The organism is Paraburkholderia sp. GAS333 (assembly GCF_050435665.1).
GTDB lineage: Bacteria > Pseudomonadota > Gammaproteobacteria > Burkholderiales > Burkholderiaceae > Paraburkholderia > Paraburkholderia fungorum_A.
In genome coordinates this window covers 1,834,890-1,950,232 of sequence record NZ_JBNDKS010000001.1, presented here as the reverse complement: position 1 = coordinate 1,950,232, position 115,343 = coordinate 1,834,890, and the positions used below count along the sequence as shown (strand labels likewise).

At 63.4% G+C, this 115,343-nt stretch carries 96 protein-coding genes and 1 riboswitch (1 of these 97 only partly in view); of the genes, 50 read left to right on the top strand and 46 right to left on the bottom strand.

Features of this window, described 5'->3' with window-relative positions; all coding sequences use genetic code 11:
• The first annotated feature begins 40 nt into the window (after positions 1-40).
• Positions 41-1,156 carry a porin gene (locus ABH945_RS08660; protein ID WP_429250282.1) on the top strand — a complete coding sequence of 372 codons (1,116 nt, stop codon included), beginning with the start codon at positions 41-43 and terminating at the stop codon, positions 1,154-1,156.
• A gap of 72 nt (positions 1,157-1,228) precedes the next feature.
• Positions 1,229-1,393: a hypothetical protein gene (locus ABH945_RS08655; protein ID WP_171910203.1), complete on the top strand. Its 165-nt coding sequence runs from the start codon at positions 1,229-1,231 to the stop codon at positions 1,391-1,393.
• A gap of 20 nt (positions 1,394-1,413) precedes the next feature.
• On the opposite strand, the gene ABH945_RS08650 is transcribed toward ABH945_RS08655, so the two are convergent.
• Positions 1,414-1,692, bottom strand: a complete 279-nt coding sequence (locus tag ABH945_RS08650; protein ID WP_429250281.1) for a DUF4148 domain-containing protein — start codon at positions 1,690-1,692, stop codon at positions 1,414-1,416.
• 330 nt (positions 1,693-2,022) lie between these two features.
• Between ABH945_RS08650 and ABH945_RS08645 the strand changes: the two genes are divergently transcribed.
• Positions 2,023-3,204 (top strand): porin, encoded by a 1,182-nt coding sequence (locus tag ABH945_RS08645; RefSeq protein WP_074763644.1) that lies wholly within the window; start codon positions 2,023-2,025, stop codon positions 3,202-3,204.
• A 129-nt stretch (positions 3,205-3,333) separates the two neighbouring features.
• Here the strand turns inward: ABH945_RS08645 and ABH945_RS08640 are convergent, their stop codons facing one another.
• From ABH945_RS08640 to ABH945_RS08615, 6 genes are all read right to left on the bottom strand, one after another.
• Entirely contained in the window at positions 3,334-4,845 is a 1,512-nt protein-coding gene (locus tag ABH945_RS08640) for an efflux transporter outer membrane subunit (RefSeq protein ID WP_429250280.1), read from the bottom strand.
• The gene (locus ABH945_RS08635; RefSeq protein ID WP_429250279.1) at positions 4,838-6,061 is read right to left on the bottom strand and encodes an efflux RND transporter periplasmic adaptor subunit; all 1,224 of its coding nucleotides are present in this window, start codon (positions 6,059-6,061) and stop codon (positions 4,838-4,840) included. Before ABH945_RS08635 ends, ABH945_RS08640 begins: the two co-directional genes overlap by 8 nt.
• Positions 6,051-9,329, bottom strand: coding sequence for an efflux RND transporter permease subunit (locus ABH945_RS08630; protein WP_074763647.1), 3,279 nt, complete (start codon positions 9,327-9,329; stop codon positions 6,051-6,053). The genes ABH945_RS08635 and ABH945_RS08630 overlap by 11 nt, the downstream gene beginning before the upstream one ends.
• A 264-nt stretch (positions 9,330-9,593) precedes the next feature.
• Positions 9,594-10,268 (bottom strand): response regulator transcription factor, encoded by a 675-nt coding sequence (locus ABH945_RS08625; protein WP_074763648.1) that lies wholly within the window; start codon positions 10,266-10,268, stop codon positions 9,594-9,596.
• Positions 10,269-10,284: 16 nt separating this feature from the next.
• Positions 10,285-11,208 (bottom strand): LysR family transcriptional regulator, encoded by a 924-nt coding sequence (locus tag ABH945_RS08620; protein ID WP_429250278.1) that lies wholly within the window; start codon positions 11,206-11,208, stop codon positions 10,285-10,287.
• Between the two features lie 390 nt (positions 11,209-11,598).
• A complete protein-coding gene (locus ABH945_RS08615) occupies positions 11,599-11,973 on the bottom strand; it encodes a hypothetical protein (RefSeq protein ID WP_074763650.1) in 375 nt (124 codons plus the stop codon).
• Positions 11,974-12,735: 762 nt separating this feature from the next.
• Between ABH945_RS08615 and ABH945_RS08610 the strand changes: the two genes are divergently transcribed.
• Positions 12,736-13,731 carry a GlxA family transcriptional regulator gene (locus ABH945_RS08610; protein ID WP_074763651.1) on the top strand — a complete coding sequence of 332 codons (996 nt, stop codon included), beginning with the start codon at positions 12,736-12,738 and terminating at the stop codon, positions 13,729-13,731.
• Between the two features lie 104 nt (positions 13,732-13,835).
• Positions 13,836-14,387: a dTDP-4-dehydrorhamnose 3,5-epimerase gene (gene rfbC, locus ABH945_RS08605; protein ID WP_074763652.1), complete on the top strand. Its 552-nt coding sequence runs from the start codon at positions 13,836-13,838 to the stop codon at positions 14,385-14,387.
• Positions 14,388-14,523: 136 nt separating this feature from the next.
• On the opposite strand, the gene ABH945_RS08600 is transcribed toward rfbC, so the two are convergent.
• The gene (locus tag ABH945_RS08600; protein WP_074763653.1) at positions 14,524-14,685 is read right to left on the bottom strand and encodes a DUF1328 domain-containing protein; all 162 of its coding nucleotides are present in this window, start codon (positions 14,683-14,685) and stop codon (positions 14,524-14,526) included.
• Between the two features lie 272 nt (positions 14,686-14,957).
• Between ABH945_RS08600 and ABH945_RS08595 the strand changes: the two genes are divergently transcribed.
• Positions 14,958-15,458 carry a DUF523 domain-containing protein gene (locus tag ABH945_RS08595; RefSeq protein WP_074763654.1) on the top strand — a complete coding sequence of 167 codons (501 nt, stop codon included), beginning with the start codon at positions 14,958-14,960 and terminating at the stop codon, positions 15,456-15,458.
• Between the two features lie 126 nt (positions 15,459-15,584).
• Here the strand turns inward: ABH945_RS08595 and ABH945_RS08590 are convergent, their stop codons facing one another.
• Positions 15,585-16,016: a diacylglycerol kinase gene (locus tag ABH945_RS08590; RefSeq protein ID WP_074763655.1), complete on the bottom strand. Its 432-nt coding sequence runs from the start codon at positions 16,014-16,016 to the stop codon at positions 15,585-15,587.
• Positions 16,017-16,429: 413 nt separating this feature from the next.
• On the opposite strand from ABH945_RS08590, the gene ABH945_RS08585 reads away from it, so the two are divergent.
• Positions 16,430-17,422, top strand: a complete 993-nt coding sequence (locus tag ABH945_RS08585; RefSeq protein WP_429250277.1) for a DUF4434 domain-containing protein — start codon at positions 16,430-16,432, stop codon at positions 17,420-17,422.
• 15 nt (positions 17,423-17,437) lie between these two features.
• Here ABH945_RS08585 and ABH945_RS08580 read toward each other — a convergent pair whose 3' ends face one another.
• From ABH945_RS08580 to ABH945_RS08520, 13 genes are all read right to left on the bottom strand, one after another.
• A complete protein-coding gene (locus ABH945_RS08580) occupies positions 17,438-17,845 on the bottom strand; it encodes a VOC family protein (protein WP_074763657.1) in 408 nt (135 codons plus the stop codon).
• 19 nt (positions 17,846-17,864) lie between these two features.
• Entirely contained in the window at positions 17,865-19,454 is a 1,590-nt protein-coding gene (locus ABH945_RS08575) for an MBOAT family O-acyltransferase (RefSeq protein ID WP_429250276.1), read from the bottom strand.
• 99 nt (positions 19,455-19,553) lie between these two features.
• The gene (locus ABH945_RS08570) at positions 19,554-19,805 is read right to left on the bottom strand and encodes an acyl carrier protein (protein WP_074763659.1); all 252 of its coding nucleotides are present in this window, start codon (positions 19,803-19,805) and stop codon (positions 19,554-19,556) included.
• Positions 19,802-21,718 (bottom strand): HAD-IIIC family phosphatase, encoded by a 1,917-nt coding sequence (locus tag ABH945_RS08565; RefSeq protein WP_429250275.1) that lies wholly within the window; start codon positions 21,716-21,718, stop codon positions 19,802-19,804. Before ABH945_RS08565 ends, ABH945_RS08570 begins: the two co-directional genes overlap by 4 nt.
• 37 nt (positions 21,719-21,755) lie before the next feature.
• Positions 21,756-22,916, bottom strand: coding sequence for an alginate O-acetyltransferase AlgX-related protein (locus ABH945_RS08560; RefSeq protein WP_429250274.1), 1,161 nt, complete (start codon positions 22,914-22,916; stop codon positions 21,756-21,758).
• A 5-nt stretch (positions 22,917-22,921) separates the two neighbouring features.
• The gene (locus ABH945_RS08555; protein ID WP_429250273.1) at positions 22,922-23,881 is read right to left on the bottom strand and encodes an alginate O-acetyltransferase AlgX-related protein; all 960 of its coding nucleotides are present in this window, start codon (positions 23,879-23,881) and stop codon (positions 22,922-22,924) included.
• Between the two features lie 133 nt (positions 23,882-24,014).
• On the bottom strand, positions 24,015-24,701 hold the full coding sequence (locus ABH945_RS08550; RefSeq protein ID WP_429250272.1) for an alginate O-acetyltransferase AlgF: 687 nt from the start codon (positions 24,699-24,701) through the stop codon (positions 24,015-24,017).
• Between the two features lie 140 nt (positions 24,702-24,841).
• The gene (locus ABH945_RS08545) at positions 24,842-27,109 is read right to left on the bottom strand and encodes an NfrA family protein (RefSeq protein WP_429250271.1); all 2,268 of its coding nucleotides are present in this window, start codon (positions 27,107-27,109) and stop codon (positions 24,842-24,844) included.
• Positions 27,085-27,381 carry a hypothetical protein gene (locus tag ABH945_RS08540; protein WP_429250270.1) on the bottom strand — a complete coding sequence of 99 codons (297 nt, stop codon included), beginning with the start codon at positions 27,379-27,381 and terminating at the stop codon, positions 27,085-27,087. Before ABH945_RS08540 ends, ABH945_RS08545 begins: the two co-directional genes overlap by 25 nt.
• Positions 27,382-27,579: 198 nt before the next feature.
• Positions 27,580-29,280, bottom strand: coding sequence for a glycosyl transferase family protein (locus tag ABH945_RS08535; RefSeq protein ID WP_429250269.1), 1,701 nt, complete (start codon positions 29,278-29,280; stop codon positions 27,580-27,582).
• Positions 29,281-29,299: 19 nt separating this feature from the next.
• Positions 29,300-31,513 (bottom strand): hypothetical protein, encoded by a 2,214-nt coding sequence (locus tag ABH945_RS08530; RefSeq protein WP_429250268.1) that lies wholly within the window; start codon positions 31,511-31,513, stop codon positions 29,300-29,302.
• A 100-nt stretch (positions 31,514-31,613) separates the two neighbouring features.
• Positions 31,614-32,828, bottom strand: coding sequence for a non-hydrolyzing UDP-N-acetylglucosamine 2-epimerase (gene wecB / locus ABH945_RS08525; RefSeq protein ID WP_429250267.1), 1,215 nt, complete (start codon positions 32,826-32,828; stop codon positions 31,614-31,616).
• Positions 32,829-33,737: 909 nt separating this feature from the next.
• Positions 33,738-34,388 carry a LysE/ArgO family amino acid transporter gene (locus ABH945_RS08520; RefSeq protein ID WP_429250266.1) on the bottom strand — a complete coding sequence of 217 codons (651 nt, stop codon included), beginning with the start codon at positions 34,386-34,388 and terminating at the stop codon, positions 33,738-33,740.
• A 97-nt stretch (positions 34,389-34,485) separates the two neighbouring features.
• On the opposite strand from ABH945_RS08520, the gene ABH945_RS08515 reads away from it, so the two are divergent.
• Positions 34,486-35,379, top strand: coding sequence for a LysR family transcriptional regulator ArgP (locus ABH945_RS08515; RefSeq protein WP_074763668.1), 894 nt, complete (start codon positions 34,486-34,488; stop codon positions 35,377-35,379).
• A gap of 18 nt (positions 35,380-35,397) precedes the next feature.
• Here the strand turns inward: ABH945_RS08515 and ABH945_RS08510 are convergent, their stop codons facing one another.
• Positions 35,398-36,348, bottom strand: coding sequence for a LysR family transcriptional regulator (locus ABH945_RS08510; RefSeq protein ID WP_074766345.1), 951 nt, complete (start codon positions 36,346-36,348; stop codon positions 35,398-35,400).
• Between the two features lie 119 nt (positions 36,349-36,467).
• Between ABH945_RS08510 and ABH945_RS08505 the strand changes: the two genes are divergently transcribed.
• A complete protein-coding gene (locus tag ABH945_RS08505) occupies positions 36,468-37,640 on the top strand; it encodes a M20 aminoacylase family protein (protein WP_074763669.1) in 1,173 nt (390 codons plus the stop codon).
• Positions 37,641-37,710: 70 nt separating this feature from the next.
• Positions 37,711-39,078, top strand: coding sequence for an MFS transporter (locus ABH945_RS08500; RefSeq protein ID WP_429250265.1), 1,368 nt, complete (start codon positions 37,711-37,713; stop codon positions 39,076-39,078).
• Positions 39,079-39,178: 100 nt separating this feature from the next.
• On the opposite strand, the gene ABH945_RS08495 is transcribed toward ABH945_RS08500, so the two are convergent.
• Entirely contained in the window at positions 39,179-40,435 is a 1,257-nt protein-coding gene (locus ABH945_RS08495; RefSeq protein ID WP_074763671.1) for an MFS transporter, read from the bottom strand.
• A complete protein-coding gene (locus ABH945_RS08490; protein WP_074763672.1) occupies positions 40,432-41,397 on the bottom strand; it encodes a PRC-barrel domain-containing protein in 966 nt (321 codons plus the stop codon). Before ABH945_RS08490 ends, ABH945_RS08495 begins: the two co-directional genes overlap by 4 nt.
• Before the next feature lie 548 nt (positions 41,398-41,945).
• Between ABH945_RS08490 and ABH945_RS08485 the strand changes: the two genes are divergently transcribed.
• From ABH945_RS08485 to ABH945_RS08470, 4 genes are all read left to right on the top strand, one after another.
• The gene (locus tag ABH945_RS08485) at positions 41,946-43,328 is read left to right on the top strand and encodes an NCS2 family permease (protein ID WP_429250264.1); all 1,383 of its coding nucleotides are present in this window, start codon (positions 41,946-41,948) and stop codon (positions 43,326-43,328) included.
• 232 nt (positions 43,329-43,560) lie between these two features.
• Positions 43,561-44,013 carry an ArsR/SmtB family transcription factor gene (locus tag ABH945_RS08480; RefSeq protein WP_429250263.1) on the top strand — a complete coding sequence of 151 codons (453 nt, stop codon included), beginning with the start codon at positions 43,561-43,563 and terminating at the stop codon, positions 44,011-44,013.
• Complete coding sequence (locus tag ABH945_RS08475; RefSeq protein ID WP_429250262.1) at positions 44,010-44,348, top strand: SRPBCC family protein; 339 nt, start codon at positions 44,010-44,012, stop codon at positions 44,346-44,348. Before ABH945_RS08480 ends, ABH945_RS08475 begins: the two co-directional genes overlap by 4 nt.
• Before the next feature lie 82 nt (positions 44,349-44,430).
• Positions 44,431-45,189 carry a DUF899 domain-containing protein gene (locus ABH945_RS08470; protein WP_429250261.1) on the top strand — a complete coding sequence of 253 codons (759 nt, stop codon included), beginning with the start codon at positions 44,431-44,433 and terminating at the stop codon, positions 45,187-45,189.
• A 49-nt stretch (positions 45,190-45,238) separates the two neighbouring features.
• On the opposite strand, the gene ABH945_RS08465 is transcribed toward ABH945_RS08470, so the two are convergent.
• Both ABH945_RS08465 and ABH945_RS08460 read right to left on the bottom strand, forming a co-directional pair.
• Complete coding sequence (locus tag ABH945_RS08465) at positions 45,239-45,421, bottom strand: hypothetical protein (protein ID WP_074763677.1); 183 nt, start codon at positions 45,419-45,421, stop codon at positions 45,239-45,241.
• 139 nt (positions 45,422-45,560) lie between these two features.
• Positions 45,561-46,454 (bottom strand): NAD-dependent epimerase/dehydratase family protein, encoded by an 894-nt coding sequence (locus tag ABH945_RS08460; protein ID WP_429250260.1) that lies wholly within the window; start codon positions 46,452-46,454, stop codon positions 45,561-45,563.
• A gap of 116 nt (positions 46,455-46,570) precedes the next feature.
• Here ABH945_RS08460 and ABH945_RS08455 point away from each other — a divergent pair, with 116 nt between their 5' ends.
• The 8 genes from ABH945_RS08455 to hutG all read left to right on the top strand — a co-directional run bounded on the left by ABH945_RS08455 (position 46,571) and on the right by hutG (position 56,142).
• Entirely contained in the window at positions 46,571-47,467 is an 897-nt protein-coding gene (locus ABH945_RS08455) for a LysR substrate-binding domain-containing protein (protein ID WP_429250259.1), read from the top strand.
• A 432-nt stretch (positions 47,468-47,899) separates the two neighbouring features.
• Positions 47,900-49,420, top strand: coding sequence for a histidine ammonia-lyase (gene hutH / locus ABH945_RS08450; protein WP_074763680.1), 1,521 nt, complete (start codon positions 47,900-47,902; stop codon positions 49,418-49,420).
• 25 nt (positions 49,421-49,445) lie between these two features.
• Complete coding sequence (hutC, locus tag ABH945_RS08445; RefSeq protein WP_074763681.1) at positions 49,446-50,141, top strand: histidine utilization repressor; 696 nt, start codon at positions 49,446-49,448, stop codon at positions 50,139-50,141.
• Positions 50,142-50,208: 67 nt separating this feature from the next.
• Positions 50,209-51,897 carry a urocanate hydratase gene (hutU, locus tag ABH945_RS08440; RefSeq protein WP_429250258.1) on the top strand — a complete coding sequence of 563 codons (1,689 nt, stop codon included), beginning with the start codon at positions 50,209-50,211 and terminating at the stop codon, positions 51,895-51,897.
• 20 nt (positions 51,898-51,917) lie between these two features.
• The gene (locus ABH945_RS08435) at positions 51,918-52,517 is read left to right on the top strand and encodes a HutD/Ves family protein (protein ID WP_429250257.1); all 600 of its coding nucleotides are present in this window, start codon (positions 51,918-51,920) and stop codon (positions 52,515-52,517) included.
• A gap of 127 nt (positions 52,518-52,644) precedes the next feature.
• Positions 52,645-53,859 (top strand): imidazolonepropionase, encoded by a 1,215-nt coding sequence (gene hutI, locus ABH945_RS08430; protein ID WP_429250256.1) that lies wholly within the window; start codon positions 52,645-52,647, stop codon positions 53,857-53,859.
• A 3-nt stretch (positions 53,860-53,862) separates the two neighbouring features.
• Positions 53,863-55,248: a formimidoylglutamate deiminase gene (locus ABH945_RS08425; protein WP_429250255.1), complete on the top strand. Its 1,386-nt coding sequence runs from the start codon at positions 53,863-53,865 to the stop codon at positions 55,246-55,248.
• A gap of 81 nt (positions 55,249-55,329) precedes the next feature.
• Positions 55,330-56,142, top strand: coding sequence for an N-formylglutamate deformylase (gene hutG / locus ABH945_RS08420; protein WP_074763685.1), 813 nt, complete (start codon positions 55,330-55,332; stop codon positions 56,140-56,142).
• Between the two features lie 279 nt (positions 56,143-56,421).
• On the opposite strand, the gene ABH945_RS08415 is transcribed toward hutG, so the two are convergent.
• The gene (locus ABH945_RS08415) at positions 56,422-56,562 is read right to left on the bottom strand and encodes a hypothetical protein (RefSeq protein ID WP_171910205.1); all 141 of its coding nucleotides are present in this window, start codon (positions 56,560-56,562) and stop codon (positions 56,422-56,424) included.
• A 365-nt stretch (positions 56,563-56,927) separates the two neighbouring features.
• Between ABH945_RS08415 and ABH945_RS08410 the strand changes: the two genes are divergently transcribed.
• Positions 56,928-57,605: a hypothetical protein gene (locus ABH945_RS08410; protein ID WP_074763686.1), complete on the top strand. Its 678-nt coding sequence runs from the start codon at positions 56,928-56,930 to the stop codon at positions 57,603-57,605.
• A gap of 136 nt (positions 57,606-57,741) precedes the next feature.
• On the top strand, positions 57,742-59,661 hold the full coding sequence (locus ABH945_RS08405; RefSeq protein ID WP_429250254.1) for a DUF3857 domain-containing transglutaminase family protein: 1,920 nt from the start codon (positions 57,742-57,744) through the stop codon (positions 59,659-59,661).
• Positions 59,662-59,737: 76 nt separating this feature from the next.
• On the opposite strand, the gene ABH945_RS08400 is transcribed toward ABH945_RS08405, so the two are convergent.
• Together ABH945_RS08400 and ABH945_RS08395 are read right to left on the bottom strand one after the other, a co-directional pair.
• Positions 59,738-60,889 (bottom strand): branched-chain amino acid ABC transporter substrate-binding protein, encoded by a 1,152-nt coding sequence (locus ABH945_RS08400; protein WP_074763688.1) that lies wholly within the window; start codon positions 60,887-60,889, stop codon positions 59,738-59,740.
• 685 nt (positions 60,890-61,574) lie between these two features.
• The gene (locus tag ABH945_RS08395) at positions 61,575-62,036 is read right to left on the bottom strand and encodes a hypothetical protein (protein WP_429250253.1); all 462 of its coding nucleotides are present in this window, start codon (positions 62,034-62,036) and stop codon (positions 61,575-61,577) included.
• Positions 62,037-62,310: 274 nt separating this feature from the next.
• On the opposite strand from ABH945_RS08395, the gene ABH945_RS08390 reads away from it, so the two are divergent.
• Positions 62,311-62,601: a DUF4148 domain-containing protein gene (locus ABH945_RS08390; protein ID WP_429250252.1), complete on the top strand. Its 291-nt coding sequence runs from the start codon at positions 62,311-62,313 to the stop codon at positions 62,599-62,601.
• 39 nt (positions 62,602-62,640) lie between these two features.
• Here ABH945_RS08390 and pdxY read toward each other — a convergent pair whose 3' ends face one another.
• The 3 genes from pdxY to glgC form a co-directional block, all read right to left on the bottom strand.
• Positions 62,641-63,507, bottom strand: coding sequence for a pyridoxal kinase PdxY (gene pdxY, locus ABH945_RS08385; RefSeq protein ID WP_074763691.1), 867 nt, complete (start codon positions 63,505-63,507; stop codon positions 62,641-62,643).
• 388 nt (positions 63,508-63,895) lie between these two features.
• Positions 63,896-65,356, bottom strand: a complete 1,461-nt coding sequence (gene glgA / locus ABH945_RS08380; protein ID WP_429250251.1) for a glycogen synthase GlgA — start codon at positions 65,354-65,356, stop codon at positions 63,896-63,898.
• 203 nt (positions 65,357-65,559) lie between these two features.
• Positions 65,560-66,825, bottom strand: coding sequence for a glucose-1-phosphate adenylyltransferase (glgC, locus tag ABH945_RS08375; protein ID WP_429250250.1), 1,266 nt, complete (start codon positions 66,823-66,825; stop codon positions 65,560-65,562).
• 528 nt (positions 66,826-67,353) lie between these two features.
• On the opposite strand from glgC, the gene ABH945_RS08370 reads away from it, so the two are divergent.
• Positions 67,354-68,487, top strand: a complete 1,134-nt coding sequence (locus tag ABH945_RS08370; protein ID WP_429250385.1) for an alpha/beta fold hydrolase — start codon at positions 67,354-67,356, stop codon at positions 68,485-68,487.
• 224 nt (positions 68,488-68,711) lie between these two features.
• Here ABH945_RS08370 and ABH945_RS08365 read toward each other — a convergent pair whose 3' ends face one another.
• Complete coding sequence (locus ABH945_RS08365) at positions 68,712-69,539, bottom strand: SDR family NAD(P)-dependent oxidoreductase (protein WP_429250249.1); 828 nt, start codon at positions 69,537-69,539, stop codon at positions 68,712-68,714.
• A gap of 100 nt (positions 69,540-69,639) precedes the next feature.
• Here ABH945_RS08365 and ABH945_RS08360 point away from each other — a divergent pair, with 100 nt between their 5' ends.
• On the top strand, positions 69,640-70,017 hold the full coding sequence (locus ABH945_RS08360; RefSeq protein WP_429250248.1) for a heavy metal-responsive transcriptional regulator: 378 nt from the start codon (positions 69,640-69,642) through the stop codon (positions 70,015-70,017).
• A gap of 207 nt (positions 70,018-70,224) precedes the next feature.
• Here ABH945_RS08360 and ABH945_RS08355 read toward each other — a convergent pair whose 3' ends face one another.
• Positions 70,225-71,220, bottom strand: coding sequence for an LLM class flavin-dependent oxidoreductase (locus ABH945_RS08355; protein ID WP_074766349.1), 996 nt, complete (start codon positions 71,218-71,220; stop codon positions 70,225-70,227).
• Positions 71,221-71,678: 458 nt separating this feature from the next.
• Here ABH945_RS08355 and ABH945_RS08350 point away from each other — a divergent pair, with 458 nt between their 5' ends.
• The 14 genes from ABH945_RS08350 (at position 71,679) to ABH945_RS08285 (ending at position 87,700) form a co-directional block, all read left to right on the top strand.
• On the top strand, positions 71,679-73,283 hold the full coding sequence (locus ABH945_RS08350; protein ID WP_429250247.1) for a rhodanese-related sulfurtransferase: 1,605 nt from the start codon (positions 71,679-71,681) through the stop codon (positions 73,281-73,283).
• Between the two features lie 691 nt (positions 73,284-73,974).
• Positions 73,975-74,526 (top strand): hypothetical protein, encoded by a 552-nt coding sequence (locus ABH945_RS08345; RefSeq protein WP_074763699.1) that lies wholly within the window; start codon positions 73,975-73,977, stop codon positions 74,524-74,526.
• Positions 74,527-74,573: 47 nt separating this feature from the next.
• A complete protein-coding gene (locus ABH945_RS08340; RefSeq protein WP_074763700.1) occupies positions 74,574-75,527 on the top strand; it encodes a patatin-like phospholipase family protein in 954 nt (317 codons plus the stop codon).
• A gap of 339 nt (positions 75,528-75,866) precedes the next feature.
• The gene (locus ABH945_RS08335; protein ID WP_429250246.1) at positions 75,867-76,556 is read left to right on the top strand and encodes an ABC transporter permease; all 690 of its coding nucleotides are present in this window, start codon (positions 75,867-75,869) and stop codon (positions 76,554-76,556) included.
• A 7-nt stretch (positions 76,557-76,563) separates the two neighbouring features.
• Positions 76,564-77,277, top strand: a complete 714-nt coding sequence (locus tag ABH945_RS08330; protein ID WP_074763702.1) for an ABC transporter permease — start codon at positions 76,564-76,566, stop codon at positions 77,275-77,277.
• A gap of 81 nt (positions 77,278-77,358) precedes the next feature.
• On the top strand, positions 77,359-78,150 hold the full coding sequence (locus tag ABH945_RS08325; protein WP_429250245.1) for an ABC transporter ATP-binding protein: 792 nt from the start codon (positions 77,359-77,361) through the stop codon (positions 78,148-78,150).
• Between the two features lie 36 nt (positions 78,151-78,186).
• Positions 78,187-79,239, top strand: coding sequence for a GlxA family transcriptional regulator (locus ABH945_RS08320; protein ID WP_074763704.1), 1,053 nt, complete (start codon positions 78,187-78,189; stop codon positions 79,237-79,239).
• 148 nt (positions 79,240-79,387) lie between these two features.
• Entirely contained in the window at positions 79,388-80,623 is a 1,236-nt protein-coding gene (locus tag ABH945_RS08315) for an aspartate aminotransferase family protein (protein WP_074763705.1), read from the top strand.
• A 55-nt stretch (positions 80,624-80,678) separates the two neighbouring features.
• Positions 80,679-81,737: an arginine/ornithine succinyltransferase subunit alpha gene (gene aruF / locus ABH945_RS08310; protein ID WP_429250384.1), complete on the top strand. Its 1,059-nt coding sequence runs from the start codon at positions 80,679-80,681 to the stop codon at positions 81,735-81,737.
• Positions 81,734-82,771: an arginine N-succinyltransferase gene (gene astA / locus ABH945_RS08305; protein WP_429250244.1), complete on the top strand. Its 1,038-nt coding sequence runs from the start codon at positions 81,734-81,736 to the stop codon at positions 82,769-82,771. The genes aruF and astA overlap by 4 nt, the downstream gene beginning before the upstream one ends.
• 2 nt (positions 82,772-82,773) lie before the next feature.
• Positions 82,774-84,237: a succinylglutamate-semialdehyde dehydrogenase gene (gene astD / locus ABH945_RS08300; RefSeq protein ID WP_429250243.1), complete on the top strand. Its 1,464-nt coding sequence runs from the start codon at positions 82,774-82,776 to the stop codon at positions 84,235-84,237.
• Between the two features lie 9 nt (positions 84,238-84,246).
• Positions 84,247-85,587: an N-succinylarginine dihydrolase gene (gene astB / locus ABH945_RS08295; protein ID WP_074763707.1), complete on the top strand. Its 1,341-nt coding sequence runs from the start codon at positions 84,247-84,249 to the stop codon at positions 85,585-85,587.
• A complete protein-coding gene (gene astE / locus ABH945_RS08290) occupies positions 85,571-86,638 on the top strand; it encodes a succinylglutamate desuccinylase (RefSeq protein ID WP_429250242.1) in 1,068 nt (355 codons plus the stop codon). Before astB ends, astE begins: the two co-directional genes overlap by 17 nt.
• Before the next feature lie 267 nt (positions 86,639-86,905).
• Positions 86,906-87,700, top strand: coding sequence for an ABC transporter substrate-binding protein (locus ABH945_RS08285; protein WP_074763709.1), 795 nt, complete (start codon positions 86,906-86,908; stop codon positions 87,698-87,700).
• A gap of 133 nt (positions 87,701-87,833) precedes the next feature.
• Here ABH945_RS08285 and ABH945_RS08280 read toward each other — a convergent pair whose 3' ends face one another.
• Positions 87,834-88,595, bottom strand: coding sequence for an acetoacetate decarboxylase (locus ABH945_RS08280; RefSeq protein WP_074763710.1), 762 nt, complete (start codon positions 88,593-88,595; stop codon positions 87,834-87,836).
• Between the two features lie 302 nt (positions 88,596-88,897).
• On the opposite strand from ABH945_RS08280, the gene ABH945_RS08275 reads away from it, so the two are divergent.
• Entirely contained in the window at positions 88,898-90,256 is a 1,359-nt protein-coding gene (locus ABH945_RS08275; RefSeq protein WP_429250241.1) for an EAL and HDOD domain-containing protein, read from the top strand.
• 176 nt (positions 90,257-90,432) lie between these two features.
• Here the strand turns inward: ABH945_RS08275 and ABH945_RS08270 are convergent, their stop codons facing one another.
• Together ABH945_RS08270 and ABH945_RS08265 are read right to left on the bottom strand one after the other, a co-directional pair.
• Positions 90,433-91,890 carry an HDOD domain-containing protein gene (locus ABH945_RS08270; protein WP_074763712.1) on the bottom strand — a complete coding sequence of 486 codons (1,458 nt, stop codon included), beginning with the start codon at positions 91,888-91,890 and terminating at the stop codon, positions 90,433-90,435.
• Between the two features lie 90 nt (positions 91,891-91,980).
• Complete coding sequence (locus tag ABH945_RS08265) at positions 91,981-93,795, bottom strand: putative bifunctional diguanylate cyclase/phosphodiesterase (protein ID WP_074763713.1); 1,815 nt, start codon at positions 93,793-93,795, stop codon at positions 91,981-91,983.
• Between the two features lie 310 nt (positions 93,796-94,105).
• Here ABH945_RS08265 and ABH945_RS08260 point away from each other — a divergent pair, with 310 nt between their 5' ends.
• From ABH945_RS08260 to ABH945_RS08250, 3 genes are all read left to right on the top strand, one after another.
• Complete coding sequence (locus ABH945_RS08260; RefSeq protein WP_074763714.1) at positions 94,106-95,440, top strand: EAL and HDOD domain-containing protein; 1,335 nt, start codon at positions 94,106-94,108, stop codon at positions 95,438-95,440.
• A gap of 269 nt (positions 95,441-95,709) precedes the next feature.
• A complete protein-coding gene (locus ABH945_RS08255) occupies positions 95,710-96,270 on the top strand; it encodes a peroxiredoxin (protein ID WP_074763715.1) in 561 nt (186 codons plus the stop codon).
• A 188-nt stretch (positions 96,271-96,458) separates the two neighbouring features.
• A complete protein-coding gene (locus ABH945_RS08250; RefSeq protein ID WP_429250240.1) occupies positions 96,459-96,923 on the top strand; it encodes a hypothetical protein in 465 nt (154 codons plus the stop codon).
• Between the two features lie 72 nt (positions 96,924-96,995).
• Here ABH945_RS08250 and ABH945_RS08245 read toward each other — a convergent pair whose 3' ends face one another.
• From ABH945_RS08245 to ABH945_RS08220, 6 genes are all read right to left on the bottom strand, one after another.
• Positions 96,996-100,313, bottom strand: coding sequence for an efflux RND transporter permease subunit (locus tag ABH945_RS08245; protein WP_074763717.1), 3,318 nt, complete (start codon positions 100,311-100,313; stop codon positions 96,996-96,998).
• 3 nt (positions 100,314-100,316) lie between these two features.
• Positions 100,317-103,466 (bottom strand): MdtB/MuxB family multidrug efflux RND transporter permease subunit, encoded by a 3,150-nt coding sequence (locus ABH945_RS08240; protein WP_429250239.1) that lies wholly within the window; start codon positions 103,464-103,466, stop codon positions 100,317-100,319.
• Positions 103,467-103,483: 17 nt separating this feature from the next.
• Complete coding sequence (locus ABH945_RS08235) at positions 103,484-104,926, bottom strand: MdtA/MuxA family multidrug efflux RND transporter periplasmic adaptor subunit (protein ID WP_429250238.1); 1,443 nt, start codon at positions 104,924-104,926, stop codon at positions 103,484-103,486.
• Between the two features lie 405 nt (positions 104,927-105,331).
• Entirely contained in the window at positions 105,332-106,132 is an 801-nt protein-coding gene (locus tag ABH945_RS08230; RefSeq protein WP_429250237.1) for an IclR family transcriptional regulator, read from the bottom strand.
• Positions 106,133-106,682: 550 nt separating this feature from the next.
• Positions 106,683-107,063 carry a fluoride efflux transporter CrcB gene (gene crcB, locus ABH945_RS08225; RefSeq protein ID WP_429250236.1) on the bottom strand — a complete coding sequence of 127 codons (381 nt, stop codon included), beginning with the start codon at positions 107,061-107,063 and terminating at the stop codon, positions 106,683-106,685.
• Positions 107,064-107,139: 76 nt separating this feature from the next.
• A riboswitch (Fluoride riboswitch) is annotated at positions 107,140-107,200 on the bottom strand.
• A 233-nt stretch (positions 107,201-107,433) separates the two neighbouring features.
• Positions 107,434-108,621: an ammonium transporter gene (locus ABH945_RS08220; RefSeq protein ID WP_429250235.1), complete on the bottom strand. Its 1,188-nt coding sequence runs from the start codon at positions 108,619-108,621 to the stop codon at positions 107,434-107,436.
• 431 nt (positions 108,622-109,052) lie between these two features.
• On the opposite strand from ABH945_RS08220, the gene ABH945_RS08215 reads away from it, so the two are divergent.
• A complete protein-coding gene (locus tag ABH945_RS08215) occupies positions 109,053-110,834 on the top strand; it encodes a sensor histidine kinase (RefSeq protein WP_429250234.1) in 1,782 nt (593 codons plus the stop codon).
• 73 nt (positions 110,835-110,907) lie between these two features.
• On the opposite strand, the gene ABH945_RS08210 is transcribed toward ABH945_RS08215, so the two are convergent.
• Both ABH945_RS08210 and ABH945_RS08205 read right to left on the bottom strand, forming a co-directional pair.
• Positions 110,908-111,234: a hypothetical protein gene (locus tag ABH945_RS08210; protein ID WP_429250233.1), complete on the bottom strand. Its 327-nt coding sequence runs from the start codon at positions 111,232-111,234 to the stop codon at positions 110,908-110,910.
• Between the two features lie 190 nt (positions 111,235-111,424).
• Positions 111,425-112,006, bottom strand: coding sequence for a DJ-1/PfpI family protein (locus ABH945_RS08205; protein ID WP_074763723.1), 582 nt, complete (start codon positions 112,004-112,006; stop codon positions 111,425-111,427).
• 317 nt (positions 112,007-112,323) lie between these two features.
• Here ABH945_RS08205 and ABH945_RS08200 point away from each other — a divergent pair, with 317 nt between their 5' ends.
• From ABH945_RS08200 to ABH945_RS08185, 4 genes are all read left to right on the top strand, one after another.
• Positions 112,324-112,803: a hypothetical protein gene (locus ABH945_RS08200; RefSeq protein ID WP_074763724.1), complete on the top strand. Its 480-nt coding sequence runs from the start codon at positions 112,324-112,326 to the stop codon at positions 112,801-112,803.
• Positions 112,804-112,935: 132 nt separating this feature from the next.
• Positions 112,936-113,385: an Rrf2 family transcriptional regulator gene (locus tag ABH945_RS08195; protein WP_429250232.1), complete on the top strand. Its 450-nt coding sequence runs from the start codon at positions 112,936-112,938 to the stop codon at positions 113,383-113,385.
• A 178-nt stretch (positions 113,386-113,563) separates the two neighbouring features.
• Positions 113,564-114,211 carry an NAD(P)-dependent oxidoreductase gene (locus ABH945_RS08190; RefSeq protein WP_429250231.1) on the top strand — a complete coding sequence of 216 codons (648 nt, stop codon included), beginning with the start codon at positions 113,564-113,566 and terminating at the stop codon, positions 114,209-114,211.
• A gap of 124 nt (positions 114,212-114,335) precedes the next feature.
• Positions 114,336-115,343, top strand: the start of a protein-coding gene (locus tag ABH945_RS08185; RefSeq protein ID WP_074763727.1) for a mechanosensitive ion channel family protein. The gene runs 1,653 nt beyond the window's last position; only the first 1,008 of its 2,661 coding nucleotides appear in the window; the start codon lies at positions 114,336-114,338; its stop codon lies beyond the right edge, outside the window.

The following is a 115,343-nucleotide window of genomic DNA, read 5'->3' as shown; positions in this document are numbered from 1 at the left end:
CTACTGTTGTCAGCCATCCTTAATAAACGAAAGGTATTGCATGAATCGGAAGATGAAATGGACGCACATGGTCGGGGCACTGCTGTGTGTCGGCGTTGCAGGCACGGCGCACGCGCAAAGCAGCGTCACGCTGTACGGGCTTCTCGATACGGGGATCGATTTCGCCAATAACGTGGACGGCGGCCATCTTTATCAAATGGCGAGCGGAGTGAGCGCAGGGAGCCGCTGGGGCGTGAGGGGCAAGGAAGATCTGGGCGGTGGTCTGTCGGCGATATTCGATCTCGAAAGCGGCTTCAATTCGACCACTGGCAGCCTCGGCAGCGGTCTCGCATTCTCGCGTAACGCGTATGTGGGGTTGGCCAGTCAGACGGCCGGTACGCTGACGCTCGGGCGGCAATGGGACCCTCTTGTCGATCTGATCGAGCCGTTCTCGCTGAACGACAGCTACGGCGGCTGGTACTTCTCGCATCCGAATGACATGGATAACCTCGACAACGGCTTTGCGATCAGCAATGCGGTGAAGTACACGAGTCCGACGATTGGCGGCTTTACAGGCGAGGCGCTCTATTCATTCGGCGGACAGGCTGGGCAATTCTCGAATAACTCGGCTTATAGCGCGGCGGCGTCGTACACCAATGGTCCATTCTCGATGGGTGCGGGCTATTTGCGCGTCAACGATCCTGAGGAATCGATCCAGAGTTATCAGAACGGCACGGGCTTTACTAATGCGGTATATGGCGACTATCTCGCCAATGCGCGAAGTCAGGGCATCTTCGCGGCGGGGGCGTCGTATTCGATCGGCAAGTTCAAGGTGATGGGCAATTTCACCAACGTGAACTTCCAGCAGGGCGATGACGGTCAGGACGTCAAGTTCCAGAACTACGAAATAGCCGGTACATTCCAGGCAACCAGCCAGTTGAACCTGGCAGCGGGCTATACCTACACCGATGGCCGTAACCACGCGACAAATCAGGAGCCGAAGTATCAGCAGCTCAATCTGAGCGCGGAGTACGAGTTGTCCAAGCGGACCGCCGTCTATGCGCTAGCGGCATTGCAACGGGCCAGCGGTGGTGCGGTCGCGCAGATTGCGGGTTTCGATCCGTCGACCACGGGTGAGCAGGTGGTTGGGCGGGTGGGTATTCGCCACTCGTTCTAACGCTTTCGTACCAACTAAAAGAGCGCGTTGCCCGATGGGTAACGCGCTCTTTTCTATTACGAGCCAAAGTAGGTGTTGCAGAAACTCACCGGGCCGACGCAACTGTTGGCGGCGGTGCTGGAAGGTGTTGTCGCACAGCCGGATAACAGGAATCCGGCTGCGACAGCGACAACGGCGAAACGGGCAGATCGTTTGATCGCGGTGCGGAAAGTCATTGATATCGTGGTGAAAAAATAGCGGGCGGGCGCCCAAACACGTTAGTGCGCGTAGACAGTCGAATTCAGATAGGCAAGCTGACCGTCCTTCTCCGCATGCACCAGTTCCCGATAAACCTGGGCGCGCGTCTTTTCAACAACCGGTTGACCGTATGGAGCCACCCACGTTCCGGCGGCGCCGACCGAAGGCGTCGTATTCGCGGCAACCTGCATCGACGGTGCTGCATTCTGCTGCGTGGCGGGTGCCGTGGTCGACTGGGCAAATGCGGAAGCAGTTGCAGTAACGCCGATAAAAGCGATGGCAAGGGTCAAGGATTTCATATACGGATTCCTCACAAATTGGATTGGCTGGAGGCCGAGGCGCGAAGCGAAGAATGGCATTCGTGGATCGGTTGATGAGAAGGATAGTCAAACCGCTTTAGCGGATTCGCCGTGTGTGCATGAAAAGAAATTTATCTGTTACAGCGTCGAAGAACCGGTAAGCAGGGCACTTCGCAAGACCATGTCATCAACATAAAAAACGTTTCATGAAACGGGTGGTTTTGATCACGGGTGTGTCATCGCGTCTATCTAAATTGCGGCTACCCGCACGGTTTGCGGGATCGGTCCGTGGATGCGCGGATCGGCGCCTTCTTTTACCCGGAATCAAACATGAAAAAAGCATTGGCAACCACACTCGTCGCGTTGGCTGGCACTGTCGCTGCGACGGCGCATGCACAAAGCAGCGTGACGCTCTACGGCACGCTCGATACCGGTCTCGACTACGTCAGCAATCAGAAGACGGCCTCGGGTGCGGGCAAGAGCAACTGGATGATGGAAAGCGGCAATCTGAGCACCAACCGCTGGGGGCTGCGCGGTAACGAAGATCTGGGCGGCGGTCTGAGCGCGGTGTTCGATCTGGAGAACGGCTTCAATATCGACAACGGCAAGATCTCCAATGGCGGCGATCTGTTCGGCCGTCAGGCGTGGGTCGGCCTCGCCAGCAAGCAATGGGGCACGGTGACGATGGGTCGCCAGTATGATTTCCTCGTCGATTTCGTCGCGCCGCTGTCGGCAACCGGCTCGGGTTTCGGCGGCAACATCGCGGATCATCCGTTCGATAACGACAATCTGAACAACGATCTGCGGATGAACAATTCGCTGAAATTCCGCAGCGCGACCTACGACGGTCTCACGGTCGGCGCCGCGTATGCGTTCAGCAATGCAGCGGGCGGCTTCAGCAACAACAACGCGTATAGCCTCGGCGCGCAATGGGCCGGCGGTCCGTTCAACCTGGCGGTCGCGTACCTGCAGATCAATCAGCCGGGCGGGGTCAACACGCCGACCAACACGAGCGGTGCCGTGAGTAGCAGCGATGGCGATGCCACCTTCACCGGCGCACGCCAGCGCATTCTCGGCGCGGCAGGGCGTTATACGTTCGGCAAGGCGACGGTGGGCCTCGTCTTCACGCGTACGATTCTCAACGACCCGAGCCAGATCACGCAGGGCGGTTCGTATTCGACACTCAATGGCGATCTGCTGACCTTCAACAACTACGAACTCAATGCACGTTATGCGTTGACGCCAGCGTTGTCGCTGGGTGGTTCGTACACGTTCACCGATGGCCATTTCAGCGACGACGGCAAGAGCGTTGCGCCGAAGTGGAATCAGTTCATGCTGCAGGCGGACTATGCGTTGTCGCGCCGTACCGATGTGTATCTGGAAGGCGTGTATCAGCATGTGTCGGGCGCGGACGGCGTCTCGGTGTTGGGTAACGCGTCGATCTATTCGCTGGCGGCTTCGTCGAACAATCGTCAGGCGGTGGTGGCGCTGGGCATGCGGCACCGCTTCTGATTTATCTGTATGCGGAAGGGCGCTGGAACACGCGCCCAAAAAAAAGTCGCCGGGGATACCCCGGCGACTTTTTTTATGTCTGACTTTCGAATATCGGCGGGCGACTACGTCGCAAAAGCGCCGTGGCGATCAACCCGCGTTCGCAAGGCTCTGCGGCCGTACAACCTGTGCCTGTGCCGCCTGAACATCAGGCGCGGCTTTGGAGCCGTCCGCAGACCAGCCACCACCCAGTGCCTCAATCAACCCCACCGAAGCCAGCAGACGCCTCGTATTGAGGTTTAACGCGGCAATCTGCGTGTCGAGTTCGGTGGTTTGCGCCGTGACCACGTCGAGATAGCTGACCACGCCGTCGCGGTAACGCGACATTGACAGCGTCAGCGTGCGTTGCGCGGCAACGAGCGCTTCATTCTGCCGCTGAGCTTCGTCGCCGAGATGGTGCAGTTGCGCGAGGTTGTCCTCGACCTGCTGGAAGGCGAGCAGTACGGCGGCCTTGTACTTTGCGCCGTTCTCCGCGAGTTTCGCGCGCGCCTGCTGCGTGATTGCGGCACGCCGGCCGCCGTCGAACAGCGTCATCACGAGACTGGGGCCGACCGACCACATTTCGTTAGGCGCCATCAGCCACGGCGACAGTGTCGTGCTTTGATAACCGCCGTCGAGGCCGAGCGAGATGTTCGGGAAAAATGCCGCTTTAGCGACGCCGATCTGCGCATTCGCCTGGGCAACCCGCCGCTCGGCCGCGGCAATATCGGGGCGTCGTTGCAGCAACGCAGCGGGCACGCCGGTAGGCAGCGACGGCAGATAGGCTTCGCTGGTGACTGCGTCCACCGAGAAATTCGACGCGGGCGTGCCGGTGAGACTCGCGATCGCGTGCTCGTAGAGCGCGCGACGTGCGGCGATATCGTCGGCGGAGGCGCGCGCGGTGTCGAGCTGCGTCTGCGCGCGCGACACGTCGAGGTCCGACGCAATGCCGCCCGCGTGACGGCTCAACGTGAGTTTGAGCGCGCGCTGGTAGGTGTCGATCGTATCGTAGAGCAGTTGCTGTTGTGCATCGAGTCCGCGCAGATTGAAGTACGCGTCCGCGAGATTCGCTTGCAGGCTCAAGCGCACGGATTCGAGATCGGCGTCGCTCGCCTGCATCGCCGCACGGCCTGCGGACACTTCGTTGCGGACCTTGCCCCACAGGTCGAGGTCGTAGCTGATGCCGACATCGACGGTATTCGCGCCGTACACGGAAGGCTGATCGGTGCCGCGCAACGGCCGGTTATCCGATTGCCGCTGACGAATCACCGATGCATCCGCGCCGATGGTCGGGAACAACCCCGAGCGGGCCTGCGACAGATAGCTCGTCGCTTCGTCATGACGCGCGATAGCAGCGGCTACGTCGGGGTTCGCCACCGCCACCTGCACTTCGAGACGATCCAGCACGGGGTCGCGATAGACGGTCCACCATGCGTCGCGTGGCACGCGGTCGGCGGGGCGCGCGAGTTGCCACGCTCCGCCTTCCTTGAACGTGGTGGGAATACTTGTAGGCGGTACGTGATAGGTCGGCGCAAACGAGCAGCCACTCATTAACGCAGCGACCGCTAATGCGATACCTAAGCGGCGCACGTTGCGCGTTTTGCGCGCGTTGCGTTTAGCCATGAGCGCTCTCCGCAGGGCGGCGTCCCGCTAACGAAGTGTTCGATGTTCCGGCGGTGCTGGTTGCATTGCCTTGCAGGCGGACTTCGTCGCCGGAAGAAAGCGAGTCGGGCGGATTGTCGATCACGCGATCCGTTGCGTTCAGGCCCGATGCGATCTCGACATGTGTGCCGAGATCCGTCGCGATCGATACCGGCTTGAGCACCGCGCGATTGTCGTTGCCGACCACCGCGACCTGCAAACCGTCTTGCCGGAAAATCAGCGAACTCGCGGGAATCGACAACGAATGCGAGTTGGTCGGCAACGCGAAATGCACCTCGGTGTATTCGCCCGGAATCAGCAGGCCGTCGTGATTGTCGACGGCGAGTTGAACCAGCAAGGTGCCGGAAGACGGCGTGATCGCATCGTCCGTATCGACGAGTTTGGCGTTGAACTTCATGCCGGGCCGCTCGGGCACGGTGAGGGTCGCGTTCATGCCGGGCTGGATTGCGGCCGCTTCGTCCTGCGGCACGCTGACGTACACGCGCAACTGATGCGCGTCCGACACCGAGAACAACTCTGGCCCGTTACCGCCGCCTGCGTTGATCAGCGCGCCGATATCCGTGGTGCGGGCCGTGACGACGCCATCGAATGGCGCGGTAATACGCTTGAACGATTCGAGCGCTTCAAGGCGCCGCACGTTCGCTTCGGCTGCGTCGACGGTCGCCTGCTTCGCGACCAGATCGCTGGTCTTTTCGTCGGCGTCCTGTTGCGAGACCGAATCCTGCTGCAACATTTTGGTCCAGCGTTGCGCGGTGGACGCCGCGAGTTTTTCATTCGCCTGCGCATTCTGCAAATCGGCACGAGCCTGTTGCAATTGCTGGTCGAGATCGGGCGTATCGATCACGCCGAGCAACTGCCCGGCTTTGACATGCGCGCCGATATCCGCGTACCAAGCATGCAGATATCCCGACACGCGTGCATAGATCGGCGCATTGACGAACGCGGACAGATGACCCGGCAGCACCAGCGACTGCGCGTCGAGGTCGTGCTTCGGCGTATAGGCGACCACGGTCGGAATGGCCTGTTGCGCGGACCAGGTGGTCAATTCCTGCTTCGCGTGCACGCGGCTGGCAATGCCGCTTGCCACGATACCCGCTGCCGCCAGCAGCGCAATCAGGCCGATGAGCTTCAGATGACGCAGCCGCTTCGGCGAATTGATCTCGATCTCAGTGGACATGTTGGACTCCGGGTTCGGATGATGAAGGTTCGTCAGAAGGGGCGTGCGCGTCGTGCGCGCCGTCGCGTGATGGCGGATGGTCCGCTGCGTCGCGGCGGTGCACGATGCTGAACACGACCGGCACGAACAGCAGCGTCGCGAAGGTCGCGCAAATCAGGCCGCCGATCACCGCACGTCCGAGCGGCGCGTTCTGCTCGCCGCCGTCGCCGAGACCGAGCGCCATCGGCGCCATGCCGATGATCATCGCGAGCGCGGTCATCAACACCGGGCGAAAGCGTGTGAAACCCGCTTCCATGGCAGCGACCAGCGCGTTGCCCGTCACGGCGAGTCGTTCGCGTGCGAAGCTCACCACGAGAATGCTGTTCGCGGTCGCTACGCCCATGCAAAGAATCGCGCCGGTCAACGCGGGCACCGATAGCGGCGTGTGCGTGGTGAACAGCATCCACACGATGCCCGCCAGCGCCGCAGGCAACGCGGTGACGATCACGAACGCGTCGCTCCACGAATGGAAGTTCACGACGATCAGCAGGAAGATCAGCAGAATCGCGCCGACCAGTCCCAGCGAGAGACCGAGGAACGCACTGTTCATCGTCTGCACCTGGCCGCGTAGTGTCACGATCGATCCCTTCGGCAGGTCTTTTGCAGTGTCGTGCACGATGCTCTGGATTTTTGCGGACACCGCGCCGAGGTCCTGGCCCTGAGTCGTCGCGAACACGTCGTAGAGCGGTTCGATGTTGTAGTGCGAGACCACTGCATTGCCCACGCCGCGTTTGATCGTTGCAATGCCGCCGAGAATTTGCGCCTGCCCGTTCTTGCCGGTCACGGGCAGATTGCTCAGATTCGATAGCGACGTCATCCGGTATTGCGGCGTTTGCGCGACGATCGGATACGACACGCCGTTCTTCGGATTGAGCCAGTAAGTGGGCGACACCTGGCTCGTGCCGGACAGGCTCGCCACCACCGAGTTGGTCACGTCCTGTTCGGTGATGCCGAGTTGATCGGCGCGCGAGCGGTCCACCGACACCGTGAATTGCGGGTATGTCGCCGCCTGCTGCATGCGCGTGTCGGCAATACCGGGGATCATCCGCATGCGGCGCAGCAGTTCATTCGCGTACCGATGATTCGCCGCCTGGTTCGGCCCTGCCACCTGCAAATCGATTGGCGCAGGCGCGCCGAAGTTCAGAATCTGGCTGACGATATCGGCGGGCAGGAACGCGAACGTCGTGCCCGGAAACTGACGCGGCAGGCTCTCACGCAGCTTGCGCACGAATCCCGCGGTCGGCTGATGATCTTCGTTCAGCGAGATCAGGATATCGCCGTCCTGCGGTCCGATCGTGCCGCTGTTGTTATACGTCAGGTTGATACCGCTATTCGGCAAGCCGATGTTGTCGACGATGCTGCGCAACTCGTCCGGCGGAATCGCGCGGCGCACCGCGTTTTCGATCCGGTCGAACTGGTCGGCGGTGTCTTCGACCCGCGTGCCGATCGGCGCACGAACATGAATCGCGATTTCGCCGGAATCGATATCCGGGAAGAAGTTGCGGCCGAGCCACGGCGCGAGCAGGAACGAAGCAGCGACAACGATGAGGAAGCCCGCGACGAAACGCTTGCGATGCGTCAGCGCGAGGCCGAGCACGATCCGGTAGACGGCGCGCACGCGTTCGAAACGACGCTCGAATGCGCGCTGAAAGCGGACCAGCGGATTGCGCGACGGAGCAGCATGCGAATGGCCGCCGTGCGGGTCCATCACTGCAGCCAGTTCGCCGGATGCGTGACCGCCCGATGCATGCGGACGCAGCAGGTATTGCGCCATCATCGGCACAAAAGTACGCGACAGAATGAACGATGCGATCATCGCGAAGATCACCGCTTCGGCCATCGGCACGAACAGGAAGCGCGCGATGCCGTCGAGCAGCAGCATCGGTACGAACACGATACAGATGCACAGCAGCGACACGAACGCGGGCCCGACGATCTGCGCGGCGCCTTCCAGAATCGCGCTCCTGACGTCCTTGCCCTGTTCGAGATGCCAGTTGATGTTCTCGATCGTGACGGTGGCGTCGTCCACCAGAATCCCCACCGCGAGCGCGAGGCCGCCGAGCGTCATCACGTTGAGCGTTTCGCCCATCGCCGCGAGTCCGGCAATCGCGGCGAGCACGGCGAGCGGAATCGACGCGGCGATGATCAGCGTGGAGCGCCAGCTTCCGAGGAACAGCAGAATCATCAGCGAGGTGAGGGCGGCCGCGATAATGCCCTCGCGCGCCACGCCGCTGACGGCGCCTTTCACGAAGGTCGACTGGTCGCCCATCGTGACCAGTTTGAGTCCGGGTGGCAGCGTCGCTTCGATACGCGGCAATTGCGCTTTCACGCCCGAGATGATGTCGAGCGTCGACGCCGAGCCGTTCTTCAGAATGCTCATCAGCACCGCACGATGACCGTCCACGCGAACCACGTTGCCTTGTGGCGGATAGCCGTCGCGCACATGCGCGACATCGCGGATATAGATGGTCGCGCCGTCCACTGTTTTGATCGGCAGCGCATTCAGTTCATCGAGTGCGAGCGGACTGTTGTTCAGCTTGATGTTGTATTCGAAGCGGCCGATCTTCTCCGTACCCGCTGGAATGATCTGGTTCTGCTGCGCGAGCGCGGTGGCGACATCGTTCGCCGAGAGCTTTTTCGCCTGCAATGCCTGTGGGTCGAGATCGATCTGCACTTCGCGCGTCTTGCCGCCATACGGTGTCGGAATGGCGACGCCGGGCACGCTAAGCAATTGCGGACGGATGAAGTTGGCCGCGTAGTCGGCGAGCTTCTGTTCGTCGAGCGTGTTGCTGGTGAGGGCGAGTTGCAGCACCGGCACCGTCGACGCGTTGTAGTTCAGGATCTGCGGCGGCGTCGTGCCGGGCGGCATCTGCTTCAGCACGGTCTGCGAAACAGAGGTGACCTGTGCGGTAGCGGTGCGAATGTCGACGGTCGGCTGAAAGAAGATCTTGACGATGCCGTAGCCGCGAAACGATTGCGACTCGATATGCGCGACGTCGTTCACGGTCGTGCCGAGCGTGCGTTCATAGTAAGTGACGATGCGCCCGGACATATCGTCCGGTTGCAGACCCGCGTAATTCCACACCACGCTGATCACGGGAATGCGAATGTCGGGAAAGATATCCGTTGGCGTGCGCAACGCGGCAAGCGGGCCGATCAGCAGGATCAGCATTGCAAGCACGATGAACGTGTAGGGCCGGGTCAAAGCTAACCGGACTATTTTTAACATCGAAGGCTGCTCCGTTCAGAGGCGCGATTGAATCTGCGCGGGCGTGTGGCAATTGGGGCTAACGCGCATTGGCGCGGCCCGGTAACGGCATTCTGGGGAGCGGGTCCTAACAGGTGCGGACAAAACAAATGAAACAAGTTTTAGGAACTCGCAATGCGTCGCGCGATTGCATTGAACTGTCGGCTGCGTACGCGAGATGCAGCGGCTATAGCGCTGTGTCCAGCGCTATAGCTCGCGTGTCGGATAGGAGCGTGTGGTGTGCCGTTAGCCGAACAGATAGCCGGAGCCGCGAATCGTGCGAATCAGCGGACGCTCGCCGGGCATCTCGACTTTCTTGCGCAAACGGCCTACATGTACGTCGATCAGGTTCGTGCCGGGATCGAAGCGGCAACCCCACACGGCTTCGAAAATCATCGTGCGGGTGAGCACCTGGCCGGTGTGCCGCATCATGAATTCGAGTACGCGAAATTCAGTGGGTTGAAGATCGAGTTCGCGCTGCCGGTGTGTGACTTTACGCCGCACGAGGTCGAGTTCGAGCGCGCCGTTGCGCAACGTCGTTTCGGCTTTAGCGTGACGCGGACGGCGCCGCAATAGCACTTCGACGCGGGCGAACATTTCTTCGGAGGAGAACGGCTTCGTCAAGTAGTCGTCCCCACCGGCACGCAGTCCCTGAATGCGCTGGTCGACATCGGACATCGCGCTCATCACCAGCACCGGCGTTTCCACGCCGACGCCGCGCATGGTCGCAACAATGGTGAGTCCGTCGAGGTCGGGCAGCATGCGGTCCAGCGTGACGACGTCGTAGTCGCCCGCCATTGCTTTAGCCATCCCTTCACGGCCGGTACGCGCCACATCGACGGAGAAACCGCTCGCGCTGAGCGTGCGCACGATGTCGCGCGCGATCAGCTCGTCATCTTCGATCGTCAATATCTTGGGCATGATGCGCGGGTCCGCGTCAGGCGACCGCGCGCAGCGTAACGGGGCGGTCAGGCGCGCGATACTGGCTGACAGCGAAGTCGATAAACGCGCGCACGCGCATCGACAGATAGTTGCGGCCGGAATACAGAATCGAAATCTGGCGCGGGCCGCCGTTGATCTCGAACTGTTCGAGCACAGGCACGAGTGCGCCGCGCGCGAGATCGTCGGCGATGATCGGCTTCGGCAGCAACGCGATGCCCATATGGTTGAGCGCAGCGACCCGCACCATCGCGCTGCTGGTCGCGGTGAGCGCGCTACCGGTATTCACGCGATAGACGCCGTCTGAATCTGCGAATTCCCACGCGCGCGACGTGCCGTCGGATACGGTCAGCAGGCCATGCCGGTTCAACGCGGCCGGGTCGCGCGGTGCGCCGTGGCGTGCGAGATAAGCGGGGGACGCTACCGTGATTTCGTCGACGCTGGTGAGCGTGCGGCTGACGAGCGACGAATTCGCGAGACGGCGGTCATCGGAAAAGCACACGTCGAAACCGCCTTCCACGAGATCGATGTGCGTGTCGAATGTCGTCACGTCGAAATCCACCCGGGGATGCAACGCGCGATACGACGCGAGCAGTGCGCCGAGGCCGGACGTCGCGAATGTCATCGGCGTGGCGATGCGCAGCGTGCCTTGCGGATCGCGCGTGGTCTCCAGCAGGTTCGACTCCATTTCGTCGAGCTTTTCGATGATCGCGCGACAGCCGTTCAGATATTCGCGGCCTACGTCTGTCAACGAAAGACTGCGTGTGGTGCGATTCAACAGGCGCATGTTCAGATGCGCTTCCAGCGTGCCGACGCTGCGCGTGACTGCAGCCGCGGACATACCTAACTGCCTCGCTGCAAGATTGAAGCTGGCGAGGTCGACTACTCGTGTGAAGACACGCATCGCTTGTAGCTGGTTCATGTTGGAACAGTAGAGAAGGGCGATGGATGCATCATCCGCGATCGAAGATAAATCCACGCAGCTACGTGGATTAAGTCTTTTTTAATTTTGTGCAATGTTCATGAACTGCACGCGCACGCTGGCAACGTGCCGGTCGTTGAGATCATCGGGATGGCTAAACGATGGGCAAAAAAAGAGCGCGGACAGAGCCGCGCTTGAGAAAGTCTTGATGAAAGTTGCCGCAGCTATGCGGCAAATGAAGTATAGGCGGATTGCAACGCGCGTTGCGCGTGGAATCTGAAACGCTGTGCTGCGGGAAACGGAACAAGCGGAACAAGCGGAACAAGCGGAACGAAGCGGTGCGGAAGACGTTGCAACACGCTTCTTGTCAGCGGGCTTTCAACGAGGCTTTCAGTTGAGCATGCCATGCACTTCGAGCGACGACTCCAGTTGCTGCGTCAGCGCATGGTGCAGTTTGGCGAGACTCTCGGTTGGTAAAGCGAAGCCGGCCCAGCCGAGACCGGAGTGGCGCAGGAACAGCACAGCGCCGTCGTGCAGCGGATGCTTTTCGGCGTGCCAGCACGGGTCGACTTCGATCACATATTGATGGGTACGCACGGGCGCCATCGGCAGCTCGGGGCGCATCGTCGCGCGTAGCGCGCCGAGGTGTTCGATCAGTGCGTCCAGATCGGCGACGTCGAGCAGCACCGCGCTGCCTTCAATATCGATGCGAACGGCGTTCTGTCCATACTCGTTGACTTTCTCGATGCTCATGGGGCGCGACATCTTTCACTCCTTGCGACGATCACGGTACGCAAAGTATGGCGCGCGCCAGATGTGCCAATCCTGAAACAGCGCAATCCCAGGATGAAACTTTATTTAAGGAACCGCTGAAGGACAATTGCTGCACTGCTTTTATATTGTCAGATGTTTCAACTCGACTTACGAAAAGCCGGTTTTAAAGTCAGACGATATAAATGGGGATGTTTCATTATCGAAACGTTTTCGGGTGGCCCGGGAATCTGTCGCAAATTCATTAATTGGGTTTGCTTCACGCATTATGCGAATAGGCCCAATGCATTAGTCGATAAATTCCCAATTTGCGAATATAAATCCGAATAGACGGTCATTATCCGGGAGTATTGACGTTCAGGTTTGAAACACTTTCGGCTTCAATGACAAGGACAGCGCAGGCGCTCAGAAAGGCGATTCGCCGGTTGCGTAAATTAGCCGGATAAAGGCTTGAAAGCCAGATTCCATGCGGGTTAGCGCTGAACCGGCGGCAACTGTGGCTTGATCGTCGCAATCACGCCGCGCCGCAACGTGCGGGTGTCATATCAAACAGTCAATAATGGATTTCCTCATACATTCGATTTCGTGATTGAGATTTGTTTTTCAAATTTACTATAGCGAGCCATTCCGCTAACATCACGCATAATCCGTTAAACGGCGTGGCCAGCAAATTCTGCCGTAATAAATTCATTCGTTCGCTTACGCGAGCCGACGGGGCATCGGGGTCCACAACGTATGACCGTTTGGGGAAAGATCATGCCGCAAATGCACCTTGATACAGCGAGAATTACATGGCTACACACGCCGACTCTGAACGTGCGTACTGCAGCGCGGCGAATCGGCGTATTGCTATTTGATGGTTTCTGGCTGCTCGGGCCAGGCACGGTGGTCGAAATGTTCCAGACCGCCAACGAACTCTCCGACTCGCGCTCTGGCGAAGAGCCGCCCTATGAAGTGCAATTTCTGTCGATGGACGGCGGTAGCGTCGCCAGTTCGTCGTCGGCGCGAATCTGGACCGACCGCATCGACACACGCTTCGGCGCCGGCTTCGACGTGCTGTTTATCGCGGGCGGCTACGGTGCGCATGCGGCCGCGCGCGACGAACGCCTGCTCGGCTGGCTGCGTTCGGTGCAATCGCGCACGCGCGCAATCGAAACGATAGGCGAGGGCCGCGTCGTACTCGAAGCTGCCGGTCCGACCGACCACGACGGTTTGCAGATGAACCGCTATCTCGGCAACGTGGCGAGCCAGGCCGCGCTGAGCGCCGCCAACGATCGCCACGACTGTGCGCGCGCCGCGTTGATGTTCATCAAACGCGATCTTGGCGCTGAACTCGCGCGCAGTGTCGCCGATCGCGTGATGCCGGGCATGGCCGCGACGTGGGTTCCGTTGCCCGCCGAGGGCGGGACGCTCAGCGTGGCTGAAAAAATCCGCGCGGCTGCGCGCTGGATGGAGGCGAATTGCGATCGTCCGGTGTCGGTGGCCGACGCGGCGCAGGTGGCGGCCATGAGCGAGCGCAATTTCCTGCGCCGCTTCAAGCATGAAATGCACGTCACGCCGTCGGACTATCTGTTGCAGGTGCGCTTGCGCATTGCCTGCAATTTTCTGACTGAAACCGAACTGCCGGTCGACAAGATTGCGCGCCGCAGCGGCACGGGTAACGGTGATCGTCTGGCGAAAATTTTCCGCAAACGCATGGCGCTGTCTCCCACCGAATATCGCGCACGTAGCCGGGCGACCAGTGAGGTGTAGCATTGGGGAAGGCGCTCGTGCCGACGTGCGCCTGATGACCGTTGGACGCGGTCGCGCAGGCGGCCGGGTCTTTGTCGCGCGAGTTTCTTACGAGCACAGCAGCAATGGGCAACAAGGTAATTGCGACGGCATTGCCGGAGGTGAAACTCATCGAGCCCGACGTGTTCTGCGACGAATTCGGTTTCTGCTTTGAGAGCTTCAGCGCGGACGAATTTACAGACGACGTCTCGCAAGATTTCAATTTTGTACAGGACCGTCACCTGCGCGCGGTGCGCGGCGTACTGCGCGGTCTGCACTATCAGGTGCAACGTCCACAAGGGCGACTCGTGCGGGTCGTCAGAGGAGAAGTATTCGACGTTGCAGTAGACGTACGCGTCAATTCACCGAACTTCGGCAAATGGACGGGTACGTACCTGAGCGAAACGAATCAGCGGCAGATCTGGGTGCCCCCAGGTTTCGCACAGGGATTCGTCGTTTTATCGGACGTAGCGGAATGTTTGTGGAAGACCACCGAGTACTGGTTTCCCGAACTCGAGCGCTGCATCTTGTGGAGTGATCCCGACATCGGCATTGAATGGCCGATCGGATTCGAGCCGATTCTCGGCGCGAAAGACGCTGCGGGGCGGCGTCTTTATGAAGCGGAAAACATTGCCTGAAACGGGTCCCGGTGCAAGGCCGCCTGGGCGGCAACTATTGCAATACCGCGCGGCAAGTATTGCAACAGCATGCTGTTTTTTGCACCGGGACCTACTACGAAAACATTTAAAAACGCGTCATCGCACTCATGTGCGGTCAGCGTCGCATCACGCCCATCAGCAGGGTGACGAGGAAGATCACCACGAAGATGAAGAACAGCACTTTCGCGATTTCCGTCGCGCCCGCGGCGATGCCGCCAAAGCCGAACAAAGCGGCGATGATGGCGATCACGAAGAAAATTGCAGCGTATCGAAGCATGGGGCCTCCACCGGTAATGGCTGATTGAGTTGATGAGTTAAAAGCGGCGACTCGTTGCGGGCGCTACGCGCCTTGACGGGTTATTTGCCGGCGAGCGGAATAGAGCAATAGGTGTGCCCAACCGGTGGCGCGGGTGAAGAGGGTGGTCTGTTTTATCGACACGGCGGTGGCTGAGGGTGGTCGACGCATGTCGGCCCGGATGGGCTTATTACAGGTGCCCGCTACAATCGCCTGTCCATAGCCGATCGCCCGTCAGGGTTTTTTCTCTCCCCATGTTGAAGATACTGGTCAGCGCCTGTCTCGCCGGTCATCCCGTGCGCTACAACGGCACCGCTAAATCCGCACGCAACGCATGGCTTGCAAGTTGGCGCGACGAGGGCCGTCTGGTGATCGTGTGCCCGGAAGTGGCGGCGGGTTTCCCCACGCCGCGTCCGCCCGCCGAAATCCAGTTGCGTCGCTCGGGCACGGATGTGCTGGATCATCAGGCGTCGATCGACGACAATACCGGCGCTGACGTCACGGCACTTTTCATCGCAGGCGCACGGCATGCGCTCGAACGCGCACAAGCGGAGGGTTGCCGCTTCGCATTGCTGGCCGACGGCAGCCCGTCATGCGGCAGCACTTTTATCTACGATGGCGGCTTCAGCGGCACGCGTCATGCAGCGGCGGGGGTCACCGCGACGTTGCTGCAACAGCACGGCATTCGCGTTTTCGCTGATTCGCAGATCGCCGATCTGGCGGAGGCGGTTGCTGCGCTCGAATCGGAACGATGAACGGGCGCGGGCATGTGCTGCCCATGCACTCAGGCCCGCACGAAGCCAGCGCAAGCGCACATGGCAGTTCCCGCTAGAAACTCAACGCCGCCAGCGACGTGATGCGCTGCAACGCGAGCCAACGACTCAAAAAGAAACCGCCGCACGTAGCCAGCGATAAACGATCGGCCCGCAGAAAACGCCCCACGTCACCGCGCAAATCAGCAGCGCCATCGTGACCGCGGCGCTGCCGCAATCCTTCGCGCGTTTCGACAATTCGTGCCGCTCCAGCGAAATCCTGTCGATCGCGGCTTCGATGCTCGAATTGAGCAGTTCGACCATTAGCACCAGCAATACCGACACGATCAGCAGCACGCGCTCGATTGCGCCGACCGGCATCAGCAGCGCGGTGGGCAGCAGGATGACCGCGAGCGCGACCTCCTGACGGAAGGCGCTTTCCTCGCGCAGGGTTGTGACGACGCCATCGCACGAGTGCCGCAAGGCGAACAGCGCGCGCAGCGGCCCGCTGCGTTTTTTTGCGGGTGTGCCGGGTGGAGAGGAGTGGGTGGGATCGGTCATGATCGGGTTCGCTTCGATGAAGGCGGCAGCATGCCTCAAATGCCGTGCGATGTCACAGACGCGTGACCGGTCGGCTCTGGCTGGCAATGTGGGCACGTCTGACATTGGCGAATGGCCATGGTCACGGAACGTCGTGAGGGGCGGTGAGTACTGAAATGCAGACGCGTCGCGCTCTGGACGGTCGTTTCACATCTGCAACATCGATTGATACTCAAGGTTTTTATCAAAACGTCTGTACAAGACGAACCGGGCCGACATGCAACATGAACAACACGCAGACCCTGGTGAGCTTTCCCAACAGGAACGCCGGCAAACAACGATATGCCGTCCCGCACTACAATGAGCGCCGCCCGCGTTCGTCCATCGTGATGCGTCACGGCAGGACTCCTTGCTCGATCATTCCGACCTCGTTCATGCCGACTTTTTTCCCGCGTCTCACGTTTTCGCGTCGCCGGTTCCTGCAGGCCGCAGCGCTGGCCGCCTGCCTGCCGTTGGTCGCGTGCGAATCTACCGTTACGACGGGCGGCACGTTTATCCAGCTATGGCGCGATCATCTCGACTGGACCCGCGAGCAATGGCAACGACGCCTCGCCACCACGCGTTCGCTCGGCTGCAAGACGGTGTTCGTGCAATGGGTTGGAATCGATGGCGAAGACGGACCCGCGTGGACCGCACCGGATGCGCTGCTGCAAGGCCTGCTCGACGATTGCGCGCAACTCGGCATGACGGTGCACCTCGGTTTGCCGTACGACGACCGGTGGTGGAAGGTCATCGGCGGCGCGGACACCGGCGTGCTCGACAGCTATCTGGCGAGCACCGCCACGCGCACCACGGCGTGGATGCGCGAGGCGCCGTGGCCGCGTCATCGCGCGTTCCAGGGCTGGTATCTGCCGTATGAAATCGAGCAATACAGTTGGTCCGATCCCGCGCGCGTCGACCGGTTGGTGCGCTGGCTCAACACGCTGGCGGATGTCGCGGACGCCACGAGCGGCCACGCGCCGCGCGTATCGACCTTCCACAGCCGCCTGAAAACCGACGCCACGCTCGAAGGGCTATGGAGCGTGCTGCTCGACCGGACACAGGTGTATCCGATGATCCAGGACGGAGCGGGCGCGCAGGGCATGGCCGCCTACGAGCCCTTGCAGCCGCTGCACGACCTGTTCGTGTCGCGCGCGGTGCCGTTCGATCTGATCGTGGAACTGTTCGAGAATCTGCCGCCCGCGCAACCGGGGAGCGACGACTTCGCGGCGCGCTCGGCGAGCTATGCAAGAGTGAAGGCGCAATGGAACCTCGCGCGCAACTACGGCGCGACAGACATCGTCGCGTTCGCGGTCGATCCGTGGGTGATCGGCGACAAGCCGGGCGCAGAGGCGCTGCTCGATGCGTGGCGCCGCGCGCTCGGTTGAGCGCGGCGTGAAAGCTCAGGCAGCTTCGATCAGCTCGATGATGTTGCCGTTGAACAGCAGCACGAACACGATACGCTTGCCGCCGAACGCGACCGCAGGAGCGGGTTCGGCTGTGCGTCGCGCGCCCAGCGCCTCGATGGCTTCGAGCGCGCGGTCGAACGCGGGCGTCACGAACGCCTGGTGATAGAGCTTGGTGCGCCGCTTGATCACGCCTTCCACCGGCGAGTTCTCTGCCGTCGGCGCAAGCAGTTCGAGGCGCGGTCCGGCGCCCGTGAGAAAGCGGCCGCGCACCCGCTGAACCGGGTCTTCGAACTCCGGCCCTTCCTGCGTGTAGCCCAGCGCGGTCCAGCCGGCCTGCTCGGCGTCGAGGTCACGGCACGCAATGCCGATGTGATGGAACGTGCAATCGAATTCGGTCAGCATGAGTAGGGCGCAGTGAGCGTCAGAACTGGAAGTAAAGGAAGCGCGCGGTGTGTTGCAGGTTGAGCATCGCGTAGCCGAACAGGAGCACGCACACGCTGGTCCAGACAAGCGTCGGACGCCATTGCAGCCAGCCCGGCGCACCGCTTGCCGGTCCTTCGAGTGCGGGTGAATAGACGTTCGCGATCTGGTTCGAGTTCGGCGCACACCACACGAGCGCGAGCAGCACGATCAGCAGCAAGCCTTCGCCCCAGCGCTCGAACACGAGCCGCATGAAGTCGCCGGCACTCCACGCCACGCCCGAATGACCGGGCGCATGCAGCGGAAACGCGATCGTCGCAAGCGGTTCGAGTCCGTGCAGACCGAGCATGCCGGCGCTGACGCGCAGTGCATCCGCCGTGCTGTGCGCGCGGAAAAACAGCAGCGCGAACACCACGCAGAGAAAGGTCAGCAACACGTAACCCGCGCGCGCGAGGCGGCTGGGCGCAGCGCGCTTCGGACCGAACTGGCGCCATGCGTGATTGACGCTCAGATACGCGCCGTGCAGCAGACCGAAGATCAGAAACTGCAGCCCCGCGCCGTGCCAGACACCGGCGAGTCCCATCGTGAACATCGTCGGAAACAGGATCATGCTGCCGAAGCCGCGTGCGGTGGCCGTCGCCTTGCGGCCGACCGGCAGTCCGCGGCGCGCGCGCGAACGCGCAATCGCCATCGCCACCGGGTTGTACAGATACGCGGTCAGATAGCGCGTGAGCGTCATGTGAAAGCGCGTCCAGAACTCGATGATGCCGGTGGACTTGTACGGCGAATTGAAGTTCAGCGGGAAGCGGATGCCGAACATCTTCGCGAGGCCCATCGCCATGTCGGAGTAACCCGAAAAGTCGAAGTAGAGTTGCAGCGCGTACGCGAGCGCCGTGCCCCACGAAGCGAGCAACTGAAGCTCGGCGGGATGGTCGAAACCCGCTTCGGCCCACGGCGCGATGGCGTCGGCGAGCAGCACTTTCTTGGCGAGCCCGATGATGAAAATCAACGCGCCCACCGACAGGTTTTCCGCCTTGAAACGGTAGCTCGCACGATCGGCGAACTGCGGCATCATTTCCTTGTGATGCAGGATCGGCCCTGCGATCAGGTGCGGGAAGAACGTCACGAACAGCACATAGCTCACGAAGCCGCGCTCGCGCACGACACCCGCGCGGCAATCGAGCAGGAAGCCCAACTGCGTGAACGTAAAGAACGAAATGCCGAGCGGCAGGATGGTGTCCTTCATGCCGTGCTCGACGACGCCGTGCGCGGCGAGAAAGCCGAGCAGCGTCGCGAGATACTTGTAGTAGAACAGCAGCGCCAGATTCGCGCCGATGCCGCCGGCCAGCAGCCACGCCTGCGCGCGCGGGCGCTCTTCGGTCGCGAGAATCGCGCGGCTCAATGCGTAGTTGAACGCAATCGAGCCGAGCAGCAACGTGACGAACACCGGGTTCCACCAGCTATAGAACACCAGCGAGACGACGCACAGCCATGCCGCTGCCGCCACCGGGCGCAGCGCGCCCGCGAGGTAGTAGCCGCCCAGAGAGATGGGCAGGAACAGCAGCAGGAAAGGTAGCGAATTGAACAGCATGGCGGTGCGATGTGGCCTGACGTGAACGTGCGTGAATGTGCGTGTCTATATGCGTCGAGGAGCGGGCGCGGCGTCGATGACGCGCCGCGCTGCGCTCGCTCAGCGCTTCGCCGCGAGCTGGCGCTGGATCAGCGCGATCAGTTCGCCGACGTTGTGCAGGCCTTCGACTTCCGACGCCTTGAAGCGCACGCCGAAGCGCATTTCCGAGGCGACCATGATGTTCACGTTGGACAGCGAGTCCCAAGCGTCGTATTCGGCCGCCGTCGAAGCGGGGGTGATCGTGACGCTGTCGTCGTCGAAGACGTCGCGGAAAATATCGGTCAGGGCGTCGAGAATGTCTGCGTCGGTCATTGCATGCTCCGGATTTGCATGGGTACGTGAGAAGGAGTGAAGCCGGCCAGATCGAGCACCCAGTGGGTGGCGTCCGGCGAGCTGGCCAGCGGCGCGAAGCCGAGGCCGGAATAGTGATCCTGAACCATGCCGTTTTTCGGCGTGGGCAAGTATTCGCCGATCAATCGACGCGCGCCCGCTTGCCGTGCGGCATCAGCGAGCACGCCGAGCGTCGCGCGTTCGACTTCGCGGCCGAGCACGCGGCAGCTCATCAGCCACGTGTCGATACGCCAGTCGCCTTCGTTCGCGTCCCCACCCGTATCGGGCAGCGCGGCGACGATCGCGATGATGCCGTTGTCGCCGAAACGGTCCTTCAGGCGGAAATGCAGCGTGACGGCGCGCGGGTCGCGCATCATCGCCTGCACTTCGGCTTCGCCGTGGCGGCGCGTGGTGAGATTGAACTGGTTGGTCTTGCCGATCAGTTGCACGATGCGCGGCAGGTCGGTCGAATTGAACGTATTCCATTCGAGCACCATGCCGAGTCCCGCGAGATACGACGCGAGATCGCCACCGCTTTCGCGTTCGGTTTCACGTTGCGCTTCGCGCTGCTGGTTGGCCTGGTATTGGGCCGCGCGCTCGCGGTCCTCGCCGGTCAGCGCGACGCTTTCGAACCAGCCCGACTGCGCGAGCGTGACCGCGTAAAACGCAGGGTCTTCCGGCATTTCCGGCACGCGCACCATCGGCAGATGTTCGCGCACGAGGTTGCGCTCGAACGGGTTGTCGTCGGCGAAAACGAGCGCGTCGAGGCCGATGTTCAGACGTTGCGCGATGGTCCGAAGATTGCTCGCCTTGTCCTGCCAGTTGGCGACGAAACACGCGATGTCGGCACGCTTGAGCACCATCTCGGGATGCTGGTCGAACGGCAGCAACGCATTCGCTTCGTCGTTCTTCGAGCACACCGCGAGGATGATGCCGCGCCGCGTGAGATCGCGCGCGTAACGCTGAAATGCCGCATACGCTTCGCCTTCCGCGCTGCCCTGGCCGAGCACGATACCCGCGAGACCGTCGTCGCCGATCACGCCACCCCACAACGTGTTGTCCAGATCGAGCACGAGGCACTTCGCGCTCGCGCCGCGCCGTGCGGCGACGAGGCGGGCGACGCGCTCGCCGTACATCGGCGCGGCGGCGGGCGACACGTCCTGCTTCGCGCGCAGCCACAGACGCGCGTCGTGCCACGCGGCGAGACCGTCGCGCGCGCAGGCGTCGTCGAGTGCGAGCAGATCGACGCCTGCTTCGTGCGCGGCTTCGCGCAGCGCCGCATTCACACGACGCAGCAGGTTCAGCGGCGCACCGGGCAGGCGCGCTTCGTTGTCGCCCATCAGCGGCAGCAGCGTGGGCATCAGCGTTTGCTGGATCAACTGCGCATCGGTGCGCTCGCGCACGCGCAGCCACAGCGCCCGCAAGTCACCGACGATGCGTTCGACGCGCGCGTCGGCTTGCGCCGCGCTCAGTCCGGCTGTGTCGTCGCCGATCAGGTAGGGCGCGTCGAACGCGAACAGCACGACGTTTGGCGCAAACGCGTACAGGCCCGAGGCCGGATCGAGCGATTCGCGCATCGCCTGGCCGTAGGCGGGCACGTAAAGCTGCGTCCACATCCGGTGACGCAGCGCACCGACGCGCAGTCCGGGCAGCAACTGATCGACCGTCGACGAACCGAGCACCGCGAGCCGCAGCGGCGGTGTCGCCAGCGCGTCGGGCGGTGTGGCGCCGAATGCCTTGACGAGCCGCTTGTCGAGCTTGCCCGTCTGCAGAAAATCGAGGTTATCGCCGGCAAGTTGCACGAGCGCGGACCAGTCCGGCGCGTGCTCGCGCGGCAGCGCGTCGAGGCGCTGCGTCCAGTCGGGAGTGCGGGGCAGCCAGGTTAGTTCGGGCATCGAAGTATTCCGCGTTGGCACATCGTCGGGTCCGCCATTAGAGGTCCCCATGCACGCCGTCGCGCAAGGCCGCTTTTTCCAGCGCGTTGAGCGGCTGCACGAGCGACATCTCCGACATCTCCCAGATCACGAGCTTGAGCGTGGACGGCCAGTGCGCGCGGTCTTCCATCGACTGCATCAGCGCGTCGGCGAACTTGCCGCCGTCGCGGCTCACGTTCCATACCGGCGCGCCGAGCGACTGGCCGAGCTGCTCGGCGAAGTTACTGCGGCGCGAATTCGAACTGCCCGCGAGCATCACCGTGACGGCCGGACCGGTGTCGAGCAGGCCGCCCGCCGACGGCTGCGTGAAGGTTTCGGGCCGGTAGCTATCCGGCGCGGGACGCCAGCCTTGCGGTGCGTTCGCGAGACCCGCGAGCGTCAGCAGGTCGCCCACGCGGGGTGTGGCGACGGCGGCGCGCGTGATGTCGTATTGCAGCGTCCCGCGACCGCCGGCCAGCGGCAGTGCCGCCGTGGCGACGGCCTGCGCGGCGGCGGCCGCGCCGCGCTGGTTCAGGTGCACGTCGGTCCGGTAGAACGGCTTGGGCACACTGTCGAGCACGCTCGACAGATCGACGCGCGCCACGCCCGCTTCGTCGAGCGCGCGTTGCCAGCGGGGCAATTGCGCGATGGTGCTGGCGGGGCGCGTGAGGCCGCACAGCGCATCGCTTTCGCGGCGCGATTTGTCGGGCACCGTGACGGCGAGCACGGCGACGTGCTGTTCGCGCAACTGCGCGACGAGGCGGCGCATCAGTGCGATGCGCGCGGCGACCACCGCGTCGGGATCGGCCACCGGCGCACGCAGGCCGTCGGTATAGAACAGCCAGCCCGGACAGCCCTGGCGAACCTGCGCGCCGAGCTGGCCGAACACGCGATAGCGCCACGCGGCGTCGGCGGTTTCGAGCGTGTCGTGGAACGGCACGCGCAAGGCGTTGTTGAGCTGCGTTCCAGCCGCGCCCCCGAGCCATTGCGACGGCGCGAGCGAGCCGAGACCGGCGTGCGTCGTCTGCTGGATGCCGAACAGCAGCCCGCCCGCCATCAGCAGGCCGAAGCACAGCGCAGTCATGCGATGCGAGCCGCGCGGCGCGTTGGCTTCTCCATCTGACGGAGCCGACGTAGTCCGGTCTGGCGTCGCGGGAATCGTGGAACGAGGCGAGTTCATGGCACTTACTTCGCGATCGCGGCCTGCACGCGGCTGCGCCAGTCGGCTTCCGTCATCAGCGAGGCGGCGTCCCACTGGCCGCTCGTGTTCGGGCCGTACATCATCTGCACTTCATTGAGCTGCCACACCACGACTTGCGGACGCGCCTGCTGGAACGCGGGCGATTCGAGGTATTGCAGGAACACGGCCCACGGACCGAAGTTGCCGTATTTCCAGGTCAGGCCGACGCGCCGGTCGAGCGCATGCGACAGCGCTTCGGGATAGCCCAGATAAGGCTGCACGAAGCTGTTGCCGACCACGTGCACGGGCGCGGCGGCGCTGTCGAGCAGGTCGCCGGATTCCGGTTTGCTCGCGCGTACGACGTAGATTTCCTGGCCGATTTCCTTGCGCTGCTGGGCGGTCATCAGTTCCGCGAAATCGGCGAAACGGCGTTCCTTGATCCAGTTGCCGAGCGGCGTGCCGGTGCCGGCATCGCCGCCGAGTTTCCAGTTCTGACGGATCACGTCGGCGGTCGCGGCGGCGGCGGCTTCGGCGCTCCACGCGGTCCAGTGCGAGTCTTTCTGGAAGAACGCGGTCTGGTCGTCGTGCTCGACGCTCTTCAGCACCGGCATCAGGTCGACGGTCTGGATACCGGCGCTGTGCAGGCTCGCGACGATGTTCGCGTAACGGTCGCGGGCGGCGGCCGAAATGGCCGTGCCGGCCGGCAGCTTGTCTTCGTAGAAACGCGCCTTGAGCGGCGCGACCAGCACCACGAGGCCGATGCCGCGCGCCTGCAACGCGTCTTTCGCGGCGCTCATCAACCGCACGGAGTTGTCGATGCCGGCCTTGCCCGCGTCGTTCACGTTGTCCTGCGCATAGAAAAGCCAGTCGTCCTTGCCGATCAGCACGGCTTGCGCTTGCGCGGCCGTCGCGGCGAGGCAGGTGCCGGTGATCAGCAGTCCGGCGAGAAGATGCTTGAGTTTCATGGAGCGATTAGGGCGATGGAGCGGGTGAAAGGGCGGCGATCCGGCGGTCCAGCTATCCAGCGAGACGATGGTTCACTTGAGCGTCACGTCGGCATTAGTTCGGCATCGATTCGGCGTCGCCTGAAGCGGCAGGTCAGCGCGCGTGCCACGGTTCGGTGCGGTTGAGCATGCCGACCAGCGTGGGCTGCTCCGCCGTGCCGACGAGGAACACGCTGTAGCGGTCGCCGGCCTTCAGCGCGGGCAGCGCCTGCGCTGCGGACACGTGCGCGCCGCACGCGCCGTCGAGCGAGGCCGAGACCGGATTGATCGCTCGCGCTGCGCGCGTGCCGGAAGCGAGGCTGCCGAACACGGTCGGGCCACCGGCGACGCGAATCGCGGCGGCGCACGAGGGCACGAGATTGTACGCGGAGAGTTCGGCCTTCATGCCGTCCGCAGCGGGGCTTTCGTCGACGACGACCTGTACGTTCGCGCCCGCCTTGCCGGCGATCAGCGTGACGAAGCCGCCGTGCGGCAGCGTGCCTGCGACGGTGGCGGGCTTGCCGTCGATCGCGAGCGTCAACGTGCCACCCGGCATCGCGCGATAGTCGGTGCCGATGCGGCCGGCCGCGCCGATCGTTTCGGGTTTCGCGCCCGCGCCGAGTTGCACCTTGACCGCCACCGCCGATGGATTGACCACGCGCACATAGACCGAGCCGTCGGGCGGCAGCGCGTAGAGCTGCGCCATGTCGTCGGCGGCTGCGGCGTAGGCTGCGCCGTGGACGCCGCCGAGCAGCGCGACGGCGAGCGCAGCGTGTGCGGGGGCGCGGAAGGGAGCGGGCAAGGCGGCCCGGAACGACGCGCGCAACGAAGCGGGAAACGTGACGCAAAACGTTGCGCAGAATCGCGCAACAAACGTGGCATCGGACAAGCCGCGAGACCGGGCGCAAAGCAACGAGCGGAAAAGCATGATGGGCTCAATCCTCAATACGAAAAATAAAGACCGGCGAACACGCCGTCCGAGCGATCGTCGCCGGCCACGCGCACGCGGTACTGGACGTTCAGTTCGACGAACGAGCGTGGCGCGTGATGAGCGTCCTCGCGGAACCACAGACGCATCGCGACGCCCGGCCCGATGCCCGCGGTCGCGTGGCGATCAAGCAGGCTGTCGTAAGCCGCGTTCAGCGCGAGGTACGGCATCGTCACGAGGTTGTGCGCGGTGGCGAACGCGCGTCCGTAGCGCGCTTCGAACGTGCCGAGCGTCTGCGGATGGTCGATGAAGTAGTCGCCTTCGGCATAGACCTGCCAGTACTGCCAGTTCGAGCGATCGACCCGCAAACTGCCGCCTTCGCCTTCGGACCACGCGCCGCGCAGCAGCCAGTCGGTACGGCTGTCGCTGCCGATCGGCACGAAACGCTCCACGGCGAACACGAAATTCTGCTGCGAGAACGGCTTCCAGCGCGCGCCGAACACGGCCTGATTGGTCGGCAGGCCGGTGGCGCCGCCGGTGCCGTCGTAGAGCGCCTGGTTCATCCGCGCGTAGACCTCGAACACGCTGCCGTTGACGTTGCCGATCACCGGCGGCCGCCAGTACAACTCCTGCGACGACTGCAGCGTACGCCGCGCGCTCAGCGACGGCGCGAACTGCGAGTTCATCACGCCGACCGTGCCGTAACCGAACGCGCCGGTGAAGCCCCACGTGCGGTCGAGGTCGGAGACGGCCTGGCGCACGTTCTGGCGCGACTGCGGCGCGAGTTCGATCTGGCCGGCGTCGGCGGCATCGACGGCGCTCGCAAACGCGTTGCGCGCCTGGCGGTTGTAGCCGAGCCGCTGGGCCGTGTAGGCGACGTCGAGCGATTCGTCCGGCGGCACGTCCTTGAGTCGGGTGACCGGTTTGAAGGCCGCGCGTGCCTGCTTGCGCTTGCCCGCGCGTTCGAGCGCGTTCACGAGCAGAAGACGGTAGGCGAGATTGTCCGGGGCGGCCTGCACGGCTTCGTTCGCCGCGCTCACGGCCGCGTTGAAATCGCGATGTGCGAAAGCCGCGTAGGCGCGCGTGGCGGCGTCGTAGCCGGGGCCGGCGCCAGCGAGGCTCGATCCGGCCGGCAGCAGGTTGCACAGCACATCCTGCGGGTCGGAGGTGCAGAAGACCACGGGCGCGGATTGCGCGGGGGAGCGGGCGGCGAGGGTTGTGGATGTGGTTGTGCTCAGGGGCGCTGCGGTCGTGGGGGCGGTTGTTGCCGTGGCGGCCGTTGTGGTGCCCGGGGTTATGGCAGCGGTGGTTGTGCCCGTGCCCGTGGCGGCACCCGCACCCGCATTCACACGCAGCGTATCGGCGGCGATGCGTTTGACCGTCGCCATCTGCTGATCGGACAGCCAGTCCTGCTTGAGCGCCTTGTTCAGATCCGCGCGCGCCGCATCGGTTTGGCCGAGTTGCGCACGCGCGAAGCCGCGCATCGCGAGCGACAGCGCATCGTCGCCGTCCTGAGCGAGGGCGTCGCTGGCGGCGGCGTCGGCTTGGGTGTACTCGCCTTCGCTCAGAAGCGCGCCCGTCAGCAGATAGCGATAACTCTGCACGTCCGGCGCCTGGCGGATCGCTTCGCGCGCGAGCACGGCGGTCTGCGCGTAGTCGCCCGAACGATAAGCGTCCCAGGCCGCTTTGGCGGGCGTCGGCGCGAGCAGCCGATGCATCCGGTCGCGCAACGCTTGCAGCGCTTCGTCGTTGGGCGACAGGCGCAGTGCCGCGTCGGCTTCGCGCGCGGCCTCGTCGATCCGTTGCTGACGTTCGAGCGAGTAGACGAGCAGACCTCGCAGCCCCGGGTTGTCGGGTTGCAGGCGCAACGAAGCGCGCGCGTGATCGGTCGCCTCGGCGTAGTGGCCCGCCGCATAGTCCTTGTACGCGGCGTCGCCGAATTTCCATGCGGGCGTTTGCGTGGTCGGCGTGACGGCACCCGAACCTGCGCCATGGCCGCCCGCGAGCGTCGCGCGCAGCGTATCGCGGGCGGCGGTGAGCGCCGGGTCGCGGTGGCAGTGCGCGAGCGCGGTCTGCGCGACATTCAGCGCGTCGGCGGGGCGGTTCTGGTTCTGCAGCGCGTAGACGCGCAGCAGCCACAGCCGCGTGACGTCGGGACGCAGCGCGAGCGCGTGGGCCGCCAGCGAATCGGCGGCGGCGTAGTCCTTGCGGTTATAGGCTTTGAACGCAGCGTCGCCGAACTTCCACGCGTCGCCGGTCAGCGGCGCTTCTTTCGCGGCCACTTTCGGCGCTTGAGTTGCCGCGTGCGTGGTTGTGGCGGAGCCAGCAACTGTAGCGGTTCCTGCGGTTGCGGCAGTCGCGGCGGTTCCAGCGGTTGCAGTTGTTTCAGCAGTCGTTGAGGTTCTGGCGGTTCCAACGGTTGCAGCAGTTGCAGCTGGTTCAGAAGCCGTAGCGGTTCCGGCCGTTCTAACGGTTCCAGCGATTGCGACTGTCTCAGAAGCCGTAGCAATTCCAGCCGTTCCTGCAGCTGTAGCGGCCCCAGCAGTTCCAGCAATCACAGCAGTCCCAGCAGCCGTAGAGGCTCCAGTAGCCCCACCAGTCCCAACAGTCGCACCCGCCAGCACAGGTTCTGCCGCATCCGCACACGCGGTCCAGCCAGCCGCAAGCGCAGCCCAACAGACGGCCTGCGCAATACGCTTCACACGGCGCGCAGCCGGACCGGCGGCTCGCCGACGATAAGACGGAAATGACTTCATGCTGCGGCATCCGCCTGGGCGGCCTCGGGCGATGGCGGAGTGCTGAACGCATCCTGCTGGAAAGTGATGGCTTCGTGCAGCGTGGCTTCGTCGAGCCAGCCGCGTTCGACGAGAATCTGTCCGAGCGGCCGGCCTTCCCGCCGCTGGACGTCGAGCGCGTACGCGAGCTTGGTTTCGTCGATGGCCTGCCACGAGAGCAGCAATTCACCGAGTCGCTGGCGCTGCTGCGTAAGCTGATCGGCGGATGGGAAATCGTGCATCGTCTTGTCCCACGCGAGCCGCTTGCCGGTAATCAGGTGTCCGATGAACAGACGCCACGCGCGCGCCGCCGCCATCGCGTTGATGAAGTTGCCGATCACCATGCGCGGCACGGCCAGCAGCGCATGCTCCCAGCCATACATGCGGTACACGAAGTAGCTGCGTTGCGACACGCGCAGCGCGAGCGCGAACGAGTTCAGGCTCATCAGCGTCGCGAGCCAGCCGTTGGGCGAGAACAGCGACGGATAGTAGACCGTCCACCAGCCCAGCCGCGCGGCGATCCAGAAGCCGATGAAGTTGAGCAGCAGCAGATACGCGAGGATCGCGACGAACGACGTGGCGAGCCCCTTGCGATCGCGAAACAGCAGGTACTTCACTGCCAGCGATCCTTTCCAGCCCACCTGCGCCCAGCCTTGCAGACCGATGCCGAGAGTCCAGCGCGCCTTCTGCCGGTACGCGGTGCGAAACGTGTTGGGGAAGTATTCGCGAATCCCGAGCGGCATCGAGATCGTCGAGATTTTTTCGCGGCCGAGGCCGAACAGCGACGTGCGCCGTGTCACGTATTCCACCCGGAACTTGCCGAAAATCTGCCGCATGCCGCTGCGTGAGAGGCGCGCGCCGATGTCGTAGTCTTCGGTCAGCGTGTCGGTGTTGAACGGCTGGTTGTCCGTTTCTGCGGCAAGCACTTCGAGCGCGCGCCGCGAGAAGCAGGTGCCGACGCCCGCCGAAGGCACCATCTTCGACAGACTCTCGCGCACCACGAGATCCTTCGTGTGCCACTCCGCGAATTCGTCCATGTAGGTGCCCGCGACGAGTTCGTACCACTCGCGCTCCAGCGACGTGACCGGCAACTGGATGAAATCCATCCGCGGCAGCAGATAGTTGTAGTACTTGAGTTCGAGCGGGTGAAGCACGTCTTCGCTGTCGTGCAGCGTCACGCCCGCAAACGGTTCGGCCTGCCGTTCGTTCTGCTGGAAGATCGCCTGGACGATCCAGTTCAGACAGTCGGCCTTGCAGGTCGGGCCGTCGTGCGGCACTTCCACGCGCACCAGTTGGCGGTAGCGGCGGCGCATGCGCTCGACTTCGTTGCGGGTCTTGTCGTCGTTGCGATAGGTGCCGACGAAGATCATGTAGTTCTTGTATTCGAGCGTGCCGACCATGCTTTCGAGCATCGGCGCGATCACGTCGTACTCGAGCCACGCGGGCACCATGATCGCGATCGGCTGTTCCGGCACGGCGCGCAACTGCGCCGCCTGCAACGGCGTGTGACGTTGCCAGACAGTCAGCGAGCGGTACAGCTGCCGGATCCAGTACCAGCCGTCGATGAACAGGTCATCGATGCTCGACAGCAGAATGATGACGCCCACCACCACGCTCACCAGCTGGAGAGCGTAGTAGTAGTCTGCGGCGAGATAAGGCCAGTAGAGCGAGGAGATCATGGCGCGCGGTGGCTCGACGTTACTTGTCTTCTTTCTTGCGGCGGGTGCGTCTTGCGACGACCAGCAGCGTCAGGAACACGAACAGCGTGATCGCGATCGCCGGCACGCCCCACGACACGTAACGGCGCCATTCGTAGAACGGCGTTTCGCCCGCGCCCGGCGGCATGCTCGCGTCGGGGTTGCCGCTGTCGATCCACGCGAGCGGGCCGTTGTCGCCGATGATCGCGAGATTGCCGCGGTTCAGCACGAACGGCTGCACGGCCTGCGTCCCGCCGATGCCCGGCCGGTCCGCGCCGATCGCGTACCACAGCAGGCCGTCTTCACCCTGGGCACGCACGACTTCAACGGTCGACAGATGTTTGAGGCCGGTCGCGTCGAGCCAGTCGACGGTCTTGCCGCGAATCTGCAGACGCTGGCCATCGGTCACGCGGGCGGACGGATTCGCTCCGTCCACGTTGACTTCCATCGCAAGGAACGGCTTGGCCGGCTTGACGGCGTCGTTGCCGTTGGCGACGGTCAGTTCCGTCTGCGTCGGCGAAAGCCCGCTGGCGAGCGCCATGGCGATCACGCTCGCGAGATGATCCGGCGCGTCGGCCAGATAACGCTGCGGCACGATCAGTTGCGGATGACCCGCCATCAGCGGCAGCAGGCCGATGAAGGTGCCGTCAGGATCGGCGTCGCCCGAAGTGATGAAGCTCGATGCGGGCAGCACATTGACCGGGTACGCCTGCGGCGTCTCGTTACAGTCGGCGGAATACGGCTGACGCTGCACCGACAGACGCAGATTGTTGTTCACGCCGAGCACGTAGCCCGGCACGCGCGCGTGCAGCTGTTCGGGCTGGCCGTCGGCGCGAAGCTGTTTGGCGGCGAGCAGGATGCCGTTCCAGTAGATGGTCGCCACCGGACGCGACGACGAAGGTCCCGGCGCCGCCGCCACATACAGCGTAATTTCGGACGGCATGCGCGAATCGGACGAGACGGCGGCGAGCGGGAAGCTCACGGTCCAGTCGCCGCGCGCGAGCACGTCGAACGCTTGCGCCGAGCCGCCGAGATTCGACAGACGCATGAATTTGCCGTTGGCGCGCTGGTCGGGCTGGGCGATCGGCGAGACGACGCTGTCGGTCGTCAGCGCGCGGCGCAGCGTGTCGTCGAACAGACCGGCGGCCTGGGCGCCCGCGTCGGGCGAAACGGCTACGACCGTATGTTCGCCGAGCGTGGCCAGGCGGATCTGCTGCGCGCGGGAGTCGGTGTCCGCCAGCGTTGCGTGGCTCGCGCGCCAGGCTTTCAGCGCGGCTTGCGCGTCCGGGTCGCTGGCGAGTTGCGCATTCAGCGCGTCGAACGCAGCAGCGAGCCGCGTGCGCAGCGCCGCGTCGGCGACGACCACGTCGCCGCTCACGCCCGGCGCGCCGAGCACGATCAGCGCGCCGAGTTCGGCATCGCTTGCGAGCTTGTGAGCCGCCGAGTTGTCGCGTAGCGCGGCGAAGGCGGGCAGGCTGGCGAGCGCATCGGGCACGTTCAGACTGCGCGTGTCGACGTTCTGGCCGACCGCCGGCAGCGCGTGCACGGAGACGCGCTTGCCGCCGCGTTCGAGCGCCACGCCGAGACGCCACGCGCTGTCGAAGGCGGCGGAGTCGAGGTGCGAACTGGAGACGAGCAGCACGGGTTCGCCCGGCAGCGTGCTCCAGGCGTCGTCGAGGCTCGTGACGGCGCTGGTTTCGACGCGGTAGGTAAGGCGCGTCTGCGGCGAGATCACGAGCGAGTTCGCGGCGGAATCCGGGGTTTCGCAATGACGGATGCCGGTGTTCGACAGCAGGCTGACGCCGAGGCGCACGAAGCCGCTGCTGTGGACGCGCGGGGTCACCGCGAGCGAGCGCTGGATCAGGCCGTCGCCGTCGGCGAGCGCCTGCGATACGACCGGTTGGCCGTCCACCGCGAGCACTGCCGACGCCGTGCCGGTTTGTCCTTTGAGGTAGTGACTGTCGAACGCGATCGATGCGTTGGCGAGCGTCAGGTTTCTCGGCACCGGCAGATAGAAGTCCTGGGTCGCGCCGCCCGTCAGCACCACGGCATCGCTGATGCCCAGGTCGGACAGCGTGACGTTGCGCGTCACCCCGGTGTTGGCCGTGAGCTGGCGCAGGCTGTCGGCAGCCGCGCTCGCGTGGCTGATCGCAGGCAGGGCGATGCCGGCACCGGCAAAGACTAGGGAAGCAAAAATACGTCGGGGCAGCGGCATGAACAGGCTCTGGGAATGTCGTAAAAGCTCGGATTGGCCGGACGTAGGAGTCAGGCGGGCTTGGGTCGAGTCGGGCGGATTCGGTCGGGCGAGGGCGGACTCAGGTGACCTGGGCGGCCTCGATCGAGTCGGGCAAGGCAACGCCGGTTCGCGTATCGCCGCTCCGGTCTGCGTGCTCACCGGCGAACTCGTCGAACGGACGACCCGTGAGACTGGCGACGATGCGCGCCGATGCACGTCCATCGCCGTACGGGTTGACGCGCCGTGCGAATTCGCCGTAAGCCTGCGGATCGTGCAGCAGCGCCCGCACTTCGTTCACGATCGACTCGCGCGCCGTGCCGACCAGCCGTACCGTGCCGGCCGCCACGGCTTCGGGCCGCTCGGTCACGTCACGCATCACCAGCACGGGCTTGCCGAGCGCGGGGGCTTCTTCCTGCACGCCGCCGGAGTCGGTGAGGATGATCGACGCGCGCTGCATCAGCCAGACGAAGCCCACGTAGTCGAGCGGCTCGATCAGATGCACGTTGCGCACGTTGCCGAGCGTCGCCTGCACGGGGCCGCGCACGTTCGGATTCAGATGCACCGGATAGACGATCTGCAGGTCTTCGCTGTGCGCCAGTTCGGCCAGCGCGGCGCAGATGTTCTCGAAGCCGGGGCCGAAGCTTTCGCGGCGATGGCCCGTCACGAGCAGCAGCGGCCGCTTGCCGTCGACGAAACTCATGCGCGCTTCGAGCGACGCGCGCAACGCCGGATCGGCGTCGAGGCGGGTAGTGGTTTCATGCAGCGCGTCGATCACGGTGTTGCCGGTGACGATCACGCGCCCGGCCAGCGATTCGCGCGCGAGATTGGCCTTCGAACCGGCGGTCGGCGCGAACATCAGGTCGCTCATCACGTCGACGACGCGGCGGTTCATTTCTTCAGGCCACGGCTGTTGCAGATTGCCGGTGCGCAGACCCGCCTCGATGTGACCGACGGGAATCCGGCGGTGGAACGCGGCGAGCGCGGCCATGCTGGCCGTGGTGGTGTCGCCGTGCACGAGCACGCGGTCCGGCTGGGCGCGTTCGAGCACATCGTCGAGCGACGCAAACAGACGTGACGCCAGGCCGTTGAGGGTCTGGTTCGCCGTCATCAGCGCGAGATCGTAGTGCGGCGTGATGCCAAAGAATTCCAGCACTTGCGTGAGCATCGAGCCGTGCTGGGCGGTCACGCAAACGATTGATTCAACTTCCCGGTCCGCTTCCAGCTGTTTGACGAGCGGCGCCATCTTGATGGCTTCCGGCCTCGTGCCGAACACCGACATGATTCGTACAGGCATTGTTATCGTCTTTATTTCGACTTTCCCACGCTGCACGCACCAGGGCTGGCCACCCCACAAAAACAACGCGGTATGCAGACTCGACCGGTCGGGCGTGATGAAAATCACTCCTGGCGGCTGGGTGTTTTTATTTGAATCCCGATTATCTGGGATGGTCCTCGTTGCCGGCCCCGTCGCCAGCTAATCGGCCCGGATTCTAACCGGCCTTAATCTCCTGAGCCGTGTAAGCAAGAGGAAGATTTCGCTCAATAATAGCGATTTCTAAAAAATACTTCACTTGTCGGCCCCCGTTAATGTTTCGATTCGCTTTCAGCAATCGTTTGGCGCTGCAAGCCGGTGCTGGAATCGCGCTGCCGGAAGTTCTCTGTTATGAGATTGCCGCCGGCCCTGCTTTAGCGCGGCGCGGATTATGGCACCACAGGCGAAGGAGCAGGCAACGTGCATAACTGGCGGCGATTATATCGACGCGGTATCAATTGAAATACCTCAAATGGCGCGATTTAACGATGGCTGAACATAGTTGACAGTTTCACCGCGATAGCAGGATTTCAGGCGCTGAACAACCTGATTAATTGGCGTTAAATCGGGGCATGACGAGGAATATTTCTCCCAAAAGAAATGCTTCAGGGTGGTGAAGTCGCTTTCGAGGAACGGAATGGAGACGGGATAGCAGGTCGTTCGGGGCGCGGCGCCGCGAAGTTGCCAGCGGGAGGGAAGGGGCTGGAGCGGCCGCCAGCGTGGGTTTCGCCTTTGCCGGCCGTGAGAATGAAGCCTTGAGCGGGTTAGGCGAAAGCTATTTGGTGGGCGCCCGAAGCGGATCGCGAGTGCTTCTCAAGTTCATGATTTTGCGAAGAAAACTGTGTTCTTTTTGCAACGCGGCGCGGGTCGGTCCGCGTTGCTTCAACCGGTTCACCGCAGCTGCGTCACCGCGAGCAGCAACACCATGCTGCCGATGGCACCATCGAGCACTCGCCACGCCGTCGCACGCTTGAACAGCGGAGCCAACGCGCGCGCACCGTATCCGAGGCCCACGAACCAGACGCCGCTAACCGCCATCGCGCCGAGCGCAAACGCAACTCTCGCGCCCTCCGGCTCGCGCGCGCCCGCCGTGCCGATTAGCAGGAATGTGTCGAGATAAACGTGCGGATTGAGCCACGTGAACGCGAGCGTCATCAGGATGATCGGCAGTGCGCGTTGGGCTGGCGCGGTGGTCGCGCCACTCGCACCGGTTTCATCGTTCGCGCTATTCACGCCTGCATCCAGCACGGCATGCCCCGGCCGCACCGCGCGACGCAGCGCGTTGATGCCGAACCACGCGAGGTACGCGAGCCCGACGTACAGCATCGCGTGAACGAACGCCGGGTAGCGCTCGACGAGCACCGACGCGCCGCCGACGCCCGCGCCGATCAGGATGAAGTCCGACAGCGCGCACAGCAGCACGATCTTGCCGACATGCGAGCGCATGATGCCCTGACGGAGGATGAAAGCGTTCTGCGCGCCGATGGTCACGATCAGCGATGCGCACAGCGCGGCTCCGTGGGAAAAAGACAGCCAGTTCATAGTCGATCCAGTAGACGGGGAGTACCAATGGCGCTAGTCTGCGGTTTCGCTTGCCGTAAGAGAAGCTAATTTAGTTAATGCAGATTAAGGAACACTAATGCTCGACTATGCGCTGCTCGATGCGCTGGCCGCCGTGGTCCGTCACGGTTCGTTCGACCGCGCGGCGAGCGTGCTGAATGTCACGCCGTCGGCGGTATCGCAGCGGGTCAAACTGCTGGAGGAGCGCGTCGGCAGCGTGCTGGTGAAGCGCGGCCAGCCGTGTGTCGCGACGACCTCCGGTGCGTTGCTGTGCCGCCATACCGAGCGCGTGCTGTTGCTGGAAGCCGAATTGAGCGGCCGTCTGCCGGCGCTGCCCGGCACGCTGGTCGAACCGTGGCCGGCGCTGCGTGTCGCGGTGAACGACGACAGCGTTGGCACCTGGTTTATCGATGCGGTCGCGCCGTTCTGCGTCGAACGGGAGATGCTGCTCGATCTGGTCGTCGACGATCAGGATCACACCGCGCAACGAATCCGCGACGGCAGCGTGCAGGGCGCGGTCACCACGCAGGCCGAGCCGGTGCAGGGCTGCCGGTCCACGCGGCTCGGCCGCATGCGCTATATGGCGGTTTGCTCGCCTGCATTCTTCGCCCGTCATTTCGCCGACGGCGTCACCCGCGAAAGTTTGAAGCGCACGCCGTGCGTCGATTTCAACCCGAAGGATCAGTTGCAGAAGCGCTTCATCCGGCGCGTGACGCGCGCGGAAATCGATCCGCCTTTGCACTGGATTCCGCACGTCGCCGGTTTTCTGCGCGCTTGCGTGACGGGGCTCGGCTGGGGCATGTGCCCCGAGCGGATGATCGCCGCGCATCTGGCGAACGGCGAGCTGGTAGAGATGGCGCCCGGCAAGCATATCGACGTCGATCTGTACTGGCAGAGCTGGCGTCTGTCGATCGGCTGGCTCGACGATTTCAGCGCGGTGCTGCGCAAGCGCGCGGCGGAGTATCTCGACTGAGGACCCGCATCGACGCCACTACAGCAGCAACTCTATCGAGTGAAACAGGCGCCGCTGCTCGGGGTCCTGCGAGCGCGCGCCTTCATCGATCACCTCGCGCAGACACTCGAGAAAGCATGCTGCCGCCGGACTGGTCGGCGCACCCCGGCGCGACGTGATGCTGACGATGGTTTCATCCACCGTTTCGCGCAATGGCAGCGCCCACAGATTTTCTCTGGCCAGCGTCACCTCGACGAGCGGCCACGGAAAAATGCTGAGCATGTCCGTGTGCGCGAGCAGCCCCAATACGATCGCCAGCGAATGCGCGAGATGAATGGTGTGCGGCACGCGCATGCCGCGCTTGCGGAACAGGTTGTCCGAGATCGACTCGCGGCTCGCCGGGTCCCAGTTCAACACCCACTCCGCGTCTTCCAGTTCGAGCAGCGTGCGGCAACCCGCTTTCGGATGATCGCGCCGCGCGACCACCGCCGAATGCGTCGAAAACAGCGGCACGTTGTGAAACTCCGATTGCGGTGATGCGGGCGGCGGCCGGCCAATCGAAAAATCGAGACTGCCGTCGCGCAGTCGCGGTTGCACGACCGCCAGCAGGCCTTCGAAAAACTCCAGCTGGACTTCGGGCATCCGTTGCCGGAAACGCTGCACGGCGGCCGGCAAGAACGTCAGCGCGACCCACGGCGTGACACCGATCGACAGCTTGCCCGCCGCCGCGCCGCGCAACGCTTCGATCTCCGCCTCGGCGCGCTGCAACTGACCGAGCACCACGCGCGCATGCACGACCAGCGCGCGGCCGAACTCGGTGAAGGCCACCCCGCTCGCGCTGCGCACCAGCAGCGGCGCGTGCAGATCGGCTTCCAGTTCGCGCATCGCCTTGGTCACGGCAGCCGGCGAAATGCCCAGCGAGCGCGACGCGGCCCGGATACTTCCAGTGTCGGCAATCGCCGCCAACGTACTGAGTTGATGGAGTTTCATCGGCATAACGCTATAGAAGGGTGGCAACTGGAAGTTGCCGGTGTAACGATTCTACGTCTGCCGCCGGAAAATCGGCGCGGCTATGCTGGGTTCACGATTTTTATCGACGGAGACGACTCGTGAACACCATGGCTATCCCGGCGGGCATCGCCGAACTCGAAGAAGAAATGATCGCGCTGCGCCATCGCATCCACGCAAAGCCCGAGCTGGCTTACGAGGAATTCGCGACCGGCGATCTGGTCGCCGAGCGCTTGCAGGCGTGGGGCTATACGGTGCATCGCGGGCTCGGTCAGACGGGCGTGGTCGGTCAGTTGAAAGTGGGTAACGGCACCCGCAAGCTCGGCATTCGCGCCGACATGGACGCGCTGCCGATTCACGAAACCACCGGCCTCCCGTACGCGAGCACGGTGCCGGGCAAGATGCACGCGTGCGGCCACGACGGCCATACGGCGATGCTGCTGGCCGCCGCCAAACATCTCGCGCAGGAAAAGGACTTCGACGGCACGTTGAACGTGATTTTTCAACCTGCCGAAGAAGGTCAGGCCGGCGCGCGAAAAATGCTCGAAGACGGCCTGTTCGAAAAATTCCCGTGCGATGCGGTCTTCGCGATGCACAACATGCCGGGCTTTCCTACCGGCAAATTCGGCTTTCTGCCGGGCTCGTTCATGGCGTCGTCGGATACGGTGATCATCACCGTGACCGGGCGAGGCGGTCATGGCGCGGTGCCGCAGAAGGCGGTCGATCCGGTCGTGATCTGCGCGCAGATCGTGCTCGCGTTGCAGTCCATCGTGTCGCGCAACGTCGCGCCGCTCGACATGGCGATCATCACCGTCGGCGCGATTCACGCGGGCGAAGCGCCGAACGTGATTCCCGAAACCGCCGAGATGCGTCTGTCGGTGCGCGCGCTGAAACCCGAGGTCCGCGACTATCTGCAGGAGCGTATTACGGCGGTGGTTTGCGGACAGGCGGCCGTGTTCGGCGGACGCGCCACGGTGGATTATCAGCGGCGCTATCCGGTGCTCGTCAACGATGCGGACATGACCGGGCTGGCGAAACAGGTCGCGCTCGACTGGCTCGGCGAAGACGGCCTGATCGCCGACATGCAGCCGCTCACCGGCAGCGAGGATTTCGCGTTCCTGCTGGAACAGTGTCCGGGCAGCTATCTGATCATCGGCAATGGCGACGGCGAGGGCGGCTGCATGGTCCACAACCCCGGCTACGACTTCAACGACGATTGCCTCGCCACCGGCGCGGCGTACTGGGTGAAGCTCGCGCAGACGTTTCTGGTCTGACGCGAGCTTGTGTGGGACGGCGGCGGACCGCACCGGTCCGCGCTGGCAGCACATCATGGAGGAGACACCGATGGACTATTCCGCGTCACCGCAAGCAAGCGCTGGTCAAGCCGCAGTACAACCCGCTGTGCAGCCCGTCAAACGCACGAGCCACGCCAAGGCGATTGCCGCGATCACGCTCGGCAACGGCCTCGAATTCTTCGATTTCACGATCTACAGTTTCTTCGCGACGATCATCGGCAAGCTGTATTTCCCCGTCGAGGGCCAGCTTGCGCAACTGATGCTTGCGGTCGGCACCTTCGGCGTGGGTTTCATCATGCGTCCGGTGGGCGGTGTGGTGCTCGGCGGCTATGCCGATCGCGCGGGCCGCAAGGCCGCCATGAGCCTGACGCTATGGCTGATGACGCTCGGCTCCGCGATCATCGCGTTCGCGCCGACTTATGCGGCCATCGGCGTGGCCGCGCCGTTGCTGGTGATTCTCGCGCGGCTTGTCCAAGGCTTTGCGCTAGGCGGCGAGATCGGTGCATCCACGTCGCTGCTGATGGAATACGGCAGCGACAAAACCCGTGGCTTCTATGGAAGCTGGCAGTTCGTGAGCCAAGGCTTGAACACGGTCTGCGGATCGCTGCTCGGAGTCGCGCTGGCGGCGACGCTGTCGAGCGCCGCGCTGGAAAGCTGGGGCTGGCGCGTGCCGTTCGTGATCGGCATGGCGATGGGGCCGATCGGGATTTATATCCGGCGTCATCTGGATGAGACGCTGCCGGGTGTCGAAGACAGCGCGGCAAGCACGCAGCAGGCGGTTGAAATGCCCGCTTCACAGCCCGCCTCACAGCCCGTCCGCAAGCTATTCCGCGACCATTCGCGCGTAATAACGATGGGCGTGCTGACCACCATCGGCGGAACGGCGGCGAACTATATCGTGCTGTTCTATCTGTCCACGTACGCGATCCGCATCCTGCATCTGCCGATGTCGTCCGCGCTATGGGCTGCGTGGACCGCCGCGGTCGTGACCGTGATCTGCTCGCCGTTCGCGGGCGCGTTGTCCGATCGCGTCGGACGTAAACGTGTGCTGTGGGTCTCGCGCGTGCTGCTGATCGTCGCCGTGTATCCCGCGTTCATGATGATCAACGCGGTGCCCACGGTGCCGGTGTTGCTGTCGGTCGTCGCGGGGCTCGCAGTGCTGGTCGCGTTCACCGCCGTGCCGAATATCGTGATGCTGCCGGAACTGTTTCCGCGTGCGATTCGCGCGACCGGGATGTCGATTGTGTACTGCCTCGGCGTATCGATTTTCGGCGGATTCGCGCAGTTTTTCGCGACCTGGCTGATCCAGCTGACCGGCAACAATCTGGCGCCGGCCTGGTATCTGATCGGTTGCGGGCTGGTGTCGTTGCTGCCGTTGCCGTTCATGCGGGAAACGGCGGGCAGGGCGCTCGATTGATCGCTTGCTTGAGCCAGTCGGCCGGGTCGAAAAAAAAGAGGTGCGAATTGCTTCGCACCTCTTTTTGCCTAGCCAGCTTGATAGCGGCGCGGCAGCCGTGTCACCTCGCCGCCGTCTTCTCTCCATTGCCGACCGGCGCATCGTCTCCCGCTGCCGACGCGTCGCGCGTCTCGGGCATCGCCGCCCACACCAGCAGCACGGCCAGCGCGCCCGCCGCCGCGAGGCCGAAGAAGCTGACCGCGTTGCCGAAATGATCGGCGACGAAGCCCGCCGCTGTCGTGCTCAGCGTCGCGCCGATTCCCGCCGCGAGACCGAAGAGGCCGATACACAGGTTGTAGCGTCCCTTGTCACCGGCGACGTCGGCGGCGATCAGCGGCAGCATCACGCCGAACACCGCCGCGCTCAGACCGTCCAGCATCTGCACCGGCACGAGCAGATACGGGCTGCTGATACCGGCGAACAGCAACGCGCGAATCGGCAGCGCGGAGAAGCCGAGCAGCAGGATCGGCCTGCGTCCCCAGCGCTCGGCGGAGCGTCCGACCCACGGCGACATCATCGCCACGATCGCCTGCGGCACGATGATGCACGCCGCGATCACCAATTGAACGTTGTCGCCCATGCCCGCGGTCACTTCGCCCGCCGCCAGGTTCAACATCGCCGCATTCGACAGATGGAACAACACGATGCACGCCGCGAACAGCAGCATCCGCCTGTCGCGCAGCAACGCGCGCAGGCTTTCGCGGCGCTCGATCTGCTGCGGTGTCGGCGCGGCTTTCGGCAGCTCGACGGTATCGGTGCGCTGGATCATCGTCAGCGCGATCAGCGCGGGCACTGCGAGCCCGGCTGTCAGCCAGAACACCGCGCGCGGCGAATAGTATTCGCCGAACACGCCCATCAGCCCGGCCGCGACCGCGCTGCCGATCGACGCCCAGCGCGCGTTACGCCCGAGCCGGTCGCCGAGATTCGCGCGCCCCACCAGCGCGAACGAGATCGCGGCGAGCGCCGGTGTCAGCATGCAACTGGCGAAGCCGTGGAACACCTCGGCGGCGATCACCGGCAACACGGTCGGACTGGTGGCCAGCAGCACCGCGCTCAGGATGATCGCGACGATCGCCCAGGCGGCCGCGCCTTTCTTGTTGCGCAATGCGTCGACGGCGGCGCCGCCAGGCACCTGGCTCACCATCGCGCTGATCGTGCCGACCGACAGCGCCATGCCGATCTCGCCCTGGGTCCACTTGTGCGATGCGAGGTACGACGCGATGAACGGCCCGAAGCCGGTCTGCACATTCGCGACGAAAAAATTCAGCCAGTCGAGCGCCCGCAGACTGCGCGTCGTGACCTGAGTGCGGCCGATCATCGGGCCGCCCGTGCGTTAGACGCCACAGCAGAGGTTGCCGCCGCAGGCGCCGCCGCGGCCGATGCCGGAGCGGGCGGCGGCGCGGGCGACACCGCGCGGATCGGTTTATCGCTCGCATACGGCGGGGTGGCGTTGATCTGCGCGTCGCTCAAATCGATTTGCGGATGCAGTTCCTTGTCTTTCGTGACGAAGTGCAGCGCCGACCAGTTCGCGGCAATCGTGCGCCGCTCGGTGCTGACCATTCCGTTGACATCGAGCACGACCGCCTGCGGCTGTGCGTTGGCGTCGACCAGCACGTCGATCACGCGGCCCACTTTCGCGCCGTTCGAGCGTTCGACGGTGGCGTCGATCAGCGGCAACTGCACCGGCGCGGGCTTGGCCGCCGTCGCGGGGACGGCGGTCGCGTTCAGCGTGATCGGCGCAGTTTTCGCGGCGGGCGTGAAGCGGAACGCGCTCCACGGGAAATTCACCTTGCGGTCGCCGACACCGAGAAAACCTTGCAGATTGACGACCATCTCGCGCGGTTTGCCGAGCGCGTCGGCGATCAGATCGACCGCGCGTCCGACGACCTTGCCGTCGGGTTTCTGCACTTCGCTATCGAGCAGCGCGCGCGCTTCGTTGCGCTCGATCGTGCGCAACACGATCAGCGGCGGCGGCGGGGGAGGCGGCGGCGCGGGCGCGGCGACCGGCGGTGGCGGCTCGACCTTGTGCGGCTTGACGACCGGTTTTCTCGGTTTTTTCGGCTGTTCGGGCTCGTTCGCCTCGGTTTCGACCGGCTCGGGCGCGGACGCCGCCACCGGGGCGCTGGCGGGCTCGACGGGCATCACCGTGGCGTCGACGATCGGCGCCTGCTGGTTGCCCCATAGGAGGCTCCCGCAACCGGACAGCGCGGACAGCATCAGCAGCGCGAAGACAGCAAAAATCGGCAAACGCCAGGCAGGACGCGAAAAACCGCCAGTCATCAAGAAAAACTCCAAGGGCCGGGGCGGACAGGCGCGAAAGGCCGCCGCTATTAGGACAGGTACGGGCCAGAGTGTAACCCGCGACGTCGGCCAGGCCCCGTTTTGCCGACGATCCGGCGCTGGGTTCCTAGCAGGCTTCGTGCCGCGCCGCGCGGCTGACGCGCGAGGCGTTGGACTATGCCATGACCGGTTTCGGGCAATGCTCCGCAGACTGTGTGCGGCGGTAGGGAGTGTCTGGCTCCGGGACCCGATATCGCGAAATCTGCCGCGAAATCTGTCGCGAAAGCCGTCATCTCCCTTTCATCACGTGCTCGCGGACTGTAGGTGTAAACACGCGCCACGACGGCGCGCTTTGCCGTCCCTCAAGCCATATAAGCATCGCGACATGTCCGGCATGCCATTCATGCGATTGGACACATATTTGTGTTGCCCTACATTTCGAGACAGCAAAAAAGGACGAAGTCACCATTAAACCAAAGCAACGAGACGAACCTGATGACGGCCAGTTCGACGGCCGTTTCAGCATGCTGATAAAGGAGGCACTCATCATGATGGAACCCCACGCCCAACCGATTTCCGACGTCGCAACCGAATCATTCGACGGAAAGGGCTTTCTCGACCGCTATTTCGACATCACCGCGCGCGGCAGCACGCAACGCCAGGAGATCGTCGCGGGCATCACGACCTTCCTCGCGATGGTCTATTCCGTATTCGTCGTACCCGCCATGTTCGGCAAGGCGGGCTTCGACACCAGCGCGGTATTCGTCGCCGTGTGTCTGACCACCGCGTTCGGCTCGCTGCTGATGGGCGTGTGGGCGCGTCTGCCGATCGCGATCGGCTGCGCGATTTCGCTGACGGCGTTCACCGCGTTCGGCCTCGTGCTGGGCAAAGGGCTGGCTCCGAATGTGGCGCTCGGCGCGGTGTTCCTGATGGGCGTCGTGTTCACCGCGATTTCGGTGACCGGCGTGCGCTCGTGGATTCTGCGCAATCTGCCGACCGGTATCGCGCACGGCACCGGCATCGGCATCGGCCTGTTCCTGCTGCTGATCGCCGCGAACGACGTCGGTCTCGTCGTGAAGAATCCGGGCGCGGGTTTGCCGGTGTCGCTCGGACACATCACCGCGTTGCCCGCGCTGATGTCGGTGGCGGGTCTCGCGGCGATTTTCGGGCTGGTGCGGCGTCGCGTGCCGGGTTCGATCCTGATCGTGATCGTGGCGATTTCGGCGATTGCGCTCGCGATCGATCCGGCCGTGACGTTCCACGGCGTGTTCGCGGTGCCGTCGCTGAGCGCGCCGGGACACGCGTCGCTGATCGGTGCGATGGACATCAAGGGCGCGCTGTCGATGGCGGTCCTGCCGAGCGTGCTGGCCCTCGTGATGACGGCCGTGTTCGACGCGACCGGCACGATTCGCGCGGTCGCGGGACAAGCGGGGCAACTGGATGAAAACGGCCGCATCATCAACGGCGGCCGCGCACTGACCGCCGACTCGCTCAGCTCGATTTTCTCTGGCCTGCTTGGCGGCGCACCGGCGGCGGCTTATATCGAGTCGACGGTCGGCGTGGCAGCGGGCGCGAAAACGGGGATGACGGCGGCCGTGGTCGGTCTGCTGTTTCTCGTCGTGATGTTCTTCTCGCCGCTCGCGAGCCTCGTGCCTTCGTACGCGACCGCACCGGCGCTGATGTACGTCGGCCTGCTGATGCTGTCGAACGTCAGCAAGCTGCATATGGACGACATGGTCGATTCGATGTCGGGCCTCATGTGCGCCGTGTTTATCGTGCTGACCGCGAACATCGTGACCGGCATCATGCTCGGCTTCGCGACACTGGTGATCGGCCGCGTGGTGAGCGGCGAATATCGCAAGCTGAACGTGGGGACGGTGGCGATCGCGGTCGTGCTGGTCGGCTTCTATCTCGGCGGATGGGCGATCTGATTTTCCGCCGGTCTTTTCCTTCCGTGCGACGTTACGAAGCGCCACAAGACTTCAGCGGATTTCGCGAGAGTAAGTAGTCGTTGGTCTCCCACCTTGACGCGGTGCATCGCAGAATTTTTCTGCGGCGCACCGCGCTTTTTTCTGCCGTATCACTGCCGCGCGCTTTTCGTGTGTTGATAGAAAACGCGTACCTGTACTTGACTTCCCGAGCTTCGTTTCTATACTTAACCTCATGGTTAAGTTTAATGATGCGTTACTCGATCGCACTTTCGCCGCGCTGTCGGACCCGACGCGGCGTGCGTTGCTCGCGCGTCTGTCGGAGCACGATCTGTCGATCAGCGAACTCGCCGCACCGTTCGCGATGTCCTTGCCCGCGGTGATGAAGCACCTCGACGTGCTGTCCGACGCGGGGCTGATCACGCGCAACAAAACCGGCCGCACGGTGGCGTGCCGGTTAGCCGCCGGACCCATGGAAGAAGCGATGGAATGGCTCAACCGCTATCAGCGCTTCTGGTCCGAATCGCTCGACCGTCTTGCCGCTTTCGTCGAAGAGGAGCCCGCCTCATGTCCACCCGATCCGCCCAGCCCGCCCACGCCGTCCAGCCCAGCCTCAGCCTCCGGCGGCGTCTCGACGCCACGCCCGCCAGGATCTTCCGCGCGTGGACGGAACCGGCGCAATTCATGACGTGGATGCATCCGGGCGGCTCCGACGTAATTCGCGCGGAATTCGACGTACGGGTCGGCGGACACTACACGATTGTGTTTCGCAAGCAGGACGGCGGCGAGGTTGAGGTGCGTGGCACCTATCTGGAAGTCGTGCCCGAGCACAAGCTGGTTTTCACGTGGACCCCGCGCGGCGGCGCCGAACACGAATCGCAGGTCACGATCCTGCTGGAGCCAGAGGGCGGCGCGACATGGCTCACGCTCACGCACGAACGTTTCGCCGACGATGCGCAACGCGACGATCATCGTCATGGCTGGACCGACGGTATCGATTCGCTGGAGCGCTACGTGCTGTGAGCGCGTGGCAAATCCAACGAACGCAATGAGTTCTTTTGAGTGTGCCTGATTGAATCTGCATGACGCAGAGAAGGAGACGCAGATGGAACCGCAACACCGCATTGGCACGAAACAGGAATGGCTGGACGCGAGCCGGGCGCTTCTCGTCGAAGAAAAAGCGCACATGCGCGCAGGCGATGAAATTGCCCGCAAACGCCGCGAATTACCGTGGGTGAAGGTCGACAAGACCTATACGTTCGACACGCCGCAAGGCCGCAAAACGCTTGCCGACCTGTTCGACGGACGCAGCCAGTTGATCGTCTATCACTTCATGCTGGGCAAGGATTGGGAGGAGGGCTGCGTCGGCTGCTCGTTCGTGTCGGATCATATGGCCGGCGCGTTGCCTCATCTGGAGCATCACGATGTGACCTATGTGACGGTGTCGCATGCGCCGCTCGCGAAGATCGAGGCCTTTAAAAAGCGGATGGAATGGACTTTCCCGTGGGTGTCGTCGGAGGGAAGCGATTTCAATTTCGACTATCACGTGTCGTTCACGCCGGAGCAGCTGGCCAGCAAGAAGGCGTTCTACAACTTCAAGGAGCAGGATGTCGGCATCGACGAGCAACACGGCCACAGCGTGTTCTACAAGGACCGCAATGGCGACGTGTTTCACACGTATTCATGCTTCGGGCGCGGCGACGAACGTTTTCTGAACACGTACGCGCATCTGGATATCACGCCGAAAGGACGCAATGAAGAGCGCGGGCTGACCGACTGGGTCAGGCATCACGATAGATATGGAGAAGAGAAGAAAGCGGCTGAAAAGAACGGTGGTTGCGCGGGATGCGGAACCGGTTCGTGAGCGTGAGTGACTGAACCGCGTATGCCGGGGTGACGTTGGCGCGCTGTATTCAGAGCGCCATATCGAACGCGGGTTTGAGGAAAAACTGCATTGCCATCACGGCGAGGCCCATCGCCGCAGCGGTCAGCGTCAACACGCCGTATTCGTCGTAGCGTGCATCGTAAAGGCACGCTACGACAAAAAGAATCGCCAGCAGGTTGGTCAGCCAGTCGAAATTCAGCGCGAAAGTCATCGATCAAAATCCGTACTCGTGTGCGACCCGGACAGTCGGGACGCACGGAAGGTGAGCGGGATTTTATCGAGAACAGCTTACGAATTTGCAACGGCTGCGCTTACACGGCTTACAGCGCTCGCACGCGTCACATAGCGCGTCACATATCGCGTTCGATCCACTCGATCACCGACGTGCGCGCCGGCTTCCAGCCGAGCAGTTTGCGCGCGCGCTCGCCACGCACGCGGCTATTCGAACCGAGGCCGTACGAGGCCATTTCGTAGCCCCATTCTTTTTGCGCGTCGGCGAGCGGCCAGTCTTGCGACTCGCCGAGTTTCATCTTGCGGGCAATCGCGGCGCTCATCTCGCGGAACGACGCTTCGCCGCTTTCGACGAAATAGAACGTGCCCGCAGGGGTTTTCTCCAACGCGAGGCGATACAGCTCGGCGACGTCGTCGATAAACACGTTCGACCAGATGTTGCCGCCGCTGCCCACGTGACGCACCACGCCGCTCTTTTGCGCCTGACGCACGAGACGCGGCAACTGCACGCTCGCGCTGCCCGCCACGGCGCCGTGACCGTAGATCAGCGTATTGCACAGCACCGCCGAGCGGATGTTCATTTGCGCGGCGTTGAGAACCAGCAGGTCGATTGCGACGCGCGCGACTTTGTCCGGCGTCGGCGTGGGCAGCGCGTCTTCGTGATAGATGCGCGCCTCGCCCGCTTCGCCGCCCGACGCATCGCCGACGATGCTCGAGCCGCTGGTATGCAGGAACGGTTTGCCCGAACCGGCGAGCCCGTCGATCAGTGCCTTGACCGCACCTTCGTGATCGCTGCTCGCCGCGTTGATGACCGCGTCGGCGGCTTGCGCTTCGGCGATCAGCAGGTCGCGGTCGTCGAGCGTGCCGATGACCGGTTCGATGCCGAGCCGTTTCAGTTCGGCCGTGTGGTCGGCATTGCGGATCAGACCGCGTACTTGATGGCCGGCGCGCACCAGATGCGCAGCAATCGAGCCGCCGATAAAACCGCTTGCGCCCGTGATGAAAATCTTCAAGACGTTCTCCTTGAGTGGAAAGACGAAAAAGCCAGGTGACAGGCAAGCAGTATCCGCCGGACTGATTCTCGCAAAAAGCGTGTTAGTCTCAAATCAATCTTGATTTGAAATCAACAATGAAAACTTCCACCGATGAACTGCTGGTGTTCGTCACCGTGATCGACAGCGGCTCGATCACGGCGGCAGCAGAAAAGCTGGGGCAGACCGTGTCCGGCGTGAGTCGCGCGCTCACGCGCCTCGAAAAGAAGCTCGACACCGCGCTAGTGCGCCGCACGACGCGCCGTCTTCATCTGACCGACGAGGGCGAGGCGTTCCTGCAACGCGCGCGGGCGATTCTCGATGCGATGGAGGAGGCCGAGGAATCCGTCACCCGCGGTCGCGCGCGGCCATCGGGGCGCCTGCGCGTGGATGCCGCGTCGCCGTTCATGCTGCATTGCGTGGCGCCGCATATGAAGGCGTTTTCGGCGCTGTATCCGGAAATCAGGCTGGAGTTGACCAGCAACGAGCGCATCGTCGATCTGCTCGAACAGAAGGTGGATATCGCGATCCGGATTGGCGCGCTGCAGGATTCGACGCTGCACGCGCGCGCGTTGGGCAGCAGCAAACTCAGAGTGCTCGCGAGTCCGGCGTATCTGGCCGAATACGGCGAGCCGAAATCCGTGGATGCGTTGCGCGCGCATCGGCTGATCGGTTTTACGGCGCCGGAGCATTTGAATCGCTGGCCGCTGCGGGAAGGGCGCGCGGACACTTCCGGCTCGCTGAAGATCGAGCCCGCGATTACCGCGTCGAGCGGCGAAACGCTGCGCCAACTGGTGCTGTCGGGCTGGGGCGTCGCGTGTCTGGCCGACTTCATGACCGCCGCCGACGTGCGCGACGGACGCCTCGTGCCGATTCTCGGCAACGTGCTGGTCGACGAGCGGCAGCCGGTGAGCGCGGTGTATTACCAGAGCGCGTCGCTGTCGGGGCGCGTGCAGAGCTTTCTGGATTTCATTGCTGCTCGCGTGAAGCTCTAGTTTTAGCTGCGGCTTTGGCCACAAGCCTTTCTTTTCCAGCATCGTTGCTTCAACCAGACCCGCTGCTGCTGCGCGAACTAACCGCCAGCACGCGGGCTTTTTTGCGTCGTCCTTGTTATGAGCGGGCATCGTTCCGGTGGGGAGCGCGGGCGTCTCCTATAACTATGGCTATGTGTCAGGTTCAGTGGGCGCGGAATGTTTTTCTTCCGCGTGGCCTGATGAAATTGGCGCGTGTATATACAAGTTGGGTGCTAACGCCGCTTCAGCCACATGACGCGCACGTCGGCCAGAAGCCCGCACAAGCAAACTCCGTAAGCCTTGTCAGCCAACCTTCTAATGGAAAATCCCTACCATCCGGGATTTAAAAACAAGTTGTATATACAAGAACGTCCCGCTAGACTTCTCTGAACTTGTATAGACAGGACAAACATCATGATTCTGAAGCCCGGTTTTCTGACTCTTCCGCAACTGCGCCAGATCGCGCGCGAACAGGTTTCGCTGCAACTCGACCCCGCCAGCCACGCCGCGATCGACGCGTGCGCGAAAGCCGTCGCCGATATCGCCGCGAAGGGCGAACCGGCCTACGGCATCAACACCGGCTTCGGCCGGCTCGCCAGCACGCATATTCCGCACGACCAGCTCGAACTGCTGCAACGCAATCTGGTGCTGTCGCATGCGGTCGGCGTGGGTCAGCCGATGTCGCCTCCGGTCGTGCGTCTGCTGATCGCGCTGAAGTTGTCGAGCCTGGGCCGCGGGCACTCGGGCATCCGCCGCGAAGTCATGGAAGCGCTGATCACGCTGTTCAACGCCGACGTGCTGCCGGTGATTCCGGTCAAGGGTTCGGTCGGCGCATCGGGTGACCTCGCGCCGCTCGCGCATATGTCGGCCACGCTGCTCGGCGTCGGCGAAGTGTTCGCGAAGGGCGAGCGCATGCCGGCCACCGAAGGTCTCGCGCTCGTCGGCCTCAAGCCGCTCACGCTGCAGGCCAAGGAAGGTCTCGCGCTGCTGAACGGCACGCAAGCCTCCACCGCACTCGCGCTGTACAACATGTTCGCCATCGAAGACCTGTACCGCACCGCGCTGGTGTCGGGCGCGTTGTGCGTGGACGCGGCGATGGGCTCGGTCAAGCCGTTCGACGCGCGCATTCACGAATTGCGCGGCCATCAAGGTCAGATCGACGCGGCAGCGGCGTATCGCACATTGCTGGATGGCTCGAACATCAACGTGTCGCACGCCGATTGCGACAAGGTGCAGGACCCGTACAGCCTGCGCTGCCAGCCGCAGGTGATGGGCGCCTGTCTGGACCAGATGCGTCATGCAGCCAACGTGCTGCTGCTCGAAGCCAACGCCGTCTCCGACAATCCGCTGATTTTCCCGGACACCGGTGAAGTACTGTCGGGCGGCAACTTCCACGCTGAACCGGTCGCGTTCGCAGCGGACAATCTGGCTCTCGCCGTCGCTGAAATCGGCGCGCTGGCCGAGCGCCGCATCGCGTTGCTGATCGACGCGACGCTGTCGGGCCTGCCGCCGTTCCTCGTCCGCGATGGCGGCGTGAACTCCGGCTTCATGATTGCCCACGTGACGGCCGCCGCGCTCGCATCGGAAAACAAGACGCTCGCGCATCCGGCATCGGTCGATTCATTGCCGACGTCGGCGAACCAGGAAGACCATGTGTCGATGGCCACGTTCGCCGCGCGCAAGCTCGGCGACATCGCTGAAAACGTCGCCAACATTCTGTCCATCGAACTGCTCGCCGCTGCACAAGGCGTCGATCTGCGCGCACCGCACAAGACCAGCCCGAGCCTGCAAAAAGTGATGGATGTCGTGCGTAAAGACGTCGCCCATTACGAACTCGATCACTACTTCGCACCGGACATCGAAGCCGTCACGCGTCTCGTGCAGAACGGCACGATCGCGAAGCTGAGCCCGTTCGCGTTCGCGTCGGAACAGTGAGCCTCACGGCAAGCGGATCACGCCAATGAACGCACCGGCTTATCAGGGCATCAAGGACTTCATCCTCGCGCGCATTCATGCGGGCGAATGGGCTGAAGGCGACCAGGTGCCTTCCGAAAACGAGCTGGCGCGCGAGTTCAACGTCGCGCGCATGACGGTCAACCGCGCGTTGCGCGAGCTGACCTCGGAGCAGGTGCTGACGCGTGTGCAGGGTTCGGGCACTTTCGTGGCCCGTCCCAAGTACGAGTCGACGCTGGTGGCGATCCGCAGTATCTCCGATGAAATCGTCGCGCGTGGTCATCGTCATCAGGCGAAGGTGCTGCACATCGGTGCGAGTATCGCCGACGAAGCGCTCGCCGAAGAAATGCAGGTGAACGCGGGCAGTCCGGTGTTTCATTCGCGCGTGCTGCATGTCGAAAACGACGAGCCCGTGCAACTCGAAGAACGCTGGGTCAATCCGGCGGTCGCGCCCGACTACGCGCTGCAGGACTTCACGAACACCACGCCGAACCAGTACCTCGTGCGCGTGGCGCCGTTGCAGCGGGTCGAGTACCGGATCGAGGCACTGGCAGCGGACGCCGATACGCGCGAGCTGCTGACCATGGACGAACTCGAACCTTGCCTCGTGCTGCATCGGCGTACATGGTCGCAAAGCCAGGTGGCGTCGATTGCGAATCTATGGCACCCAGGCAGCCGTTATCGCTTCACCGGTCATTTCTGATTTCGCCGCTTTTACCGAAACTTCGTCGAACCTCTTTCGAACATCTTCAAGCATTCCGAGGGCCATCATGAACAATCCGAAACACATCGATCCGCGACTCGACCCGACCCGCACGATCCGCGCACCGCGCGGCGCGGAGAAGACCTGCAAGACCTGGATCGCGGAAGCCGCGTACCGGATGATCCAGAACAATCTGGACCCGGAAGTGGCCGAGCATCCGCATGCGCTGGTCGTGTACGGCGGGATTGGCCGTGCTGCGCGTAACTGGGATTGCTTCGATCAGATTCTCAAGTCGCTGAAGGACCTGAACGAAGACGAAACGCTGCTGATTCAATCGGGCAAGCCGGTGGGCGTGTTCCGCACGCATGCCGACGCGCCGCGCGTGCTGCTGGCGAACTCGAACCTGGTGCCGCATTGGGCGACGTGGGAGCATTTCCACGAACTCGACCGCAAGGGCCTGATGATGTACGGCCAGATGACGGCGGGTAGCTGGATCTACATCGGCAGCCAGGGGATCGTGCAGGGCACGTACGAGACGTTCTTCTCGGTCGCGAACCAGCATTTCAACGGCGACCCGAAGGACCGCTGGATTCTGACCGGCGGTCTCGGCGGCATGGGCGGCGCGCAGCCGCTCGCGGCGACGATGGCGGGCTTCTCGATGATCGCCGTCGAATGCGACGAGACGCGCATCGACTTCCGTCTGAAAACGCGTTACGTCGACAAGAAAGCGAAGACGCTCGACGAAGCGCTCGCGATGCTGGAAGAAGCGAAGCAGGCGGGCAAGCCGGTGTCGATCGGTTTGCTCGGCAATGCCGCCGACGTGTTCGCCGAGTGCGTGACGCGCGGCATCACGCCGGATTGCGTGACCGATCAGACCAGCGCGCACGATCCGATTCACGGTTATCTGCCGCAAGGCTGGACGGTGGAAGACTGGCGCGAACGTATGAAGACCGCGCCGGACAGCATCGTCAAACCGGCCAAGCAGTCGATGGCGAAACAGGTGCAGGCGATGTTGACGTTGCAGGAGCGCGGCGCGGCCACTCTCGACTACGGCAACAACATCCGTCAGATGGCGCTCGAAATGGGCGTGGAAAACGCATTCGATTTCCCGGGCTTCGTGCCCGCGTATATCCGCCCGCTGTTCTGCGAAGGCAAGGGGCCGTTCCGCTGGGTCGCGCTGTCCGGCGATCCCGAAGACATCTACAAGACCGATGCAAAGGTCAAGGAACTGATTCCCGACGATCCGCATCTGCACAACTGGCTCGACATGGCGCGCGAACGCATCGCGTTCCAGGGTCTGCCCGCGCGGATCTGCTGGGTCGGCGTGAAGGATCGCTATCGTCTGGGCCAGGCGTTCAACGAGATGGTGAAGAACGGCGAACTGAAAGCGCCGATCGTGATCGGCCGCGATCATCTGGACACGGGGTCGGTGGCGAGCCCGAATCGCGAAACCGAATCGATGAAGGACGGCTCGGACGCAGTCAGCGACTGGCCGTTGCTCAACGCACTGCTGAACACCGCAGGCGGCGCGTCGTGGGTGTCGCTGCATCATGGCGGCGGAGTCGGCATGGGCTTCAGCCAGCACTCGGGCGTCGTGATCGTCGCCGACGGCACCGATGCCGCGAAGGAACGCCTCGGCCGCGTGCTGTTCAACGACCCGGCCACCGGCGTGATGCGTCACGCGGATGCAGGCTATGAACTCGCGCAGGAAACCGCGCGTGAGGCAGGCCTGAATCTGCCGATGCTGGGCCGCTGATCGTGACGATGGTCGGCAGCATGGCAACTGTCACGCTGATTCGCGGCGCCGGCCTCGTGGCGGTGCCGTGGAAGAACGGCGGCGGCGTGACGCGCGAAGTGGCGGCGTTTCCCGAACAGGCCGGCATGGATGCGTTCGTGTGGCGCGTGAGTATCGCGGACGTCGCGCAGGCCGGGCCGTTCTCGCGTTTCGAGGGTGTCGACCGGACGCTGGTGTTGCTGGCGGGTTCGGGGATGGTGCTCGACGAAACGGTTGGCGCGCAGGTGTTGAAGTCGTATGCGCTGGTTGAGCCGCTCGATATCGCGAGGTTCGACGGCGAGGTGCATATCGACGCGAGACTGGTCGACGGTGCAACGCGCGACTTCAACCTGATGGTGCGGCGCGACGTGGCGCAGGGCGAACTCGACGTGTGGCGCGGTGATTCGGCGCGCACGTTTTCAGCCGATGTCGTGCTGCTGTATTGCGCGAGTGGCGAAGTCACGATTGCCGCCGGTGATGCGCAACCGCAAACGCTTGAAACGGGCGACACGTTGCGCATCGACGCACCCGACTCACTTTCCTGCGCACGCAAAGGCACCGGCGCTGTGCTCGCGATCACGCTCCGCTACACGCAACGATGACCACGATCCGCACGCGCGCCGACTGTTGCCAAGAGCATGAACACGAGCACGAAGGCGAACACAAAGCGCGCATGCGAAGCCACAAACAACAGACACGCAACCAGCTGCAACGAGCAACAGGCACGCGATGAAGCAAACCGTCTGGCATCACCTGAAACTTTGCCCGCAGGGCGACCCTCACCACACGCTCGCCGATGCCGCGATCGCAGTCGAAGACGGCCGTATCGCATGGCTCGGCGCAGCGTCCGACTTGCCCGCCCAATACGCCGCGTGGCCGCGCGAAGATCTGCACGGCGCGTGGGTGACGCCTGGCCTCGTCGATTGCCATACGCATCTGGTGTATGGCGGGCAGCGCGCGGACGAATTCGCGCAGCGCCTTGCGGGCGTCAGCTATGAAGAAATCGCGCGACAGGGCGGAGGAATCGTATCGACGGTGCGCGCCACGCGTGCCGCCGACGAAGCGTCGTTGTTCCGTCAATCGGCCGCGCGGCTCGAACCGTTGCTTGCCGAAGGCGTGACCGCCATCGAAATCAAATCCGGCTACGGCCTCGATCTCGCGAGCGAGCGCAAGATGCTGCGCGTCGCGCGGCAGTTGGGCGAGCGTTATCCGGTGACGGTCTATACGACTTTCCTCGGCGCGCACGCATTGCCGCCCGAATTTGCCGGTCGTGCCGACGCGTATATCGACGAAGTCTGCAACACGATGCTGCCCGCGCTCGCCGACGAAGGCCTGGTCGATGCCGTCGATGTGTTTTGCGAACGCATCGGTTTTTCGCTGGAGCAAAGCGAGCGCGTGTTCAACGCCGCCGAACGCTACAGGCTGCCCGTGAAGATGCACGCCGAGCAGTTGTCGAACGGCGGCGGTACGGCGTTGGCCGCGCGTCATCGCGCGCTGTCCGCCGATCACCTCGAATTTCTCGACGAAGCGGGCGTCGCCGCGATGAAAGAAGCGGGTACGGTCGCCGTATTGTTGCCGGGCGCGTATTACTTCATCCGCGAGACGCAGTTGCCGCCGCTGGAATTGCTGCGGCGTTACGAGGTGCCGATTGCAATTTCGACGGACAGCAATCCGGGCACATCGCCCGCGACGTCGCTGCTGCTGATGATGAACATGGCGACCACGTTGTTCCGCATGACCGTGCCCGAAGTGCTGCAAGGCGTGACCACGCACGCGGCACGCGCGCTGGGTAAAGCGGACACGCACGGCGCGTTGGAAGTGGGGCGCGCGGCCGACTTCGCGGTATGGTCGGTCGATTCGCTCGCCGAGCTGGCTTACTGGATCGGCCGTCCGTTGTGCGCGCGCGTCGTGCGCGCGGGCGAGACCGTGTTGAGCAGGACCTGAGAGATGACACAAATAAAACAATCGCTGTTCGCCGCGCACGCCTACCTGCCCGACGGCTGGCGTCGCAATGTATTGCTGGAATGGGACGCGGCTGGCACTTTAACGGGCGTCACGCCGGATGTAAAAGAAGCGCCTGCTGGCGTTGCCAAAGCAGCGGGTCCGATATTGCCAGGGATGCCGAATCTTCATTCGCATGCGTTCCAGCGCGCGATGGCCGGCCTCACCGAATATCGCGCCAACGCCACCGACAACTTCTGGAGCTGGCGCGACCTGATGTACCGCTTCGCCGCGCGCATCACACCGGAAGGGCTGGCGAGCATCGCGCAATGGCTTTACATCGAAATGCTGAAAGCGGGCTATACGTCCGTGTGCGAATTCCACTACGTGCATCACACGCCCGGTGGCAGCCGGTACGCGAATCACGCGGAACTCGCACAACGTGTCGTGGATGCAGCGTCTGCGAGCGGTATAGGCATGACGATGCTGCCGGTGCTGTATCAATACAGCGGCTTCGGTTCGCGCGCGCCGCGTGACGATCAGGCGCGCTTCATCAATACGCCTGAGGGTCTGCTCGATCTGCTCGGCACGTTGCGTACGGCACGGCCTGAAAACGCGTCACTGCGTTATGGCGTGGCGCCACATTCGTTGCGCGCGGTGTCGGCGGATTCGTTGCGTGTGCTGCTCGGCGGCATCGACGCGAAGGCGCCCGTGCATATCCACATTGCCGAGCAGACCGCCGAAGTCGAAGCGTGTATTGAAACCGAAGGCGCGCGTCCGGTGCAATGGCTGCTGGATCGTTTCGACGTGGACAGCCGCTGGTGCCTTGTGCACGCGACGCATGTCGACCCGCACGAAATGCAGGCGCTCGCGAAGAGCGGCGCGGTCGCGGGTTTGTGCCTGACCACCGAGGCGAATCTCGGCGACGGCATTTTTCCGGCGCAGGAATATCTCGACGCGCAAGGGAGAATCGGTGTCGGCTCGGATAGTCACATCGGCGTCGATTGGCGCGCGGAGTTGCGTCTGCTCGAATACGGTCAGCGTTTGACGCGGAGGCAGCGCAACGTGCTTGCATCGGCGCAGGCCACGCATGTAGCGGACCGTCTGTTCGACGCCGCGCTCGATGGCGGCGCGCACGCAACGGGTCGCGCGGTCGGCGCGTTGCAGGCAGGAAGCCGCGCCGACTGGCTCGTACTCGACGCGAATCATTCGAGCATTGCCGAGCATTCGAGCGATGCGTGGCTGTCGGGCGTCGTATTCTGCGAGCATGGCGAGACGCCGATTCGCGATGTGTATGCGGGCGGCGACAAGGTCGTCGACAATCGCAGGCATCGCGACGAAGAGGGCGCTTACGCACGCTATCGCATCGCGCTCGCAGAACTGCTCGACTGACGCGGCCGATAAAGACGGCGCAAAATGAAGCGCGCAAGACTTGTTGAATAGATCCTTCGATCCAACCGATTCCGGGCTGACATGACTGCTTCGACTACTCCGCCGGTTTTCTCGCTGCATCAGGGAAGCCTGCCTTTGCTGATTTCGATCCCGCACCTGGGCACACAAATCCCCGCCGATATCGCGGCCACAATGACGCCCGTCGCTCATCGCACTGACGATTGCGACTGGCATCTCGACCGTCTCTATGGGTTCGCGAAGCGGCTGGGCGCATCGATTCTCGCGCCGACTTACGCACGCTATGTGATCGATCTGAACCGTCCGCCCGACGGCGCGAATCTGTATCCGGGCCAGGACACCACGGGTCTGTTGCCCGTCGATACCTTCGACAAGGAAGCGCTGTATCTCGACGGACATCTCCCTGACGAAGCCGAGGTTGCGCGCCGTCGCGATGCTTACTGGACGCCGTATCACCATGCTTTGCAGGGCGAGCTTGCCGCGTTGAAGGCGAAGCACGGCAAGGTGCTGCTGTGGGAAGCGCACTCGATCCGCTCGCACGTGCCGCGCTTTTTCGAAGGACGTCTGCCGGATTTCAACTTCGGCACGTCGAATGGCGCGAGTGCGGTGGCGGGTCTCGGCGAAGAACTGGCTGCGATCGTCGGGCGCGACGGCGGCTATACGGCAGTCGCGAATGGACGCTTCAAGGGCGGCTACATCACGCGGCAATACGGGCAACCGGCGCAGGGCGTACATGCCGTGCAACTCGAGTTGTCGCAGATCACGTATATGGAAGAGCAGATGCCTTATGCGTATGACGAAAAACTCGCGGCGAAAGTCGAGCCTGTATTGCAGGCATTGGTGACGGCCGCGATGGAGCGCATCAACGCGGCTTGATCCATTGAATCGGCGAATACGTGGTCCGATTCATTTTTCTCTTAAGCAGAACGGCGTCACGCAATTCACAAATTGCGTGACGCCGTTTTCGCGTCGGCTAGCACCGCAAAGGTGTAACAGCATGTGTCCGGCATTGCATGCGACCGTTTTCGCGTGGAACGTATAGAGCGTCGAAGATATTTGCCCGCGCCGGGTCAACGCTTTTCGCCATAAAAAAAGCCCCGCTAATTGGCGGGGCTTTGCGATGTGCGGAGCGCCCGGAAGGACACCGCATCACCATTAGTGGCAGCGCTTTTCCCAGTGACCGTGGACCTTCACCTTGTGGCAAACCGGGTGGTGGTGGTGTTCGTCGGCTTGTGCGGGAGCGACCGCGCTCAGGGTGACGATGGCTGCGGCAATGGCGAGAGCAAATTTCTTCATTACAAAACCCTTAAGTCGATGTTGTGGAGCTTCCAATCCAGCACGTCTCGTGCCGGATCGGTCCGAAAGCATGCCACATCGAGCGCGTCGCGCGTAGGAACGTGGCGCGAATACTTGTGTCAATGCAACAGAGTGAGCGCTCCGCCACGTCGAAACGGCCTAATGGCGCGCAGTATCGTGTAATTCCGACAACCCGGACCGCGCGGGCAGGCGTCGATTGCATCGACATGTACGCCTGAAAACGCGTGTAAGCCGGGATTGCGCGACGTGCGGCGATGCGTTTAACCTTTCAAATCGATGACGCGCATGATGAGGTTTATCGAGCGTATCGTCATGACATCGGGCAAAAGATGGAAGACCCAGCGATGGAAGATTCCGACGAATTGCTGCTCCCGGTATGGCGGGCAAACCTGGTGCTGCTGACCCGCGAGGTCGGCGCCGCGACGCGTCTCGCGCGCATGATGACTTTCTCCGCGAGCTACCTCAAGTTGATGCTGGCCGGCCAGCGCGAATTCAGCGAGGAGTTCGTGCGCGGGATCGAAGCGGTCACGGGCTTGCCGAACGGCTGGATGAACGCGCCGCATACCGGGCAGGACATCCCTGCCAACGCGCGCGAAGCGATCGACAACGAGCAGCCGCTCGCGCGTTTTCGCGGCACCGCGCATCCGGTGCGAAAGAAGACGGTGTTGCGGCCGCCCGAGCCGATTTTCGGTCAGCCAGGGCCTGCCAAACGGGTCGAAGAAGAAGCGCTCGATGCGGAAACGCATCGACGTCAGGCGTATTTGCGCAAAGTTCGCGATCTGGCGATTCAGGACGTGCGGCGTTTCGAGCGGCATCTGAGTCACGCGCCGGTCGATTTCGCGACGATGCGCTCGAAGGTCGAGGAAGTGATCGCGTCCGCCGAGCTGGACGATCTGCTGCAGGCTGATCTCGCGGGACGTCTGGAACAGATCGAAAAGCATCGTCATTTGTTGCTGCGGCATGTGGAGAGTCTGCAGTCGCTGCTCGCGCAGCTTGGCGAAGCCGATGAGCGTGGCGGGTGACGTATCTGATGACGAAGAGCGTTGATATCGGGTTCGATTGCGGTTGCAACGGCGTAGGGAATTTGAATCACGCGCTCGGCGCGGGATTCGCCGCGAACCGGCGCGCCTCGAGCGCGCGGCGCAGCGCGCGCGGTTTATGACGCGGCGTGGCAGGTTCATCGGAGTGGTGACCGCCGCCTGGGCGCTCGCCGCGCTGTCGGCGCCGCCCGCCGCATTCGCCGCCGACAACACCGCAGCAGCAACTTCTTCCGACGACCTCGCGCCCTCCACGATGGAGCGCGACGTCCACCTCTTCACGATCCAGAAAGACGGCTCGATCGAGGAGCATGACGACACCATTCTGCGCGCCAACACCGCGAGCGGCATCGACGATATCGCGCAGCGCTATGTGTGGTTCAACAAGGACATCGAGCAGGTGCAACTGCTGCGCGCGGAAACGATCGACCCGAACGGCGTCGCGCATCCGGTCGGGCCCGAGGCGATTCGCGACGTGCAGGAGCCGCGTTCGGCCGGTGCGCCGAGTTTTGAAGACGGCGTGCTGCGCACAGTGATTTTCCCGGGTGTGGAGCCGGGCTCGCGTGTGCATCTCGCGTTTCGCAAGACACGCAGCAAGCCGTTGCAGGCGGGCACGTTTGCGTACCTCGTCGAGCCGACACGCGACCCGGTTGAGTTGCAACGCCTGATCTTCGATCTGCCCGCCGATGTCCCGCTCTATGCCGACGCGCGTGGCTATGTCGCGGTGCCCCCGGTCACATCCAATGGACGTACCCGTTACGAGTTCGACTACCGCCACGGCCCCTACGCGCCGCTCGAAGCGGGCGCGGTCGGCTACGCGAACTGGGGCGACCGGCTGATGGTGTCGACGGTGCCGGACTTTGCGAGTTTCGCCGCGCGGTATCGCGAGCCCGCTATCGATCCGACCAAGACCGATCCCGCGATTGTCCAGCTTGCACAGACGCTGACAGCGAATGCCGCCGATCCGCGAGAGAAGGCGAGATTGCTGTACGACTGGATGCGTCTGAATATCCGCTACGTCGCGCTGTTTCTCGGCGAGACGGCGGCGATTCCGCACCGGGCGGCCGATATCCTGCGCAACCGTTATGGCGATTGTAAGGACCACGTCGCGCTGTACGGCGCGTTGCTCGCGGCGGCCGGCATCCGCAGCGAGGCGGTGCTGCTCAACCTCGGCCCGTACTACAGCCTGCCCGACGTGCCGGGTTATGGGGCGAGCGCGATCAATCACGCAATCGTATGGATTCCAGAGCTTTCGTTATTCGCCGATACGACCGCGGGCGGAACCGCGTTCGGTTATTTGCCGGTGGCGGTGATGGACCGTCCGGTGCTGCTGGTGGACGACGGTGTGCTGTCTCGTACGCCCGCCACGCAATCTCGCGAACGCAGTGCGCGCGTGCAGATCGACGTCGATGAAAGCGGCACGGCGGGTTACGCGTATCGCGTGGAAGATGCGGGTTTTACCGCCGAAATTGAGCGCAATACGTTTCGACGTTCGACGCATCAGCGAGTCCAGCAGATTGCGGCGAACCGTCTATTGCAGACGGGTTTGCACGGCACCGCGCAATTGCGCACGGACGACGTAAGCGCAACGAGCGGTCCGTTCGCGACGTCGATGCAGGGAAGCGTCGCGCATTTCGTGTGGCAGGACGGCACGACGGCGGTGCCCGCGTTGACGAGTTTCTCTGGCGGGATGGCGTCGCAGGTGCAGGGCTGGCTGGCGGAGCCTGCGCGAACGCAGCCGTGGGCCTGCATCGGCGGAGAGTTCGACGAGACGCTGGAAATGACGCTGCCGCGCTTTGTCCGCGTGACGGATTTGCCGTCGGATACGACGGTGCAGGACCGCTTTCTGACGTTCTCGTCGCGCTATGTGTTCGATCCCGCGACGCGGATGTTGCAGGTCGACCGGCATCTGAACGCGACGTTCGGCCATCAGATGTGCTCGCCCGATGAGTTCGCGGGGATGAAGGACGACCTTGTGCGGATCGAGCGGGATCTGGATGGGGAGGTGGTGGTGAAGGCGGTTGATTCGACATCGAAATAGAGCGGCCTTAAAAAGACTCTGGTCACGCACACCCGCCGCAACCAGAGCCTCCATCAACCGCAATCTAAACCTTCGCTCAGGTCCCGCTCTTCGTCACGATCGGCACCCACGCACCGTTCTTCACCTGATACAGCGTCGATGCGCCGCTCTTCAGCGCGCCGGTGTTGTCGAACGAAATCTTGCCGGTCACGCCGTCGTAATCGATCGATTTCAACACCGGCCGGTACACCGCCGGCGAACTCGATTTGGCCTGCTCCATCGCCTTGATCGCGACCCACGCGCCGTCATAACCGAACGGCGCGTACGACAGGATATCCACGCCGAAACGCTTCTTGAACTTCGACGAAAAATCCTTGCCGCCGGGCAGTTGCGCGAGCGGGCGGCCATATTCCCAGGCCATCGCGCCTTCTGCCGCGTCGCCCGCGAGCTTGATGAAGTCCGGGTCCATCACGCCGCCGCCGCCGACCAGTTGCGCATTGAGTCCGAGCTGCTTCATCCGTCGTGCGAAGCCCGCAGCCTGATTGTCCAGTCCGCCGAAGAACACCAGGTCCGCATTGGCGCCCTTGATCTTGGTGATTTGCGTGCTGAAATCGACCGCGTGGTTGTCGGTGTATTCGTGCGCGACGATGGTGCCGCCGTGCGCTTTCACCGCTTTCTCGAACTCGTCGGCTTCGCCCTGGCCGAACGCGGTCCGGTCGTCGATGATCGCGATGCGCTTGGCCTTGGTGACGTCCACCGCATAAGCGCCCGCGTTGCCCGCGTTCTGCGCATCCGTGGAAATCACCATGAAGGTGTTAGCGAAGCCGCGTCCGGTAATGATCGGATTGGTCGCGGCCGGGTCGATCACCGGAATGCCGGACTGTTCGTACACTTGCGACGCGGGAATCGTCGTGCCCGAATTGAAGTGGCCGACCACCACGGCCACGCCCGAATCGACCAGCTTCTGCGCAGCCTGCACGCCGACGCGCGGGTCGGCCTGATCGTCCTGGGAGACGATTTCGAACACCGCGACCTTGTCGCCGATCTTGATCTTCTGCGCGTTGGCTTCTTCGATTGCGAGGCGCACGCCGTTTTCCAGATCTTTGCCGTAGCCGGCGTTCGCGCCTGTCAGCGGCGCGGCGAAACCGATCTTCACGGGCAGGTCGTCGGCGAAACTGGCCAGCGGCGCAACGGCGAAGAGGGCGCCAACGAACAGGGCAAGTGGTTTGAGCGTGTTGCGAAGACTCATGGTCTCTCCTTCCATCGACAGTTTCAGGGTGTGAAAGCGGCAAGGCGGTAACGCCGGGTCGAAGCGCGAATCGGCACGCGGTTGGCGGGCCGTCACGCACATCGGCAGACTACGGATGACCGGTCGCGATTAACAATGCTGGAATACGCGCGCTCGGGCCGGGTGATTGAGTGGCGTCGGCGGGCATTCATGCGCGGGTCAATCTGGCGCGAATATAGAAAGCCAATTTGCGGTCGTCTTGGCAGTTCGAGGCGTTTTGAATGAGCATTTCGGCATAGCCCGCGCGGCGCGTGGGCGGGCAGGCAGCGAGCGCCGCGTGGAGAGTGCGGATTGCGGCATATGCTTAAGAGCGAAGGCGAAGGCGAAGGCGAAGGCGAAGGCGAAGGCGAAGGCGAAGGCGAAGGCGAAGGCGAAGGCGAAGGCGGGGCGTTGCGGCCGTTGCCGGGCTGGCGCGCGTGGGCAACCTGCGGTGGCCTGCGGACCGCGGGCGGGATAAATGACGTTACGCCGCCGTCGATGGCGCGGGGCGACAACGGCGGCAATGCTTCTGGGGATCGCCGGAGCTATGCCGGTCTCAGGCCTAACTCCGCCTTCAACGCACCCGCGACTAACAACCCGCGCAAGTGCGCCTCAAAAAGAAACTACTGCTTCTATCGGCCAGCCCCGAAGCGCCGGCCATTGCTGCTCAATGCTCGCCTTGCTGGCGCAACAACTCTTCCCGCAGACGCAGCAGCGGCGCTTTGGTTTCGTCGTCGGCCCATGTGTCGAGGTCGTCGATTGCGCGCTGGCAGCCGTCGAGCACCAAGTCGAGATCGACCGGCACGTTGTTGTTCAGCGCGAATTCGATGGTCTCCGCGAACTGCTGGCACTCGTCCTCGCCGTACGAGATGTCGAGGTTGTCGGCGATCACTTCGGCGATATTGCTGCGCGCCTTGTCGTCAGCCGTCACCATGTCGACGATGCCGCGCGCCACCGCCGGCGAGTAATACAGCGCGATGTCGAGCCATTGCGCCGGGTCGAAATCGGCCTGATCGAACTGGTTCTCGAAATATTCGATCGCTTCCTGTTCGTGCGCTTCGTCGGCGTCGACGCTCATGCACAACTGCTCAAAAAACTCTTCCCGCTCACTGCGGATATAACCGTCCATCGATGCCTCGTCTGCTGAATTCTGCGTAAATGCCTGATGCCTGAAAAAATGCGATGTGGAGAGGCAGGCGCCTGATCCACGTGGCACGCGGCACGCATTATAGGATGCCCGGCTGACAGCGGCGGTTTGCGGCGGCCCCGGCCGGACCAGCGCGATGCTCGCGGATTGCCCGCCCACCAGGTAACAGTGCCTTCCTCGCCGGGGGGATTTTCCGCGCCGCATCGCTCGTTAGACTTCTGTTGACCGTTCGGGTCGAGTCAACAGGAGAATTGAAATGAAGGCAGTTTGGGTGCGGTTGTGCGTCAGCGTGGCAGGATTAGTGGCGCTCGGCGCGGGGTTGGGCGTAACCCAGGCTCAGGCGGCAGGATTGACGCGGGCGCAGGTGCTCGCCGAGCTGGCCGACTATCAAAGCGTCGGCTACCAGTTCAGCGACGTGGACTACCCGCAAAATGCCATTGAGGCGACTCGCAAAGTCGTGGCGTTGCGCGCGGAACGCGCGGCGGCTGCGGCAGCGAGCACTGCGAAAGTCGCAGCCCGCGACGCCGGGTGGCCGAAGCGCGACTGATCTTTAACGACTGCCGCCGACCATCGGTCACCCGCAAGGCTAGGCCGTCTCCGCAACCCACGCATCGAACCACTCGTGCGGCTGCGCGATCTCGCTCTGCGCGGCCACCAGTTCGAGTTCGTACCGTCCGGCCTGCCAGGTTGTCTTGACCACGGCATTCACCGCCGCCACCGTATGCTCGAACGCCGCGCGAATCGAATCGCCGAGCAGCGTGCGCGCGACAAACACCGCACTGGTCAGATCGCCGACACCGACCGGCTGCCGCGCGAACGGATAAAGCGGACGCTGCGCCATCCACGCTTCGCGCTCGGTGACGACCAGCATGTTGAACCGGTCGGCGGGACTGTTGCGATCCAGCAGATGCTTGACCAGCACGAGCTTTGGCCCTCGTGCGATCACTTCGCGGCAGGCGGTCACCGCTTCTTCCAGCGTCTCGATCTCGCGGCCCACGAGGCGTTGCAATTCGGTATGGTTCGGCGCCATCGCGTCGGCGACTTCGGGCATCGTGCGGACCAGAAATTCCTGAATGCCGGGTTCGACCTTGCAGCCGCTGGCCGCGCCCATCACCGGATCGCAGAAATACCACGCGCGCGGATTGGCCGCCTTCACCGCCTTGACGATCTCCACTACCGACTGCGCCTGCTCGGGCGTGCCCAGATAGCCGGACAGCACCGCGTCGCAGCGCGGCAACATGCCGATCGCGCCGATGCCCTCGACCAGTTCCTCCATCTGCGACGAGTCGATTGCGCTGCCGGTCCAATGGCCGTATTGCGTGTGATTCGAAAACTGCACGGTGTTGAGCGGCCAGACGTTGACGCCGAGCCGGCGCATGGGAAACACGGCCGCGCTATTGCCGGCGTGTCCGAAGACAACGTGAGACTGGATGCTCAGAACGCTTTTTGTCATGGTGTCGCTCGCGCAAACGGGGATGCGCGAATAGAGAGAACGGTAGGGTGCGCCGAGTCGACGAGCCGGGAACGACCGGCCGCCCCAAACGGCAGAGCTGCTTCAGATGATGGTGCAGGAAACGTCTACACGCTGCATCGTCAGGAAACAATACAGGAGTTTCGCGCGCGCGAGTCGATCCGTCCCCTGTGTTGTTGCGTCGAACCATCATACGGAAGGGGGGGCGGGCGGCCTGCTGAAGCTGCCGGGCGGCAAACGGCGGAGGTATCCGACGCGAGGGACAGCCGCATGAGAGCGGTATTTGAACCGTGTCTGATCCATGCGTGAGCCGTATACATGCGGCTTGAAATGCCGTCGGACAGGCGGCTCAAACCACCGCCACGCGCGCCTACGTCAGCTCGCGATACAACGCAAGATAACGCTCCGCCGACGCGCCCCAGCCGAAATCCTGCTGCATCGCGCGCCGTTGAGTCGCTTTCCACTCGGTGCGCCGGTCGTAGAGCGCGAAGGCCCGGCGGATCGCGGCGGCGAGTCCGTGCGGCTCGAATCGTTCGAAGACGAAGCCGGTGGCGAGATCGTCGGCGAGATTTTCTAGCGACGCGTCCACCACGGTGTCAGCGAGACCGCCAACGCAATGCACCAGCGGCAGCGATCCATAAGCGAGCGCGTACAACTGCGTGAGCCCGCATGGCTCGAAACGCGACGGCACGGCGATCACGTCGCTGCCCGCGACGATCGTATGCGCGAGCGTTTCATCGAAACCGAGTTCGACCGCCACCGACTCGGGATGCGACTGCGCGACGCGTTTCAAACCGTTCTCGAGCGCTGGATCGCCGGTGCCGAACACCACCAGTTGACCGCCGCGTTTGACGATTTCGGGCACGCCCCCAAGCAGCAGATCGAGGCCTTTCTGTTCGGTCAGACGGCTCACCACGCCGAACAGCAGCGCGTCGCTTTTCTGCGCGAGGCCGAAGCGCTTTTGCAACGCTTCCTTGCAGGCCGCTTTGCCGGCGAGACGGGTGGCGCTGTAGTGAGTGTCGAGCAGCGCGTCGGTGGAGGGATTCCAGACGGCATAGTCGACACCGTTCAGGATCCCGCTCAGATCGTGCGAACGATGCCGCAGCAGTCCGTCGAGCCCGCCGCCCTGCGAGAGCGTCTGGATTTCGCGCGCGTAGGTCGGGCTGACGGTCGTGATGCGGTCGCTATAGAAAAGGCCAGCTTTGAGAAACGACAGTTGTCCGTAGAACTCGACGCCGGCGATGTTGAAGAAGTCGTCCGGCAGCGCGAGTTGGCCGAACTGGTGCGCGGGAAACACGCCCTGATAGGCGAGGTTGTGCACGGTGAAGACACTGCGCGCGACCGGCCGGCCGTGCTGGCGCTCGGCCGCTTTCAGATAGGCGGGCGCGAGCCCTGCGTGCCAGTCGTGCGCGTGGACGATCTGCGCGGACCACGCCGGGTCCAGTTGCTGCGCAAGTTGTGCGGCGACCCAGCCGAGCAGTGCAAAACGCTGGGCGTTGTCGCCATAGGGCACGTGTTCGTTGTTCAGATACGGATTGCCCGGCCGGTTATACAGCGACTCGGCGCGGATCACGTAGACGATCAGCCCGTTCGCCCCCAGCGTGCCGCGCTCGAGCGTGACCCCCGGTGTGTCGAAGCGGCGCCCTAGCTGCGCGACCGGATGCAGGTCGGTCAGACCGGCCAGTACGGCTGGGAAGCCGGGCAGCAGCACCCGCACATCGGCGCCGCGCTCGATCAGCGCGGGCGGCAGTGCGCCCGCGACATCGGCGAGACCGCCCGTTTTGAGAAGGGGATACAGCTCGCTTGCGACGTGCAGGGCGCGAATCGTCATAGGCCAGTCTCACTCCGGGTTAGTCGATGTTGCTGGTTCAGGTGCGAGGGGTCCGGTAAGGTTCGTCGATTTCGACGGTCTGATGCAGCAGCGCGGTGACAGAGCCTCAGCACCATGCGTTCGGACACGTGAGGATCGCGCTGGCAGGCGGCGCCACCCCGCACGGGCGGGCAGTGCACCTCGCCCGCCCAACCCCCGCCACCTTACTTCGATTTCGGCCGCAGCGCCTCGGGCGTGACCAGCACGACACCGTCGTCCGTGCGATAAAACCGCTCGGCGTCCGCGACCGGATCCTCGCCGATCACCGTACCGTCCGGTATCGCACAGCCGCGGTCGATCACCACCTTCTGCAACCGGCAACTCGCGCCGACCGTGACCTGCGGCAACAAGACTGCCTCATTGATATTACAGAACGAACTCACCTTGACGTTCGACGACAACACCGAGCGCGAAATCTGCGACCCCGAGATCACACACCCGCCGCAGACGATCAGGTTGTTGCCCGAGCCCTGCAAACCTTTCATATCGCGGACGAACTTGGCGGGCGGCAACTGTTCCACGTAAGTCCAGATCGGCCAGTTGCGGTCGTACAGATCGAGCGTGGGTATCGTCGACGCGAGGTCGAGATTGGCCGCCCAGTAAGCGTCGATCGTGCCGACATCGCGCCAGTACGGCTCCACGCTCGGGTCCGACGATACGCACGACATGCTGAACGGATGCGCGATCGCCGTGCCCTGGGTGACGACGCGCGGCAGGATGTCCTTGCCGAAATCGTGATCGGTATCGATCGACGAAATGTTCTCTTCGAGCAGCGAGTACAGATAGTCGGCGTTGAACACATAGATGCCCATGCTGGCCAGCGCGATGTCCGGGCGGCCTGGCATCGCGGGCGGGTCGGCGGGCTTTTCGACGAAACCGGTGACGCGGCGGTTTTCGTCCACCGCCATCACGCCGAATGCGACCGCGTCCATGCGCGGCACCTCGATGCATCCCACCGTGCAATCCGCGCCGCTCTCCGCGTGGTCGGCGATCATCCGCGTGTAGTCCATCTTGTAGATGTGGTCGCCTGCCAGCACCACCACGTATTTCGGCCGGATCGAGCGGATGATGTCGAGGTTCTGGAACACCGCGTCGGCGGTGCCGCGATACCAGTGAGCGCCTTCCACGCGCTGCTGCGCCGGCCACAGGTCGATGAATTCGCCGAATTCGCCGCGCAGGAAACTCCAGCCGCGCTGCATATGGCGCAAAAGCGAGTGCGCCTTGTACTGCGTGACCACGGCGATGCGCCGGATGCCGGAGTTCAGACAGTTGGACAACGCGAAGTCGATGATCCGGTATTTGCCGCCGAAATGTACCGCGGGCTTCACGCGCTTGTTGGTGAGCGGGCCGAGCCGTGTGCCTCTGCCGCCTGCGAGGACGATGGCGAGGGTTGAGCGTTGCACATCGTTCAGCCGTGACGGAGTGTCCATGTCTGTCTCCATGATTAGTATGCCCCGGATGATCTGGTTGTCAGTTGCTGGTCTCGTTGATCGCCGGCTTCTTCGCTGCTGATTCGCGATGCTGATTCGTTCTTCCAGGCGGTTCGTCTTCGCGAGCCCGTCAGGTAGTTCTAGCACCGAATGGTCCACAGCCAAAAGCCTGAATTTCGCGGATGCACGCCGAGGTGCCCCACCTGCGCACAATCGGCTGTTGCAGCGCGCGTATCCGTGCGGCACGACACATAGAGGGCAAGGTGGGCTGTCGCAATATGCGTGCCAAAGCGGAACGGCGCGGTTGTGGCCGATACGGACAGGCGGCGGGAGGTCGGAGAGGCCGCGGCTGACAGCGAGAATGACGCGGTTCAGGTCGATCGCGCAGGTCGCCGCAGCGTTAAGCCTGCGCGATTGGCGGCACGGTCGGGCGGTGCGTCGTAGAATCGTGCGCTTCTATCGTGGCCGCCCGGTTGGCTGGTCCACGCGATTTCCCGCCTGTTCTTCGCAGTTTCTTTTTTGCAAAAAATCTCGATGAATTTTCGCCGTCATGCCCTGCTTGCCCTGTTGAGTGTCTGCGTGTGCGCGGTTGCGCCCGCCGTGTCTTCTGCTTCGGCCGCCACGCCGGCAAGCGTCGCAGCGGCTGCCGCGTTGAGCCAGGCGAGTCCGGTCGCGGCCAGCGCCGCGTCGGTGAGCGCTGCCGCGGATAACAGCGGTCCCGCTTATGGCCCGGAATTGCAGGGCTTTACCTATCCCGCGCCGGTCGGGCGTTTCGATTTCACGTCGCAAGGCGTCGCGCTGCAAATGGCCTACATGGACGTCAAGCCGGCGCATCCGAACGGCCGCACGGCGGTGCTGCTGCACGGCAAGAACTTCTGCGCGGCGACCTGGGACGCAACGATCCAGAAACTCAGCGATGCCGGATATCGCGTGATCGCGCCGGATCAGATCGGCTTCTGCAAGTCGAGCAAGCCCGAGCACTACCAGTACAGTTTTCAACAATTGGCACGCAATACCCATGCGCTGCTCGAATCGCTCGGCGTGACGGACGCGACGATGATCGGCCATTCGACCGGCGGTATGCTGGCGATCCGCTACGCGCTGATGTATCCGCGTGAGACGCAGCAACTGGTGCTGGTCAATCCGATCGGTCTGGAGGACTGGAAGGCGAAGGGCGTGCCGTCGTTGTCGGTCGATCAATGGTACGAGCGCGAACTGAAGACGACCGCCGACGGCATCCGCCGCTATGAGCAGTCAACTTATTACGCCGGTCAGTGGCGCGCCGACTATGAGCCGTGGGTGCAGATGCTCGCGGGCATGTATCGCGGACCGGGCAAGGACATCGTCGCGTGGAATTCCGCGCTGCTGTACGACATGATTTACACGCAGCCTGTTGTTTACGAGCTTGGTCAACTGAGCATGCCGACACTGCTGCTGATCGGCCAGAAGGACACCACGGCGATCGGCAAGGATGCCGCACCGCCCGAGGTGCGCGCGAAGATCGGCCATTACCCGGAGCTGGGCAAAGCGGCGGCGAAAGCGATTCCGCATGCGACGCTGGTCGAATTCGCCGCCGACGGCCACGCGCCGCAGATGCAGGACCCGCAGGCGTTTCATAAGGCGCTGCTGGATGGGCTGGCGGCGGTGCCGACGAATCGGTGAAAGGAAGAGAGGGTGAGAGGCTTTCGGAGTCTTTACGATACTCCGAGGCCTCCCAACAGCGGGTGACGGACCCATCGCGTCACGGCCAGAGGCGGTGCGATGGTGCTTGGGCGGTGAATCCCGATGTTCTGAACCTGGTGGTGCGGCCCTCGCACGGTCGCTAACGGTACAGCGCGGGCGCCGATGTTTTTTGCTTTACGTCGCCGGATACGAATAGCCCGCGCCTAGCTGTTTGCGTGCCCTGTCGCCAGCGCCTGCGCTTGCCTCGGCCTGAGCATCCTCTCGACAAGCCGGGCCGCGCCCTGACGGTTCAACAGTCTCGGCAGACAGGAAAGCAGCCGGTTCGCCTTCCCGACAACCCGATGGCTTCTGTTGCGGTCCACCGCAAAAAAAGCATCGTCGATCACGCTTGCCACCGGCATCGGCGTGCCGACGGCGGCTTCCTGCGCGCCGACGACGTCGAAGAAACCGGTTTGCGTCGCGCCCGGACACACGGCGACCACCCGAACTCCCCGATGCCGGTTCTCGGCCCAGACGGCTTCGGAGAATGACAGAAGAAACGCCTTCGTGGCGCCGTAGACGGCCATGTACGGATCGGGCTGAAACGCCGCCGTCGACGCCACGTTGATGACGACGCCAGCAGATTTCGCCAGCATGCCCGGCAGCACGAGATGCGCCAGTTCGACCGCGGCCATGCAGTTCACCAGCACTTCATCGCGCTGACGCGACAGCGGAATGGACTCGAAGCGTCCATACGCCGCAAAGCCCGCATTGTTGACCAGAACATCGACGACTCTTTCCGCTGCCTTCAGGTGAGCGGCGATTGCGTGTACCGCTTCGGACGTGCTCAAGTCGGCAGTCAGGTAATCCGCGTCGCACGCGTAGTCGCGCCGTAGTTCCTCGGCGAGATCGCGCAGCTTGTCGTGCGAGCGCGCTACCAGCAGCAGTCGGGCTCCCCGTTTAGCCAGGGCGAAGGCAAACGCACGTCCGATACCGGACGATGCACCGGTGACAAGAGCGGTCTTGCCGCGAAAATCGAAGGGGGTGGTCATGTCGTGCAGGGGGAAGTGAAAGACGGAGAGGACTGTAAACCGTTGACTGTAGGCAACGGTCAAGTCCTAATGTCGATTCACAACTCTGGATGGAGGCAGCATGCGCATTGGCGAGCTATGCAGACAGGCGGGCGTTTCCCGCGATACGGTTCGCTATTACGAGAGAATGGGTCTGCTGGATAAGGCCACGCAACCCAACGTATCGAATACCTACAAGTGTTATTCCGCGCTCGCGTTGCAACGGATTCGTCTGATCGTCCACGCGAAGGCGCTAGGTTTCACGCTCGCGGAAATTCGCGACGTCATCGATGTGTGGGACGGTCCGGGTTTTGGAGCGGAGCAAAAAGTGGCCTGTTTGCAGGCAAAGCTCAAGGAACTCGACGAAAAGAGTCATGCATTGAGCGCGTTGCGAGCAGGGCTGCTGAACGCACTGGAGAAGGTTGGCGGCGAGTGTGTCGAGGTTGAAGCGGTTTCGTGAGCGCGAGGGAGCGCGCGCGGCGCCCGTCATGACACGGCGAACGTCGAAGCTCAACGTTCGCCCCTAGTTGGCAAGTCACGACACGGGGGCGAAACGCCGGCTTTTTCTGTTAAACGGTTGCTGCCAGCGACGATCGCTCAAGCGGTTCGCCTAACGAAATTCGAACGGCAACGAGGCTTGAGTTCCAATCGTCGTGACGACATCAAATCACTTCGCGGCAGCCAACTCTTCCCGCACCTGCGCCCCAATCTCGAACGAGCGCAACCGTGCCTTGTGATCGTAAATCTGCGCGGTCAGCATCAACTCGTTCGCGCCGGTCTGATCGATGATCGACTTCAGTGCATCGCGCACCGTGTCGCGGTCTCCCAACGCGGTGCACGCGAGCGAATGCGCAACGTTATTCAACTCCATCTCCGACGCTTCGAGCCGCTCCACCGGCGGCTGCAATTGCCCCGGCGTGCCCCGTCGCAAATTGATGAACTGCTGTTGCAGCGACGTGAACAGATGCTGCGCTTCGTCGTTGGAATCGGCGGCGAACAGATTCACGCCGACCATCGCATACGGCTTGTCGAGCGTCGCGGACGGCCTGAATTGCGAGCGATAAACCTGCAACGCGGTCAGCATGTAATCGGGTGCGAAGTGCGATGCGAACGCGAACGGCAGACCGAGCGCCGCCGCGAGTTGCGCGCTGAACAGCGACGAACCCAGCAGCCACAGCGGCACCTGCAAACCCGCACCCGGCACTGCGCGAATCCGCTGACCCGGCACCGGATCGGCGAAATAGCGCTGCAATTCGACGACGTCGTCGGGGAACGACTCCGCGCTGTTTTGCAGATCGCGCCGCAACGCGCGCGCGGTGCTCTGATCGGTGCCCGGCGCGCGGCCGAGGCCGAGGTCGATCCGGCCGGGATAGAGCGACGCGAGCGTTCCGAACTGCTCGGCGATCACGAGCGGCGCGTGGTTCGGCAGCATCACGCCGCCCGAGCCGACGCGAATGGTCTTCGTGCCGCCGGCCACATAACCGATCACCACCGAGGTCGCCGCGCTCGCGATACCTGTCATGTTGTGATGTTCGGCGAGCCAGAAGCGGCGGTAGTTCCAGCTTTCGGCGTGCTGCGCGAGGTCGAGCGAATTCCTGAATGCGTCGGTGGGCGTCGCGCCCGCGTTGACCGGCGCCAGATCGAGGACTGAGAAGGGGATCATTGTCTGTTCACTTGCTGTTTCGGGCGCTTTCACGCGATGGCGCATTGTGGCAAAGGTTTCGCTTTTCTGCTGACGGTGCGCGGATGTCCACGTTTGCGGAAGGGGGTTTGTGGGCGCCCCCACATTTTCTGGCCACCATTTCGTATGAAGGACACTGCTTTTCGTGGCGCGGAAATTGCACGTCGACCTTTATCCAGCCGGATCGCTCACGCGCGTCGATCAACTGCTCGACTGCGGGAATTACCGCGAAACGTCTTCTGGCGATCGTACGCAGATCCGCAATCGCGTGTACGGTTAAAGCATTGGTGCTTGCTGGTGCGCATGGGTACTCAGGGTTGCTGTTTCACGTCCGCTCGATTCTCGCGGCACAGGCCGCGAGTTTTTCAAGAGCTGCCCGGATGACGTGTCGTTAAAGCATATGGACTGTCTGGAAGAACCTCGAAGGAGTCTGCTATCTCATGACTTTCGTTAAAGAGTTTCGTAACCGATCATTCGAAGATGTACGTGCGTCGTTGCTGGAGCGCGAGGAAATCGCGCTGCTCGACGTGCGGGAAGAGGAGCCGCACGCAGGCGGTCATCCGTTGTTTGCCGCGAATCTGCCGTTATCGCGGCTCGAACTGGACGCACCCGTGCGTTTGCCGCGTCTCGCGGTGCCGATCGTTCTGTTCGATGCAGGCGAAAATTACGCGCAACGCGCCGCCGAACGCCTGACCGAACTGGGCTATACCGATGTCGCGTTGCTCGAAGGCGGCCTGCAAGGCTGGCGCACGGCCGGCGGCGAACTGTTCCGCGACGTCAACGTGCCGGGCAAGGCGTTCGGCGAACTCGTGCAGCAGGTGCGTCATACGCCGACGTTGAGCGCGCAGCAGGTGCAGGATCTGATCGACAGCGAGGCCAACGTCGTCGTGTTCGACGCGCGCCGCTTCGACGAATATCAGACCATGAATATTCCCGGTAGCATCAGCGTGGCGGGCGCGGAATTGCTGCTGGGCGCGCGGCAACTCGCGCCGGACCCGGCCACGCGGATCATCGTCAATTGCGCGGGGCGTACGCGCAGCATTATCGGCGCGCAGTCGCTGATCAATGCGGGTGTGCCGAATGCGGTCGCGGCGCTGCGCAACGGCACGATCGGCTGGACGTTGTCGGGTCAGCCGCTCGCGCACGGCAGTTCACGCCGCTTCGACCCGACGGCCACTGGCGACGCCGTGCGTCTCGCCGCCGCCGAATCCGCGCGTGCGCTCGCGGATCGCGCGCGGGTAGGCCGCACGTCACGCGACGAAGCTCGCCGCTGGGCCGGAGAAGCGGTGCGCACCGTGTATCGCTTCGACGTGCGGTCGCCGGAAGAATACGAAGCGGGGCACGTGCCCGGCTTTCGTAGCGCACCGGGCGGCCAGCTGGTGCAGGAGGCCGACGTGTTCGCGCCGGTGCGCGGCGCGCGCGTGATTCTCGCGGACAACGACGGCGTGCGCGCGAACATGACAGCGTCGTGGCTCGCGCAGATGAACATCGAGGCGTACGTCGTGGACGGCCTGATGCCCGCCGACTTCGCCGAGAAAGGCCCGGCGCCCGCAGCGCGATTTGCGCCCGCCGCACCCGCCGCCGACGAAATCACGGGAGCCGATCTCGTCACGTTGCTGCAATCGCGCGGCACAGTGGTGCTCGATTTCACGTCGAGCGAGAATTATGTGAAGCGTCATATTCCCGGCGCGTGGTTCGTAATCCGCTCGCAACTCGGCGATGTGCTGCGCCAGTTGCCCGATGCGCAACGCTATGTGCTGACATGCGGCAGCAGTCTGCTCGCGCGCTTTGCCGCGCCGGAAGTTGCTGCGTTGACCGGATGCCCCGTACAGGTGCTCACGGGCGGTACTGCGGCGTGGATCGACGCGGGTCTGCCGGTCGAAAGCGGGGAGACGCGCATGGCGTCGCCGCGTATCGACCGGTATCGCCGTCCTTACGAGGGCACCGATCACCCGCTCGACGCGATGAACGCGTATCTGGAGTGGGAGCAGGGGCTGGTCGCGCAACTGGAGCGGGACGGCACGCATCGTTTCCGGGTGATCTGATCCGCTTATCGCGAGGCGCCGTTTTGCGTGGGCCGCTGATGGAAATCATCTGCCGATTCGGTGTAAACGCGCTCTCGTCTAAAGCCGCCGATCCGTTTAGATTATCGCCATCAGGAAGGCTTATCGAGGGACCAGGACGGCCAGCCAAGCAGCGGTTTGCCATTCCGTCGATGGCGCGAGGTGAGTCGCCAAGGTGGCTCACCGCTTCGCCGGAACCGGACCGCTGCGTGTCGTCCCCGTTGCTTCGAGCCAGGCGGCTTGCGCAAGCTCTCACCGAATCTGCAGGCCGCTTTCATTTCCGGTTGACCGTATCGACCGATCCGGCGACGCTTTGCACAGCGTCGCCTTTTTGCTTGTGGCGACGGTTTTTTTCAGCGCTCGAAAAGTGCGTTCGCCGCAACGCTCTACACAAGCGCCCAAAAAAGCGCGTTCGCCGCAGCGTTCTGCACACATCATTCGTCACTCGTCCGCAGCAAAACCTGCATTTTTTGCGGGACGTCCTGTAGTTTTTTCCGTCTTCGCGTTCTCAACCGGTAAGCCGCCGCGCACGGTGTTGCCTTTGTGCCCGCCTCGCTCGCCGTTTTCGTGATGCGCGGTTATCCTTGGACACGACCCGGCGACGCGCGCCGGGCAAGCGCGCCACAACACCAAACCGCGTGCCCTGGCGGGCGCGCCCGAACAGGGACTCGCTGTGGGTTTCAAACTGCTTACTGCCGCCGTGCTGGCCGCGTGCATCGCACTGACCGGCTGCAACGAACAACAGAGCGACCAGGCCGTGCAAAAACTCAAGGAATTCTTCAACGCCGTCAAGCCGGACGCACTATTGCTCAAGGATATGACGCCGGGCGTGACCACCGAAGCGCAGGTCCGCGATCAGATGGGCAAGCCGGAAACCGAGCGCACTTTCACCGACGGCTCGAAACGTTTCGAGTATCCGCGTGGTCCACAAGGTTTGAATACGTACATGGTCGACATCGACCGTGACGGTAAATTGCAAGCTATCACCCAGGTGCTGACAGCCGCCAATTTCGGCAAGATCCGCGTCGGCATGACCGAGGACGAGGTGCGGCGTCTGCTTGGCAAGCCGGGTCAGGTGGCGGTGTATCCGCTCAAGCCGGAGACGGTGTGGAGCTGGAAGTGGCGCGAAGGCGGCGTCACCGAAGAGGGCTTTTTTAACGTGCACTTCGACCGTAACGAGAAGGTGTATACGACATCGCGCTCAGACGTGATTCGCGGACGCTAGCAGGTAGTCAGTCAAAAAACGAAGCAGTGAACGAAGCGGGGTAAAAAATGATACGTCGACGTCGGTACAGCCGTATCGGGCTGGTGTTGGGAGGGGGCGCCGCGCGCGGCTGGGCACACATCGGGGCAATTCGCGCGTTGCACGACGCGGGCATCAAGCCCGACGTGGTGTGCGGCACGTCGATCGGCGCGCTGGTCGGCGCCGTGTATGCGAACGGCGATCTCGACTGGCTCGAAGAGTGGGTATCGCGTCTTAGCTGGCAGACGGTGGTGCGCCTGCTCGACCTGCGCATCTCGGGCGGCCTGCTCGGCGGACGCAAGGTGATCCAGCTATTCGCGGAGAAATTCGCCGGTTGCTCGATCGCGCAACTGAAGATGCCGTTCGCGGCGGTCGCCACCGAACTCGATACCGGCCGCGAAATCTGGCTTCAGGACGGCAGCACGATCGACTCGGTGCGCGCATCGATTGCGATTCCGGGCATTTTCACGCCCGTGTGGCACAACGGCGTGTGGCTGGTGGACGGCGGGCTGAGCAATCCGGTGCCGGTGTCGGTTGCACGCGGTATGCGCGCGGATTGCGTGATCGCCATCGATCTGAATAACGACATTCTGAACGGCCGCGATTTCGGCGGCGCGGTGGTTGAAACACCTGCGCTCGATCCGGCCGCGCCGCCGCCGGTCTCGTTACGCCGCAACGGCAAGCCGTGGCCGCGCTGGCTCGCGCCCGCGGACACACCCGTCACTGACGACGTGCGGGTCGCGCCGCCGCGCAGCGCGCGCGTACCGTCGATGCTGAGTTCGGTCGCGCAAAGCATCGACATTATGCAGGTGCGGATCACGCGCAGCCGGCTCGCGGGAGAGCCGGCAGACATCCTGATCCAGCCGCGGCTCGGCGGCATGGGCATTTTCGATTTTCACCGCGCGGCGCCGGCAATCGAAGAAGGGCGCGCGGCGGTCGAATACATGCTGCCGGCGATCCGCGCGCGCCTGGGAATGGACTAAACGCTGGCGGGATCGCGGATTTCAGCTTCGTTCGGTCTCGTTCACGCCCAAACGATCTATCGAAAAAGCGACCCGAAACTTGCTAAATCGCGGCGGCGCGTGCCGCCCGCGAGGCAGCTTACAAAAACATATCCCCCGTAAAACCAAGCGCTGCGAGCGGCGAGAGCCGCTCAAGCGTCGAATGTTGCGTCGCAACAAACCGCACGCCCCATATTTGAGCATTTGATTTTCGCTTGCGAGACTCCGCGCCATGCCGGATGAGTCGGGGCAGGCGTGCAGCATCGCCGGGCCATGCCGACGCCATCCGTGACATCCTCAAAAACCTGGATGGAGACAAGCGTGTTCCTATACGGCTTTGGCCCAGTATTGCTGGCCGGCACGATCCAGACGATCGAGCTGTCCGTGCTGTCGCTCGCGACGGCCGTCCTGCTCGGACTCGCGGGCGCGGCCGCGAAGCTGTCGTTCAACCGTCCGTTGCGGGCCATCGCGACCGCTTATACGACGCTGATCCGCTCGGTGCCCGACCTCGTGCTGATGCTGCTGCTGTTCTACAGCATCCAGATCGGGGTCAACAATCTGACCGATGCGCTGAATCTGCCGCAGTTCGACATCGATCCGTTCGTGGCCGGTGTGCTGACGCTCGGCTTCATCTACGGTGCGTATTTCACCGAGACCTTTCGCGGCGCGTTCCTCTCAGTGCCGCGCGGCCAACTGGAAGCGGGCAGCGCGTACGGCATGAGTGGCGCGCGCGTGTTCACCCGCATCCTGTTTCCGCAGATGATGCGCTTCGCGCTGCCGGGCATCGGCAACAACTGGCAGGTGCTGGTCAAGGCGACGGCGCTGGTCTCGATCATCGGTCTCGCCGATATCGTCAAGGCCGCGCAGGACGCGGGCAAGAGCACCTTCAACATGTTCTTCTTCATTCTGGTCGCCGCGCTGATCTACCTGGCGATCACCTCGGTATCGAATCTCGTGCTGATCTGGCTGGGCCGGCGCTATTCGATCGGCGTCCGGCACGCGGAGCTTTGACAAGACCATGATCGACATCCTCAATCAATTCTGGCGCGCGTTCCTGTACTGGGACGGTCAGCGCGTATCGGGTCTCGCGGTCACGCTGTGGCTGCTGGTGGCGTCGATCGGCATCGGCTTCGTGTGCTCGATTCCGCTGGCCGTGGCGCGCGTGTCGAAGAACCGCTGGCTCTCGACGCCGGTGCGAATCTACACGTACGTGTTTCGCGGTACGCCGCTTTACGTGCAATTGCTGCTGATCTATACCGGCATCTACAGCCTGAATGTCGTGCGCTCGCACAATCTTCTCGACGCGTTTTTTCGCAGCGGTTTTCACTGCGCGATTCTCGCGTTCGCGTTGAACACCTGCGCGTACACCACCGAGATCTTCGCGGGCGCGATCCGCTCGACGTCGCACGGTGAAGTGGAAGCGGCTCGCGCGTACGGCATGAGCTGGTTCACGATGTACCGGCGCATTGTGATACCGTCCGCGCTGCGGCGGGCATTGCCGTTGTACAGTAACGAAGTGATCCTGATGCTGCACGCCACCACGGTCGCTTTCACGGCCACAGTGCCCGACATCCTGAAGGTCGCGCGCGACGCGAATTCCGCCACGTATCAGTCGTTCAACGCGTTCGGGCTCGCGGCGCTGATTTACCTGGTGGTGTCGTTTGCGCTGGTAGCGCTGTTCCGCCGCGCAGAGCGTCACTGGCTGGCTTATCTGGCGGTGCGCACGCACTGACGCGTCGCATCTCCGCATCGCGGCGCCGCAACTGAAGACGCGCCGTCACAGATCGATCCGCATTTTCAAAGGGAGAGCATCTTGCTCCACACGACTCAAACCGAAGCTTGCAAGCTCGCCGTGCAGGACATCCACAAGCGCTATGGCGACAACGAAGTGCTCAAGGGCGTGTCGCTGAACGCGAACAAGGGCGACGTGATCAGCATCATCGGCGCGAGCGGGTCGGGCAAGAGCACGTTCTTGCGCTGCATCAATTTTCTCGAGCGGCCGAACGCCGGTCAGATCGTCGTCGACGGCGAAGCGGTGAAGACGAAGCCCGATCGCGCGGGCAATCTTGAAGTCACCGATCACAAGCAGTTGCAGCGCATCCGCACGAAGCTCGCGATGGTGTTCCAGCACTTCAATTTGTGGGCGCACATGAACGTGATCGAGAACATCGTCGAAGCGCCGATTCATGTGCTCGGCGTGCCGCGCCGCGAAGCCGAAGAACGGGCGCGCGAGTATCTGGAGAAAGTCGGCCTCGCGCCGCGCCTGGAAAAGCAGTATCCGTCTCATCTGTCGGGTGGTCAGCAGCAACGTGTGGCGATTGCGCGCGCGCTGGCAATGAACCCCGACGTGATGCTGTTCGACGAACCCACTTCCGCGCTCGATCCCGAACTGGTCGGCGAAGTGCTGAAGGTGATGCAGAAGCTCGCCGAAGAAGGCCGCACGATGATCGTCGTCACGCACGAAATGGGTTTTGCGCGCAACGTGTCGAACCATGTGATGTTCCTGCATCAGGGCCGCACCGAAGAAGAGGGGCTGCCCGCCGAGGTGTTGACGTCGCCGCGCAGCGAGCGGCTCAAGCAGTTTCTGTCCGGCAGCCTGAAGTAACGCGCGGCTCTTCGCCTCCGCGCCTGTTCTTTAACGATGCCTCCTCGCACGTCCAGCCCGGCTCGCACCACGCAGGTCGTTATCGTCGCGTTGCCGCCCGTGTCGATGTCGGGCGTCGGACCGATTGTCGACGCGCTCAATCTCGCCAATGAAATCGACGGGCGCGCGCTGTATCGCGTGCAGGTGTGTTCGTGGGACGGTCGCGCGGTGCCGCTTTCCGGCGGCGCGCAATGGCCCGCCGACGCCGCGTTCGGCGACGCGATTTCATGCGACTGGCTGATCATCGTCAGCGAGCGGTTTCAGCAATTTGCCGACTACCGGCTGTTTCTCGCGAGTCTGTCGCGAGTCGGCCAGCGCACGCCGCTCGTCACCGGCATTCATCACGGCGTGTGGTGGCTCGCGATGGCGGGGCAGTTGTCCGGTTATCGCGTGAGCGTCAACTGGGAAACCTATCAGCAGTTTTCCGAGCAGTTCGAGCGCTCCATCGTTACCCAGCAGATTTTCGAAATCGACCGCGATCGCGCGACCTGCGCGGGCGGTCAGGCCACCGTCGACTTCATGCTCGCGATGATCGGTCGCGAACACGGCCCCGAGCTGGCGGACCGTATCGCCGATACGCTCGGCGTCGGCGTATTGCGCGCGGGCGAGGAGCGTCAGCGCATTCCGTTCGTGACCGCGCCGGGCGAGCGGCATCCGCGTTTGAACGACGCGTTGCTGCTGATGGAAGCGAATATCGAAGACCCGCTCACCACCGATGAAATCGCCGGCCTCGTCGGCGTATCGCGTCGTCAGCTGGAGCGGTTGTTCCGTCAGTATCTCGGCTCGATGCCGTCCAAATACTACCTGGGCTTGCGGCTTTCGAAGGCACGCACGCAATTGCAGCGCACCAGCAAATCGGTCGTGCAGATCAGTCTTGCTTGCGGTTTTTCGTCGGCCGCGCATTTTTCGAATGCGTATCGCGAACGTTTTGGTGTCACACCGCGAGAGGATCGTCGTAACTGGATCGACAAGCAGACCGGCGCGAGCGGCAGCGTGGCGAGCGAGCCTCGGCCGGGCGCGCTGATCGAGCGGCCGGATCAGGTGGATTGACGCGCTGTATGTAGCACACCGCCGCGCGCGCACCGCACGCCGTTCACGCGCGTGGAACCTCATAGAAAGCGTCGCGTATGCGCAAGACGTATCGCGTGCGGTTTCCTACACTACTCGTATTACCTCTCACCTGTAACGAGGATTTGCCATGAACGACCTGACTGTGACACGCCAGACCTTCGACGAAGTCATGGTGCCGGTGTTTTCGCCCGCCGCCTTCGTACCGGATCGCGGTCTCGGTTCGCGCGTCTGGGATACGCAGGGCCGCGACTATATCGACTTCGCCGGCGGCATCGCCGTCACCGCGCTCGGCCACTCGCACCCTGAACTGCTGAAGGTGCTGCACGAGCAGGGCGGCAAGCTATGGCACATCGGTAATGGCTACACCAACGAGCCGGTTTTGCGTCTTGCCAAACGTCTCGAAGACCTCACGTTTGCCGACCGCGCGTTCTTCGCGAACTCCGGCGCGGAAGCGAACGAGGCCGCGCTGAAGCTCGCGCGCCGCGTCGCATTCGACCGTTTCGGCGCAGACAAAGACGAAATCATCTCGTTCACGCAGTCGTTCCACGGGCGTACGTTCTTCACGGTGAGCGTCGGCGGTCAGCCCAAGTATTCGGAAGGCTTCGGCCCGGTGCCGGCCGGCATCAAACATCTGCCGTACAACGATATCGACGCGGCGAAGCAAGCTATCGGCGCGAAAACCTGTGCGGTGATCGTCGAGCCGATTCAGGGCGAAGGCGGCGTGATTCCCGCCGATCCGGCGTTCCTGAAGGCCTTGCGCGAAGCATGCGACGAGCACGGCGCACTGCTGATTTTTGACGAGGTACAAACGGGGGTGGGCCGCAGCGGCTACTTCTACGCGTACGAGGACACGGGCGTGACGCCGGACATCCTGACCACGGCGAAAGCACTCGGCAACGGCTTCCCGATCGGCGCGATGCTGACCACGAACGAACTGGCCGCGCATTTCAAGGTCGGCGTGCACGGCACGACGTATGGCGGCAATCCGCTCGGCACGGCGATCGCCGAGAAGGTTGTGGAACTGGTCAGCGACCCGAAGCTGCTCGAAGGCGTGCGCGCTCGCGGTGAAGCACTGAAGGGCCACCTTGCGAAACTGCACGAGCGCTTCGGTCTGTTCAAAGAAGTGCGCGGCAAGGGGCTGCTGATCGGTGCGGAATTGACCGATGCGTTCAAGGGCCGCGCGAAAGATTTCGTCACGGCTGCGGGTCAGCATGGCGTGATCATGCTGATGGCGGGGCCGGACGTGCTGCGTTTCGTGCCGTCGCTGATCATGCCGCTCGACGATATGAACGAAGGCTTCGAGCGCCTGACAAAGGCGTTCGGCGAAATCGTCGAAGCCAACGTGCAAGCGGCGGCGCGTTGATTCACAGCATGGAGCGGAAGCCGCGAACCATGCGTCACATTCAACAGGAACGATGATGCTCTTCGTACGCCCCAGCCGCCTCGCCGATCTCGACGCGCTCGAACATATGGCGCGCACCGCGCAACCGGTGCTGCATTCTTTGCCGCACGACCGGCGCGCGCTCGAAGCGCGCATCGCGTTGTCGGAAGACTCGTTTCGCGCGGAGGTCGATTTTCCGGGCGAGGAGTTCTATCTGTTCGTCCTCGAAGACGGCGCGAGCGGCAAGCTGATGGGCACGGCGAGCATCGTTGCCGCAGCCGGTTATTCGGACCCGTTCTACGCGTTCCGCAACGACGCGCTGATTCACGCGTCGCGCGAGTTGCACGTGAATCGCAAGATTCACGCGCTGACCATGTCGCATGAATTGACGGGCAAGAGCCGGCTCGCCGGCTATTACATCGACCCGTCTCTGCGTGGCGACGCCGCCGCGCACCTGATGTCGCGCGCACGGATGATGTACATCGCCGCCAATCGCAAGCGCTTCACACCCGAGGTGTTCTCGCTGCTGCTAGGCGTCACCGATGAAAACGGCGTGTCGCCATTCTGGGAAGCGGTGGGGCGCAAGTTCTTCGGCCGCGATTTCGCCGACATCGAAATCGAGTCGGGTGGACGTAGCCGCACGTTTATCGCCGAAGTGATGCCGACCTATCCCGTGTATGTGCCGTTGCTGCCGGAAGCGGCGCAGCGCGTGCTCGGCGAACCCGACTCGAAAGCGTGGCTCGCGTATGAGATTCACCAGGAAGAGGGTTTCGAGACGGACCGCTTCATCGACATTTTCGATGCGGGCCCGGTGCTGACCGCGCAGGTGGATCGCAGTGCGTGTGTGACGCGTAACGAAACGCGCGTCGTGCATGAGGCGAGAGAAGCGGATGCGATGAATGCATCGACGTATCTGATCGCGCATAACGGTGACGATGGCGAATTCCGTTGCGTGCTGGGCGAATTGGCAGCAGGAAAAGACGCAACGCTTGCAGCGGAAACGCGCGCCGCGCTCGGTGTACAGGAAGGCGATGCAGTGCGTTGTGTGCCGTTGCATCGGCAGGATCAGGAAGAACATTCGGGAGAGGCGCAATGATCGTCGTTCGCGTTGTGCAACGAGGCGATGTGGATGCGCTAATGCGGCTCGCGCAGGAAACCGGCCCAGGCCTCACTACCTTCAAGCCGGATCGCGATGCACTCGCGGCGCGCGTGGAACGTGCGCGCCGCACGATGGAAGACAAGGCCGAGCCGCATGAAGCAGGCTATTTCTTCGTGATGGAAGACACGGAGACCGGCGACGTTGCCGGTGTTTGCGGCATCGAAACGGCGGTGGGTCTGCAACAGCCGTTCTACAACTACCGTGTGAGCACGGTGGTGCATGCAAGCCAGGATCTCGGCATCTGGACCCGCATGAGCGCGCTGAACATTTCGCACGATCTGACCGGTTACGCCGAAGTGTGCTCGCTGTTTCTGAGCCCGCGATATCGCACGAGCGGGGTCGGCGGTTTGCTGTCGCGTTCGCGCTTCATGTTTCTCGCGCAGTTTCGCGAGCGCTTTCCGCAGCGGCTGTGCGCGGAATTGCGCGGCCATTTCGATGCAGAAGGCACGTCGCCGTTCTGGCGCGCGGTCGGCTCGCATTTCTACCAGATCGATTTCAACGCGGCGGATTATCTGAGTTCGCACGGCCGCAAGTCGTTTCTTGCCGAGCTGATGCCGCGCTATCCGGTGTATGTCGAACTGCTGCCGGAAGAGGCGCAGAAGTGCGTCGGCCTCACGCATAACGACACGATTCCCGCGCGCCGCATGCTCGAAGCGGAAGGTTTGCGCTACGAGAATCACGTCGATATTTTCGATGCGGGTCCGGTGCTCGAATGCCATATCGCCGACTTGCGCACGGTTCGTGAAAGCGTGCTGGTGCCGGTCGAAATCGCCGATGTACCCGCAGGCGCTTCGCAGGATGCACCGCGTTCGATGGTGTCGAATACGTCGCTCGGCGATTTCCGCGTGGGCGTCGCGGCGGGTGTGCCGCACGACGGCGTGTTCCAGATGAACGCCGCCGAAGCCACCGCGCTCGACGTCAAGACCGGCGACCTGGTTCGGGTGCTGCCGCTGAAACACAAACAAGGATGATCATGAGCGAGCTTTTCATCGACGGCGGATGGGCCGCCGGCACAGGACCCGCATTCGCATCGCGCAACCCGGGTACGGGCGCGACGGTTTGGGAAGGCAACAGCGCGTCGGCGGACGACGTCGATCGCGCGGTGCGCAGCGCGCGCCGGGCGTTCGCGATGTGGTCGGCGTTAAGCCTCGACGAGCGTTGCGGCGTAGTGCGCCGCTTCGCTGCGCTGGTGACCGAGCGCAAGGAAGTGCTCGCCGAAGCGATTGGCCGCGAGACCGGCAAGCCGCTGTGGGAAGCACGCACCGAAGCGGCGTCGATGGCCGCGAAGGTCGAGATTTCGATTCAGTCCTACAACGAACGCACCGGTGAAAAGCGCTCGGCGATGGCGGACGGCACGGCCGTGTTGCGGCATCGTCCGCATGGCGTGGTGGCGGTGTTCGGGCCGTATAACTTTCCTGGCCATTTGCCGAACGGCCATATCGTGCCGGCGCTGATCGCGGGCAATGCGGTGGTGTTCAAGCCGTCCGAACTGGCACCGGGCGTGGCCGCCGTGACTGTGCAGATCTGGCGCGATGCGGGCTTGCCTGCGGGCGTGCTGAATCTCGTGCAAGGCGAGAAGGATACCGGCATTGCGCTTGCGAATCACCGGCAGATCGACGGGCTATTCTTCACAGGTAGTTCGGATACCGGAACATTGCTGCACAAACAATTCGGCGGACGTCCGGAGATCGTGCTCGCACTGGAAATGGGCGGCAACAATCCGCTCGTGATCGGCCCGGTCGCGGATATCGACGCGGCCGTGCATCACACGATCCAGTCGGCGTTTCTGTCGGCGGGGCAGCGCTGCACGTGCGCGCGCCGCATCTTCGTGCCGAACGATGCGAACGGCGAGCGCTTCCTCGCGCGCCTGACGGAAGTCACGTCGCGTATCAGCGTCGGCGAATATAACGCCGATCCGCAGCCGTTCATGGGCGCGGTCGTGTCCGCGCGCGCCGCATCGCGGCTCGTCGCCGCACAGGAACGTCTGCTCGCCGACGGCGCGACTGCGCTGCTCAAGATGGAGCAACGCGATCCGACGCTCGGCTTCGTCACGCCGGCCATTCTCGACGTGACCCATGTGAAGAACCTGCCCGACGAAGAGCACTTCGGCCCGCTCGCGCAGATCATCCGCTACGACAGCTTCGACGAAGCGATCGACCGCGCCAACGACACCGAGTTCGGTCTCTCCGCTGGACTGCTGGCCGACGACGAAGCGTTGTGGACGCATTTCCAGCGCATCATCCGCGCGGGCATCGTCAACTGGAACCGGCCGACCAACGGCGCGTCGTCGGGCGCGCCGTTCGGCGGACCTGGCCGTTCGGGCAACCATCGGCCGAGCGCGTATTACGCCGCCGACTACTGCGCATACCCGATGGCTTCTGTCGAAAGCGCGCAACTGCAAATGCCCGCGAGCGTCTCGCCGGGCCTTCAATTCTAAGGATCGACGATGCAAGCCACTGAAGCCAATTTCGACGGCCTGGTCGGCCCGACCCATAACTACGCGGGGCTGTCGTTCGGCAACGTCGCGTCGCAGAACAACGAGAAGTCGGTCGCGAATCCGAAGGCGGCGGCGCGGCAGGGTCTGCGCAAGATGAAGCAGTTGGCCGACCTCGGCTTTCATCAGGGCGTGTTGCCGCCGCAGGAGCGTCCGTCGATGCGTCTGTTGCGCGAACTCGGTTTTTCCGGCGACGACGCGACCGTGATCGCGCGCGTGGCGCGGGACGCGCCCGAGTTGCTGGCCGCCGCGAGTTCGGCGTCAGCGATGTGGACCGCGAACGCGGCGACCGTGAGCCCGTCAGCCGACACCAGCGACGGCCGCGTGCATTTCACGCCAGCGAATCTGTGCAGCAAGCTGCATCGCGCGATCGAGCATCAATCCACGCGCCGCACGTTGAGCGCGATATTTAACGATAGCGATCGCTTCGTCGTCCACGAAGCGCTGCCCGGCACACCCGCGCTCGGCGATGAAGGCGCGGCGAATCACACGCGTTTTTGCGCGGACTATGCGGCGCGCGGCGTCGAATTTTTCGTGTACGGACGCAGCGAATATCGTCGTGGACCGGAGCCGAAACGCTTCCCCGCGCGCCAGACGTTCGAGGCGAGCCGCGCGGTCGCGCATCGTCATGGCTTGCAGGAAGCGGCCACCGTGTACGCGCAGCAGAACCCCGACGTGATCGACGCGGGCGTGTTTCACAACGACGTGATCGCGGTCGGCAATCGCAACACGCTGTTCTGCCATCAACTCGCGTTTGTCGAGCAGAAAGCGGTGTACGACGAATTGCGCTCGAAGCTCGAAGGCCTGAAAGCGGGCTTCAACGTGATCGAAGTGCCCGACGCTCAAGTCAGTGTCGCCGATGCGGTCACCTCGTATCTGTTCAACAGCCAGTTGCTGACGCGTCCGGACGGCAAGCAGGTGCTGGTCGTGCCGCAGGAGTGCCGCGAAAATCCGCGCGTTGCCGCGTATCTGGACGAACTCGGTTCGCAAGCAGGTCCGATCGACGACGTGCTGGTGTTCGATCTGCGCGAAAGCATGAAAAACGGCGGCGGTCCGGCGTGTCTGCGGTTGCGCGTGGTGCTGGACGACGAAGAGCGCGCGGCGGTTTCGCCGGGCGTATGGATCGACGACACGCTGTTCGGCCGCCTCGATACGTGGATCGAAAAGCATTATCGCGATCGCCTCGCGCCGACCGATCTGACCGATCCGCAATTGCTGACGGAGTCGCGCACGGCCCTTGATGAACTGACGCAGATTCTCCGACTGGGCTCGCTCTATGACTTCCAGCGCTGAGCACGGGGTGCAGGTTTCGATGCTCGCCGATTTTCTCGCTTACACGCTGGCGGGAACGCGGCCGTCAGCTGATGAAGCGCAGGGCGTGTGCGCCGATAACGCAGTGCGCTGGTCATGGCTGGACGACGGCGTGCTGTTGATGCAACCCGCCGCGCCTGAAGCATCACAGCGTGAAAGTGTTCGCAGCGTGCTCGTCTCGGCAGGCGTACATGGCGATGAAACCGCGCCGATTGAACTGCTGTCGTTTCTGGTCCGCGATATTGCGCAGGGTCGCGCTACATTGACGTGCCGACTGCTGGTGATTCTCGGCAACGTGGACGCGATGCGCAACGCGCATCGTTATCGCGATGACGATCTGAACCGCCTGTTCAGTGGCCGTCATCTGCAGGTGCCGGAGAGCCATGAGGCACCGCGTGCCGCGGCGCTGGAGCGGGCGGCTACGGAGTTCTTCGCAGCGGCGTCGAACGAACCCGGCGCGCGCTGGCATATCGATATGCACACGGCGATCCGCGCGTCCGCTTTCGAACAATTTGCATTGCTGCCGCACACGGGCCGGCCGTTGTCGCGCGCGATGTTCGAGTGGCTTGGCAGCGCGCGGATCAGCGCGGTGCTGCTGCATACCACCAAGGCCAACACGTATTCGCATTTCACCGCGGAAGCCTGCGGTGCCGAAGCGTGCACGCTCGAATTGGGCAAGGTGCGCCCGTTTGGCGAGAACGATCTGACGCGCTTTGCAGGCGCGGATCAGGCGGTGCGTCATCTGCTGGCCGGAACGCGCGGCGACGCGGACGCGCCTCTGCCGCGTGTGTTCACCGTCATCGATCAGATCACCAAGCAGAGCGATGCATTCGAACTGCTGCTGGCGAAAGACATCGCCAATTTCACGCCGTTCGCCAAGGACACCTTGCTCGCCCGCGACGGCGACTATCGCTACACCGTGCGTCACGCCGAGGAGCGCATCGTGTTTCCGAACGCGACGGTCAAGCCGGGTCTGCGTGCCGGTTTGCTGGTCATTGAGACCACTGACGACACGCTGGCGCAACTCGTCTGAACGGGCGCTACGCCGTTCCCTGCACGATCTCCTTGTCCCAACGCGACACAAAGTTACAGCTTCGCCAGGCATCGGCCGGGTGACGCGCCGGAACGGCGGCTCCGGCCGCCCGCCAGGCGTGCCCGGCGAAGCCTGTACAATCTCGCCCTCGCGGCTGTTGCGCTGCACCAAACCGGCCGCATGAGTTTGAATCGCATTTTTGGCGCGGCAATCATGCCTGCGCGGATTCGGCTCCGTTTTATTCAATACCGTATAGGAACACCCGTAATGAAGATGAATTGGCGACACATGGCTGCGCTCGCGCTGTTCGCAACGGCGACGGTGGCGGCTGGCACGGCATCGGCCGCGGATATCAAGGAAGTGCGCTTCGGCGTCGAGGCGTCGTATGCGCCGTTCGAATCGAAGTCGCCGTCCGGCGACCTGCAAGGTTTCGACATCGATGTCGGCAATGCCGTGTGCGCGAAGCTGAAAGCGAAGTGCGTGTGGGTCGAGAACTCGTTCGACGGCCTGATTCCGGCGCTCGAAGCACGCAAGTTCAACGCGATCAACTCGGACATGACGATCACCGATCAGCGTCGCCAGGCGGTTGATTTCACCGATCCGATCTACACGATCCCGAATCAGATGATCGCGAAGAAGGGCAGCGGTCTGCTGCCGACGCCGGCCTCGTTGAAGGGCAAGCACGTCGGCGTGCTGCAGGGCACGATCCAGGAAACGTACGCGAAAGCGCGCTGGGCGCCGGCAGGCGTCGACGTCGTGCCGTATCAGACGCAGGACCAGATTTACTCGGACCTCGCGTCGGGTCGTCTGGATGCATCGTTCCAGGACGCGGAAGCGGCATCGAAGGGCTTTCTGAAGAAGCCGCAGGGCGCGGGCTTCGAGTTCGCGGGTCCGGCCGTCACCGACGAGAAGCTGCTCGGCGCGGGCGTCGGTTACGGTATCCGCAAGAACGACAAGGCACTGAAGGACGCGCTGAACGGCGCGCTGAAAGAACTGAAGGCGGACGGCACGATCGATCGCCTCGCCGCGAAGTACTTCGATGTGAAGGTTGTGTTGCGTTAAGACGTTGCGTATCGGGCGCAATGCATTGCGCCTCAGGACAAACGGCCGCTGATCGCGGCCGTTTGTTTTTAGTGCAGCGTGAAAGCAGGTTCGAGTTCGATGAACACCTCGCCCGGAGCGACGCTCGCCCGAATCAGCGCGCGTTCTTCGCTTCCGGCTGATCGAGGTAATCGAACACGACCTCGCCGAGACCGAGCGTCAGATCGGCGATCAGATGCCGCGCCTCGACCACTTCCAGCACCGGCAATTCCGCCACCGGCGCGAGCGCATGATGCGCGAGTTCGAGCGCGGCCGGACCGGTCCATGCGCCTTTCAGATCGATGTCCTGCAAGTAGTAGCGCACCAGTTCGCAGATGCGCGGCGTGCCGTCCACATGCGGAATCACCTTGAGCAGGAAGTTCGGCGTTTCGAGCCGCTTCTTCTGCTGCGCGAGATCCAGTTGACGATGCTTGTAGCCCATCGTGCCCGTGGCGATGCGCACCGGGCCGTAATCGAGCGTGCCGACCAGCGTGTCGGTATGCACGGCGAGTACCGGGTTCGCGAGCTTCTTCGGAAAACCCCACAACTCGCGTCCGCCGGCGATCGGCGGATGATCGTCCAGATACATCGCCAGCGTGTAGCCGCCCGCTACTCCGTTATACGACACCGGAATCACCTGGCCGCTTTCCGTGTAGTCGCCGAAACCGGTCGAATCCGGCATGCGGATGAACTCGTAATGCACCAGCGGCTCGCCGATCTGCAGCGGCTCCGGCACCACGGCGCGCAGTTTGTCCGGGTCGGTGCGGTAGGTGATGATCAGAAATTCGCGGTTGATGAAGCGATACGGGCCCATTGGAAATGCCGGACTGGTGATCGGCATCGCGAAGGCATTCGACAGCACGCTTTTGACGTCCATGGTTTTCCTTGGTGGCTAACTGGGTGGTTGCACGGGCAAACGAGGAAAGCAAGGTAAGGCGAGGGTGGAACGCTTTTGCACTGCATCAGAGTATCGTCGATTCCCCGCTCGATTTCAGCGAGCCCGTGCGGCAATTATTTCGAGATATTGCGTCGCGGACATGTCGGCCAAGGATGGGCTGCGATAAAATCGCCGGGTTACACCGCAGGCGCGACGGGCCTCACAGCGAGAAACACGCTAACGGTGCAGCAAAACCAAATACAGCGGCACGCGCCAGGGCGGCGCCCAAGCGGGGGACTGGAATGACCACCATCGCAATCGAGACTGTGACGCAGACCGGCCCCGCCGACGACGCGCAACTCATTGCCAGTTTTGCACGACAGCCGATTCTCAATCGGGACGGCATGTTGTGCGGTTACGAAATCAAGGTGCGGGCACCGGCATTGCCGGAGGCAGATGCCGAAGCAGAAGCATCGGCAGAAGCACAGGAAGGCTCGCCCGACGCGAAGCTCAGCCCGGCACAACGTGTGGCGAGGGCGGTCGTTCACGGCCTGACTCATGGCGACATGCGCGGTGCACTCACCGGTCATCCGGCGTACTTCGACGTCAGCCGCGAGATGCTGTTCGACGATGCCATTCTGCGATTGCCCGCCGATCGCTTCATGTTCGAATTGCCGCCGTCCATTCAGGTCGACGACGAATTGATCGCGCGCATCGTGCATCTGCACGGCCGCCGTTACCGCTTCGTGCTCGACGATGTCGCGCAGCCCAACGAGACCTTCGCCAAACTGCTGCCTTACGCGGAGGTCGTGAAGATCGATGTCGCGCGTGCGCCCACGGCGCTGCTGCCGAAGCTGGCAAGCGTGCTGAAGTCGGCGGGCAAACTGCTGCTCGCATCGGGTGTCGATACACAGGACATTTTCGAAGCGGCGCGCGGACTCGGCTTCGACCGCTTCCAGGGCTACTACTTCGCGCGCGCGCAGAACCTGACGACGCGCCGTGTCAGCGCGCCGCGTCACGCGTTACTGAATCTGCTGCAATTGCTGGCCGGCGACCCGACCGTCGCGCAACTCGAAGCCGAACTCAAGCTGAATCCGGTGCTGGTGATGCATCTGATGAAGCTGGCGAATTCGAGCGGCCTGGCGCTCGGCCACCGCGTGACCACCTTGCGCGATGCGATCAATGCGACCGGCACTGCCCGTATTGCGCGCTGGACGCAATTGCTGCTCTACGCGGACGGCCGCAAGGTCGCGCTCGAAGACGACCCGCTGCTGCAACTCGCGGCGACCCGCGCACGTTTCATGGAACTGGCGATCGAGCGCATGCCCGACGCCGGTCGAGACGAAGCGGACGCGGCGTTTCTGACTGGCGTGTTCTCCTTCGTCGACGCGGTGTTCGGCGGTTCGCTCGAAAGCACGTTGAACGTGCTGACGCTGTCGCGCCCGATCCAGGCCGCTATTCTGCATCGCGAGGGGACGCTGGGTTTGCTGTTGAGCGCGGTCGAAGCACTGGAGCGCGGCGCGTGGGATCAGATCGAAGCGGTGTGCGCGCGCCTGCAAACGTTGTCGGTGGAAGAGGTCGCGCAGATGGGCCTGGCGGCAGGGGCGTGGGCCGGTGTCGCGGACCGCAGTGCGGAAGGGTTGGAAAGGATCGAGGATTGAGGGGACTGAGACGTCCGTCGTCCGGCTGGAAAGCGAGCCTTGAGAAACAAGGCTCGCAGAACAGCGCATCAGGCCGAAGGCCGTCGGTGCAACTTCAAACCAGCATCAAACTCAGCTTAGGGCAAATGCAAATTCGGTGAGTGTGAAGCGCGGTGATCAACGATCACGCCACGTCTTCACATCATCTCCATTTCCCGCATCTGCCCCAAGCCGAAAAAACGTCCTAACTCCTTGGCCATTTCGTTCAGCACGCTCATTTCTTTCTGAGAGATGCGGCGTGGCTCCTGAGTGTGCGACCAGTCGCCGTATAACAGCGCCACCGTCTGATCGCTTTCATCGACAACCGGCAGTAGCACGAAAGCGCGGGCGTCGTCGAATGAACGGCGGAACCACTCCGGTAATCGCGCGACCATTTTCGGGTCGCGTGCGTTCTCGATGAAGATGCCCACCGAATTCGCTATCGCGAGATGAAACACGTCGGGCTCGAACGCGGTGTTGAAGGTCAGCCTGGGCAGCGCCGCGTCGATCTTCGGACCCAGGCCGAGACGCGCCTTGAACGTTCCGTTGCTATGTTTGACGAACACCACGGTGCGCGCAAAGCCGAGCCCGGCCAGCACGGTTTCCGCGGCCATCGCGAGCGCCGGTGCGAGCGGACTGCCGTCGGGCAGTTCGCGCAGATCCTTGACCCCCACCGCAATGCGCGCTTCGGGACTGAGCGCCTCGCGCGCGATCGCATCCGCATTCGCGCGCAACTCGACGATCTCGGCCATCACCCCGTCGCCGCCTTCTTCGCGGGCCAGCGCCACGCTCATTTCGAGCAGCACCTCGGGGTCGGTGTTCAACACGGCGCTATATTCCTGCGCCAGCGCGGCGATCTGCTGCTCGCGTTCCCATTCGGGCACGTTCTGCTGCGTGAGTACGTTGGCGACCGCCGTCGAGTAATTGGTGATCGCGCGCAGCCATTGCACCTGGCGCGGCTGCTCGGTGTCTTGCGGATCGTATTCGCCCATGCCCGAGCGGATCATGTCGGGCAGCCGCCAGCGTACCGCGGCTTCCGCGCCGATTTCGTCGAAGGTCACGCCGAGCACCAGCACGCACGCGTCGGCTTCGAGTGCGCCGCCTTCGATGTGACGGCGAATCTGGTCCCATTCGGCGTCGAGATAGAACACCACCAGCAGCTTGCCGATCTGCCGCATCAACGTGCAGACCACGGCCTCTTCACCGGCGCGCAGATCGCCGCGCTCGGTCAGCTTGCGGGCGACGCAACCCGACAGCAGCGTACGGTTCAATTCGAGTTTCGCGTCGATGCGGCGCGGTGCGCTGTGATGAAAGTGATCGACGATCTTCAGACCGACGACCAGATGGCCGACCGCGTCCATGCCGAGCACCATCAGCGCGCGCGACACGGTGGTGATGTTGCCGCCGAACGCCATGTACATCGCCGAGTTCGCGAGCCGCAGCACCTTTTGCGTGAGCGCGAAGTCCGACAGCACCACTTGCACGAGGCCGGTGAAGTCGAGGTCGTCGTTGTTCATCGCCGTCATGGTGGTGCGCAGCGACTGCGACAGCATGGGGAAATCGCCGCGCTCGCTCATTCGCGTCCAGAGCCGGTCGAGCACTGCCGCCTTTACCATGTGAGTCCCGCCAAAGCCATACATGTTCCAAAGAGTGCCACCGGCACGAGGCCGGCTTGTTCCGCTGCGAAAAGCGCTTTGCCTGCGTCGCTAGGCGGTATGCAGGTGAAGCGTGCGAGCTTCGAAACGCTGCGCGAGTTCGTCGGAAGGCAATGCCTTGCAGACGAGCCATCCCTGAATATGATCGCAGCCCATCTCAGTGAGAAGCGTGCGTTGTGCTTCTGTTTCAACACCTTCGGCAACCAGTTCGAGATCGAGTGTCTGCGCGAGCCCGACGACCGCGCTAACGATTGCCTGATCGTTTCGCGAGGTTAGCAGATTCTCGACAAAACTCCGGTCGATCTTCAGCTTCGCAAGCGGAAAGCGCTGCAGATAAGCCAGGCTCGAATAGCCAGTGCCGAAGTCGTCGACAGCAAAGCGTATGCCCATCGCCGTCAATTCTTCGAGCAGACCTTTCGCGTGCGCGGGGTCGTGCATCAGCAGGCTCTCGGTGATCTCGAATACGAGGCGGCGCGGGTCGATGCCGGTCAGCTCGATCGCCTCGCGCACCGAATCCTTGAAGCGCGGATCGCGGAACTGCTGCGGCGACACGTTCACGGCTACGTATTGCAGGGCGATACCTTTTGCATCCCATTGAATCAATTGCATGCACGCGACCTTCAACACCCAGTTGCCCAGGAAGTTGATCAGGCCGATCGACTCTGCAAGCGGAATGAACATCGAAGGCGGTACGAGCCCGTGCACCGGATGCGACCAGCGGATCAGCGCCTCGACGCCGACCACGCCATGCGTGCGGCTGCTCGTGATCGGCTGGAAGTGTAGCGAGAACTCGCCGTTACGCACACCGTCGTAGAGGTCCGCCTCGAGTTTTAAGCGTTCTGCATCGGCGGGGTTGTCGTCGGGCACGTAGAACGCGAGCGTGTTGCCGCCAGCCGCCTTGGCCTGCAGCAACGCGTGATCGGCCCAGCGCAGCAGGTGAGTGTCGTGCGCGGCGGTATCGTTTGCGTGACGCACGTCGGGATACAGCGCAATGCCGATACTCGCCGACAGATGCACCTGCTGGCCCTTGAATACATACGGTTGCTGGATCGCGGTCAACAGGCGGCGCGCGAGCGCTTCGGCAGCGGCCGCCGCGTCGGTGCGGCTGGCGGCGGGCTTGACCAGGATCGCGAACTCGTCGCTGGCCACGCGTGCGATGGTCTCGCTGGGGCTCGTCATGTTCAGCAGACGCCGCGACGTATCGCGCAGCATCTCGTCACCGGCGTCGTAACCGAGCGCGCGGTTCACGCGCTGATAGTCGTCGATGTCGAGGAGCAGCAATGCGACAGGCGTGCCGTGCGCGTCGGCCTGACGCTGGGCGTCGAGCAGCGCGGGAATCAGCGCGGATTGATTGGCGAGGTTGGTCAGGCGGTCCAGATGGAGCGCCTGGGTCAGACGTTCTTCGGTGGCGCGCCAGGCCGACACGTCGAAGCCCGCGATCGCGTAGCCTTCGACGCCGTTATGGCTGCTGCGCACCACGCGCAGTTCGACGGTGATCGGGTAGGTCAGCGACTTGATCAGCCCGAGCGTGGCCTTCTCGACGTTGCCCGATGTGGCGGCGAGCGTGAGCAGCGCGTCGAGGCGCGCTACGTCGGCAGGCGCGACGAGATCGTGCAGCGTAATCGTTTCGAGATATTCCCGGTGGTAACCCACGAAGCGCAGGCTCGCATCGGAGACGTAAATGAAGCGCAATGCGTCGTCCACATGCGCCAGCAGATCGACGGCGCCGACCACCTGTTCAAGTTGCGCAGCGTGGCTTGCGGCCGTCTGCGGTATATCGTCCACACGCCGGCCGAACGCACGAAGCCGGTCCATGACCGTGCGCACGGGGCCCCGGCGAGGGGCGGTGATCCTGTTCGCTTCCATGTTTGTCGCTGGCAACCTGTATTCGTGTGCAGGCAGGCGGCTCGTGTTCCGCCGGTCGGGCGGGCGAGAGGTATCAAACCGCCCCATCAGAACGAGATAACGACCGGCTCCGAAAAATCTTTAGCGGATACTGCAAAAAACTGAAAAAAACAACTGGTAAGAAAGTCGGCTGGCAGCCACGCACCGTCTGTGGATCGATTCGGTTAAAGTGGCAACGCTTCACGTCCGTTAATACGTCAAACACTGTTGTGCAGTGCCGGCTGTCACGTCGCTGCTGCGTAGCTTTTCCGAACACTTGCACCGCTGATCCATGTCCGAACGTCATATTGCCAGGACCGCACCCCGGCGCATCGAGGTGCTTGAGTCTTTTGCTGAAGGCACCGAACCGGACTTCCCCGCGCAGTTCGTCTACCTGGGCCGCCAGCCGATTCTCGATCGCGACGGCGCGCTTAGCGCGTACGAACTGCTGTTTCGAGCCGGTGCGCACAACTATGCCGAAATCAGTGACGACGCGCAGGCCACCGCGCAGGTCGTCGCGCGCACGATCGGCGGGATCGGCGTGCCGTCCGTACTCGGGCATCATCGCGGCTTCGTCAACATGAACCGGGCGCTGCTGTTCAACGACATCGTCCATCTGATGCCGCCCGATCGTTTCGTGCTCGAAGTGCTGGAGACCGTCAAGTTCGACGCGCACCTGGCCCGCCGGCTCGGCGAGCTGCGTCGCGCAGGGTTTCTGATTGCACTCGACGACGTCAGCGAAATGTCGGACGAACTGATCGGCGCGCTGCCTTACGTCGACATCGTCAAGATCGACTTTCTGCAAGTCGGCCGTGACGAACTGGCGAAGCTGGCGTCCATCGTGCGCAGTCACGGCAAGACGCTGCTCGCCGAGAAGGTCGAAACGCGCGAGGACTTCGCGCTCGCTCGCGATCTCGGCTTCGATCTGTTCCAGGGTTACTTTTTCGCGCGGCCGCAGGTGCTGGCCGCGCCGCGCAACCGCTCGTCGCGGCCCGGTTTGCTGCGCCTGCTGGCGCTGCTTTCACGCGACGCCGGCTTCGTCGAACTCGAAGCGGAACTCAAGCTGAACCCGAGCGTGGTCGTGCAACTGCTGCGGCTGGTCAATTCGAGCGCGTTCGGGCTGGGGCGCAATATCGCGTCGCTGCGCGAGGCGATCATCGCCACCGGCACGCGGCAGATCGCGCGCTGGGCGCAGCTGCTGCTTTACGCGGACAGCGGCGATCTGCCCTGGAGCGCCGATCCGCTGGTGCAACTGGCCGGTACACGCTCGCGCTTCATGGAACTGACCGCGAACTGGCTGCGCCCTTCCGACGACGATTTCGGCGACGCCGCGTTCATGACCGGGATCTTTTCGCTGGTTCACGTGGTGCTGGGCAGTACGCCCGGCGAGGTGCTCGACAAGCTTGGCCTCGCGCCGCAGATCCGCGATGCGATCGTGCGTCGCGATGGTCCGCTCGGCGCGTTGCTGCGCCTGGCTGAAGCGGCCGAAGAGGGCAATGCTGTGTCGGTCGCACTCGGCGCCGATGCGCCTGCGGGCTTCGAGGCGCTGACTCCCGACGTGTTGTCCGAGCTGAATCTGTCGGCGGCGGCCTGGTTCGGCGCGCATATCGCCGAGGTGGCTGCGTGATAGGCGTGATATGGCTGATAGCCGCCGGCTTTCGTCTCGCTGACAGGTCGAAAGAAAAGCGGCGAGCCAGGCGGTAGTCGACACAACGCAAACGGGGGGCGCAAACATCGCGTCCCCCGTTTGCGTTGTGCGTTGCTGGCAGGCCGCTTGTACGCGACGCGTTCGTCCGTGTTCCAATAGCGTGCAGAGGTGGCCGGTTGTGTTGCCGAACGCCGCCTCCCGCCATTCATGGGACGACGCGCGAGTACTCGCGTACAGAGGAGCAACAGATGAAACGTAAGTTCAAATCGGCGGCTTTGGCTGCTGTGATGTCGGCCGGATTCGCGATGTTTTCGTTGACGGCCTCGGCCACGCTCAAGCCCGGCGACGCCGCGCCGGCCTTCACCACGCAGGCTTCGCTGGGCGGCAAGACGTACACGTATTCGCTCGCCGACGAGCTGAAGAAAGGGCCGGTGGTGGTGTATTTCTACCCGGCGGCTTTCACGAAGGGCTGCACGATCGAAGCGCATGAATTCGCCGATGCCGTCGACGAATACAAGAAATATGGCGCGACGGTGATCGGTGTGTCGCACGACAACATCGACACGCTGACGAAGTTTTCGGTCAGCGAATGCCGCAGCAAATTCCCGGTTGCCGCGGATGCCGATTCGAAAGTGATCGGCGCGTACGACGCGGGCATGCCGTTGCATAACTCGATGGCTAATCGCGTGTCGTATGTGATCGCGCCGGACGGCAAGATCATCTATGAATACACGAGTCTGTCGCCGGAGAAGCACGTCGAAAACACGTTGAAGGCCGTGAAGGACTGGGCCGAGGCGCACAAGCAGTAGCGAGTCGTGACGAGCCGTTACGCTGACATGGGCTTGTGGCGCGGTCCTGACTGCCACGATTAGCGTGGCGCCAACGTCGTGCGCCGCCATTTCCGGCAATGGTTTTTTGCGCCGCGTTTGAGTGGCAGTTGGAAGTCGATCAGGCATCGCTCGTGCTAGGCTGAGTTTTTTTGCCTGGTGAGCTTGCGATGCCGATTATTGTTGCTTTGTTCGCGCTGATCGCGCTGGTGTATGGCGCAGTGCGGGCGTTCGATGCCCTTGAGACGTCTTTCGGTCTGGCCGTCGCGGTTGGCGTTGCGATCGTCGTCGCATTATTGGTGATTGCGGCGCTGGCCTACTGGTGGCGTCGCCGGAAAGAAGTCGCGCCGAACGTGCGCGACGGCGACTGGACTCACGAACTGAAGGGAAGCTGGGGCGCGGTGCGGCTGGCGTCGGGCAAGCGCCTGTGCGAGATCCGGCTCGGCTCGGAGCAGGGCGCCTATATCTTTGCCGATCTGCGTGGCGCCGAGGCCCGAAGCGCGGGCGGCGAATGGAAACTCGCGGTGCAGGTCAAGGATTCGCGCCAGGGCGAATGGCTGGTGCCGATGCAAAGTGAACGGCAGGCGCGGCAATGGCAGCGCATCTTCCTGCTGGCGATGGACCAGAAGCTTTAAGCGGAGGCGCGCTCGCGGGTTGTGCTCACTGAATCGCACAACCCCCGGCGCATCCCGTCACGTCACGTCACGTTATGCAGAAGGCGCAATGCCCGATCGGCGTGCTTTTCTCGACTCCCACCGCACGCGAATCCGGTCCATGTACAGATACACGACCGGCGTCGTGTAAAGCGTGAGCATCTGGCTCACGATCAAACCACCCACGATTGCGATACCGAGCGGAGCACGCAGCTCCGCGCCTTCGCCGCGTCCGAACGCGAGCGGCAGCGCGCCGAGCAGAGCCGCGAAGGTGGTCATCATGATCGGGCGGAAGCGCAGCAGACACGCCTGAAAAATCGCATCGCGCGACGACATTCCCTGCCGCGACGCTTCGATCGCGAAGTCCACCATCATGATCGCGTTCTTCTTCACGATACCGATCAGCAGAATCACGCCGATCAGCGCGATGATGCTGAACTCGGTTCTGAACAGCAGCAACGCGAGCAATGCGCCGACCCCGGCCGATGGCAACGTGGACAGAATGGTCAGCGGGTGGATGTAGCTTTCGTACAGCATGCCCAGCACGATATACACGGCGGCGAGCGCGGCGAGGATCAGGATCGGCTGGTCGGACATCGACTGCTGGAACGCCTGCGCGGTGCCCTGGAAGCTGCCGTGAATCGTGCCCGGCATGCCGATCTGCGCCATCGTGTCGTAGATCGCGGCCGTTGCCGTGGACAACGACACGCCCGGCGGCAGGTTGAACGAGATCGTCGACGCGACGAACTGGCTCTGGTGATTCACCGACAACGGCGTCGTGCCCGGCCCGAAGCTCGCGATGGCCGACAACGGCACCATCGTTTCCTTCGATGTGGACACCGCCGCTCCCGACGAGGCGCTCGACTTGCCGCTCGCCGCAATCGAGTTGATCGCCTGGTTGCGTGCGGAGTCGGCGGCGATGCTGGCCGCGCTCGTGGCCGTGGTGCCTGCTGCGCCGCCCGCCGACGCGCTGGTCGTGGTCGAAGTGGTCGCCGTGGAGGTCACCGTGCCGGCCGGCGCATTGGTGGTCTGCGCGCCGCTCGCCGTGCCGCCCGACGTGCTGACGTAAATCTGGTTCAGCATGTCCGGGCTTTGCCAGTACCTCGGCGCGACTTCCATCACGACGTGATACTGATTGAGCGGGTTGTAGATGGTAGACACCTGACGCTGGCCGAAGGCGTCGTACAGCGTGTTGTCGATCTGCGCGGGCTTGATGCCCAGACGCGCTGCGGTGGCGCGGTCGATCGTCACCATCGCTTCGAGGCCGCCTTGCTGCTGGTCGGAGTTGACGTCCGCGAGTTCGGGACGGGCCTGCAGCGCTTCGGTGAGCTTCGGCCCCCACAGGTAGAGATCGGGCGTCGAGTCGGCGAGCAGCGTGAACTGGTATTGCGCGTTCGATTGCCGTCCGCCGACGCGAATGTCCTGCACCGCTTGCAGGAACGTGCGCGCACCGGCCACGTCGCCGAGCGGCGCGCGCAGTTGCTGGATCACCTGATCGGCGGACAGGGTGCGCTCCGATTTCGATTTCAGCGACACGAACATGAAACCCGAGTTGGTCTGCCGCCCGCCGGTAAAGCCGACCACGCTCTCGACCGCCGGGTTCTTGCCGACGATATCCATCATCTGCGAGAACTTGCCTTTCATGGCCTGGAACGACGTGCTCTGGTCGGCCTGGATGCCGCCGACGAGCCGCCCGGTGTCCTGCTGCGGGAAAAAGCCCTTCGGGATGATGATGTACAGCCACACGTTCAGGCCAATGGTCAGCAGCAGAATCGTGACGATCAGCTTCGGATGCACCAGCGCCCAGCCGAGCGAGCGCTCGTAGCCGCGTTGCATCGACATGAAGCCGCGTTCGAGCCAGCGGCCGAAGCGGCCTTCTTCCTTTTTTTCGTGATGTTCGCGCAACAGGCGCGAGCACATCATCGGCGTGAGCGTGAGCGAGACGACCAGCGATACCGCGATAGCCAGCGACAGCGTCAGTGCGAACTCTCGGAACAGCCGCCCGACAATGCCGCCCATCAGCAGAATGGGCAGGAATACGGCGACCAGCGAAATGCTGATGGACAGCACCGTGAAGCCGACTTCGCGCGCGCCGATGAACGCGGCCTTCATGCGCGGCACGCCATTCTCCATGTGCCGCGAGATGTTCTCCAGCACCACGATCGCGTCGTCGACCACGAAGCCGGTCGCGATGGTCAGCGCCATCAGCGACAGGTTGTCGATCGAGAAGCCCAGCAGATACATCGCGCCGAACGTGCCGATGATCGAGATCGGCACGGCCACGCTCGGGATCAGCGTGGCGCGCCAGTTGCGCAGGAACAGGAACACCACCATCACCACCAGCGCCACTGCGATGATCAGCGTGTGCTCGGTGTCGCGCAGCGATGCGCGGATCGTGGTGGAGCGGTCGGCGGTGGGGGCGATATCGACGTCGGCGGGCAGCGACGCATGCAGTTGCGGCAGCATGGCCTTCACGCGGTCGATCGTGTCGATGATGTTCGCGCCCGGCTGGCGGTACAGGATCACCAGCACCGAGCGCTTGCCGTTGAAGAGGCCCAGGTTGCGCAGATCTTCGACCGAATCGACCACTTCGCCCATGTCGGACAGCTTCACCGCCGCGCCGTTGCGATAGGCGATGACCAGGTCCTTGTATTGCGACGCCTTGCTCGCCTGGTCGTTGGTGTAGATCTGCACGCGGTTCGCACCGAATTCGATCGACCCCTTCGGGCTGTTCGCATTCGCCGCGGCCAGCGCCGCGCGCACGTCTTCGAGACCGATGCCGTAGTGCGACAGCGCATTCGGCTCCAGTTCGACGCGCACGGCCGGGTTCGCCGAGCCGCTCACGTCCACTTCGCCGATACCGTCCACCTGCGACAGCGACTGTTGCAGCACGGTGGCCGCCGAGTCGTACAACTGGCCGGCGGTCAGCGTTTTCGACGTAAGCGCCAGAATCATGATCGGCGCGTCGGCCGGATTGACCTTGTGATAGGTCGGGTTGCTGCGCAGGCTGGTTGGCAGATCGGCGCGCGCGGCGTTGATCGCGGCCTGCACGTCGCGTGCGGCGCCGTCGATATCGCGGTTCAGGCCGAATTGCATCGTGATGCGGGTCGAGCCGACCGAGCTTTGCGACGTCATTTCGGTGACGTCGGCAATCGAGCCGAGATGCCGTTCGAGCGGGCTCGCGACACTCGTGGCCACCGTCTCCGGGCTTGCGCCCGGCAACGTGGCCTGAATCGAGATGGTCGGGAAGTCGACCTGCGGCAGCGGCGCGACCGGCAACTTCGTGAACGCGAACACGCCGGCCAGCGCGATGCCGATCGCCAGCAGCGTGGTGGCGACCGGGCGGGAAATAAACGGACGCGACAGGTTCATCGGTCAGTTCCCTGCATCGGTGGCGGGCGGGGTGGCGTCATTGGACGGGCCGCCGTGCGACGGACCGCCACGATTGAAGCGCTCACGCAAACGACGGCCGAGCGAGTCGAACGCGAGGTAGATCACCGGCGTGGTGAACAGCGTCAGCAACTGGCTGACGATCAGACCACCCGCAATCGCGATACCGAGCGGACGGCGCAACTCCGACCCCGCGCCGGTGCCGAGCATCAGCGGCAATGCGCCGAGCAGCGCGGCGAGCGTGGTCATCAGAATCGGCCGGAAACGCAGCAGACACGCCTGGTAAATTGCTTCGCGCGGCGGCTTGCCTTCCTCGCGCTCGGCATAGAGCGCGAAGTCGATCATCATGATCGCGTTCTTCTTCACGATACCGATCAGCAGCACGATGCCGATAATGCCGATGATGTCGAGATCGTGCCCGGTAATCAGCAGGGCGAGCAGTGCGCCGACGCCCGCCGACGGCAGTGTCGACAGAATCGTGATCGGATGGATGAAGCTTTCGTACAGCACGCCGAGCACGATGTACATCGTGACGATAGCCGCCAGAATCAGGAACAGTTCGTTCGACAGCGACGCCTGGAACGCCAGCGACGCGCCCTGATAGCGCGTCTGGAACGACGCCGGCAAACCGATGTCCTTCTCCGCCTGCCCGATCGCCTTGACCGCTGCGCCGAGCGACGAGCCGGGCGCGAGGTTGAACGACACGGTGGTGGCCGGGAACTGGCTCAGGTGCGTGACCAGCAGTGGCGCGGGCTTCTCAATGAACTTCGCGATCGACGACAGCGGCACCTGGCCGGTCGTGGAGGTGGAAGAGGGCAGATAGATCGACTTCAGCGATTCGGTGTAATGCTGCATCTCCGGTAATGCTTCCAGAATCACGCGGTACTGGTTCGACTGCGTGAAAATGGTCGAGATGATGCGCTGGCCGAACGCGTCGTACAGCGCGCTGTCGATCGTGGCCGGCGTAATGCCGAAGCGCGATGCGGTTGCCCGGTCGATCTCGATGAACACCGACTGGCCGTTGTCCTGCAGGTCGGTGGCGACATCGGCGAGTTCGGGCGACTGTTGCAGCCGCTCGATGAGCTTCGGCACCCATGTCGTGAATTCGCTGATGTTCGGATCGGTCAGCATGAACTGGTACTGCGTCGGGCTGACCGTCGAGTCGATGGTCAGATCCTGCACCGGCTGCATGTACAGCGACGCGCCCGGAATATGCGCGACGTCACGCTGCAGTTGCCGGATTACTTCGCTCGCGGTGTGGCTGCGGTCGTCGCGCGGCTTCAGGTTGATCAGCATACGGCCGCTGTTCAGCGTGATATTGCTGCCGTCCACGCCGATGAACGACGTCAGGCTTTCCACGTCCGGGTTCTTCAGGATCTGCGCGGCGAGCGCCTGCTGCCGCTCGGCCATCGACGCATACGACACCGACTGCGGCGCCTGCGTGATCGCCTGGATCACGCCGGTGTCCTGCACCGGAAAGAAGCCCTTCGGAATGTAGATATAGAGCAGCGCGGTCAGCACCAGCGTGAGCAGGCCGACGAACAGTGTGGAGCGTTGCCGGTTCAGCACCCACGTGAGCGCGACCGCGTAACGCGCGATCACCCAGTCGATGGCGCGGTGCGCCTTCGCTTCGAAACGGTGGCTCTCGTGCGGCGGCGTGTGGCGCAGCAGTTTCGCGCACATCATCGGCACGAGCGTGAGCGACACGACCGCCGAAATCACGATGGTCACGGCCAGCGTAATCGCGAATTCATGGAACAGCCGGCCGACCACGTCGCCCATGAACAGCAGCGGGATCAGCACGGCGATCAGCGAGACGGTCAGCGAAATGATCGTGAAGCCGATCTGCTTCGAGCCCTTCAGTGCGGCTTCGAGCGGATCTTCGCCTTCTTCGACGTAACGCGCGATGTTTTCGATCATCACGATCGCGTCGTCGACCACGAAGCCGGTCGCGATGGTCAGCGCCATCAGAGAGAGGTTGTCGAGCGAGAAGCCGCACAGGTACATCACGGCGAGCGTGCCGATCAGCGACAGCGGCACCGACAGACTCGGAATGATGGTCGCGTAGACGTTGGCGAGGAACAGGTACATCACCAGAACGACCAGCACGACCGACATCGCCAGTTCGAACTGCACGTCGCGCACGGACGCGCGGATCGTGGTGGTGCGGTCGGTGACGATGCGCACGTCGAGCGCGGCGGGCAGCGACTGCTGCAATTGCGGCAGCAGGGCCTTGATGCTGTCCACCACCTGGATCACGTTCGCGCCCGGCTGGCGCTGCACGTTCAGGATGATGGCGGGCGTGTTGTCGACCCACGCGCCGAGCTTGGTGTTCTCCGCGCCCTGCACGATATTGGCGACGTCGGTCAGCATCACCGGACGGCCGTTCTTGTACGCGATCACGGCGCTCTTGTACTGATCGGCGTCGGTCAGCTGGTCGTTCGAGTTGATCGTGTAGTTGCGCGTCGGACCGTCGAAGTTACCCTTCGGCGTGTTGACGTTCAGGTTCGAGATTGTGGTGCGCAAGTCGTCCAGATTCAGACCGTACGCGGCAAGCGCGCGCGGGTTCGCCTGAATCCGCACGGCGGGGCGCTGGCCACCCGACAGGCTCACCAGACCCACGCCCGCGACCTGCGAGATCTTCTGCGCGAGACGCGTGTCGGCCATGTCCTGCACCTGGGTCATCGGCAGCGTGGCCGACGTGAGGGCGAGCGTGAGGATCGGCGCGTCGGCCGGATTGACCTTCGCGTAGATCGGCGGCGCGGGCAGGTCGGACGGCAGCAGGTTGCCGGCTGCGTTGATCGCGGCCTGGACTTCCTGCTCGGCGATATCGAGCGGCAGGTCGAGGCTGAATTGCAGCGTGATGATCGACGAGCCGGCCGAGCTTTGCGACGACATCTGGTTGAGCGACGGCATCTGCCCGAACTGCCGTTCGAGCGGTGCGGTGACCGACGACGTCATCACGTCCGGACTCGCGCCCGGATAGAAGGTCTGCACCTGGATCGTCGGATAGTCGACCTCGGGCAGCGCTGACAGCGGCAGGAAGCGCAGCGCGACGAGGCCGACCAGCATGATCGCCGCCATTAGCAGCGCGGTGCCGACGGGACGCAGAATAAAAGCGCGGGATGGATTCATGCGGTAGGTGCCGTGCCTTATTCCGAAGCTTGCGCGTCGCGTTTATGGCGATGTGCGTGCGCGCCCGAGGCGCCCGATGCACCTGCGGCCCAGGCACCGCTCGCTCCGCTTGCGCCGTGCGCGCCATGCGCACCCGACGCGCCGCGCGGACGATCCGCCGGAATCGTGATCTTCGCGCCTTCGCGCAGACGATCCGAACCGTCGATCACGACGCGCTCGCCCACCTGCAGGCCGGACTGGATGCTGGTGCGTTCGCCGTCCACCGGACCGGGCTTCACCTGACGCACGGTCACCGTGTTGTCCGGTTTCACGACATACACGAACTGGCCCATCGAGCCGTTCAGCACGGCCGTGGTCGGCACGATCACGGCGTTCCTGATGGTGTCGACCAGCAAACGCGTATTCACGAACTGATTCGGGAACAGCTTGCTGTCAGGGTTGTTGAAGATGGCGCGCAGCTTGACCGTGCCCGTGGTGGTGTCGATCTGGTTGTCCATCGTTTTCAGCGAGCCGACTTCGAGCGGCGTGGTGTTCGCGCGGTCGTAGGCGGTGGCCGACAACTGCTCGCCGTTCTGCGTGTGCTGGATGATCTGCTGCAGGTTGTCTTCGGAAGTCGTGAAGATCACGCTGATCGGCTGCAACTGCGTAATCACGACGATGCCGGTGGAGAGGCTCGACGTCACGTAATTGCCCGGATCGACCTGACGCAAACCGACGCGTCCCGACACCGGCGCCGTGATGCGTGCGTAGACGAGGTCGAGCTTGAAGCTGTCGATGTTCGCCTGATCGGACTTCACCGTGCCTTCGTACTGGCGCACGAGTGAAGCCTGCGTGTCGACCTGCTGGCTTGCGATCGAGTCCTGCGCGAGCAGCGTCTGATAACGCTTCAGGTCGAGGCGGGCGGTTTGCAGCAGTGCCTGGTCACGCACCAGTGTGCCTTGTGCATTTTCGAGCGAGATCTGATACGGACGCGGATCGATCTGGGCGAGCACGTCGCCCTTCTTGACCATCTGGCCTTCCTTGAAATACACGTCCTGCAATACGCCGCTCAACTGCGGCAGCACGGTGACGGTGGCAAGCGGCGTGACCGTGCCGAGCGCGGTCAGCACGACCGGCATTTCACCTTGCGTGGCCGTCGCCACGTGAACCGGTTGCGGCATGTTGCCCATGCCGCCAGGACCACCGCGCCCGCCACGGCCGCCGGTGCGCGCACCGCTCGCGCCGCGTGCGTCGGACGCGCCGGTTGCTTCGCCGCCGGCCGCCCCCCACGGATGCCAGCGCCACACCACGACCGCGAGGATGACCAGCGCCGCGACGATCAACGCGACGTTGCGGCCGCGGTGCCGCTTCACAGGACCGCGCGGATCGCCTGGCTTGCCGCCCGGAGCGCCGTTCGGGCGCGATTGGGAAGCCGGGTCGGCGGGGCGTGAAGTTTCCGAATGCTTTTGTTGTTCGTCCATCGGTTCGGTCAGGTGGCAGGCTTTGATGTGAGCCGCTCGCGCGGCCCAGCCGGAACAGAAGTTCGGCGGACCGGCACGCGGGTGGCATGACAGGCAACTATTGATATCAGCGGAAGCAGCACACGCTTTTTCAGCGCGATGCTACCCGAGGCGCGGGACGGAGATGTTAACGCAATGCGTTGTTCTCGCCGCCATGCCGGCAGTGTTGCTGCGGTTATTCGAGGCAACTCAGGGTCGCGGCAACCCGTCAGACACGCGCCCCGCGCGACGGAAACGCATGATCCTACGTTGCGTGGTCCGTAACAGTCCACCTGTGTATTTTTCTTTTGATTACAAAGGTTACAGGATGTACTGCCACGGACAGGACCACTGTTGGGGCTGCCGACCGGCAAGCCTTTGCGTGGCTCAATTGTCGAGCCGTCGTCCCGGCGTGCCGCCAATTTCGAGAACGATTTTGCTGATGCATTCGAGCAACGCCGGGGCGGCGCGCGAGATCAGCCAGTCACGCGGACACTGGTCGGCCGGGCCGCCGCAATTCACTGCATAGCGCTCGCCGGACGGTCCGACGAAACCCTGCGCGATGGCGTTCAGGCCGTTGTACCACTCGCCGGTGGCGATCGCGAAACCCTGTTCGATGGTTTCCCGCAACGCGCTTTCGAGCCGGCTGCCGACATGGCCCCAGTCATCGCCTTCTGCCGCCTGCAGGCCGATCAGCAATTTGTCGCGTTCGGGCTTGGCGAGCGCTGCAAGATAGGCGCGACCCACCGCCGTGCGGCTCAGGTTCATCCGTGAACCGATTTCCAGGCGCGACACCAGCACCGCCGAACGCGGCCGGATTGCGTCGATCACGACCATGTCGAAGCGATCCCGCACGGCGAGGTGGACAGACAGCGACGTGCGTTCGGCGAGTTCGATCAGGAAAGGCCGCGCGCGGGCCCGGATGTCGAAGTTGCGCAGAAAGCCGTTGCTCAATTCCAGCACCGACGACGTCAGCACGAAGCGTTCGCTGTCAGGCAGTCTGAACAGGAAGCCGGCGCCAACCAGAGTCGCGGTGATGCGCGACACGGTCGGTTTGGGGATGCCGGTCAGTTCGGTCAGTTCGCGGTTGCTGAGCGGGGCGTCGGCGGCGGCGATCGAACGCAGCACCGTGAGGCCTCGCGCGAGGGCGGTGACTTCATCGCCCGAGCCGTCTTTTTCCTTGAGCATATCTGCTGGCACTGAGGGACGAGCGGGTGGGTTCATGTGATTTTTTTGGAACTGTATTTCAAATTATTCGTTTGCAATCTGCTGATAGGTAAAGTCAGCAGCCCGCCAGTCACCCCGGTCCAGGGGTGCTGATTCCGTTTTTCATCAGAAGATTCATTGTATCGGAATATTTTTCCGTGCCGTATTCCGCTTTTTAGATTTTGCTTGACTTAGTCAGCATAAGCATAAAAAATGGAATCTCATTTCGAAAGACGCTTTCAAACTCGGTTTTTCTAAAGAGTTTGAATTCACCGTGACTCACTTTGTGTCGATTGTCTCCACAATTTCACGTCACCGTCGGTTGTCAGGGGCGCATTGCGCTATGACTTTTCGAATACCGTCTCTCAGGTTCTAGCACGGCCCTCGGAATGGCTAGAACTTTTTAAGGCGTCACGGCAACGTGACGCCTTTTTTTTCGCCCGGAGTTTCAGCGCGTGCGCCGTCGCTCACCGGTGTTCGAGAGCCAGAGTGAGGGCAGGGGCGCTTCTGAAAGTTTGGGATTGCAGGGGCTTTAGCGCGACAGCAAGGACACCGTGGCGATGCCCAGAATCGTCATGACGAGCGATGCGCCGACGTGAATCGCGACTTCGCCCGCGGCCCAGCCGAGTCGGCCGTCCTGCAAGCGTTGCACGACTTCCGCCGAGAAGGTCGAGAAGGTGGACAGGCCACCCATCAGGCCGGTAATGACGAAAAGCCGCCATTCCGGCGAGATTTGCGGCGCGCGCGCGAAGCCCGCCACTGCTACGCCGATGACGTAACCGGCTATGACGTTGGCCGCGAGCGTGCCGAGCGGCAAGCCGCTGAACACGCCGTTCAGGCGGACACCGAGAAACCAGCGAAACAGCGAGCCGAGTGCGCCGCCGATGGCGACTGCGAGAAAGGACCAATACATGAGAAGGGCCTGGCGAAACCGGGTGTCGACGTATCGGACCGGGCGGGCAGCGCGACGCCGCATTCGCGAAGGTCCGGGCGAAGCGGGCATCATCAGCCACAGGGGCGGTTTGGGAAGATGCCATCTCCAGCGCGCGAGTCTAACATCGGCGGAGCTTGGGGGGACAGGTCGGCGCAGAGCCAGGGGAGCTATTCGGCGGGTCTTGGGGCCGCTTTTCAATCGCAGTCTTAACCGCGTTTTTCACCGTATTCGCAGCCGTCCGCGCAACGGTCGAACAGGGCTGTGCTAATAATGCCAGCCGGCTCGATGCGCGCCTGAGATTGCGCGCGTCGAGCCGGTTCCATCGCTCACGCAAACGGCGCGTGCCGGCTCACTCCGAAGTCGCCGAAATCTTGTGGATCGACAGATCCGCGCCGTTGTATTCGTCTTCCTGATCGAGCCGCAGACCGACCGTCAGGCGAATTACACCGTACACCGCCGTGCCGCCGACCGTCGCCACGACGATCCCGCCGAGCGTGCCGATCACCTGCGAGCCGAACGCGACGCCGCCCATCCCGCCGAGCGCGCGTGAGCCGAAAATGCCCGCGGCGATCCCGCCCCACGCGCCGCACAGCCCATGCAGCGGCCACACGCCGAGCACGTCGTCGATGCGCCAGCGGTTTTGCACGCACGTGAACATATAGACGAACAGCACGCCCGCGATGCCGCCCGTCACCAGCGCGCCCAGCGGATGCATCACGTCCGAGCCGGCGCACACGGCGACCAGCCCGGCCAGCGGGCCGTTATAGGTAAAGCCCGGGTCGTTGCGGCCCGCAAGCCAGGCCGTCAACGTGCCGCCGACCATCGCCATCAACGAATTGACGGCGACCAGGCCGCTGATCTTGTCGACCGTTTGCGCGCTCATCACGTTGAAGCCGAACCAGCCGACCGTCAGCACCCACGCGCCCAGCGCCAGGAACGGAATATTCGACGGCGGGTGCGCGGCGATGCCGCCATCGCGGTGATAACGCCCGTGCCGTGCGCCGAGCAGCAGCACGGCCGGCAGCGCGACCCAGCCGCCGAAAGCATGGACCACCACCGAACCGGCGAAGTCGTGGAACTGCGCGCCGAACGTCTGATGCAGCCAGTCCTGAACACCGAAGCGGCCGTTCCACGCGATCCCTTCGAAGAACGGATAGATGAAACCGACCAGTACGAAGGTCGCGAACAACTGCGGGTTGAATTTCGAGCGCTCTGCAATGCCGCCGGACACGATCGCCGGAATCGCGGCGGCGAAGGTCAGCAGGAAGAAGAAGCGCACCAGCGCGTAGCCGTTGTGCGCGGCCAGCGACTCGGCGCTGCCGAAGAACTGCACGCCGTACGCGATCGTGTAGCCGATGAAGAAGTACGCGATGGTCGACACCGAAAAATCCACGAGGATCTTGACGAGCGCGTTGACCTGATTCTTTTTGCGGACCGTGCCGAGTTCGAGAAACGCGAATCCCGCATGCATGGCCAGCACCATGGCTGCGCCGAGCAGCAGGAAGAGCGTATCGGTGCCGGTTTTAAAGCTTTCCATCGATGTGTCCCGCTATGCCAAAAAAACGGGCAATGAATGCAAGAAGTGGGCCAAACTTGTGCGCGACTCGCGTCGGTGAGGTGCAAAACGGCACCGGGATGGGCTTCTTTATGCGTGTGACTTAAGTCATGCACATATCTCGCGAATATCGACGCACCTGAATAAAGCATTAAAAAGCACAGTTATAGTGCATTAGTTTGTCGCCTCATTTTCCATGATCCAGTTAAGGGCGAAATATTCGATTTTAATTACATTTAATTCAAAATCCTGACGTTTTCAAACTTGGTTTCGGCGTTAATAGCCGTCGCGCTCGCCAGGCGTAATTGGCCCGGACGGGCTGCCACATAGCCCGCTTTGTTTCGCGGTGAAACGCCGACATAATGTGCCGTTCCCGTGCCTGATCCACGGATCATCGACCCTATGCGCATCGCATGAGACTGACCACTAAAGGCCTGCTGCTGATCGCCATTCCGGCGTTCTTCGAACTGGCGTTGCTGTCCGGACTGGTCAAGGCGCAGTCCGACGCAGCGCTGGCGGAGCGCTGGGCAATCCATAGCGAGGATGTGCTGCGTCAGACCGCCGCGATTCTCGATCCTGTGATGGGTGAATCCGTCGCGCTGCGCGGCGCGGTTCTCGCTGGAAACACGCGCTTTACGACGCCCGTGGCGTTATGGATGGACGTCGATCGCCGTATCGACCAGCTGGCCGAACTGGTTGCCGACAATCCCGCGCAGGTTGAGCGCGTAGTGCAGATGCGCCAGGAAGTGCAGGCGTATCGCCAATGGTCGGACCGGATTCAGGACATGCTGCATTCGGGGCGCCGGCACGATGTGGTCGAACGCTTCCGCGATCTCGCGGAATCCGACGTGCTCGATCGCTTCCGTTTGCAGGCGGTCGCGTTCCAGACGGAAGAGCGGCGGCTCGACACGTTGCGGTCGAACGCCGCCGACGAGGCGCGCGAACGTCAGCAAACGCTGATCGTCGCGGCCGCGCTTGGCTCGTTGCTGTTCGTCGCGCTGGCTATCTGGCTGTTCACACGCGGCGTGCGGGGCCGGCTCGCGTTGCTGTCCGACAATGCCGGACGCCTCGCGGGCAATGAGCCGCTCGCACCCGTCACGACCGGCCACGACGAGCTCGCGCGCCTCGATCAGACCTTGCACGAAACCAGCCGGCGCCTGCTCGAAGCCGAGCGTATCCAGGCGCGTTTTCAGGCGGATCTGGCGCGCCGCGCGGGCGAACTCGTGCGGATCAACGAGACCTTGCGGCAGCAGACCCAGGAAAACGAGATGTTCATTTACAGCGTGTCGCACGATCTGCGCGCGCCGCTCGTGAACCTGCAGGGCTTCTCGAAAGAACTGATCCGCGCGTGCGATGAACTGCGCGCGGCGGTTCGCGAGTCGTCGCTGGCGGCCGCGACGCGGCAACGCATCGAGCGGATCATCGACGAGGACATCGGCGAAGCGCTGCATTATCTGCAGACCGCCGTGCTGCGGGCGTCGCACATCATCGACGCGTTGTTGCGGCTGTCGCGGGTCGGCCGGGTCGAGTACCGGCGGCAAAGGGTGGAGGTGCACGATATCGTGCAACGCGTGGTCGACGCCATGCAGGGGTCGATCCGGGCAAAGCGGGCTCAGGTGCGCGTCGACGACTTGCCGGCCGTGTGGGGCGATCCCACCGCGCTTGAACAGGTGTTCGCGAACCTGGTGGGCAATGCGGTGAATTATCTGGACCCCGCGCGCGATGGGCGAATCGAAATCGGCACGACACTAGCGCCGCCAGGCGTTCAGTCGCTACGGATTTTCTACGTGCGGGACAACGGCCAGGGCATCCCGGAAGTCGCGTTGCCGCGCCTGTTCAACGCGTTTCAGAGGCTGCACGGCAATTCGACGGCGGGCGAAGGGATTGGGCTTGCGCTGGTGCGCCGCGTGGTCGAACGGCATGGCGGGCGAGTCTGGGCGGAATCGAAAGAGGGCGTGGGCACGACTTTTTATCTGTCGCTGCCCGAAGCCGGCATGCGCAATGTCGATCCGGCTGCGGGGCCGTTCACGGTTACAACGGCTACGACGGCCGCAACAGCCGACGCGGGCGATACGCGCGAAAAGTCCGATTTATTCGACTGGCGAGCCAATTCCGAGCATCGGGACATGAGCCGCACTACGGGTCATCCGACCGCGCATTCCGCCGATACGTCGCAGCGAATCGGAACACCATGATCAGCGTATTGGAAGACCCAGCGCAGATTTGCCCGCGCAGGCGAAAAACACCAATCACCAATCTGCCCCTCGCTCAATGCGTAGTAAATAGCTGCCTTGGTTTAAGCAGCTTGCTGCCGCGAATCGACCAGTAGCACGCGCAGGCAATCAGCATCGTGACGAGCGTTAGCGCGTGAAGCGGCGTGGGACGCAACCCGGCCAGACCGTTGATCGTAAACAGGGCGCGCGCGACGATCAGCAGCGCGATCCACATGGCGCAAGCCGCCTGTACCAGCATACGCATGCCCGCGAGACGCCGCGTACGGTTCTCGCGCGACCAGTTGACGGGCTTACGCGCGCAGAAAAAAGCAATTGCCATCAGCATGACGGCGAGGATGACGATCCAGTCCACCAGTTCCATCGCAAGACACTCCCAAGTGAGCTTGCGACTATAGGAATGAGCTTCTGCAGGAACAATCGGACCAGTCTCAATTACGAAGTGATTGCTTCATTCGGGCGAGCGTCCTATGCCGAAATGGCATGGCGCTCGCCGATAAATCAGATGGACTCAGAGCAGATTAAGAACCGGCTCAAGCGCGGTTTAAAAACGCTCAAAGTTCAATGCGCGTGCCGAGCAGCACGAGGAATTGACGCAGCCATTCGGGATGCGCAGGCCACGCGGGAGCGGTCACAAAATTGCCGTCGGTAATAGCGGCGTCGACCGGAATGTCGGCATATTCGCCACCCGCCAGTTTCACTTCGGGCGCGCATGCCGGATAAGCCGAAATGCGTTTGCCGCGGATCACGTCGGCGGCGGCGAGCAGTTGCGCAGCGTGGCAGATCGCGGCGATCGGTTTGCCCGCTTCGGCGAACTGCCGCACGAGTTCAATTACCTTGTGATTGAGCCGCAGGTACTCGGGGGCGCGGCCGCCCGCAATCGCGAGTGCATCGTACTGGCGCGGATCGGCATCGTCGAACGAAGCGTTGAGCGTGAACAGATGGCCCGGCTTCTCGGTGTAGGTCTGGTCGCCCTCGAAATCGTGGATCGCCGTCTTGATGCGGTCGCCCGCGTGCTTGTTCGGACAGACGGCGTCGACGATATGGCCGACTGCCTGTAGTGCCTGGAACGGCACCATCGTTTCGTAATCCTCGGCGAAGTCGCCGGTGAGGAACAGAATCTTCTTTGCCGCCATCGTATGCCTCCAGTTGATCAACGGAACATTGCGAACGTCGCTTCACGTTCATGGACGTTTATGACGCTCAGGCAGTCTACTCCATCGCGTTTGACAGAACCGCGACGACTTGCGCGATCGTTCCAGGCCTTCGTTCCGGGTGCCAAAGTGCCTTTGAACTGGCCGCCGGAAGTGGGCCGGGGCCGTCTTTAACAAGCGCCTTCGGTTCGCAATATGACCGTGCCGTGCGCACTTCCTGACAAGGGCTTCCGCCGCAACGGCGTATCATGAGCGCGTTTTCGCCAAGCTGAAGCCGCCCACGCGGTTCACATCCAACCATGATTTCATCTATTCATTCATCTTTGCTGCGCCGTGTCGCGTGCGTGGTAGTCGTGTTCGGCGGACTGGCCGCGTGCCAGAAGAACGACGCGACCGCAGGGCAGGTTGCCGGCAAGCTCAACGACGTCGCGCAGGCCGCGGGTCAGAAGCTCGATCAGGCCGCCAGCTACGTCGGCCAGACGGTCGACACGACCAAAAACACCGCCGAACAGAACCTGCAGTCCGCCACGTCGGCGCCGTCGATCAACATCGACCCCAGCGCACTCGCTTCGACCGCACAGGCCAATCTGCAGAACGCGGCCAGCGCGACCCAGGCGCAACTCGGCAAGGCCGCGTCGCTGACCGGGCAGAGCCTCGAAACCGCGGGGCGCAAGCTGCAGGAATGGTCGGCGCAGAATTCGGCGTCGTCGGCAAATGCGTCGGCTTCGTCGTCAGGCTCGGCCGATTCCGCCGACGCGCAAAAGCAGATGGACAAGTGATATGCAGGCCACGGTGTTGCACGATCAACCGATCGGTTCGGCATTCGATTCGACGGCAGCCTTGAAGTCAGGTTTGACAGTCCCGTTAAATGTAATTACCATGGTTACATATTGTCGCCGGGCGGGTTCGCTGTGAATACGAGTAGCCGGTTTGCATTTGCGGTTCACGTGCTCGCGCTGCTGTCGTTGCAGAAGGGCGTGCCGCTTTCGTCGGACATGATCGCGGGCAGCGTGAATACGAATCCCGCGCTGATCCGGCGGCTGCTGACGATGCTGGCTGAGGCGGGTCTCACCACGTCTCAGCTGGGCGCGGGCGGCGGCGCGTTGCTCGCCAGGGCGCCTGAGCAGATCACGCTGCTCGACGTGTATCGCGCGGTGGACGACGCGCAATTGTTCGCGCTGCATCGTGAGGAGCCGAATCCGGCGTGCATGGTGGGGCGCAATATTCAGGGCGTGCTGCGTGGAATCATCGACGACGCGCAGCGGGCCATGGAAGCCTCGCTCGGCGCACGTACGCTCGCCGACGCCACGGCGGACGTGGTGCGCTCGGAGAAGCAACGCGAGCGCAAGCGCCGCGCGTAGGCATTCAGGTAGCAGTGGCGGAGTAGCAAAGCATCATCAAGGACGTGCGTTCAGGGTTCGGAATAACACCTGAAACATGCGTCCGATCGTAGACGGGGGCCCACGCCCCCGTTTTTTGCACGACATATGTAATCAAGTTAGTTACATATAAATCAATCACAGGAACAGGAGTAGTGACATGAGCAAACAACTGAAGATCGCCTTGTTCGGCGCCACCGGTATGGTCGGTTCGCGAATCGCGGCAGAAGCGGCACGTCGCGGGCATCAGGTCACGGCGCTGGCGCGTGATCCGTCGCGCGTGCCGGCCGGTGTGGCGAATCTGACAGCGGCGCAAGCCGACCTGCTCGACGCAGCGAGCGTCGGCGCGGCAGTGCGCGGCCATGACGTGGTGGCAAGCGCTTACGCGCCGCCGCAAGACAATCTGGCGACGTTGACGAACGCGACGAAAGCGTTGGTCGAAGGCATGCGTGCGGCTGGCCTGAAGCGCCTCGTGGTGGTGGGCGGCGCGGGTTCGCTCGAAGTTGCGCCGGGCAAGCAACTGGTCGATACGGACGGATTCCCCGACGCGTATAAGGCAATTGCGCTCGCGCATCGCGTCGTGCTGGACTACTACCGTACGGTCGCCGATATCGACTGGACGTTCTTCGCGCCGGCCGCGCTGATCGCACCGGGCGAGCGCACCGGAACGTTCCGCACCGGCGCAAATACGCTGATCGCCGACGCTGAAGGCAATAGCAGCATTTCTGCGGAAGACTACGCCATCGCGTTCGTCGACGAACTCGAGCAGGGCCGTTTCGTGCGGCAGATCGCGACAGTGGCGTATTGAGACGCGGGCCGAATTCCCGTCCCCGCAGATCGCGCAAGCGTCCTAACATTCGGTTACGCATGTACGGTCTCGCCGGGTAAAACTGCGGCTACACTTGGCGTCTCCCGTTTTTCTACGGATTGCCATGCAGTCATGCCCATCGCGGCGTGAGTCCGAGGCTGCGCCGTCCATCGGCGGGCAGCCGGCGACTCGCGCCGTTCTTCATATTTCTTCAGATCGAAGCGCTCCCGGCGCGCGGCAACGTGCGCGCACGCCGTTCTGGGCGAGGCTCGGTGCTGGAACGGCTGCATGGGCCGCCGCAGCCTGCGTCGCGCTGATCCTCTGTTTGGGCTGGTTGCCGGCAGGCGCACAAGCCGCCACGGCGGGCGCTGGCACCAGCACGCCGGTGATCCCGGCTTTGCAGAGCCTCATCAATAGCGCGACGGTGGCGCCCGCAGCGGCATCGGCGGCTTCGGGCGCGTCCGCCGCCGACGCCGCGTCGGCGCCGTCGCCCGCCAGCCAGGCGGAGCTGGCGCGTTCGCTCGACAGCGTGATCTCCACCCTCGACAACGACCGGCAACGCACCGCGCTCGTCGCCCAGCTCAAAAAATTGCGCGACGTCTCGAAAACGGTCACGCCGCCGCCGCCCGCGCAACCGAGTCCCGGCCTGCTCGGCGCGATTGCGTCGGGCATTGCGTCGTTCGAATCCGATGTGCATCAGGGCCGCACGCCGGTGCGTTATTGGGGCGGCCGCTTCAACGCGGCCGGCAACGAGCTTTACACGATCGTTTCAGGCCAGGGGCAGGAGAGCTTCAGCCGCATTCTGCTGTCGATGCTCGGGATGCTGCTCGGCTGGGGCGCATGCGCCGGCGCGCTGATCTATCTGCAACACCGGATCTACCGGCGCTTTGGCATCGTCATGGGACTGAACCCGAATCCGACCACGCGCGAGTTGCTGATCTTCGCGCTACGCCGGGTCGGTCCGTGGATCATTGCGTTCGTCGCCGCGCTGCTGTTCGTGCGCGCGATGCCCGATGCGCTCGGCCGCACGCTCGGCATGGTGGTCGCCTACGCGATCGTCGCGGGCGCGGTGTTTTCGGCGATCTGTCTGATCATGTTTTCGCTGTTCGGCTCGGGGCACCGGCGCGTCGCG

Bases quoted from the DNA above. Each gene is read 5' to 3' on its own strand.
- ABH945_RS08660 (WP_429250282.1), top strand. From the start codon at position 41: ATGAATCGGAAGATGAAATGGACGCACATGGTCGGGGCACTGCTGTGT.
- ABH945_RS08650 (WP_429250281.1), bottom strand. From the start codon at position 1,692: ATGAAATCCTTGACCCTTGCCATCGCTTTTATCGGCGTTACTGCAACT.
- ABH945_RS08645 (WP_074763644.1), top strand. From the start codon at position 2,023: ATGAAAAAAGCATTGGCAACCACACTCGTCGCGTTGGCTGGCACTGTC.
- ABH945_RS08640 (WP_429250280.1), bottom strand. From the start codon at position 4,845: ATGGCTAAACGCAACGCGCGCAAAACGCGCAACGTGCGCCGCTTAGGT.
- ABH945_RS08635 (WP_429250279.1), bottom strand. From the start codon at position 6,061: ATGTCCACTGAGATCGAGATCAATTCGCCGAAGCGGCTGCGTCATCTG.
- ABH945_RS08630 (WP_074763647.1), bottom strand. From the start codon at position 9,329: ATGTTAAAAATAGTCCGGTTAGCTTTGACCCGGCCCTACACGTTCATC.
- ABH945_RS08625 (WP_074763648.1), bottom strand. From the start codon at position 10,268: ATGCCCAAGATATTGACGATCGAAGATGACGAGCTGATCGCGCGCGAC.
- ABH945_RS08620 (WP_429250278.1), bottom strand. From the start codon at position 11,208: ATGAACCAGCTACAAGCGATGCGTGTCTTCACACGAGTAGTCGACCTC.
- ABH945_RS08615 (WP_074763650.1), bottom strand. From the start codon at position 11,973: ATGTCGCGCCCCATGAGCATCGAGAAAGTCAACGAGTATGGACAGAAC.
- ABH945_RS08610 (WP_074763651.1), top strand. From the start codon at position 12,736: ATGCCGCAAATGCACCTTGATACAGCGAGAATTACATGGCTACACACG.
- rfbC (WP_074763652.1), top strand. From the start codon at position 13,836: ATGGGCAACAAGGTAATTGCGACGGCATTGCCGGAGGTGAAACTCATC.
- ABH945_RS08600 (WP_074763653.1), bottom strand. From the start codon at position 14,685: ATGCTTCGATACGCTGCAATTTTCTTCGTGATCGCCATCATCGCCGCT.
- ABH945_RS08595 (WP_074763654.1), top strand. From the start codon at position 14,958: ATGTTGAAGATACTGGTCAGCGCCTGTCTCGCCGGTCATCCCGTGCGC.
- ABH945_RS08590 (WP_074763655.1), bottom strand. From the start codon at position 16,016: ATGACCGATCCCACCCACTCCTCTCCACCCGGCACACCCGCAAAAAAA.
- ABH945_RS08585 (WP_429250277.1), top strand. From the start codon at position 16,430: ATGCCGACTTTTTTCCCGCGTCTCACGTTTTCGCGTCGCCGGTTCCTG.
- ABH945_RS08580 (WP_074763657.1), bottom strand. From the start codon at position 17,845: ATGCTGACCGAATTCGATTGCACGTTCCATCACATCGGCATTGCGTGC.
- ABH945_RS08575 (WP_429250276.1), bottom strand. From the start codon at position 19,454: ATGCTGTTCAATTCGCTACCTTTCCTGCTGCTGTTCCTGCCCATCTCT.
- ABH945_RS08570 (WP_074763659.1), bottom strand. From the start codon at position 19,805: ATGACCGACGCAGACATTCTCGACGCCCTGACCGATATTTTCCGCGAC.
- ABH945_RS08565 (WP_429250275.1), bottom strand. From the start codon at position 21,718: ATGCCCGAACTAACCTGGCTGCCCCGCACTCCCGACTGGACGCAGCGC.
- ABH945_RS08560 (WP_429250274.1), bottom strand. From the start codon at position 22,916: ATGAACTCGCCTCGTTCCACGATTCCCGCGACGCCAGACCGGACTACG.
- ABH945_RS08555 (WP_429250273.1), bottom strand. From the start codon at position 23,881: ATGAAACTCAAGCATCTTCTCGCCGGACTGCTGATCACCGGCACCTGC.
- ABH945_RS08535 (WP_429250269.1), bottom strand. From the start codon at position 29,280: ATGATCTCCTCGCTCTACTGGCCTTATCTCGCCGCAGACTACTACTAC.
- ABH945_RS08530 (WP_429250268.1), bottom strand. From the start codon at position 31,513: ATGCCGCTGCCCCGACGTATTTTTGCTTCCCTAGTCTTTGCCGGTGCC.
- wecB (WP_429250267.1), bottom strand. From the start codon at position 32,828: ATGCCTGTACGAATCATGTCGGTGTTCGGCACGAGGCCGGAAGCCATC.
- ABH945_RS08520 (WP_429250266.1), bottom strand. From the start codon at position 34,388: ATGAACTGGCTGTCTTTTTCCCACGGAGCCGCGCTGTGCGCATCGCTG.
- ABH945_RS08515 (WP_074763668.1), top strand. From the start codon at position 34,486: ATGCTCGACTATGCGCTGCTCGATGCGCTGGCCGCCGTGGTCCGTCAC.
- ABH945_RS08510 (WP_074766345.1), bottom strand. From the start codon at position 36,348: ATGAAACTCCATCAACTCAGTACGTTGGCGGCGATTGCCGACACTGGA.
- ABH945_RS08500 (WP_429250265.1), top strand. From the start codon at position 37,711: ATGGACTATTCCGCGTCACCGCAAGCAAGCGCTGGTCAAGCCGCAGTA.
- ABH945_RS08495 (WP_074763671.1), bottom strand. From the start codon at position 40,435: ATGATCGGCCGCACTCAGGTCACGACGCGCAGTCTGCGGGCGCTCGAC.
- ABH945_RS08490 (WP_074763672.1), bottom strand. From the start codon at position 41,397: ATGACTGGCGGTTTTTCGCGTCCTGCCTGGCGTTTGCCGATTTTTGCT.
- ABH945_RS08485 (WP_429250264.1), top strand. From the start codon at position 41,946: ATGATGGAACCCCACGCCCAACCGATTTCCGACGTCGCAACCGAATCA.
- ABH945_RS08480 (WP_429250263.1), top strand. From the start codon at position 43,561: ATGGTTAAGTTTAATGATGCGTTACTCGATCGCACTTTCGCCGCGCTG.
- ABH945_RS08475 (WP_429250262.1), top strand. From the start codon at position 44,010: ATGACGTGGATGCATCCGGGCGGCTCCGACGTAATTCGCGCGGAATTC.
- ABH945_RS08470 (WP_429250261.1), top strand. From the start codon at position 44,431: ATGGAACCGCAACACCGCATTGGCACGAAACAGGAATGGCTGGACGCG.
- ABH945_RS08465 (WP_074763677.1), bottom strand. From the start codon at position 45,421: ATGACTTTCGCGCTGAATTTCGACTGGCTGACCAACCTGCTGGCGATT.
- ABH945_RS08455 (WP_429250259.1), top strand. From the start codon at position 46,571: ATGAAAACTTCCACCGATGAACTGCTGGTGTTCGTCACCGTGATCGAC.
- hutH (WP_074763680.1), top strand. From the start codon at position 47,900: ATGATTCTGAAGCCCGGTTTTCTGACTCTTCCGCAACTGCGCCAGATC.
- hutC (WP_074763681.1), top strand. From the start codon at position 49,446: ATGAACGCACCGGCTTATCAGGGCATCAAGGACTTCATCCTCGCGCGC.
- hutU (WP_429250258.1), top strand. From the start codon at position 50,209: ATGAACAATCCGAAACACATCGATCCGCGACTCGACCCGACCCGCACG.
- ABH945_RS08435 (WP_429250257.1), top strand. From the start codon at position 51,918: ATGGCAACTGTCACGCTGATTCGCGGCGCCGGCCTCGTGGCGGTGCCG.
- hutI (WP_429250256.1), top strand. From the start codon at position 52,645: ATGAAGCAAACCGTCTGGCATCACCTGAAACTTTGCCCGCAGGGCGAC.
- ABH945_RS08425 (WP_429250255.1), top strand. From the start codon at position 53,863: ATGACACAAATAAAACAATCGCTGTTCGCCGCGCACGCCTACCTGCCC.
- hutG (WP_074763685.1), top strand. From the start codon at position 55,330: ATGACTGCTTCGACTACTCCGCCGGTTTTCTCGCTGCATCAGGGAAGC.
- ABH945_RS08415 (WP_171910205.1), bottom strand. From the start codon at position 56,562: ATGAAGAAATTTGCTCTCGCCATTGCCGCAGCCATCGTCACCCTGAGC.
- ABH945_RS08410 (WP_074763686.1), top strand. From the start codon at position 56,928: ATGGAAGATTCCGACGAATTGCTGCTCCCGGTATGGCGGGCAAACCTG.
- ABH945_RS08405 (WP_429250254.1), top strand. From the start codon at position 57,742: ATGACGCGGCGTGGCAGGTTCATCGGAGTGGTGACCGCCGCCTGGGCG.
- ABH945_RS08400 (WP_074763688.1), bottom strand. From the start codon at position 60,889: ATGAGTCTTCGCAACACGCTCAAACCACTTGCCCTGTTCGTTGGCGCC.
- ABH945_RS08395 (WP_429250253.1), bottom strand. From the start codon at position 62,036: ATGGACGGTTATATCCGCAGTGAGCGGGAAGAGTTTTTTGAGCAGTTG.
- ABH945_RS08390 (WP_429250252.1), top strand. From the start codon at position 62,311: ATGAAGGCAGTTTGGGTGCGGTTGTGCGTCAGCGTGGCAGGATTAGTG.
- pdxY (WP_074763691.1), bottom strand. From the start codon at position 63,507: ATGACAAAAAGCGTTCTGAGCATCCAGTCTCACGTTGTCTTCGGACAC.
- glgA (WP_429250251.1), bottom strand. From the start codon at position 65,356: ATGACGATTCGCGCCCTGCACGTCGCAAGCGAGCTGTATCCCCTTCTC.
- glgC (WP_429250250.1), bottom strand. From the start codon at position 66,825: ATGGACACTCCGTCACGGCTGAACGATGTGCAACGCTCAACCCTCGCC.
- ABH945_RS08365 (WP_429250249.1), bottom strand. From the start codon at position 69,539: ATGACCACCCCCTTCGATTTTCGCGGCAAGACCGCTCTTGTCACCGGT.
- ABH945_RS08360 (WP_429250248.1), top strand. From the start codon at position 69,640: ATGCGCATTGGCGAGCTATGCAGACAGGCGGGCGTTTCCCGCGATACG.
- ABH945_RS08355 (WP_074766349.1), bottom strand. From the start codon at position 71,220: ATGATCCCCTTCTCAGTCCTCGATCTGGCGCCGGTCAACGCGGGCGCG.
- ABH945_RS08350 (WP_429250247.1), top strand. From the start codon at position 71,679: ATGACTTTCGTTAAAGAGTTTCGTAACCGATCATTCGAAGATGTACGT.
- ABH945_RS08340 (WP_074763700.1), top strand. From the start codon at position 74,574: ATGATACGTCGACGTCGGTACAGCCGTATCGGGCTGGTGTTGGGAGGG.
- ABH945_RS08330 (WP_074763702.1), top strand. From the start codon at position 76,564: ATGATCGACATCCTCAATCAATTCTGGCGCGCGTTCCTGTACTGGGAC.
- ABH945_RS08320 (WP_074763704.1), top strand. From the start codon at position 78,187: ATGCCTCCTCGCACGTCCAGCCCGGCTCGCACCACGCAGGTCGTTATC.
- ABH945_RS08315 (WP_074763705.1), top strand. From the start codon at position 79,388: ATGAACGACCTGACTGTGACACGCCAGACCTTCGACGAAGTCATGGTG.
- aruF (WP_429250384.1), top strand. From the start codon at position 80,679: ATGCTCTTCGTACGCCCCAGCCGCCTCGCCGATCTCGACGCGCTCGAA.
- astA (WP_429250244.1), top strand. From the start codon at position 81,734: ATGATCGTCGTTCGCGTTGTGCAACGAGGCGATGTGGATGCGCTAATG.
- astD (WP_429250243.1), top strand. From the start codon at position 82,774: ATGAGCGAGCTTTTCATCGACGGCGGATGGGCCGCCGGCACAGGACCC.
- astB (WP_074763707.1), top strand. From the start codon at position 84,247: ATGCAAGCCACTGAAGCCAATTTCGACGGCCTGGTCGGCCCGACCCAT.
- astE (WP_429250242.1), top strand. From the start codon at position 85,571: ATGACTTCCAGCGCTGAGCACGGGGTGCAGGTTTCGATGCTCGCCGAT.
- ABH945_RS08285 (WP_074763709.1), top strand. From the start codon at position 86,906: ATGAAGATGAATTGGCGACACATGGCTGCGCTCGCGCTGTTCGCAACG.
- ABH945_RS08280 (WP_074763710.1), bottom strand. From the start codon at position 88,595: ATGGACGTCAAAAGCGTGCTGTCGAATGCCTTCGCGATGCCGATCACC.
- ABH945_RS08275 (WP_429250241.1), top strand. From the start codon at position 88,898: ATGACCACCATCGCAATCGAGACTGTGACGCAGACCGGCCCCGCCGAC.
- ABH945_RS08270 (WP_074763712.1), bottom strand. From the start codon at position 91,890: ATGGTAAAGGCGGCAGTGCTCGACCGGCTCTGGACGCGAATGAGCGAG.
- ABH945_RS08265 (WP_074763713.1), bottom strand. From the start codon at position 93,795: ATGGAAGCGAACAGGATCACCGCCCCTCGCCGGGGCCCCGTGCGCACG.
- ABH945_RS08260 (WP_074763714.1), top strand. From the start codon at position 94,106: ATGTCCGAACGTCATATTGCCAGGACCGCACCCCGGCGCATCGAGGTG.
- ABH945_RS08255 (WP_074763715.1), top strand. From the start codon at position 95,710: ATGAAACGTAAGTTCAAATCGGCGGCTTTGGCTGCTGTGATGTCGGCC.
- ABH945_RS08250 (WP_429250240.1), top strand. From the start codon at position 96,459: ATGCCGATTATTGTTGCTTTGTTCGCGCTGATCGCGCTGGTGTATGGC.
- ABH945_RS08245 (WP_074763717.1), bottom strand. From the start codon at position 100,313: ATGAACCTGTCGCGTCCGTTTATTTCCCGCCCGGTCGCCACCACGCTG.
- ABH945_RS08240 (WP_429250239.1), bottom strand. From the start codon at position 103,466: ATGAATCCATCCCGCGCTTTTATTCTGCGTCCCGTCGGCACCGCGCTG.
- ABH945_RS08235 (WP_429250238.1), bottom strand. From the start codon at position 104,926: ATGGACGAACAACAAAAGCATTCGGAAACTTCACGCCCCGCCGACCCG.
- ABH945_RS08230 (WP_429250237.1), bottom strand. From the start codon at position 106,132: ATGCTCAAGGAAAAAGACGGCTCGGGCGATGAAGTCACCGCCCTCGCG.
- crcB (WP_429250236.1), bottom strand. From the start codon at position 107,063: ATGTATTGGTCCTTTCTCGCAGTCGCCATCGGCGGCGCACTCGGCTCG.
- ABH945_RS08220 (WP_429250235.1), bottom strand. From the start codon at position 108,621: ATGGAAAGCTTTAAAACCGGCACCGATACGCTCTTCCTGCTGCTCGGC.
- ABH945_RS08215 (WP_429250234.1), top strand. From the start codon at position 109,053: ATGAGACTGACCACTAAAGGCCTGCTGCTGATCGCCATTCCGGCGTTC.
- ABH945_RS08210 (WP_429250233.1), bottom strand. From the start codon at position 111,234: ATGGAACTGGTGGACTGGATCGTCATCCTCGCCGTCATGCTGATGGCA.
- ABH945_RS08205 (WP_074763723.1), bottom strand. From the start codon at position 112,006: ATGGCGGCAAAGAAGATTCTGTTCCTCACCGGCGACTTCGCCGAGGAT.
- ABH945_RS08200 (WP_074763724.1), top strand. From the start codon at position 112,324: ATGATTTCATCTATTCATTCATCTTTGCTGCGCCGTGTCGCGTGCGTG.
- ABH945_RS08190 (WP_429250231.1), top strand. From the start codon at position 113,564: ATGAGCAAACAACTGAAGATCGCCTTGTTCGGCGCCACCGGTATGGTC.